The organism is Ruegeria sp. CDSA033 (genome assembly GCF_059612305.1).
Window position 1 is genome coordinate 1 of record NZ_JBXWQI010000010.1, and the last position, 110290, is coordinate 110290.

Annotated in this window: 119 protein-coding genes and 1 pseudogene (1 of these 120 cut by a window edge); 58 read left to right on the forward strand and 62 right to left on the reverse strand. The window is 58.0% G+C overall.

Features of this window, described 5'->3' with window-relative positions:
* A partial coding sequence (locus AC2FLA_RS13675; RefSeq protein ID WP_496722847.1) for a CAP domain-containing protein occupies nucleotides 1–755 on the reverse strand: 755 nt, incomplete at its 3' end.
* A gap of 293 nt (nucleotides 756–1048) precedes the next feature.
* The gene (gene rpsU, locus AC2FLA_RS13680) at nucleotides 1049–1255 is read right to left on the reverse strand and encodes a 30S ribosomal protein S21 (protein WP_005614280.1); all 207 of its coding nucleotides are present in this window, start codon (nucleotides 1253–1255) and stop codon (nucleotides 1049–1051) included.
* A gap of 111 nt (nucleotides 1256–1366) precedes the next feature.
* On the opposite strand from rpsU, the gene AC2FLA_RS13685 reads away from it, so the two are divergent.
* The gene (locus AC2FLA_RS13685) at nucleotides 1367–2059 is read left to right on the forward strand and encodes a COQ9 family protein (RefSeq protein WP_496722848.1); all 693 of its coding nucleotides are present in this window, start codon (nucleotides 1367–1369) and stop codon (nucleotides 2057–2059) included.
* A 55-nt stretch (nucleotides 2060–2114) separates the two neighbouring features.
* Entirely contained in the window at nucleotides 2115–3101 is a 987-nt protein-coding gene (locus tag AC2FLA_RS13690; RefSeq protein ID WP_496722850.1) for an NAD(P)H-quinone oxidoreductase, read from the forward strand.
* Between the two features lie 35 nt (nucleotides 3102–3136).
* On the opposite strand, the gene AC2FLA_RS13695 is transcribed toward AC2FLA_RS13690, so the two are convergent.
* Entirely contained in the window at nucleotides 3137–3994 is an 858-nt protein-coding gene (locus AC2FLA_RS13695) for a DUF2189 domain-containing protein (protein ID WP_496722852.1), read from the reverse strand.
* Between the two features lie 191 nt (nucleotides 3995–4185).
* On the opposite strand from AC2FLA_RS13695, the gene AC2FLA_RS13700 reads away from it, so the two are divergent.
* Nucleotides 4186–5169, forward strand: a complete 984-nt coding sequence (locus tag AC2FLA_RS13700) for a quinone oxidoreductase family protein (protein WP_496722854.1) — start codon at nucleotides 4186–4188, stop codon at nucleotides 5167–5169.
* 92 nt (nucleotides 5170–5261) lie between these two features.
* Here the strand turns inward: AC2FLA_RS13700 and AC2FLA_RS13705 are convergent, their stop codons facing one another.
* From AC2FLA_RS13705 to AC2FLA_RS13740, 8 genes are all read right to left on the reverse strand, one after another.
* Nucleotides 5262–5735, reverse strand: coding sequence for a YHS domain-containing (seleno)protein (locus tag AC2FLA_RS13705; RefSeq protein WP_058273690.1), 474 nt, complete (start codon nucleotides 5733–5735; stop codon nucleotides 5262–5264).
* A 195-nt stretch (nucleotides 5736–5930) separates the two neighbouring features.
* Nucleotides 5931–6197, reverse strand: a complete 267-nt coding sequence (locus AC2FLA_RS13710) for a hypothetical protein (RefSeq protein WP_496722856.1) — start codon at nucleotides 6195–6197, stop codon at nucleotides 5931–5933.
* Nucleotides 6194–6799 carry a glycerol-3-phosphate 1-O-acyltransferase PlsY gene (plsY, locus tag AC2FLA_RS13715; RefSeq protein WP_496722857.1) on the reverse strand — a complete coding sequence of 202 codons (606 nt, stop codon included), beginning with the start codon at nucleotides 6797–6799 and terminating at the stop codon, nucleotides 6194–6196. The genes AC2FLA_RS13710 and plsY overlap by 4 nt, the downstream gene beginning before the upstream one ends.
* Nucleotides 6799–8079, reverse strand: a complete 1281-nt coding sequence (pyrC, locus tag AC2FLA_RS13720) for a dihydroorotase (RefSeq protein ID WP_496722859.1) — start codon at nucleotides 8077–8079, stop codon at nucleotides 6799–6801. The genes plsY and pyrC overlap by 1 nt, the downstream gene beginning before the upstream one ends.
* Entirely contained in the window at nucleotides 8076–8462 is a 387-nt protein-coding gene (locus tag AC2FLA_RS13725; RefSeq protein ID WP_496722861.1) for a hypothetical protein, read from the reverse strand. Before AC2FLA_RS13725 ends, pyrC begins: the two co-directional genes overlap by 4 nt.
* The gene (locus tag AC2FLA_RS13730; RefSeq protein ID WP_496722863.1) at nucleotides 8447–8965 is read right to left on the reverse strand and encodes a hypothetical protein; all 519 of its coding nucleotides are present in this window, start codon (nucleotides 8963–8965) and stop codon (nucleotides 8447–8449) included. Before AC2FLA_RS13730 ends, AC2FLA_RS13725 begins: the two co-directional genes overlap by 16 nt.
* Nucleotides 8962–9897 carry an aspartate carbamoyltransferase catalytic subunit gene (locus AC2FLA_RS13735; RefSeq protein WP_496722864.1) on the reverse strand — a complete coding sequence of 312 codons (936 nt, stop codon included), beginning with the start codon at nucleotides 9895–9897 and terminating at the stop codon, nucleotides 8962–8964. The genes AC2FLA_RS13730 and AC2FLA_RS13735 overlap by 4 nt, the downstream gene beginning before the upstream one ends.
* A 59-nt stretch (nucleotides 9898–9956) precedes the next feature.
* A complete protein-coding gene (locus tag AC2FLA_RS13740) occupies nucleotides 9957–10559 on the reverse strand; it encodes a scavenger receptor class F, member 2 (RefSeq protein ID WP_496722865.1) in 603 nt (200 codons plus the stop codon).
* Nucleotides 10560–10656: 97 nt separating this feature from the next.
* Here AC2FLA_RS13740 and AC2FLA_RS13745 point away from each other — a divergent pair, with 97 nt between their 5' ends.
* The 6 genes from AC2FLA_RS13745 (at nucleotide 10657) to AC2FLA_RS13770 (ending at nucleotide 18151) form a co-directional block, all read left to right on the forward strand.
* Entirely contained in the window at nucleotides 10657–11424 is a 768-nt protein-coding gene (locus tag AC2FLA_RS13745; protein WP_496723049.1) for a uracil-DNA glycosylase, read from the forward strand.
* Nucleotides 11421–12020 (forward strand): metallophosphoesterase family protein, encoded by a 600-nt coding sequence (locus tag AC2FLA_RS13750; protein WP_496722867.1) that lies wholly within the window; start codon nucleotides 11421–11423, stop codon nucleotides 12018–12020. The genes AC2FLA_RS13745 and AC2FLA_RS13750 overlap by 4 nt, the downstream gene beginning before the upstream one ends.
* A complete protein-coding gene (locus AC2FLA_RS13755; protein ID WP_496722868.1) occupies nucleotides 12017–12637 on the forward strand; it encodes a LysE family translocator in 621 nt (206 codons plus the stop codon). Before AC2FLA_RS13750 ends, AC2FLA_RS13755 begins: the two co-directional genes overlap by 4 nt.
* 6 nt (nucleotides 12638–12643) lie before the next feature.
* Entirely contained in the window at nucleotides 12644–13186 is a 543-nt protein-coding gene (moaB, locus tag AC2FLA_RS13760; RefSeq protein WP_496722869.1) for a molybdenum cofactor biosynthesis protein B, read from the forward strand.
* Between the two features lie 106 nt (nucleotides 13187–13292).
* A complete protein-coding gene (locus AC2FLA_RS13765) occupies nucleotides 13293–14747 on the forward strand; it encodes an efflux RND transporter periplasmic adaptor subunit (protein ID WP_496722871.1) in 1455 nt (484 codons plus the stop codon).
* A 5-nt stretch (nucleotides 14748–14752) separates the two neighbouring features.
* Nucleotides 14753–18151: an efflux RND transporter permease subunit gene (locus tag AC2FLA_RS13770; RefSeq protein WP_496722873.1), complete on the forward strand. Its 3399-nt coding sequence runs from the start codon at nucleotides 14753–14755 to the stop codon at nucleotides 18149–18151.
* Here AC2FLA_RS13770 and AC2FLA_RS13775 read toward each other — a convergent pair.
* Nucleotides 18148–18567: an NUDIX hydrolase gene (locus tag AC2FLA_RS13775; protein ID WP_496722875.1), complete on the reverse strand. Its 420-nt coding sequence runs from the start codon at nucleotides 18565–18567 to the stop codon at nucleotides 18148–18150. The two genes, AC2FLA_RS13770 and AC2FLA_RS13775, sit on opposite strands and share 4 nt — an antisense overlap.
* Nucleotides 18568–18580: 13 nt before the next feature.
* Nucleotides 18581–19387, reverse strand: a complete 807-nt coding sequence (locus tag AC2FLA_RS13780; RefSeq protein ID WP_496722877.1) for a protein-disulfide reductase DsbD domain-containing protein — start codon at nucleotides 19385–19387, stop codon at nucleotides 18581–18583.
* A gap of 145 nt (nucleotides 19388–19532) precedes the next feature.
* Between AC2FLA_RS13780 and AC2FLA_RS13785 the strand changes: the two genes are divergently transcribed.
* Complete coding sequence (locus tag AC2FLA_RS13785) at nucleotides 19533–20087, forward strand: YqgE/AlgH family protein (RefSeq protein WP_496722879.1); 555 nt, start codon at nucleotides 19533–19535, stop codon at nucleotides 20085–20087.
* Here the strand turns inward: AC2FLA_RS13785 and AC2FLA_RS13790 are convergent, their stop codons facing one another.
* The gene (locus tag AC2FLA_RS13790; protein WP_496722881.1) at nucleotides 20088–21038 is read right to left on the reverse strand and encodes an L-threonylcarbamoyladenylate synthase; all 951 of its coding nucleotides are present in this window, start codon (nucleotides 21036–21038) and stop codon (nucleotides 20088–20090) included.
* A 137-nt stretch (nucleotides 21039–21175) separates the two neighbouring features.
* Here AC2FLA_RS13790 and AC2FLA_RS13795 point away from each other — a divergent pair, with 137 nt between their 5' ends.
* The 7 genes from AC2FLA_RS13795 to AC2FLA_RS13825 all read left to right on the forward strand — a co-directional run bounded on the left by AC2FLA_RS13795 (nucleotide 21176) and on the right by AC2FLA_RS13825 (nucleotide 27686).
* On the forward strand, nucleotides 21176–22879 hold the full coding sequence (locus AC2FLA_RS13795) for an acyl-CoA dehydrogenase family protein (RefSeq protein ID WP_496722883.1): 1704 nt from the start codon (nucleotides 21176–21178) through the stop codon (nucleotides 22877–22879).
* On the forward strand, nucleotides 22879–23925 hold the full coding sequence (locus AC2FLA_RS13800; protein WP_496722885.1) for an MBL fold metallo-hydrolase: 1047 nt from the start codon (nucleotides 22879–22881) through the stop codon (nucleotides 23923–23925). Before AC2FLA_RS13795 ends, AC2FLA_RS13800 begins: the two co-directional genes overlap by 1 nt.
* 4 nt (nucleotides 23926–23929) lie before the next feature.
* Nucleotides 23930–24382, forward strand: a complete 453-nt coding sequence (locus tag AC2FLA_RS13805; protein ID WP_058273581.1) for a DUF6173 family protein — start codon at nucleotides 23930–23932, stop codon at nucleotides 24380–24382.
* 64 nt (nucleotides 24383–24446) lie between these two features.
* Complete coding sequence (locus tag AC2FLA_RS13810; RefSeq protein ID WP_496722887.1) at nucleotides 24447–26285, forward strand: glycerophosphodiester phosphodiesterase; 1839 nt, start codon at nucleotides 24447–24449, stop codon at nucleotides 26283–26285.
* A complete protein-coding gene (locus AC2FLA_RS13815) occupies nucleotides 26272–26832 on the forward strand; it encodes a hypothetical protein (protein WP_496722888.1) in 561 nt (186 codons plus the stop codon). The genes AC2FLA_RS13810 and AC2FLA_RS13815 overlap by 14 nt, the downstream gene beginning before the upstream one ends.
* Nucleotides 26833–26900: 68 nt before the next feature.
* A complete protein-coding gene (locus AC2FLA_RS13820; protein ID WP_058273578.1) occupies nucleotides 26901–27035 on the forward strand; it encodes an aa3-type cytochrome c oxidase subunit IV in 135 nt (44 codons plus the stop codon).
* A gap of 18 nt (nucleotides 27036–27053) precedes the next feature.
* Nucleotides 27054–27686 carry a hypothetical protein gene (locus AC2FLA_RS13825; protein ID WP_058278911.1) on the forward strand — a complete coding sequence of 211 codons (633 nt, stop codon included), beginning with the start codon at nucleotides 27054–27056 and terminating at the stop codon, nucleotides 27684–27686.
* Here the strand turns inward: AC2FLA_RS13825 and AC2FLA_RS13830 are convergent.
* A complete protein-coding gene (locus tag AC2FLA_RS13830; protein ID WP_109312939.1) occupies nucleotides 27675–28007 on the reverse strand; it encodes an AzlD domain-containing protein in 333 nt (110 codons plus the stop codon). The genes AC2FLA_RS13825 and AC2FLA_RS13830 overlap by 12 nt on opposite strands.
* On the reverse strand, nucleotides 28004–28720 hold the full coding sequence (locus AC2FLA_RS13835) for an AzlC family ABC transporter permease (RefSeq protein WP_496722890.1): 717 nt from the start codon (nucleotides 28718–28720) through the stop codon (nucleotides 28004–28006). The genes AC2FLA_RS13830 and AC2FLA_RS13835 overlap by 4 nt, the downstream gene beginning before the upstream one ends.
* Between AC2FLA_RS13835 and AC2FLA_RS13840 the strand changes: the two genes are divergently transcribed.
* The 5 genes from AC2FLA_RS13840 to AC2FLA_RS13860 all read left to right on the forward strand — a co-directional run bounded on the left by AC2FLA_RS13840 (nucleotide 28719) and on the right by AC2FLA_RS13860 (nucleotide 33176).
* On the forward strand, nucleotides 28719–29654 hold the full coding sequence (locus tag AC2FLA_RS13840) for a formate dehydrogenase accessory sulfurtransferase FdhD (protein ID WP_496722891.1): 936 nt from the start codon (nucleotides 28719–28721) through the stop codon (nucleotides 29652–29654). The genes AC2FLA_RS13835 and AC2FLA_RS13840 overlap by 2 nt on opposite strands.
* 114 nt (nucleotides 29655–29768) lie before the next feature.
* Nucleotides 29769–30722: an AEC family transporter gene (locus AC2FLA_RS13845; RefSeq protein ID WP_496722893.1), complete on the forward strand. Its 954-nt coding sequence runs from the start codon at nucleotides 29769–29771 to the stop codon at nucleotides 30720–30722.
* A gap of 59 nt (nucleotides 30723–30781) precedes the next feature.
* Nucleotides 30782–31426, forward strand: a complete 645-nt coding sequence (mobA, locus tag AC2FLA_RS13850) for a molybdenum cofactor guanylyltransferase MobA (protein WP_496707322.1) — start codon at nucleotides 30782–30784, stop codon at nucleotides 31424–31426.
* Nucleotides 31423–31914: a molybdopterin-guanine dinucleotide biosynthesis protein B gene (mobB, locus tag AC2FLA_RS13855; protein WP_496722895.1), complete on the forward strand. Its 492-nt coding sequence runs from the start codon at nucleotides 31423–31425 to the stop codon at nucleotides 31912–31914. The genes mobA and mobB overlap by 4 nt, the downstream gene beginning before the upstream one ends.
* Nucleotides 31911–33176 carry a molybdopterin-binding protein gene (locus tag AC2FLA_RS13860; RefSeq protein WP_496722897.1) on the forward strand — a complete coding sequence of 422 codons (1266 nt, stop codon included), beginning with the start codon at nucleotides 31911–31913 and terminating at the stop codon, nucleotides 33174–33176. Before mobB ends, AC2FLA_RS13860 begins: the two co-directional genes overlap by 4 nt.
* Here the strand turns inward: AC2FLA_RS13860 and AC2FLA_RS13865 are convergent, their stop codons facing one another.
* The 3 genes from AC2FLA_RS13865 to AC2FLA_RS13875 all read right to left on the reverse strand — a co-directional run bounded on the left by AC2FLA_RS13865 (nucleotide 33177) and on the right by AC2FLA_RS13875 (nucleotide 35276).
* Nucleotides 33177–34169 (reverse strand): hypothetical protein, encoded by a 993-nt coding sequence (locus tag AC2FLA_RS13865; RefSeq protein WP_496722898.1) that lies wholly within the window; start codon nucleotides 34167–34169, stop codon nucleotides 33177–33179.
* A 14-nt stretch (nucleotides 34170–34183) separates the two neighbouring features.
* The gene (gene greA / locus AC2FLA_RS13870; RefSeq protein WP_496722900.1) at nucleotides 34184–34654 is read right to left on the reverse strand and encodes a transcription elongation factor GreA; all 471 of its coding nucleotides are present in this window, start codon (nucleotides 34652–34654) and stop codon (nucleotides 34184–34186) included.
* Nucleotides 34655–34895: 241 nt separating this feature from the next.
* Complete coding sequence (locus tag AC2FLA_RS13875) at nucleotides 34896–35276, reverse strand: VOC family protein (protein ID WP_496722902.1); 381 nt, start codon at nucleotides 35274–35276, stop codon at nucleotides 34896–34898.
* Between the two features lie 88 nt (nucleotides 35277–35364).
* Between AC2FLA_RS13875 and soxR the strand changes: the two genes are divergently transcribed.
* The 4 genes from soxR to AC2FLA_RS13895 all read left to right on the forward strand — a co-directional run bounded on the left by soxR (nucleotide 35365) and on the right by AC2FLA_RS13895 (nucleotide 40230).
* Nucleotides 35365–35820, forward strand: a complete 456-nt coding sequence (soxR, locus tag AC2FLA_RS13880) for a redox-sensitive transcriptional activator SoxR (protein WP_058278822.1) — start codon at nucleotides 35365–35367, stop codon at nucleotides 35818–35820.
* 135 nt (nucleotides 35821–35955) lie between these two features.
* Nucleotides 35956–37602, forward strand: a complete 1647-nt coding sequence (locus tag AC2FLA_RS13885) for an electron transfer flavoprotein-ubiquinone oxidoreductase (RefSeq protein ID WP_496722904.1) — start codon at nucleotides 35956–35958, stop codon at nucleotides 37600–37602.
* Between the two features lie 104 nt (nucleotides 37603–37706).
* Nucleotides 37707–39419 carry a tetratricopeptide repeat protein gene (locus AC2FLA_RS13890; protein ID WP_496722906.1) on the forward strand — a complete coding sequence of 571 codons (1713 nt, stop codon included), beginning with the start codon at nucleotides 37707–37709 and terminating at the stop codon, nucleotides 39417–39419.
* Nucleotides 39409–40230, forward strand: coding sequence for a 4-(cytidine 5'-diphospho)-2-C-methyl-D-erythritol kinase (locus tag AC2FLA_RS13895; protein ID WP_496722908.1), 822 nt, complete (start codon nucleotides 39409–39411; stop codon nucleotides 40228–40230). Before AC2FLA_RS13890 ends, AC2FLA_RS13895 begins: the two co-directional genes overlap by 11 nt.
* Here AC2FLA_RS13895 and AC2FLA_RS13900 read toward each other — a convergent pair.
* The gene (locus AC2FLA_RS13900) at nucleotides 40223–41221 is read right to left on the reverse strand and encodes a polyprenyl synthetase family protein (RefSeq protein ID WP_496722909.1); all 999 of its coding nucleotides are present in this window, start codon (nucleotides 41219–41221) and stop codon (nucleotides 40223–40225) included. The two genes, AC2FLA_RS13895 and AC2FLA_RS13900, sit on opposite strands and share 8 nt — an antisense overlap.
* 56 nt (nucleotides 41222–41277) lie before the next feature.
* On the opposite strand from AC2FLA_RS13900, the gene AC2FLA_RS13905 reads away from it, so the two are divergent.
* The 3 genes from AC2FLA_RS13905 (at nucleotide 41278) to AC2FLA_RS13915 (ending at nucleotide 42549) form a co-directional block, all read left to right on the forward strand.
* Nucleotides 41278–41493 (forward strand): putative signal transducing protein, encoded by a 216-nt coding sequence (locus AC2FLA_RS13905; protein WP_037316655.1) that lies wholly within the window; start codon nucleotides 41278–41280, stop codon nucleotides 41491–41493.
* Nucleotides 41490–42263, forward strand: coding sequence for a tRNA1(Val) (adenine(37)-N6)-methyltransferase (locus AC2FLA_RS13910; RefSeq protein WP_496722911.1), 774 nt, complete (start codon nucleotides 41490–41492; stop codon nucleotides 42261–42263). The genes AC2FLA_RS13905 and AC2FLA_RS13910 overlap by 4 nt, the downstream gene beginning before the upstream one ends.
* A 121-nt stretch (nucleotides 42264–42384) precedes the next feature.
* On the forward strand, nucleotides 42385–42549 hold the full coding sequence (locus AC2FLA_RS13915; protein WP_282152494.1) for a YdcH family protein: 165 nt from the start codon (nucleotides 42385–42387) through the stop codon (nucleotides 42547–42549).
* On the opposite strand, the gene yddG is transcribed toward AC2FLA_RS13915, so the two are convergent.
* The 10 genes from yddG to AC2FLA_RS13965 form a co-directional block, all read right to left on the reverse strand.
* Nucleotides 42546–43412 carry an aromatic amino acid exporter YddG gene (gene yddG, locus AC2FLA_RS13920; protein WP_496722913.1) on the reverse strand — a complete coding sequence of 289 codons (867 nt, stop codon included), beginning with the start codon at nucleotides 43410–43412 and terminating at the stop codon, nucleotides 42546–42548. The two genes, AC2FLA_RS13915 and yddG, sit on opposite strands and share 4 nt — an antisense overlap.
* Nucleotides 43409–44356 (reverse strand): transcriptional regulator GcvA, encoded by a 948-nt coding sequence (locus AC2FLA_RS13925; RefSeq protein ID WP_496722915.1) that lies wholly within the window; start codon nucleotides 44354–44356, stop codon nucleotides 43409–43411. The genes yddG and AC2FLA_RS13925 overlap by 4 nt, the downstream gene beginning before the upstream one ends.
* A 304-nt stretch (nucleotides 44357–44660) precedes the next feature.
* Nucleotides 44661–45383, reverse strand: a complete 723-nt coding sequence (gene phbB, locus AC2FLA_RS13930) for an acetoacetyl-CoA reductase (RefSeq protein WP_058278814.1) — start codon at nucleotides 45381–45383, stop codon at nucleotides 44661–44663.
* 187 nt (nucleotides 45384–45570) lie between these two features.
* Nucleotides 45571–46746 carry an acetyl-CoA C-acetyltransferase gene (locus AC2FLA_RS13935; RefSeq protein WP_496722917.1) on the reverse strand — a complete coding sequence of 392 codons (1176 nt, stop codon included), beginning with the start codon at nucleotides 46744–46746 and terminating at the stop codon, nucleotides 45571–45573.
* Nucleotides 46747–46929: 183 nt separating this feature from the next.
* Nucleotides 46930–47763, reverse strand: coding sequence for an EAL domain-containing protein (locus AC2FLA_RS13940; protein WP_496722919.1), 834 nt, complete (start codon nucleotides 47761–47763; stop codon nucleotides 46930–46932).
* Between the two features lie 103 nt (nucleotides 47764–47866).
* Nucleotides 47867–48055 (reverse strand): hypothetical protein, encoded by a 189-nt coding sequence (locus AC2FLA_RS13945; RefSeq protein WP_282120095.1) that lies wholly within the window; start codon nucleotides 48053–48055, stop codon nucleotides 47867–47869.
* A gap of 90 nt (nucleotides 48056–48145) precedes the next feature.
* A complete protein-coding gene (locus AC2FLA_RS13950; protein WP_282152489.1) occupies nucleotides 48146–49117 on the reverse strand; it encodes a sterol desaturase family protein in 972 nt (323 codons plus the stop codon).
* Nucleotides 49114–49500 (reverse strand): hypothetical protein, encoded by a 387-nt coding sequence (locus tag AC2FLA_RS13955; RefSeq protein ID WP_496722921.1) that lies wholly within the window; start codon nucleotides 49498–49500, stop codon nucleotides 49114–49116. The genes AC2FLA_RS13950 and AC2FLA_RS13955 overlap by 4 nt, the downstream gene beginning before the upstream one ends.
* 60 nt (nucleotides 49501–49560) lie before the next feature.
* Entirely contained in the window at nucleotides 49561–49890 is a 330-nt protein-coding gene (locus tag AC2FLA_RS13960; RefSeq protein ID WP_058278908.1) for a hypothetical protein, read from the reverse strand.
* Nucleotides 49891–49982: 92 nt separating this feature from the next.
* Nucleotides 49983–50549, reverse strand: coding sequence for a TlpA disulfide reductase family protein (locus AC2FLA_RS13965; RefSeq protein WP_058273552.1), 567 nt, complete (start codon nucleotides 50547–50549; stop codon nucleotides 49983–49985).
* A 21-nt stretch (nucleotides 50550–50570) separates the two neighbouring features.
* On the opposite strand from AC2FLA_RS13965, the gene argH reads away from it, so the two are divergent.
* The 5 genes from argH (at nucleotide 50571) to AC2FLA_RS13990 (ending at nucleotide 56275) form a co-directional block, all read left to right on the forward strand.
* Nucleotides 50571–51959, forward strand: coding sequence for an argininosuccinate lyase (gene argH, locus AC2FLA_RS13970; RefSeq protein ID WP_496722923.1), 1389 nt, complete (start codon nucleotides 50571–50573; stop codon nucleotides 51957–51959).
* Complete coding sequence (locus AC2FLA_RS13975; RefSeq protein WP_496722925.1) at nucleotides 51959–52141, forward strand: argininosuccinate lyase; 183 nt, start codon at nucleotides 51959–51961, stop codon at nucleotides 52139–52141. The genes argH and AC2FLA_RS13975 overlap by 1 nt, the downstream gene beginning before the upstream one ends.
* Before the next feature lie 82 nt (nucleotides 52142–52223).
* Complete coding sequence (locus AC2FLA_RS13980; RefSeq protein WP_496722927.1) at nucleotides 52224–52373, forward strand: hypothetical protein; 150 nt, start codon at nucleotides 52224–52226, stop codon at nucleotides 52371–52373.
* A gap of 53 nt (nucleotides 52374–52426) precedes the next feature.
* Nucleotides 52427–53692 carry a diaminopimelate decarboxylase gene (gene lysA / locus AC2FLA_RS13985; protein ID WP_496722929.1) on the forward strand — a complete coding sequence of 422 codons (1266 nt, stop codon included), beginning with the start codon at nucleotides 52427–52429 and terminating at the stop codon, nucleotides 53690–53692.
* Nucleotides 53693–53728: 36 nt separating this feature from the next.
* Entirely contained in the window at nucleotides 53729–56275 is a 2547-nt protein-coding gene (locus AC2FLA_RS13990) for a TIGR02302 family protein (RefSeq protein WP_496722931.1), read from the forward strand.
* Nucleotides 56276–56281: 6 nt separating this feature from the next.
* Here the strand turns inward: AC2FLA_RS13990 and AC2FLA_RS13995 are convergent, their stop codons facing one another.
* Entirely contained in the window at nucleotides 56282–57013 is a 732-nt protein-coding gene (locus tag AC2FLA_RS13995; protein WP_496722932.1) for a zinc-ribbon domain-containing protein, read from the reverse strand.
* A gap of 184 nt (nucleotides 57014–57197) precedes the next feature.
* On the opposite strand from AC2FLA_RS13995, the gene AC2FLA_RS14000 reads away from it, so the two are divergent.
* From AC2FLA_RS14000 to AC2FLA_RS14015, 4 genes are read left to right on the forward strand one after another with little or no spacing between them, the layout of a single operon-like run.
* Complete coding sequence (locus tag AC2FLA_RS14000) at nucleotides 57198–57875, forward strand: cell division ATP-binding protein FtsE (protein WP_058273548.1); 678 nt, start codon at nucleotides 57198–57200, stop codon at nucleotides 57873–57875.
* Nucleotides 57872–58771, forward strand: a complete 900-nt coding sequence (locus tag AC2FLA_RS14005) for a cell division protein FtsX (RefSeq protein ID WP_282120101.1) — start codon at nucleotides 57872–57874, stop codon at nucleotides 58769–58771. The genes AC2FLA_RS14000 and AC2FLA_RS14005 overlap by 4 nt, the downstream gene beginning before the upstream one ends.
* The gene (locus AC2FLA_RS14010) at nucleotides 58771–59511 is read left to right on the forward strand and encodes a lysophospholipid acyltransferase family protein (RefSeq protein ID WP_496722934.1); all 741 of its coding nucleotides are present in this window, start codon (nucleotides 58771–58773) and stop codon (nucleotides 59509–59511) included. Before AC2FLA_RS14005 ends, AC2FLA_RS14010 begins: the two co-directional genes overlap by 1 nt.
* Complete coding sequence (locus tag AC2FLA_RS14015) at nucleotides 59498–60103, forward strand: pyridoxamine 5'-phosphate oxidase family protein (protein ID WP_496722936.1); 606 nt, start codon at nucleotides 59498–59500, stop codon at nucleotides 60101–60103. Before AC2FLA_RS14010 ends, AC2FLA_RS14015 begins: the two co-directional genes overlap by 14 nt.
* Before the next feature lie 8 nt (nucleotides 60104–60111).
* Here the strand turns inward: AC2FLA_RS14015 and AC2FLA_RS14020 are convergent, their stop codons facing one another.
* Nucleotides 60112–60705 (reverse strand): NAD(P)H-dependent oxidoreductase, encoded by a 594-nt coding sequence (locus AC2FLA_RS14020; protein ID WP_496722938.1) that lies wholly within the window; start codon nucleotides 60703–60705, stop codon nucleotides 60112–60114.
* A 102-nt stretch (nucleotides 60706–60807) separates the two neighbouring features.
* On the opposite strand from AC2FLA_RS14020, the gene AC2FLA_RS14025 reads away from it, so the two are divergent.
* On the forward strand, nucleotides 60808–61386 hold the full coding sequence (locus AC2FLA_RS14025) for a TetR/AcrR family transcriptional regulator (RefSeq protein ID WP_496722940.1): 579 nt from the start codon (nucleotides 60808–60810) through the stop codon (nucleotides 61384–61386).
* A gap of 19 nt (nucleotides 61387–61405) precedes the next feature.
* Here AC2FLA_RS14025 and lpdA read toward each other — a convergent pair whose 3' ends face one another.
* The 10 genes from lpdA to mdh form a co-directional block, all read right to left on the reverse strand.
* Nucleotides 61406–62794 carry a dihydrolipoyl dehydrogenase gene (gene lpdA, locus AC2FLA_RS14030; protein ID WP_496722941.1) on the reverse strand — a complete coding sequence of 463 codons (1389 nt, stop codon included), beginning with the start codon at nucleotides 62792–62794 and terminating at the stop codon, nucleotides 61406–61408.
* An 89-nt stretch (nucleotides 62795–62883) separates the two neighbouring features.
* Complete coding sequence (locus AC2FLA_RS14035; RefSeq protein ID WP_472722843.1) at nucleotides 62884–63273, reverse strand: MAPEG family protein; 390 nt, start codon at nucleotides 63271–63273, stop codon at nucleotides 62884–62886.
* An 84-nt stretch (nucleotides 63274–63357) separates the two neighbouring features.
* Nucleotides 63358–63627 (reverse strand): hypothetical protein, encoded by a 270-nt coding sequence (locus AC2FLA_RS14040; RefSeq protein ID WP_058273540.1) that lies wholly within the window; start codon nucleotides 63625–63627, stop codon nucleotides 63358–63360.
* Nucleotides 63628–63629: 2 nt separating this feature from the next.
* Nucleotides 63630–65144 carry a 2-oxoglutarate dehydrogenase complex dihydrolipoyllysine-residue succinyltransferase gene (gene odhB, locus AC2FLA_RS14045; RefSeq protein WP_109312907.1) on the reverse strand — a complete coding sequence of 505 codons (1515 nt, stop codon included), beginning with the start codon at nucleotides 65142–65144 and terminating at the stop codon, nucleotides 63630–63632.
* A 3-nt stretch (nucleotides 65145–65147) separates the two neighbouring features.
* Complete coding sequence (locus tag AC2FLA_RS14050) at nucleotides 65148–68105, reverse strand: 2-oxoglutarate dehydrogenase E1 component (protein WP_496722943.1); 2958 nt, start codon at nucleotides 68103–68105, stop codon at nucleotides 65148–65150.
* Nucleotides 68102–68644, reverse strand: coding sequence for a DUF805 domain-containing protein (locus AC2FLA_RS14055; RefSeq protein ID WP_496722945.1), 543 nt, complete (start codon nucleotides 68642–68644; stop codon nucleotides 68102–68104). The genes AC2FLA_RS14050 and AC2FLA_RS14055 overlap by 4 nt, the downstream gene beginning before the upstream one ends.
* The gene (locus AC2FLA_RS14060; protein ID WP_496722947.1) at nucleotides 68641–69372 is read right to left on the reverse strand and encodes a hypothetical protein; all 732 of its coding nucleotides are present in this window, start codon (nucleotides 69370–69372) and stop codon (nucleotides 68641–68643) included. The genes AC2FLA_RS14055 and AC2FLA_RS14060 overlap by 4 nt, the downstream gene beginning before the upstream one ends.
* The gene (gene sucD / locus AC2FLA_RS14065; protein ID WP_058273535.1) at nucleotides 69373–70254 is read right to left on the reverse strand and encodes a succinate--CoA ligase subunit alpha; all 882 of its coding nucleotides are present in this window, start codon (nucleotides 70252–70254) and stop codon (nucleotides 69373–69375) included. It abuts the gene before it with no gap.
* Nucleotides 70255–70886: 632 nt separating this feature from the next.
* On the reverse strand, nucleotides 70887–72080 hold the full coding sequence (gene sucC, locus AC2FLA_RS14070; protein WP_058278788.1) for an ADP-forming succinate--CoA ligase subunit beta: 1194 nt from the start codon (nucleotides 72078–72080) through the stop codon (nucleotides 70887–70889).
* 366 nt (nucleotides 72081–72446) lie between these two features.
* A complete protein-coding gene (gene mdh, locus AC2FLA_RS14075; protein WP_058273532.1) occupies nucleotides 72447–73409 on the reverse strand; it encodes a malate dehydrogenase in 963 nt (320 codons plus the stop codon).
* Nucleotides 73410–73569: 160 nt separating this feature from the next.
* On the opposite strand from mdh, the gene AC2FLA_RS14080 reads away from it, so the two are divergent.
* Entirely contained in the window at nucleotides 73570–74325 is a 756-nt protein-coding gene (locus AC2FLA_RS14080) for a sulfite exporter TauE/SafE family protein (protein ID WP_058273684.1), read from the forward strand.
* Here the strand turns inward: AC2FLA_RS14080 and AC2FLA_RS14085 are convergent, their stop codons facing one another.
* Nucleotides 74326–74625 carry a hypothetical protein gene (locus AC2FLA_RS14085; protein WP_282120109.1) on the reverse strand — a complete coding sequence of 100 codons (300 nt, stop codon included), beginning with the start codon at nucleotides 74623–74625 and terminating at the stop codon, nucleotides 74326–74328.
* 170 nt (nucleotides 74626–74795) lie between these two features.
* Between AC2FLA_RS14085 and AC2FLA_RS14090 the strand changes: the two genes are divergently transcribed.
* The 9 genes from AC2FLA_RS14090 (at nucleotide 74796) to AC2FLA_RS14130 (ending at nucleotide 81895) form a co-directional block, all read left to right on the forward strand.
* The gene (locus tag AC2FLA_RS14090) at nucleotides 74796–75653 is read left to right on the forward strand and encodes an HpcH/HpaI aldolase/citrate lyase family protein (RefSeq protein WP_496722950.1); all 858 of its coding nucleotides are present in this window, start codon (nucleotides 74796–74798) and stop codon (nucleotides 75651–75653) included.
* Between the two features lie 6 nt (nucleotides 75654–75659).
* The gene (locus tag AC2FLA_RS14095) at nucleotides 75660–76214 is read left to right on the forward strand and encodes an NnrU family protein (protein WP_496722952.1); all 555 of its coding nucleotides are present in this window, start codon (nucleotides 75660–75662) and stop codon (nucleotides 76212–76214) included.
* Nucleotides 76215–76226: 12 nt separating this feature from the next.
* Nucleotides 76227–76433: a DUF1737 domain-containing protein gene (locus AC2FLA_RS14100; protein WP_496722954.1), complete on the forward strand. Its 207-nt coding sequence runs from the start codon at nucleotides 76227–76229 to the stop codon at nucleotides 76431–76433.
* Nucleotides 76433–77461 (forward strand): MaoC family dehydratase, encoded by a 1029-nt coding sequence (locus AC2FLA_RS14105; protein ID WP_496722956.1) that lies wholly within the window; start codon nucleotides 76433–76435, stop codon nucleotides 77459–77461. Before AC2FLA_RS14100 ends, AC2FLA_RS14105 begins: the two co-directional genes overlap by 1 nt.
* A 57-nt stretch (nucleotides 77462–77518) precedes the next feature.
* The gene (locus tag AC2FLA_RS14110) at nucleotides 77519–78181 is read left to right on the forward strand and encodes a DUF1194 domain-containing protein (RefSeq protein ID WP_496722958.1); all 663 of its coding nucleotides are present in this window, start codon (nucleotides 77519–77521) and stop codon (nucleotides 78179–78181) included.
* Between the two features lie 200 nt (nucleotides 78182–78381).
* Complete coding sequence (gene sdhC, locus AC2FLA_RS14115; RefSeq protein ID WP_496722960.1) at nucleotides 78382–78765, forward strand: succinate dehydrogenase, cytochrome b556 subunit; 384 nt, start codon at nucleotides 78382–78384, stop codon at nucleotides 78763–78765.
* Nucleotides 78766–78776: 11 nt separating this feature from the next.
* Nucleotides 78777–79148: a succinate dehydrogenase, hydrophobic membrane anchor protein gene (gene sdhD, locus AC2FLA_RS14120; protein ID WP_496722962.1), complete on the forward strand. Its 372-nt coding sequence runs from the start codon at nucleotides 78777–78779 to the stop codon at nucleotides 79146–79148.
* Between the two features lie 24 nt (nucleotides 79149–79172).
* Entirely contained in the window at nucleotides 79173–80981 is a 1809-nt protein-coding gene (sdhA, locus tag AC2FLA_RS14125; protein WP_496722964.1) for a succinate dehydrogenase flavoprotein subunit, read from the forward strand.
* 314 nt (nucleotides 80982–81295) lie between these two features.
* Complete coding sequence (locus tag AC2FLA_RS14130; RefSeq protein WP_496722966.1) at nucleotides 81296–81895, forward strand: hypothetical protein; 600 nt, start codon at nucleotides 81296–81298, stop codon at nucleotides 81893–81895.
* A 13-nt stretch (nucleotides 81896–81908) separates the two neighbouring features.
* Here AC2FLA_RS14130 and AC2FLA_RS14135 read toward each other — a convergent pair whose 3' ends face one another.
* Nucleotides 81909–82964, reverse strand: coding sequence for a glycosyltransferase family 4 protein (locus AC2FLA_RS14135; protein WP_496722968.1), 1056 nt, complete (start codon nucleotides 82962–82964; stop codon nucleotides 81909–81911).
* Nucleotides 82965–83128: 164 nt separating this feature from the next.
* Here AC2FLA_RS14135 and AC2FLA_RS14140 point away from each other — a divergent pair, with 164 nt between their 5' ends.
* Nucleotides 83129–83908, forward strand: coding sequence for a succinate dehydrogenase iron-sulfur subunit (locus tag AC2FLA_RS14140; RefSeq protein WP_113792076.1), 780 nt, complete (start codon nucleotides 83129–83131; stop codon nucleotides 83906–83908).
* A gap of 562 nt (nucleotides 83909–84470) precedes the next feature.
* Here the strand turns inward: AC2FLA_RS14140 and deoD are convergent.
* The 3 genes and pseudogenes from deoD to AC2FLA_RS14155 form a co-directional block, all read right to left on the reverse strand.
* A complete protein-coding gene (gene deoD, locus AC2FLA_RS14145; protein ID WP_496722970.1) occupies nucleotides 84471–85181 on the reverse strand; it encodes a purine-nucleoside phosphorylase in 711 nt (236 codons plus the stop codon).
* A 24-nt stretch (nucleotides 85182–85205) separates the two neighbouring features.
* Complete coding sequence (locus tag AC2FLA_RS14150) at nucleotides 85206–85520, reverse strand: H-NS histone family protein (protein WP_282152464.1); 315 nt, start codon at nucleotides 85518–85520, stop codon at nucleotides 85206–85208.
* A gap of 124 nt (nucleotides 85521–85644) precedes the next feature.
* Nucleotides 85645–87615, reverse strand: a pseudogene (locus AC2FLA_RS14155) (protein meaA); the annotation flags it as partial.
* Between the two features lie 141 nt (nucleotides 87616–87756).
* Here AC2FLA_RS14155 and AC2FLA_RS14160 point away from each other — a divergent pair.
* The 7 genes from AC2FLA_RS14160 (at nucleotide 87757) to AC2FLA_RS14190 (ending at nucleotide 94676) form a co-directional block, all read left to right on the forward strand.
* The gene (locus tag AC2FLA_RS14160; protein WP_496722972.1) at nucleotides 87757–89145 is read left to right on the forward strand and encodes a 1-acyl-sn-glycerol-3-phosphate acyltransferase; all 1389 of its coding nucleotides are present in this window, start codon (nucleotides 87757–87759) and stop codon (nucleotides 89143–89145) included.
* 113 nt (nucleotides 89146–89258) lie between these two features.
* Nucleotides 89259–90551 (forward strand): crotonyl-CoA carboxylase/reductase, encoded by a 1293-nt coding sequence (ccrA, locus tag AC2FLA_RS14165; protein ID WP_496722973.1) that lies wholly within the window; start codon nucleotides 89259–89261, stop codon nucleotides 90549–90551.
* Between the two features lie 207 nt (nucleotides 90552–90758).
* Entirely contained in the window at nucleotides 90759–90977 is a 219-nt protein-coding gene (locus AC2FLA_RS14170; protein WP_058278773.1) for a hypothetical protein, read from the forward strand.
* A complete protein-coding gene (locus AC2FLA_RS14175) occupies nucleotides 90916–91635 on the forward strand; it encodes a helix-turn-helix transcriptional regulator (RefSeq protein ID WP_496722974.1) in 720 nt (239 codons plus the stop codon). The genes AC2FLA_RS14170 and AC2FLA_RS14175 overlap by 62 nt, the downstream gene beginning before the upstream one ends.
* Before the next feature lie 84 nt (nucleotides 91636–91719).
* Nucleotides 91720–92358, forward strand: coding sequence for an acyl-homoserine-lactone synthase (locus tag AC2FLA_RS14180; protein WP_496722975.1), 639 nt, complete (start codon nucleotides 91720–91722; stop codon nucleotides 92356–92358).
* Nucleotides 92359–92418: 60 nt separating this feature from the next.
* Nucleotides 92419–93951: an ATP-dependent DNA helicase gene (locus tag AC2FLA_RS14185; RefSeq protein WP_496722976.1), complete on the forward strand. Its 1533-nt coding sequence runs from the start codon at nucleotides 92419–92421 to the stop codon at nucleotides 93949–93951.
* Nucleotides 93948–94676, forward strand: a complete 729-nt coding sequence (locus tag AC2FLA_RS14190) for an SDR family oxidoreductase (RefSeq protein WP_496722977.1) — start codon at nucleotides 93948–93950, stop codon at nucleotides 94674–94676. Before AC2FLA_RS14185 ends, AC2FLA_RS14190 begins: the two co-directional genes overlap by 4 nt.
* A gap of 7 nt (nucleotides 94677–94683) precedes the next feature.
* Here the strand turns inward: AC2FLA_RS14190 and AC2FLA_RS14195 are convergent, their stop codons facing one another.
* The 13 genes from AC2FLA_RS14195 to trpS form a co-directional block, all read right to left on the reverse strand.
* Entirely contained in the window at nucleotides 94684–95448 is a 765-nt protein-coding gene (locus AC2FLA_RS14195; protein WP_496722978.1) for a TIGR02186 family protein, read from the reverse strand.
* Between the two features lie 2 nt (nucleotides 95449–95450).
* On the reverse strand, nucleotides 95451–96371 hold the full coding sequence (locus AC2FLA_RS14200) for a sulfite exporter TauE/SafE family protein (RefSeq protein WP_058273512.1): 921 nt from the start codon (nucleotides 96369–96371) through the stop codon (nucleotides 95451–95453).
* Nucleotides 96372–96717: 346 nt separating this feature from the next.
* Nucleotides 96718–97686: an ABC transporter permease gene (locus AC2FLA_RS14205; protein WP_058278769.1), complete on the reverse strand. Its 969-nt coding sequence runs from the start codon at nucleotides 97684–97686 to the stop codon at nucleotides 96718–96720.
* Nucleotides 97686–98780, reverse strand: a complete 1095-nt coding sequence (locus AC2FLA_RS14210; protein ID WP_108860780.1) for an ABC transporter permease — start codon at nucleotides 98778–98780, stop codon at nucleotides 97686–97688. The genes AC2FLA_RS14205 and AC2FLA_RS14210 overlap by 1 nt, the downstream gene beginning before the upstream one ends.
* Before the next feature lies 1 nt (nucleotide 98781).
* Nucleotides 98782–100311 carry an ABC transporter ATP-binding protein gene (locus AC2FLA_RS14215; RefSeq protein WP_058273509.1) on the reverse strand — a complete coding sequence of 510 codons (1530 nt, stop codon included), beginning with the start codon at nucleotides 100309–100311 and terminating at the stop codon, nucleotides 98782–98784.
* Between the two features lie 89 nt (nucleotides 100312–100400).
* The gene (locus AC2FLA_RS14220) at nucleotides 100401–101399 is read right to left on the reverse strand and encodes a BMP family lipoprotein (RefSeq protein ID WP_496722979.1); all 999 of its coding nucleotides are present in this window, start codon (nucleotides 101397–101399) and stop codon (nucleotides 100401–100403) included.
* Between the two features lie 159 nt (nucleotides 101400–101558).
* A complete protein-coding gene (locus AC2FLA_RS14225) occupies nucleotides 101559–101972 on the reverse strand; it encodes a GNAT family N-acetyltransferase (protein ID WP_496722980.1) in 414 nt (137 codons plus the stop codon).
* The gene (gene tsaB, locus AC2FLA_RS14230; protein ID WP_496722981.1) at nucleotides 101972–102556 is read right to left on the reverse strand and encodes a tRNA (adenosine(37)-N6)-threonylcarbamoyltransferase complex dimerization subunit type 1 TsaB; all 585 of its coding nucleotides are present in this window, start codon (nucleotides 102554–102556) and stop codon (nucleotides 101972–101974) included. Before tsaB ends, AC2FLA_RS14225 begins: the two co-directional genes overlap by 1 nt.
* On the reverse strand, nucleotides 102546–103109 hold the full coding sequence (locus AC2FLA_RS14235) for a NifU family protein (protein ID WP_496722982.1): 564 nt from the start codon (nucleotides 103107–103109) through the stop codon (nucleotides 102546–102548). The genes tsaB and AC2FLA_RS14235 overlap by 11 nt, the downstream gene beginning before the upstream one ends.
* Before the next feature lie 69 nt (nucleotides 103110–103178).
* Complete coding sequence (locus AC2FLA_RS14240) at nucleotides 103179–103772, reverse strand: 2-hydroxychromene-2-carboxylate isomerase (protein ID WP_496722983.1); 594 nt, start codon at nucleotides 103770–103772, stop codon at nucleotides 103179–103181.
* 9 nt (nucleotides 103773–103781) lie between these two features.
* On the reverse strand, nucleotides 103782–104237 hold the full coding sequence (locus AC2FLA_RS14245) for a universal stress protein (RefSeq protein ID WP_113792095.1): 456 nt from the start codon (nucleotides 104235–104237) through the stop codon (nucleotides 103782–103784).
* Nucleotides 104238–104302: 65 nt separating this feature from the next.
* Entirely contained in the window at nucleotides 104303–105166 is an 864-nt protein-coding gene (locus AC2FLA_RS14250) for a branched-chain amino acid aminotransferase (protein ID WP_496722984.1), read from the reverse strand.
* A 59-nt stretch (nucleotides 105167–105225) separates the two neighbouring features.
* On the reverse strand, nucleotides 105226–106254 hold the full coding sequence (gene trpS, locus AC2FLA_RS14255) for a tryptophan--tRNA ligase (protein WP_496722985.1): 1029 nt from the start codon (nucleotides 106252–106254) through the stop codon (nucleotides 105226–105228).
* A gap of 86 nt (nucleotides 106255–106340) precedes the next feature.
* Here trpS and AC2FLA_RS14260 point away from each other — a divergent pair, with 86 nt between their 5' ends.
* Complete coding sequence (locus tag AC2FLA_RS14260; RefSeq protein WP_496722987.1) at nucleotides 106341–107027, forward strand: rhomboid family intramembrane serine protease; 687 nt, start codon at nucleotides 106341–106343, stop codon at nucleotides 107025–107027.
* Here the strand turns inward: AC2FLA_RS14260 and murJ are convergent, their stop codons facing one another.
* The gene (gene murJ, locus AC2FLA_RS14265) at nucleotides 107028–108569 is read right to left on the reverse strand and encodes a murein biosynthesis integral membrane protein MurJ (RefSeq protein ID WP_496722989.1); all 1542 of its coding nucleotides are present in this window, start codon (nucleotides 108567–108569) and stop codon (nucleotides 107028–107030) included.
* A protein-coding gene (locus AC2FLA_RS14270) for a [protein-PII] uridylyltransferase (RefSeq protein WP_496722991.1) crosses the window boundary here: on the reverse strand, nucleotides 108566–110290 show its 3' portion. 1047 nt of this gene lie beyond the right edge of the window; the window shows 1725 of its 2772 coding nt (coding positions 1048–2772); its start codon lies beyond the right edge, outside the window — the gene reads right to left on this strand; its stop codon occupies nucleotides 108566–108568. Before AC2FLA_RS14270 ends, murJ begins: the two co-directional genes overlap by 4 nt.

The following is a 110290-nucleotide window of genomic DNA, read 5'->3' on the forward strand; positions in this document are numbered from 1 at the left end:
TCGGCCACCGGTTCCTCGGGCTCGGTAACTTCGGGGTCAGGTACTTCGGCCACCGGTTCCTCGGGCTCGGTAACTTCGGGGTCAGGTACTTCGGCCACCGGTTCCTCGGGCTCGGTAACTTCAGGGTCAGGTACTTCGGCCACAGGTTCCTCAGGCTCGGTAACTTCTGGGTCAGGCACTTCGGCCACCGGTTCCTCAGGCTCGGTAACCTCAGGTTCTGGCACTTCGGCAACCGGCTCTTCGGGCTGCGGGGTTTCTTCAACCGGTGGCGTTGGGGCCGGCGGAGTGGTGGAGCCGTTGTCCAGCATGACCTCACCCTGGGTGGCAGCAAAGTTCTGCGTCACCATCACAGCGTCGAAACCCTGCATGTCGCCGGTTTCAATTCCGATTCCGATGTATTTGAAATCTGGGTTCAGAATGTTGGCGCGGTGACCGGGGCTGTTCATCAGGTTCTGATGAAGCTGGGCGACGTCATCGCTGATGCCTGGCGCGCCGCGCTCGGATTGCCAGGCGATGTTTTCACCTGACCGCCAGTTGCCCGAGAAGTCGAACCCGGCCATTTCCATCCGCTGCGTGGCGCTGGAACCACCCGAGCCGGTGTGGCTGAACCTGTCAGTTTCCAGCATCCATTCACTGTGATCCTCGGACGAGTCGTTCAGGCGCGTTTCAAGCTGTAGGGGGTCCAGCCCGCGGGATGTGCGCTCTTGGTTAATCAGCGCCAGCATTTCTTGTTCGATACTACTTGCAGTCGACATTTTTGCCTCCGATTGGTTTTTTGTCGTGGTAGACGGCGCCAGTTACAAAGGCTCGATGCTGCCTTGATAGGGATGGTGTGTTCAGAGGCGAGTTTTGGCGGGTCAGTGCTACCGCCACGGGATTCGCTGCGCTGCAAAATGCCGGGCAAAATGTTGCTGAGGGGGAAATGGCAGCTTGTCGCGCGTGGGCGGCCCGAGTCGGCGTAAATCATCCGACCCTAGAAACGACAAACCCCCGGGCGATGCCTCGGGGGTCGTCAAATAGTGTCATCCAAAGCTGGACGAGCGAGGTTTTAGAGCAAACCTTCGCGCTGTGCTTTCTTACGTGCCAGTTTACGGGCACGGCGGATCGCTTCAGCTTTCTCGCGCGCTTTTTTCTCGGACGGTTTCTCGAAATGTTGCTTGAGCTTCATTTCGCGGAACACGCCTTCGCGCTGCAGCTTTTTCTTCAGGGCACGAAGCGCCTGATCGACGTTATTGTCGCGAACACTAACCTGCATGTGGTTGTCACCACCTTTCTAGATAGAGTTGCAAGGAAATTGCAGGAATTGGCCGTATAGCAAAGCCGTTCTATCTTGTCTAGTACTGGTCCCCAGAACCGGAGAACCGCCATGACCACCACATATGAAGACACCAAGCAGCAGTTGTTGGACGCGATTTTGATCCAAGTGCCGTTTGACGGCTGGTCCGAAACCAGCTTCCGTGCAGCTATCTTAGATTGCGATATGGATGACACGCTGGCGCGCGCGATTTGTCCCCGTGGCGCAGTTGATCTGGCACTGGCCTTTCACGCGCGCGGCGACGCGGCGATGGAGGATCGGCTGAAGTCTTCGGACCTGAGCGAGTTGAAGTTCCGCGACCGAATCGCCGCTGCAGTTCGGTTCCGGCTTGAGGCGGTTCCGGACAAGGAGCTTGTTCGCCGGGGCATGACGTTGTTTTCGCTGCCCACCCACGCGGCCGATGGGGCAAAAGCCTTGTGGCAGACCTGCGATCTGATCTGGGACACGCTGGGCGATTCCTCGGAAGACGTAAACTGGTACACGAAACGGGCGACGTTGTCGGGCGTCTATTCCTCGACCCTGCTGTTCTGGCTGGGCGACGATTCCCCCGATCACCAGAAAACATGGGAGTTTCTGGATCGGCGGATAGACAACGTCATGCAGTTCGAAAAGATCAAGGCGCAGGTGAATGACAACCCGTTGTTCAAACCGTTTCTGGCGGTGCCGAACTGGTTGGCCGGTCAGGTAAAAGCGCCGACGAAGATGCGTGCTGATTTGCCGGGTATGTTGAACCCGCGCAAGTAAGCGTCTGGGCCTTCCAGAAATTGCCTGCTAGGCATTGGGCAAAGGAGATTTGCCCATGACCCAGATGATGCGCGCTGTCGAAATCACCAAACCCGGTGGTCCGGATGTTCTGCAACTGACGGAACGCCCGGTGCCGGAACCGCAAGCCGGACAGGTGATCCTGAAAGTGGCCTATGCGGGTGTGAACCGGCCTGACGCGCTGCAGCGTGCCGGGGCCTATGATCCGCCGCAGGGTGCCAGCGATTTGCCGGGGCTTGAAGCATCGGGTGAAGTTGTTGCCGTTGGTGCCGGGGTCGAGGGTCTGGCCATCGGCGATCAGGTCTGTGCCTTGCTGCCCGGTGGCGGTTATGCGGAATATGTGGCCACACCCGCTGCGCATTGTCTGCCAGTTCCTTCGGGAATGGGGATGAAAGAGGCCGCGTGCCTGCCCGAAACCTTCTTTACTGTGTGGTCCAACGTCTTCACGCGCGGCGGGCTGAAGGCAGGTGAGCGTTTTCTGGTGCATGGTGGGTCCAGCGGCATTGGCACAACAGCGATCCAGCTGGCGAACGCGTTTGGTGCGCGGGTGTTTGCAACCGCCGGATCTGCTGAGAAATGCGAGGCCTGTGTGAACCTCGGGGCGGAGAGGGCGATCAATTACCGGGATGAGGACTTCGTGGGCGTCATGCGGGCTGAGGGTGGGGCGAACCTGATCCTCGACATGGTTGGTGGCGACTATATCCCGCGCAACGTCAAAGCTCTGGCCGAGGATGGGCGTCTGGTTCAGATCGCCTTCCTGCAAGGGCCGAAGGTCGAGTTGAACTTTGCGATGATGATGGTCAAACGCCTGACCCTGACGGGCAGTACTTTGCGCCCGCAAAGCGATCTGGCAAAGGCGAAGATTGCGCAGGATCTGCGCGAAGCGGTCTGGCCATTGCTGGAGTCTGGGAAGGTGGCCCCCGTCATGGACAGTGAGTTCCATCTGGCCGAGGCGGCAGCCGCCCATGCGCGGATGGAAAGCTCGGGCCACATCGGCAAGATTGTCCTCAAAGTCGCCGGTTAAAGTTCTGGCGCGGGTAAATCCCGCGCTTTTTCCGATCAGACCACTGCGCGGCGGTAAAGATGCCAGGTTGCATGGCCCAGGACTGGCATGACAACGATCAGCCCCAGCAGCATCGGGATAGCTCCGATGATCAACAGGGCCGCTACGATGAACCCCCATGCCAAAATTACACCGGGGTTATGCCGCAACACCCGAACCGAAGTCACGACCGCCACCGGCAGTCCGACAGGACGGTCCAACAGCAATGGAAAGCTGACGACGCTCATGGCCAATGCAACGAGCGCGAATAAAAACCCGATCGCATTGCCGAAGATGATCATGGACCAGCCTGCGCCCGTGGTGAACACCTGAGTCACGAAAGCCCCGAGTGAGGTGGGCAGATCAGGCCCAAGCGTATGCACATAGATGCTCTGCGCGACCATCAGCCAAATCAGCAGCAGCATGACCAGATAGAACCCCAAGGCCAGAATTGCACCGAAGGACGGGGACCGGAAGACGCCCAAGGCGTCCAGCCAATGCACCTCGCCGCCTTGCTCGCGTTTGCGGCTGATTTCGTAAAGGCCCACGGCTGCGATCGGACCGACTATTGCGAAACCCATGATCAGCGGTGCCAGTAGGGGCACCATGTTGCGATTCAGGCCGAAGCCGAACATCAGCAGACCTGCGATTGGGTAAACCAATATGATGAAAATCGCATCCGCCCGTGTTTCCAGAAAATCATTGTACCCGGCCTGCAAACAGGCCTTCAGGTCCTGCATCGTAAGCGTTTGCACCTGTGGCAGATGCCGGGTGTCCGCGCTGCCGATATGGTGCACGCTTTCCGTGATATGATCGCCGGTCGCGCCGATGTTTCGGGCGGCCCAACTGATCGGATTTCCTATTGTTTTGGCCATCTTGATCCCCTCCCTTTGCCAGTGCGCAACGGGTTGAATCCGGCGGTGGTTGCCTTTGGCCGGACCAGCCGGCAACGCTCAGACCCCAGTATAGCACAGTTTTTCCCGTTGTGGTTGCGCGGCAGCGAAAACCTACCAATTGCCCTGTTTCACAGGCGTGTTAGCTTGGCGTCAGGCAACAGGAGGTCAGCATGCAGCAAACGGCAAGAACCGTCGTCATTCATGAACACGGCGGTCCCGAAGTTCTAAAGATCGAAGACCGGCCCTTGGGCGAACCCGGACCCGGCGAGGTTCGCATCCGCCACCGGGCCTGTGGGCTGAACTTCATTGATGTCTATCAGCGCACTGGGTTGTACCCGATGGATTTACCGCACGCGCTGGGCATGGAAGCGGCAGGTTTGATTGAAGCCGTTGGCGAAGGTGTTACCCATCTGAAACCGGGCCAACGCGCAGCTTATGCCGCAGCACCCGCCGGGGCCTATTGCGAGGCGCGCGTGATGCCAGCGGCGCAGGTGTGTCCGTTGTCCGAAGGGATTTCTTTTGACGCGGCTGCGGCGATGATGCTCAAGGGGATGACGGTCGAGTATCTGTTTCACCGGACAACGCCTTTGAAACGGGGTGACACGGTTCTGTTTCACGCGGCCGCCGGTGGCGTTGGTCTGATTGCCTGCCAATGGGCCAAGTCCGAGGGCATCACGCTGATCGGAACAGCCGGAACAGACGAAAAATGCAGCCTCGCGCAGTTCAACGGGGCTGCGCATTGTATCAATTACCGGACCGAGAACTTTGCCGAACGTGTGGCCGAAATCACCGGCGGCAAGGGCGTGGATGTGGCTATGGATTCCATCGGCGCGGACACGTTCAATGGCTCGCTGGACTGCCTGAAGCCTTTGGGAATGATGATCTCATTCGGCAATGCGTCGGGGCCAGTCCCGTTGATGGATATCGGTATTTTGGGCAAGAAAGGTTCCTTGAAAATCACCCGACCGACCCTGTTTACCCATATCGCCGACCCTTCTGTATGTCAGGCAATGGCACGGCGGTTGTTCGGCAAGGTCGAGGGCGGCGAGGTGAAAATCCACATCGATCAGCGGTTCCCGTTGGATCAGGTGGCCGAGGCGCACCGAGTTCTTGAAGCGCGTCAGACCACAGGCAGCACGGTTATGGAGCCGTAAGACGGACTGAGCCCGGCTCGTTGGTGTTTGATCTTGAAACGAAAAGCGGCGGCAGAATACTCTGCCGCCGCCTAATTGGGGAATGTCAGAAATTATTGCTGCAGTTCCGCCGGTGTTTTATCCGCGATGGTTTCCCAATTGGCGCTGGCTTGTTCGACAAAACCAGGGATGTCACCTTCCCAGCGCTGCTGGATGTCTTGCGACAGGTTCAGGTACAGCTTGTTGTCGACGATCTTCCAGTAGGTCGGGTCACCGTCAAACTTGAAGCCCATCGCAGCGCCGAATGCGCAATAGCCGCCATATGCAGGCAGGTAGGCCTCGGGGTTTTCTTCGAACGCGGCTTTGTTTTCTTCATTGGCAAAGCGATACATCGCGTCGTTGTGCAGTGTGGTGATGCGGTAGTCACCTTTGGTCGGCTCGCCAGCGGTGAAGTAGGCAACCGGATCATAGCCCTGCATGGCGAGACCGGTCGAGCTTGCGTTCAGTTCAACACCAGCGGCCAGAGCTGAGCTTGCGATGGCAACAGACAGCGCGACGCCGCCGATAAGAGATTTGAACTTGTTCATTGTTTTCACCTTTCGTGAAGGGGCCGCCACGTGACGCAGAAAATTGCACCCAGACAACCCAAGAGTTTTTTTGTCCGTGAGACCCGCAATTGGTCGTCACGGAACCCAAGTGGGCAGGCGGCCTATCACGTTCAAAGCAATCAATTGTGAATGTGCAGGGGCGAAGAGGCACTGTTCACAAATGCAGGGTAGGCCTTAGGTATCGGGCTCGAAATCCAAAACGAATTCGGTGACTTTTTCCGCGGGCATTTCGCAGGGGCGAAGAAGAGATCCGCGTTTGGTCAGATAAAGGTTCAGGCTTATGTAGTCGCTGCCGTCCAGTGCGCGTGCGACAAGTTTCTGCGACTTGCCGTCTGAAAATTCCGTTCGACTGACGATATACCGCCTGCCGTGGGCACGCCCGGTCGACGACCCCTTGGGGATGGCAAAAAAAGCGGTAAGGAAGGCGTTCGGGGCGCTCAAGACTGCCCGATTTTTGGTTCAGTGCCGGATTTGATGCGGGCAATATTCGCGCTGTGGCGCCAATAGACCAACAGGGTCAGGACGCCAGCCAGTAGCAGCGTTTGCGAACTTGTCAGGAAAAGGACCCAGATAGTGGACGTTGCCGCCGCCGCAAGTGCCGCAAGGGATGAGATACGCCAGATTGCAGCAGCAACCAACCATGTCAAACAACAGGCCACACCGACACGCCAGTCCAGCGCCAGCCAGATGCCCAGAAACGTGGCGACCCCTTTGCCGCCCTTAAATCCCAGCCAAACCGGAAAGCAATGGCCCAAAAGTGCTGCCAGCGCGGCAATCTGCGCGGCATCCTCGCCCGCAAGGGCACGTGCGACCAGAACGGCAACCCCGCCTTTTGCGGCGTCGAAGATCAGGGTCAGGGCAGCGGCGGTCTTGTTGCCTGTCCGCAAAACATTGGTTGCGCCGATATTGCCCGATCCGATGTTGCGCAGGTTGCCCAGCCCCATCACCTTGGCCAGGACCATGCCAAACGGGATCGACCCCATCAGGTATCCAAGTGCCGCCCACAGGATCAGCTGGGTCATTGTGCTGTCGATGATCGGCATCAGGGTCTCCGGTAAACTTCTTGTCCTGCAACGAAAGTTGCGGTGACCTTACCTTGCATCCGCTGGCCGTCAAACGGTGTGTTCTGAGATTTGGATTTGAGCGAGAACCGGTCCAGCACAAAGGGCACATCCGGGTCAAACAGCACCAGATCCGCAGGCGCGCCTTCGGACAGACGGCCACTGTCCAGCCCTAATCGTTTCGCCGGGTTTAGGGCCATTGCGCGGAACAGTGTCGGCAGGTCCAACTGCCCGGCATGATACAGACGCAAGGCGGCGGGCAGCAGGGTTTCCAGCGCTACCGCGCCAGAGGCCGCCTCTTCAAACGGCAAGCGTTTGCTTTCCTCATCCTGAGGCGTGTGCATGGAACTGATCGTATCAATCAGGCCGGTCCGTACCGCTTCGATCACTGCTTGCCGGTCATCCTCGGATCGCAACGGTGGCTTGACCTTGAAGAAGGTGCGATAGTCGGCCACGTCCAGTTCATTCAGCGTCAGGTGGTGGATTGACGTACCTGCGGTGATGTCCAGACCGTTCCGCTTGGCCCGCTCCAGCGCAGGCAGGGCGCGGGCGGTGGTGATCTGGTCGGCGTGATAGGTGGCCCCGGTCATCTCTAGCAGAGCGATGTCGCGGTCCAGTCCCATCCGCTCGGCCATTGGTGAGACGGCGGGCAGGCCACGCAGCACGGCGAATTTACCACTGGTGGCTGCGGCACCATTGCTGAGGATGGGTTCTTGCGGGTGGGCGATGACCAGCGCGCCACAGGCCCAGGCATAGGTCAGGGCGCGGGAAAACACCTTGGTGTTGGCGATCACGTGATCGCAGTCAGTAAAGGCGACGGCACCGGCATCCTGCAGGAATCCGATCTCAGTCATTTCGCGGCCTTCGCGACCTTTGGTCAACGCGGCCATTGGCAGGACGTTAACCGGGGTGTCGGCCTGTGCACGGCGTGTGACGAACTCCAGACTTTCCGGCGTGTCGATCGCGGGGCTGGTATCGGGGCGGGTCACGATGGTGGTCACGCCTCCGGCCGCAGCGGCCAGACCGGCAGATTTATAGCTTTCCTTGTGCCGCTCACCCGGTTCACAGACCTTGACGCCGATATCGACGATACCGGGCGCGAGGCACTGCCCGCCACAATCGACGACTTGCGCCTCCAACGCCGGAGCATCCCCTTCGCCGCGCGCAGTAATCCGACCGTCGGATACTTGTAGCCAGCCAGGGCAGTCGGTGCCGGTTTCCGGGTCAATCAGGCGGGCGTTGGTGAAAAGAGTGTTGTTCATGCCATTGCCCTTTCGATGGCGGCTTTGGTGGCGGCGGGGTCAGCCTGATACTTGATCAGGTGTTTGTCGCCGCCCTTGGTGACGATCTGGACAAAGCTGCCCATGAGGTTGACCGCCTCTATCTGGTTCAGCGCCACTTTGCGTGGTCCCGGGCCGGTTAGGGTGGTGTCCGTTATCTGCCATGTGGTGGTCAGTTCTTCTGAGGCCAGGTACCATGCGCGAAAGGCGACCGCTGCAAGACCGGCGGGTGCCCCGGTCCAGACGTAGGGGTTTCCGACCAGCCACAGCACGATCATAGCGACTGCCATGGCCCCGGCGGCCAGCCATGTATTCGTGCGGATATACGCGCCTTTGTCGGGGGTGAAGGTCACAGGATCAGCCACAGGATGCCTCCGATGACCACCAGCGCCACCACTGCCAGCATGGCCGACCCAATACGGCGGGGTTTGGCGTCTTGTGGCGGGGTTTGCGGGGCCGAGAACGGTTTCGCGCTTTCGGTATTAATTGCTCCACCGGTCCAGCTTGTCGCCTCTTCTGTGTAAAGGCCGATCCGACGCACTTTGGCGTCCGGTCGCAAAGTGGCGGCACGTCCCTGAAACGCGGCACTGCGCACGACCATGACCCAGCCTTCAACGCTCTCCAGCGCAGCCCGGTCCAGTTGATCTTTAGGGACGCCGCACCCTTCGTTGAGATAGCCGAAAAGACCCAGTTCCTCGAGATCTGATACGGGAAAGACGTCGATCTGAACGGGATCCAGACCCTCGACACCCAGAACCTGGTCGGCGGCGCCCGGTTCGCGCAGGAACTTTGCTGCCTCGGGCCGCATGTCCAGCTGAAACAGGCGCAGGACGCCGTATTCGTGGGGGGCGACGATCAGATCACTCATGCTGCCTCGCGCAGGTTGCGGGCCAACAGTTCCATTGCGGCCATGCGAACGGCGACGCCCATTTCGACCTGTTCCTGAATAACGGACCGGTTGATGTCGTCCGCCAGCGTTCCGTCAATCTCAACACCGCGATTCATCGGGCCGGGATGCATGACGATGGCGTCAGGCTTGGCCTGCGACAGCTTAGCGGCGTCCAGACCATAGCGGTGATAGTATTCCCGCTCGGACGGGATGAACCCACCATCCATCCGCTCTTTCTGAAGGCGCAGCATCATCACGACGTCGACGTCCTTGAGGCCTTCGTTCATGTCGTCGTAAATTTCGGCGCCAAACTCGGCAAACTGGTTGGGGACCAGGGTCGGTGGTCCGATCAGACGAATACGGTTTTCCATTTTGCCCAGCAGGATAAGGTTTGACCGGGCCACGCGGGAATGGGCGACATCGCCGCAGATCGCGATGTTCAGACGGTGCAGGCGACCTTTGGCGCGGCGAATGGTCAGCGCGTCCAGCAGAGCCTGCGTCGGGTGTTCATGTTTGCCGTCACCGGCATTCAGCACCGCGCAATTCACCTTCTGCGCCAGCAGGTCGACCGCGCCGGAATGCGGATGGCGCACCACCAACAAATCGGGGTGCATCGCATTCAGCGTCATCGCTGTGTCGATCAGCGTCTCGCCTTTTTTGATCGAGCTGGCTTGCATCGCCATGTTCATCACATCCGCGCCCAGCCGCTTGCCGGCAATCTCGAAACTGGCCTGCGTGCGGGTTGAGTTCTCGAAGAACATGTTGATTTGCGTCAGCCCTGACAGCACGTCGGAATGCTTGGTCGACTGGCGGTTCATCTCGACATATTTCTCGGCCAGATCGAGAATGGCAGTGATATCGGATTGCGACAGATGCTCGATGCCAAGAAGGTGACGATGGGCGAAACGCATTGGCGGGCTCCTGTCTGACAATCGCGCCGCTTATAAGAAGCCGCGCTGCTCAAGGCAACCTAAGGATCAGATCCTTCGGGCAGTTTCTCGCATCCGCCTTCGGGCAGGCACTGTTCGCCGGGCTTGCACCACTTGCCGTATCCGCAATCGATGGCCTTGACGGGAACACAGCCCTGATTTTTGGAACACTTGAACCCCTGACGGCACTGCGACCCGGTTTTTTCGCAAAGATACCAGCCGGGGCGTGAACATCCGCCACCCGGCAGGCAAGACGATCCGGATCCGCAAATGCGACCGTCGTCGCATGTCAGTGAAGGCAGTTCCAGAATGTCAGGCGTGTTACGCTCGCATTCGCCACGGGCATTGCAGATGCTGCCGCCGGGGCAGTCCAGACGCGACCTGCACTTATTTTGCCCCGCTGGTGCGCATCGGGTGCCGCCTGCCACGCAGCGCTCGAATGGGCCGCAGGTTCTGCCGCCACCGCAATAGGTGCCGCCCAGCGGAATGCAGTTCCCGTCAAAGCTGCATCTTTGGCCACCCGAACAGCAGGTACTGCCGCATTTGAACTGACCCGCACGGCACTGCCCGTACCGGTCTTGAAACTGCGCAGAGGCCGGGCCGCTGAGCATGGTCAGCAGCAAACTGATGAGAAAGAATCGCAATACACACAACATGAATACGCCAATGGTCGGTGCGACGGACCGACCAATCAAGGCCTATTCGCTTTCCCTCGTTCAAAAGGTGGTTAGATTGAGGGGTATGGAATCGGCTTTGGACTATCATACTGCCCGTGCTCTGCTGGAATGGCAGATCGAGCTGGGTGCGACGGATGCGATCGGTGATGCACCGGTGGATCGCTATGCGCTGCCAGATACGGCGCCAAAAGCCAAGAAACCCGCAAAGGCCCAAACCGCACCAGAAAAACCAAAGCAGGTTGATCCGGTGGCGGTTGCGAAATCTGCGGCACAGTCTGCCGGGTCGCTGGATCAGTTACGGGCGGCCATGGACGCGTTTGACCATTGCGAGTTGAAGCGCGGTGCGCGGCAGTTGGTCTTTGCCGACGGCACCCCGGGTTCGCGGGTGATGATTATCGGAGAGGCTCCGGGCCGGGATGAGGACCGCGAGGGCAAGCCCTTTGTCGGACGCGCCGGGCAGTTGTTGGACCGGATGCTGGCGGCGATTAATCTCAATCGGACCGAAAACGTCTATATCACCAACGTCCTGCCGTGGCGCCCACCGCAGAACCGGGATCCCAAGCCCGAAGAGATTGGCATGTTGAAGCCGTTTCTCGAACGGCACGTGGCCTTGGCCAAACCCGAGGTTTTGGTGGTGATGGGCAATATCAGCTGTCAGGCTGTTCTGGGCAAACGGGGGATCACACGGCTTCGGGGTCAGTGGGGTCAGGCGATGGACTTGCCGGTTATCCCGATGTTCCATACAGCATATCTGCTGCGACAGCCACAGATGAAGCGGCAGGCATGGGCCGATTTGCTGGAACTCAAAGCAAGGCTGGAGGGCAAGGCATGAAAATCCTCGCATTCTCGGACCTTCATATGGCGCGCAACCGTGCCGCAGACGTTGTTGCAGCCAGCGACGAGGCCGATCTGGTTATCGGAGCCGGAGATTATTGCAACATGCGGCAAGGGCTGGATGACGCGATGGCGATGCTCTCTGGTATCAATGCGCCGCTGGTTCTGGTGCCGGGCAATGCCGAAAGTGCAGGTGAACTGACCGACGCTGCGCCTGAAGGAGTGCATGTTTTGCATGGGACAGGCATGACCGTGGATGGGCTGCGTCTGTTTGGCCTTGGTTACGGCGTGCCGGTGACGCCATTCGGTGAGTGGTCCTGTGATCTGTCGGACCCTGAAGCGGCTGAGTTGCTGGATCGTTGCGAAGGAGCTGACATCCTGATCGCGCATTCTCCGCCCAAGGGTCACGGCGATCTTACGTCGACGGGTGACGCGGTAGGATCGGTGGCGGTCCGTGACGCAATCGAGCGGTTGCAGCCGCAATTTGCCCTTTGTGGCCATATCCATGACAGCTGGGGTTACCGAGGCGCAATCGGCGTGACGCAGATCGCCAATCTTGGCCCCACAGTAAATTGGTTCGAGGTCACCACGTGATTGAAACAGTTACGCTGCTGGCGTTTATCCCGGCGGCAATTGCCCTGAATCTGACCCCCGGGGCGGACATGATGTTCTGCTTTGGGCAGGGGCTGCGGTCCGGGGCGCGGCCTGCAATCGCCGCTAGCGCAGGTATCTCCGTCGGATCGATGGTTCATGTTCTGGTGGCGGGTCTCGGTCTAGGAGCGGCTGTGGCGACGATGCCCTGGCTGTTCGATGTGATCCGCTGGATGGGCGTTGCTTATCTGCTGTATCTCGCCTGGGGGGCGTTTCGGAATGGGGCGGTTTCTGCGGATACTCCCTCCGGTCCCACCCAATTGGCATTCCGGGACGGGCTGGTGGTGAACCTGACCAACCCCAAAGTAATTCTGTTTGTTCTGGCTTTTATTCCGCAGTTCGTGAACCCGGCGGCGGGATCGATCCTGCTGCAGTTCCTGATTTTCGGATCCATCATTGCGCTGGGTGGATTTGTGGTGAATGGGCTAGTGGGAATTTTTGCCGGTGGTGCGGGGCGGATGCTAATCGCGAACCCGCGCGCTTCGCGCATCATGGGCTGGGTGACCGGAGGGATTTTCACAGCCCTCGCGATCCGGCTTGCCATCTTGGAAAGGGCCTGAGGAAACATGTCGCGCATTGATGAGACCAAAGACTTCATTCCGGTCCGTATCGCCGTGCTGACCGTCTCGGACACACGGTCGCTGGATGAAGATAAATCCGGCCAGACACTTGCGGACCGTATCGAAAGGGCAGGGCACAGGGTTGCCGATCGCAGCATCATCCGCGATGAGCGCAGCGAGATCGCCGATCAGTTGCGCGTCTGGATTGCGGATCCTGAGATAGACGTGGTGATTTCGACCGGTGGTACGGGCCTGACGGGCCGCGACGTAACGGTCGAAGCGCATCGCGATGTTTATGAGAAGGAAATCGAGGCCTTCGGCACGGTGTTCACAATTATTTCCATGGAAAAGATCGGCACCTCCGCCGTTCAATCGCGGGCAACTGGTGGCGTGGCAGGCGGCACATATCTATTTGCATTGCCCGGCAGTCCGGGCGCTTGCAAGGACGCTTGGGACGGGATTTTGGAAAAGCAGTTCGACTATCGCCACCGTCCCTGTAATTTCGTCGAGATAATGCCCAGATTGGACGAACATTTGCGACGGAAGTAGACTGGTCGCACGTTAAACCGTTCATAACCGCTTTGTGGCTTGGCATTTTTTGCTGCCCAGCTACCTTTTGCTAATGGCAGCCTGATGCAACCGGGGTGAATTTTATATGCGATTTCTGAGGCAAAGCCTTGTAGGAGTCTTTTTGACGTCGTTGACTGTGGCCCTGTTGTTTGTGGCAGCGCAGATGATTTCGGGCGCCGTACAAGACGTTCTGACGCGGGAGGAGTCGGCTCCGCAGGCGCGCGAGCGTGTCTTTGCCGTTTCTGTTCGGTCTGCGGAATTGGAAACCGTGACTCCGTATCTTGAAGCCTTTGGCGAGGTTCAAAGCCGTCGCAGGTTAGAGTTGCGCGCCGCGCTGGGCGGGCGCGTTGTCGAGTTGGCCGAAGATTTTGAAGATGGCGGTGTGGTAACAACAGGCGAAGTTCTGGTCGAACTTGATCCCGCAGACGCCCAGTCCGCGCTGGACCGGGCAAAATCCGATTTGCTGGACGCGCAGTTTGAAGAGCGTGACGCGGAGCGGTCGCTGCTGCTGGCGCAGGACGAGTTGAACTCGGCTGAGGCGCAGGCGGAGCTGCGCGGGCGCGCCTTGCAGCGCCAACAGGATTTGCAAACCCGCGGGGTCGGGGCCGCAGCATCTGTGGAAGAGGCTGAGCTGGCCAAAGCTGCCGCGCAGCAGGCGGTGCTGGCGCGGCGGATTGCACTGGCCCAGGCCGAATCCCGCGTCGATCAGGCGACCACCCTGTTGTCACGAGCCCGCATTGCGCTTGAGGCCGCTGAACGCGATCTGGATGATATGACAATCCGCGCCCGGTTCGGGGGCACATTGACGGATGTAACACTGGTCGAAGGACGGCTGGTGTCCGCGAACGAAAAGCTGGCGGAACTTGTCGACCCCAATGCGTTGGAGGTGGCATTCCGGGTCTCAACCGCGCAATACGTCCGATTGCTGGACGCATCCGGTGATCTGATCGACGCACCGGTGACAATCTCGCTTGAGGTCACGGGCACCGACCTGACCGCACAAGGCCGCATTAGCCGCGACAGCGGATCGGCGGGCGAAGGGCAGACCGGGCGTTTGATCTATGCCCGACTGGATGAGGCGTCGGGGTTCAAGCCGGGCGATTTTGTTACCGTCACAGTGCAGGAACAACCGCTGGACAACGTAGTATTGCTGCCGTCTTCGGTTCTGGATGCTGTGGGCACAGTGTTGGTGCTGGATGAGAATGACAGGCTCGAAGCGCTGCCAGTCCAGTTGATCCGCCGTCAGGGCGATGAGGTCTTGCTGCGCGGCGAAGGTTTGGTTGGGCGTGAGGTCGTGATAGGCCGTACGCCGCTGCTGGGGTCGGGCGTGCGTGTCCGGCCCCTGCGGATAGATGATAGCGCCGGGGCCGCACCGGGTATGGTTGAGCTGTCTGTGGAACAGCGCGCCCGGTTGGTCGCTCAGGTCGAGGCCAGTACGCGCATGCCAAAGGATGTCAAAGAACGGGTTCTGGGCCAGTTGAGCGAGGCCAAGGTACCGGCCGCGCTGGTACAACGGCTTGAAAACAGGGCGGGGGGCTAAGCGCCATGATGCGCGAGATCCCCGGCGCGGCAGGCGGCATACTCAGTTACTTTACGCGTCACAAAACGGTAGCAAACCTGCTGCTGCTGGTCATGCTGGTTCTGGGCGCGGCGGCAATCCCGAATATGCGGGCTCAGTTTTTTCCCGACGTGGTTCTGGAACGTGTCGACGTCCGCGTGGACTGGGATGGGGCCGGTCCCGAAGATGTGGACAACGGGATCGTTCAGGTCCTTGAACCCGCCTTGCTGGCGGTCGAAGGCGTTGCCAGCACCGAAGCGACGTCGCGCGAAGGGCGCGCCAGCATTCGGCTGGAGTTCGAGCCCAACTGGGACATGTCCCGCGCAGTCGAAGAGGTCCGGACTGCCGTCGACAGTGTAACCAGCCTGCCCGACGATGCGGAAGAACCGACAATCCGGCGGGGTGCCTGGCGTGACCGGGTTACAGATGTGGTTGTGACCGGGCCTGTCGATCCTGATCAACTGGCCAAGTTCACGGACGAGTTGATCAACCGTCTTTTCGCGGTCGGAGTGACGCGTACTACGATCCGGGGCCTTGCCGCGCCTCGTATCGTGGTCGAGGTGCCGACCGCTCAACTGATTGCCAACGACATCACATTGTCCGAGGTCGCATCGGCCGTCGCGGCCGAGGTCAACGCAAATCCAGCAGGCGATGTGACTGGCGCGAATGCCCGTATTCGCACGGGTACGGAAAAACGCACACCCGAAGAAATCGAAGGCATCGCCCTGCGCAATTTTGCGGATGGGTCCAAGTTGCTGGTGGGCGATGTCGCTCAGATCCGGGTCGAAGGGGTCAACCGCAATCGCAGCTACTTTGTGGGCGAAAATCCGGCAATGTCGGTGCGGGTAGATCGCTCAAACCTGGGTGACGCGATTGAAATCCAGCACGCGGTCGAAGACGTTGTGACGGAAATGCAGGCCAGCGTTCCCGAAGGTGTGACGATCGAGTTGATCAGAACCCGCGCTCAGGCGATCACCGACCGTCTGGATATTCTGGTCGACAACGGCCTTGTTGGCTTGGGCTTGGTGGTCTGTCTGCTGTTTTTGTTCCTGAATGCGCGGATCGCCTTTTGGGTCGCAGCAGGTATTCCGGTTGCCATGTCCGCCGCGATTGCCTTCATGTATATCGGCGGGCTGTCGATCAACATGGTGTCCCTGTTCGGCCTGATCATCACATTGGGCATTGTTGTGGATGACGCCATCGTCGTGGGTGAGCATGCAGATTTCCGCGCGCGCCGATTAGGTGAGGCCCCAATGGTGGCAGCTGAACGAGCGGCGCGACGCATGGCGATGCCGGTCTTTGCGGCGACCCTGACAACCGTGATCGCCTTTTTTGGCCTGACCCTTGTTGGCGGTCGGTTCGGAGAGTTGATCCGCGACATCCCCTTTACCGTTATCGCGGTTTTGATTGCGTCGCTGATCGAATGCTTCCTGATCCTGCCGAACCACATGGCACATGCCATCGCGCATTCCACGAAAGAGCACTGGTATGACCTGCCCAACCGCGTGGTCAATCGTGGGTTCCGCTGGGTGCGGGATCATCTGTTCCGACCGCTGATCGCCTGGGTTGTCTGGGCACGCTATGTGGTGGTTGCCATGATGGTGGTGATCCTGGCCAGCCAGGTTGCCCTGTTCATTCGCGGTGATGTGAACTGGCGGTTCTTTAACGCGCCCGAGCGCGGCTCGGTCACGGGCAACTTCATAATGGTCGAGGGCGCCACCCGCGCCGAGACTGTGGCCATGATGCATGAGCTGCAGCGTGCAACCGAAGAGCTGGGCCAGATCTATGAAGACCGCCACGGTCGCAACCCGATCGACTATGTGCTGGCCGAGGTTGGCGGGTCCGCAGGATGGGGATTGGCCGCCGCCGATGGCAAAGACGCTGACTTGCTGGGTGGTATTTCCATCGAGTTGATCGATGCGGATCTGCGCCCCTATTCCAGCTTTGAGTTTGTGGGTGAGTTGCAGGATTTTGTTCCGCGCCACCCGAAGGTCGAACTGCTCAGCTTCCGGGGATGGCGATCTGGGCCCGGTGGCGATGCCATTGACGTTCAGTTCTATGGCGCGGATGTGAACACGCTCAAATCCGCCTCAGAGGACTTGCAGACCGAGCTGTCAAAATACCCTGAAGTTTCGGCGCTGGAAGACAACCTTGCCTATGACAAGGAAGAGTACATTCTGGACCTGACAGCGCAGGGTCAGTCGCTGGGGTTCAGGATCGAAACGCTGGGACGCGTGTTGCGCGACCGGTTGAACGGGATCGAGGCGGCGACCTTCCCGGATGGCCCGCGCAGTGCCGAGATCAGGGTTGAACTGCCCGAAGGAGAGCTGACCGCCGATTTCCTGGAGCGCACTCTGATGCGTACACCCGATGGAGTGTATGTGCCGTTGGCCGATATCGTGTCGGTCGAGCGAAAGTCCGGCTTCTCGACCGTCCGGCGCGAAAATGGCCTGCGGGTGATATCGGTGAATGGCGACATCTCGGAAGATGACCCGACGCGCGCGGCTGAGATTGCACGTGCCATGGGCGAGGAAATCCTGCCGAAAATCGCCTCGGAACGTCAGGTTGAATGGCGGATGGCCGGTCTGAGCGAACAAGAAGACGAGTTCCTGTCCGAGGCTCGCACCGGCTTGATTCTGTGCCTGACGGGTATTTATCTTGTACTGGCCTGGGTGTTTGCCAGCTGGACGCGGCCACTGGTGGTGATGGCTATTATCCCATTCGGGTTGGTCGGCGCGATCTGGGGGCACTACCTGTGGGAAGTTCCGCTAAGCATGTTCACGGTCGTCGGTCTGCTGGGGATGACGGGGATCATCATCAACGACTCGATTGTTTTGGTGACGACCATCGACGATTACCAGAAAGAGCGCGGGCTTGTGCCTTCGATAGTTGAAGGCACCGCAGACCGGTTGCGGCCTGTGATGCTGACGACGCTGACCACGGTTCTGGGGCTGACCCCGTTGCTATATGAAGGATCGCAACAGGCGCAATTCCTCAAACCCACCGTCATAACATTGGTTTATGGGCTGGGCTTTGGGATGTTGCTGGTCCTGCTGCTAGTCCCGGCATTGCTTGCTATTCTGAACGATCTGTCTCGCCCAATGACCGCAATGCGACGGGCGGCGCGCGCGCCGGACCGTGCGGTGCAGGGGACGTTGGCGTGTTCGGGCCTCGCCTTGCTTTCATGGTTTACGGTCACGATGGTGTGGCCCGCAATTTACGGCGCGCCCATCGGGTTCTTGTCCGGGCTTTATGCGGGCGAGGATGGCATGGCCATTCTTCGGATGGGTTTAGGTGCATTCGTTACAGGTGCTGCGCTGATATTGTTCTTCAGTGTTGCAGTCTCTGGCTTGCTTTTCGCCCGGCTCAAAAGGCCCGCGACCTAAGTCCGGCGTAGGGCGGTTTCCAGCAGATCGATGACGCGGTTGCTCATCTCCAGTTCGCCGCGGCGGATCTGGTCCACCGGGAACCAGCGAGCATCGCGCGCATCGTCACCGGCCACTGGCGCGCCGGAACGATACTGACAAGCCACCCCAACCAGCAGGTAGTGCATCAGGATTTTGCCATTCCCATCCCTGTGTAGCAGATCGAGATTGTCCAGATAATGTTGTGGTTCAGCGATAACCGAGGTTTCCTCGTGCAGCTCTCTTTGCGCGGCTTGCAGAACGGTCTCGCCCCATTCCACATGGCCACCGGGAAAGCCCCACAGGCCAGCATCGGGTTGCTTGCTGCGCTGCACCAGCAGCACATGGTCCTGATGCAGGACAACCGCCAAAGCGCCGATTTTCGGGGTTTGTGTCATGAAATCACCGGGCTCAGCCTGCGCTGCATCCCCGAATGTCGACCGCGTGATTTGCACCCAACACGGTGATTCGAATTTCCGAGCGGTCCAGAGCAAACGGCCCACCTGCGGCGTTGATCACTTCGGAGGTTGCAACAAGAGTATTGCCCGTTCGCTTCGTCTGTGTCTGAGTGGCCCAGAGCGCGGGATTACCCGGTTCGATCACGGCGACCTCGCGCCCTCCGGCCGAAGGCATGGTCACCCTTGCTTCGATCCGCATTCCGTCAGATGTCGGCGACAGGTGGCAGCTTGCATTGGTCACGCTGGCCTCTTGTTCGGAAAAGGGCCGTTGGGCCAGCGCGGCGGCGATGGTCGGATTGCGCCCGGCCTCTGCGTTCAGCGTATGGTCGAAATCCAGCTGTTCCGGGATGCAGACATCCTTGCAGACGCCCAGATCCATCGTTCCCTGCAGCCGAACAGGTTTGGCCGGGTTTTTCGGCGTGATCTCGACCGGCAAAACCAGTTGGTTTTCGTAGCCGATCGATTGCAATCCGTTCTGGTCAAAAACATTGGGTGCGGGCCATGTAATCGACACATCCCCGACGTTGTTCGAACGGTTCCAGTCGAATTGCGGCGGAATGCCAGCATCCCCCGGCGCACGCCAATAGGTTTTCCAACCGTCCTGCAGCGTCACACGCACGGCGCTGAGGTACGTTCCTTTAGCGGTGCGTCCGCCATCCAGAATATCCAACTCGGCAACGGGGCCGTTGACCTGCGCTGTTACAGGTAAGGCCAGACCAAAGGTTATGGCGATTGCCGGTAATACATTTTTTACGCTCATGGTTCATAAATGCGCGGTTGCGGCACAGAATCCAAGTCACGTTCCGGTAACCGGGATGAAATCTGCGGAAATGTGCGCTGATCCCTTGCCATTCCGGGTGACCAAGGGTCATTGTTGAAGCATACCTGATAAGAGATGTCGGCCCATGGATCTTACCGGAAAACTGTTGATTGCGATGCCTGGCATGGGCGATCCGCGTTTTGATCATTCGGTGGTGTACCTCTGCAGCCATGGCGAAGATGGTGCTATGGGGTTGATTATCAACAAACCTTCGGACCTTCGGCTGAAAACTCTGTTGAGTCAGCTCAACATTCCCTGCCGGATTCCGGTCGTGGGTGAACGTTTGGTCCATTTCGGCGGTCCGGTCGAGATGTCGCGTGGTTTTGTCCTGCACAGCTCGGATTACGAGGCGAACCTGCATTCCATGCACATCACGGATGAGTTCAGCATGACGGCAACACTGGATATCCTTGAAGATCTTGCCGCAGGGCGCGGGCCTTTGAACTCCACTTTGGTGCTGGGCTATTCGGGCTGGGGACCTGGTCAGCTTGAGGATGAGATCGCGATGAACGGCTGGCTCACGACCGAGGCGTCGTCAAAGCTGGTCTTCAATGTAGCCGATGTTGAGAAATGGGGTGGTGCGCTTGCGACTTTGGGCGTTGACCCCTTGATCCTGTCTGCCGAGTCCGGGCGGGCCTAATCAGCCGTTTCGCGGGGCTGCCGCACGGCGCAGGCGGTCGTTAATGGCCGCACCCAAACCATGTATCGGAATGGGCGTTACAGCAATTGGTCTGCCGGTGTCATTAAGGCTGTGCAGCGCGGCGAACAGGTTGGCCGCAGCCTCGGTAAGATCACCCTTCGCCGACAGGTTCAGATCGCAGTCCACCGGGCCAAACCCCAGCAGAACTTCATCGCCTTGGGCGGTGCTGGCGTTCAGACGAACGGGCGCATCCGGAGCATAATGCGATTGCAGCTGGCCGGGCGCGTTCAGCGCATCACCCGGCTGGTGGTGGTGCAGCTGAGTATCCAGAACCGCCTCGATCTGTTCCAGCGAAACGCCGCCGGGGCGCAAAAGGGCAGGCTCGCCCGCAAGGCCCACAATTGTGCTTTCCAACCCGACCCCGCAAGGCCCATCGTCCAGAACCGCGGCGATGCGCCCATTCAGGCCGGACAGGACGTGTGCGGCTGTGGTCGGGCTGATTTGCCCGGACGGATTGGCCGATGGCGCGGCGACCGGGCCGTCGAATTCGGACAGTAGCGCACGGGCCGCAGGGTGGGCTGGCACTCGCACGGCGAGCGTGTCCAGCCCGGCTGTCACCAGTGATGAAATCCCGTGATCCGGTCGCAATGGCAGAACCAGAGTCAGCGGTCCGGGCCAGAACGCGGCCGCTAAGGCCTCGGCCTGATCGGACCATGTTACGAACCGCTGGGCGGCTTTGACCGATGCAACGTGCGCAATCAACGGGTTGAAGCTGGGTCGTCCCTTGGCGGCATAGATGCTTGCCACCGCTTCTCCGTTACGGGCATCCCCGCCCAGGCCGTAGACCGTCTCGGTCGGGAAAGCCACCAGAAGACCCTGACGGAACAGGTCTGCCGCCTGCGTAATTCCGGCAGGATCGGCGTTTAATGTCAGAGTGCCGTTGGGGATCATTGGTGGTGACGCCGCGTTTTGATTGCGTATAGCATTTGGACCGATACCTAATCGGTGGAACTCAGATGCATAAAGGTGGGCGGTGGAAATTCCAAGCCCGTCGGCGTAAACGCAATCAGACAGCCTAGAGGGAAGACATGCCATATCGCGCCCCAATCTCTGATTATGAATTCTTGTTCCGCCACGCGGTCAATTTTGACAAGATCGCTGCCACCGAGAAATTCTCGGAAGCCAGCGACGATGTGGTCAGTGCCATTCTGACCGAAGCCGGAAAACTGTGCGAAGAGGTGATGGCCCCTCTGCAACGCCCCGGTGATCTTGAGCCCGCGCGTTTGGAAAACGGCGTGCTGCGTACCTCAACCGGGTATGCTGGTGGCTGGAAAGCCATAGCCGAAGGCGGCTGGGTCGGGATGAGTGGTGATCCGGATTATGGCGGCATGGGTCTGCCGATGACTTTGACCACCGCCGTTAATGAAATGATGTCTGCCGCCTGTCTGTCGCTGCAACTTGCGCCGCTGATGACACAGGGCCAGATCGAAGCGCTGGAACATCACGCCAGCGATGAGCTCAAGGAGCTGTATCTGCCTAAGATGATGGCGGGTGAATGGTCGGGGACCATGAACCTGACCGAGCCGCAGGCTGGGTCGGATGTGGGGGCGTTGACATCAAAAGCGGTCTCAAATGGTGACGGCACATATGCTGTTACGGGGCAGAAAATCTTTATCTCATGGGGCGATAACGATTTTGCTGGGAATGTCTGCCATTTGGTACTGGCGCGCCTGCCCGATGGCGTTCCCGGAACCAAGGGTATTTCACTGTTCCTGGTGCCCAAGCTGCTGCCGGATGAGAACGGCAATCCCGGTGTGGCCAATGATCTGAAGGTCGTATCGGTCGAGCACAAGATGGGCCTGCACGGTTCTCCGACCTGCGTGATGCAGTTTGACGGTGCCAAAGGCTGGCTTGTAGGCAAGGAACATGACGGCATGGCCGCGATGTTCACCATGATGAACAACGCGCGCCTAGGTGTTGGTGGTCAGGGCGTGGGTGCAGCCGAAGGTGCCTATCAGCACGCGCTGGCCTATGCGTTGGAGCGGAAACAGGGCAAAACCCCCTCGGGCACTATTATCGACCACGCGGATGTGCGTCGGATGTTGATGAGCATGCGTGCTGACACTTTCGCTGCGCGTGCGATTATGCTGGCCAACGCCGCAGCCATCGATATGGCCAACGCAACGGGCGACGCCGATTGGATGTCTCGTGCCGCTCTTTTGACGCCGATTGGCAAGGTTTTTGGCACCGAGACGGGAATGCGCGTATCTGAGACCGGTGTTCAGGTACATGGCGGTATGGGCTTCATCGAGGAATCCGGTGCTGCTCAGTATTATCGCGACGTCCGCGTGACCGCGATCTACGAAGGCACCAACGGTATTCAGGCGATGGATTTGGTGGCGCGCAAGATGATGGATGGCGGCGAAGCAGCCTCGCGCCTACTGGACGAGATCGAAGATCATGCCGAACAGGCGCGGGCGACCATGCCCGAACTGGCTGGCCCGGTTTGGGAAGCGACCGAAAGCTTGCGCGAGACGACCGAGTGGATGGTGGCGCAGTCTGATATGAACAACCGGTTTGCCGGGGCGTTGCCCTATCTGCATGCCTTTGCCCGCGTTTTGGGTGCACATTACCACCTGAAGTCGGCTCTGGCTGAACCGGGTGGCCCGCGCTTTAAGCTGGCCCGGTATTACATTAACGCGCTGTTGCCTGAATATGCTGGGCTGCTTGTTCAAGCACAGAACGGGGCAGATGATGTATTCGGGCTCAGCGCCGAGGAGTTTGTATCCTGATGGACGGAGATACCCCTTTGGCGATCAGATATCCCTGGTCTGAGCCTCCGGCCGAGGGCGAGGCGACCGAGATTGCGGAAGGTGTTCTGTGGATGCGTTTGCCGCTGCCCATGGCGCTGGATCACGTTAACATTTACGCGCTGGACGATGGCGACGGCTGGACCGTGATCGACACAGGAATGTCGTCGAACAAAACACGGCGCATCTGGGAAAAGCTGATGGCAGGCCCATTGGCGGGCAAGCCGATCACGCGGGTGGTTGTGACTCATCATCACCCCGATCACGTGGGCAATGCGGGTTGGTTCCAATCCGAACATGGCGTGGAACTGGTGGCGTCGCGAACGGCCTGGCTGTTTTCGCGGATGCTGCAACTGGATGTTCAGGAAAGTTGGCCCCAGGAGACGCTGGACTATTACCGCAGTGCAGGAATGGCACCCAACGTGCTGGCCAAGCGGATGGCCGAGCGCCCCTTCAATTATTGCGACACAGTTTATCCGATGCCGCTGGGTTTCACCCGGATCAAGCAAGGCAGTGTGATCCGCATGGGTGGGCGCGACTGGGATGTTCATATGGGCAATGGCCATGCCCCCGAACACGCGACATTCTGGAGCCGCGACGACAATCTGGTGATCACCGGCGATCAGATCCTCAGTTCGATCAGTCCCAACCTGGGTGTCTATGTCACCGAACCTTTGGCGGATCCGGTTGCTGAATGGCTTGAGGCCTGCGAACGGCTCCAGAGGCTGGCGCGACCCGATCATCTGGCGCTGGGCGGGCACAAGCTGCCATTCACCGGGCTGCCCATCCGGATGAGGCAACTGATCGACAACCACCACCGTGCATTGGATCGTTTGGAAAAGTATTTGGACCAGCCCAAGACCGCTGCCGAATGTTTCATGCCCTTGTTCAAACGGCAGATCAGCGGTGGCGAGTATGGGCTTGCGCTGGTCGAAGCGGTTGCACATCTGAACCATCTTTACCACATTGGAGCTGTCACCCGGACGCGCCGCGCGGACGGGGCGTGGGAGTTTCAGCGCAAAGGGTAAAGCTATGCAGGATCAGATCGAAACCTCGGCCGAGGCCGCCGAAGCCGCAGCTTTGCCGCGCTGCTACGAAGTGCATTCCGACCCTGAAGCAAAGTCAGGCGCAAAAGACCTGCCCGGTCCGTTGCAAAAACCGGTTGAAACAAAAAGCCCCGCGCAATGGGCGTATGAACGTCTGATCCTCTATATCCAGAATTTCGAGAAGACCCTGACAGGCGACCAAGAGGTTGCGATGGGATTCACCGGCGGCGACGCAGGCGTCATGCGGATCGAGGGGATGGGGTATTTTGATCCCGATATCATCACCTTTTATGGGTCCGATGCGACCGGCGCGCGCACTCAGCTTGTACAACATGTCAGCCAGTTGAACGTGATGCTGCGGGCCCTGCCCAAATCGGTCGAGGACAAACCCGCTAACCGGATCGGGTTCCGTTTGGCGGCGGATCTGGAAGAAAGCTGATCACCTGACTTGCAATTCACGTCTGCGCAGCCTTGAATGAGTTTACCATTCAAGGGGGCCTCGCGTGACCACTTTCTCTGCCGTTACAAGTGCCTACAAAGGTGCGTGGGCCCGTCGCCGTGTCTTTGTGCCGATCTATCTTGTTGTGCGCCTGCTTTTGGTTGCGCTGATTGCGCCCGGCGTGGCGATCACGGTGAATCTTGCCGTATCGCTATCCAACCAGACGGCGCTGACTGATCAGGCGATCGCTGCATTCATTCTCTCACCTGCCGGGTTTATTGCGGCCGTTGTGGTGCTCAGCCTGTTTCTACTGGCCGAAGTGTTTGTCTTCTCGGTCATGGCCGGGTCGCTGCGGATGGCAGAGCCGGACCCATGGCGCGCCGGCAGTTCTTCGATCAGGCTGATCCTGTCGCGGCTTCCATCCCTGTTCGGATTTGCGGTGCGCTTTGTTGTGCGCGTTTTGCTGTTGGTTCTGCCCTTTGCGATCGTTTCTGCCGTGATCGCGTGGTGGACGCTGACTGAATATGACATCAACTATTATCTGACATTCCACCCGCCCTCATTCTGGGTGGCTGTGGTGCTGATCGGGGCGGTTGCGCTGGCTATGGCCTGGGTGTTGATCCGACGCCTGTCAGCCTGGGCTTTGTCGCTGCATTTGGTTTTGTTCGAGGGCGTTCACCCCGGACATGCGTTTGGCATCAGTGCCAGTCGGATGGAAGGTAAGCGCGGACGCCTCAAGGTAGAACTGGCCATGTGGCTGGCTGTGCGCTTTGTCATCGCTGCCGTGATCGCCTGGTTGGCCGGGCTTTTGTTCGCACTGGTGCCGCTGCAAGGCGCAGCCAACCTGAGATTGGCCCTGATTTACAGCCTCGCCGTCGCCGGTATCTGGTCACTGGCCGGACTGGTATTGGCAGCCACGGCTCTGGGCGCATTGGCAGTTCTGCTCGATGGGTTCTTTGATATCCAGACATCGGAACCAACCCCTCCAAAGCCGCGCAACCTGCGCAGAACAATGGTCACGGCTGTTGGGGCCGCCATCGTTGCTGTTCTTGTTGGGATATGGTTCGGGCAGCACCTTCTGGAAAGGGTGCAGGCATCGGACCGTGCAGAGGTTATCGGTCATCGCGGCGCTGCCGCGCTGAAGCCCGAAAACACGATGGCCTCGGTTCTCAAGGCGATCGAGGACGGGGCCGACTGGGTTGAGATCGACGTGCAGGAAACAGCGGATGATGTAGTCATCGTCGCCCATGACAGTGATTTCATGAAACTGGCCGGTGTTAACCTAAAGGTGTGGGATGCCACGATGGAGGATATCGATCAGATCGACATCGGCAGCTGGTTTGGCCCTGAATACGCAGATGAGCGGACGCCGACGCTGCGTGACGTGCTGGAGGCCGCGAAGGGCAAGGCCAAGGTCATTATCGAACTGAAATACTACGGCCACGACGTAGACCTTGAGAATCGGGTTGTCGCCCTCGTCGAAGAACTGGGCATGCAGGACGACATTGCAACGATGTCCCTGAAATACCCGGCAGTGCAAAAGATGAAGACGATTCGCCCCGACTGGCGCGCCGGTGTTCTGGCCGCGACTGCTGTGGGTAATCTCTCAGGTCTCGAAGGTGATTTTGTTGCGGTGAACGCCGCGATGGCGACGCCGGGTTTGGTCAATTCGGTCCATGCGGCGGGTAAGGACATCTATGTCTGGACAGTGAATGATCCGCTGCAAATGTCGGCGATGGCGTCGATGGGGGTGGATGGGCTGATCACGGACCGACCAGCGATGGCAAATGAAGTTCTGCGTGTGCGCGCCGAATTGGGGCCGGCAGAGCGGTTGTTGTTATGGTTGGCGACGACCTTTGGCATGTCCTTTGATACTGAGGCGATGCGCGATGAAAGCCCTTAATCTGGCGGCAATCCTTTTGGTGAGTGCCGCGCCAGCCTTCGCGCAAGACGTCATGCGCAGCTTTGAGCTACCAGCACATCGCGCCCTGATGGCGGAGCGCAGCAGCGCAGAGTTGACCCCGTTTGAAACGGATGGCTGTTCGGGTGGTCTTTCGGCCAGTTGGCGCTTTGTGGCGGATACGTTCCCCAGCTTTCGGGGACTGTATGAGGCGCACCCACCGTGGGAATACTGCTGTGTGACCCATGATCGCGCCTATCACCATGCTGGCGGGGCTTTGCGGGCCGAAGACAGCTATGACGCACGCCTGTCTGCAGACGAGACCCTGCGTGCTTGCGTCAAAAAGCATGGGACAGACCATGCCGAGGAATATGCCGAGCGCTATGACATGACGGCCGAACAGATTCGCACCGCTCATTCTGTCACGGCCGAGGCGATGTATGCGGCGGTCCGATTCGGCGGCGGCCCCTGTTCGGGCCTGCCCTGGCGTTGGGGTTTTGGGTATCCGGGGTGCTCGGTGTTCCCACCTTTGGCCCCTGCGCGCGAATGACGTGGTGACAGGCCCCGGATTTTCCATTATCCAACATTTCAAACACGCGAATTAGGATTCTGAGACTCATGGCTGAACACAAGCACGGCGAAATGGATATCACTGTTCAAACCAAAACCTTTGATGGTTTCGTCAAAGCCACCACATGGTGTGTGGTTGCCATCGCCCTCCTTTGCCTGTTCCTGGCGGTCTTCGCCGCATAATCCAAAACGGGGTTGACCTTGATCCGGATTTTGATTGCCTGCCTGCTGGCAGCAACTGTTGCTGGCTGCACGGGATCGCAGCGTCCGCAAGCCGACCGGGCCGAGGTCGTTGCCCGATCCTATCGTGATCCGGGGCCTTCGACCCTGACGCTTTATACGATGATCAGCACGCGCACCGGGTCTGGTGCGCATACCTCATTGATGATCAGCGGCAGCGAGCGGGTGATCTTTGATCCTGCGGGGTCTTTCCGCGCAGATGTGGTTCCGATCAAGGACGACGTGCTGTACGGCATCACCCCTAATGCCGAGCGCGCCTATCGCAGCTCGCACGCGCGCGAAACGCATTATGCGCGTATCCAAACGATTCAGGTAAGCCCGCAACAGGCTGAGATTGCCTTGCAACTGGCCAAACAATCCGGTCCGGTCGCTGGCGCCTATTGTGCGAATTCCACCGCGTCGCTGTTGAAACAGGTTCCGGGGTTCGAACAGATCGACGTGACCTTTTTTCCGGTCAAGCTGTCAGATCAGTTCGGTCAGATTCCGGGTGTTGTGACAACGGAGTATCGTGAGAACGACGATGCCGACCTGCAAAAAGGTCTGGCCGCCAACAATGCGGCACTGAACCAACTAGAAACGGTCTCAACCCAATAAGTACAGCAATCCGTACAGGATTGCGGCGCCGCTGAAGATTGCTGCCAGCACATTCTTTGTGATCACTCCAACGCTTAGCGCAACCGCGGCGGCCGCCATCCGTGGAATGTCGGGCTGCCCTTCGGTTGCGGTTGGCCAAACAACCAGCGGTGCAATCAGGGCGGGCAGGATGGCGACAGCGGTATAGCGCAAATGGCGCAACAGCCAGGGAGGCATCGGGCGATCCCCGACGAGGCCGATAAAGACAAACCGCAAACTATAACTGCCAATGGCAAGTCCAATGATGATGGACCAGATCGTGACCGGATCAACAGGGGTCATTGTGTGGCCTTTCTGCGTTCGGCGAACAATTCGGCCTGAGCACCGGCCATCATGCCGGCACATCCGGCAATCAGCAGGCCCAGATTGTATGGGATGCCAGCGGTCAACAAAGAAACGACAATGGCGACCAGCGCAGCCACCACATGGGGCAGGGTGCGCATCATTGGTCCGATCATTGCCAGAAATGTGATCGGCAAGGCAAAGTCCAGCGCCCAGCTTTCGGGGATGCGTGTGCCAAGAACCGCGCCCAGATAAGTCGCAAATATCCATAACGGCGTGATGGGCGTGACCGAGCCCACGAAATAGGCCATGCGTTGTGGGACGGTCATTTTGGGTTCTTTTTCAAACTGCACGATTGAGCAGGCATAAGATTGATCGACGGTCAGATAGGCGGCGAACGCCCGTTGCCACATCGGCGCAGCCCCCAAATAGGGGGTCAGTGACGCTGAATACATCGCCATCCGCAGGTTCACCGCCAGAGCAGAAACAAGAATAATGGCCGTCGGCGTCTGATCCTGCAGCAATTGCAGTGCGGCAAACTGCGCAGCACCCGCAAACACCGTGGACGTAAAGGCCATGGTTTGCACGATGTTCAACCCGGCCTCAGTCGCGAAAACGCCAAACAGGGTGCCAAACGGGATCGCCACAAAAATGAACGGGGTCCCGTCGCGAAAACCCTTCCAGAAGTATGACTTGGATGTGGTGTCTGCCATGGCTAAATCCTATGGTGATCCCCGCAGCAGTAGCGGTCTTGGGAAAGGGTTGCAATTGGCCACGGAACAGAACCAGTCAGGCTACATCATCGCCCCAGATCCCGGTGCGCCCCGCCTGACCCGCGCCGTTGAAGGCGTGGACCAGAATGGTGAGGTCAGCGAGATCTCGGTGGTCGAGGAACGCCCGCTGACGATTTTCCTGAATTCGCAAGAGATCGTGACGGCGATGACGATCGGTGACTACCCCGAGTATCTGGCGCTGGGGTTCCTGCGCAATCAGGGGATGCTGCTGGTTGATGATGAGATCACGCGCGTCGATTACGATGAAGATCTGGAAACCGTAGTGGTGCGTACCGCGCGCGCGACCTCGTATGAGGACAAACTGAAGAAAAAGACCCGCACCAGCGGCTGCGCAGTCGGCACGGTGTTCGGTGACATGATGGAGGGTTTGGAGGGCGCGCGCTTGCCGCAGGTCTCGGTTCGCACCTCGTGGCTCTATGATCTGGCCGCCCAGATCAACCGCACCCCGTCGCTGTATCTTGAGGCCGGGGCGATCCACGGTACAGTGCTGTGTCACGAGAACCGCCCGTTGGTCTATATGGAAGACGTGGGCCGGCACAACGCTGTCGACAAGATCGCGGGTTGGATGCTGTCAGAAGGTGAGGGGGCTGAAGACAAAATCCTCTACACCACCGGACGCCTGACCTCGGAAATGGTGATCAAGACCGCGATGATGGGCATCCCGGTTCTAGCGTCTCGATCGGGCTTCACCGCATGGGGCGTAGAGATCGCTCGCGAAGTCGGACTGACATTGATCGGCCGTATGCGTGGGCAGCGCTTTGTATGTCTTTCAGGTGAGGATCGTCTGGTGCGCGATGTAGACCCGTCTACCGTTGCGGTCGAAGATAAGAAGCACAAAAGGAAAAGTTCCTAGTCCTGAAATCCATTGGGTAACCAGATGTGAGAAAATTCTGCAAGTTCCAGAAGATATACACTAGTGTGGAGCAACTCAGGGTAGAATTTTAGATGGTTGCCACGTAGGGAAGCTATGGAATTAATCAGTTTGATTGCACCGGTCTTCGCGGTGATCTTGACGGGGTACGTGTTTTCTTGGACGAAACTTCTGGGTGAAGACACGTCAGAAGCTCTGGTGCAATTTGCTGTTTACGTCCTGATCCCCGCCATCATGTTTTACCTGATTGGTCAGGAGAAGTTTGAGAACCTTCTAAACTACAGTTTCTACGTGTCGTATGGCGGTACGATACTGGCTCTTTTTGCCGTTCTGTTCATCGGTTTGAAAGCGCTGACGAGTTTTCAGGTCGGATCAGCAACCGTTTTGGCGTTTGCTGGCGTCGCCTCGAACACAGCTTTGGTTGCGTTGCCCATCCTTCATTCGATTTTTGGGTCAAAGGGGGCGCTGCCGGCTGTATTGGCAAATCTGGTGGTCGCCATTCTGCTGTTGATCATGACCACCATTCTAGAAACTTCGGCCGGGCACAAGGCAAGCGCCAATACACCTATTTACAAGATCCTTTTGAATGTTCTGAAGAACCCGATAATAGCGGCAACGTTGTTGGGCGTTCTTTACTCTTTCACAGGTATTGGGTTTTCTGACGCCGTCTCGGATTATTTAGAGCTTATGAGCCAGGCACTTGCAGCTGTTGCGTTGTTTGCGATCGGGTTTACCACAAGTGTTCGCACGATTGTTCAGACTGGACCGATGATCCTGTTCTTGACGGTAATAAAACTTCTCGTTGTTCCGGGAGTGGTGCTGCTTGCTGGGCATTTGATTGGGCTGGATCCGCTTTGGATCATTGCGGCGACGGTCTCTGCAGCGGCGCCCACGGCGAAGAGTATCTTTTTGCTGGCCAAACATTATGATCGGGAGCCGCAGCTCGCCGCTCACATCGTGTCGGCGACCTCGTTCCTGGCGGTCGGGACTTTGATCCTGTGGCTGTTTGTCCTGCATCATCTGCATCCTACCGCGTTCCAATTGAATTGAGTTCGCTCTACAAAGTTGCGATCTATTGATCACTCGGACGCAAGCAACAAGGTGCAGCAATGAACACCCCTTTGGGCGTAATCCTCGCAGGCGGCCTCGCCACCCGTATGGGCGGCGGCGACAAGGGTCTGTTGCAGATCGGGGGCCAAAGCCTGCTGTCTCATGTCATTGACCGGTTTGGCCCGCAGGTCGACGGTCTGGCGTTGAACGCCAATGGCGACCCCGAGCGGTTCGCCGATCTGAACCTGCCGGTTCTGCCCGATACCATCGAAGGTTTCGCCGGGCCTTTGGCGGGTGTGCTGGCGGGGCTCGACTGGGCTGCTAAGCAAGGCGCCGACAGCATAGTCACAGCCGCTGCCGACACGCCGTTTTTTCCACGCGATCTTGTGGCGCGGCTGACCGACGCTGCCCAAGGGCAAACACATCCTCTGGTGCTGGCCACCACGCCGCGCACCGGGGATGAAGCGCTGAAGTCCGGCGGCGGCAAGCGGGTCAACCGACACCCCACTTTTGGCCTTTGGCCTGTCGCGCTGCGCGATGATCTGCGGGTTGCCTTGAATGACGGGCTGCGCAAAGTTGTGCTGTGGACCGACAAACATGACGGTCGTGAAGCTTTGTTTCCCGCGGAACCTTTCGATCCCTTCTTCAACGTCAACACGCCCGACGATTTGGCGCGGGCGCAAAAGCTGCTGGAACAGGCATGAGGATCTTCGGCGTCACCGGCTGGAAAAACGCAGGCAAGACCGGCCTAGTGGAGCGGTTAGTGACCGAGATTACCGGGCGCGGCTTTTCAGTTTCGACGGTCAAACATGCCCATCACGCGGTTGATGTCGACCAGACCGGAACCGACAGCTTCCGCCATCGAGAAGCCGGTGCGTCCGAGGTGCTATTGGCATCCGGCAAGCGTATTGCCGTGATGCAAGAACTGCGCGGGGCACCTGAGCCGCCTTTGGCTGATCTTCTGGCTCGGCTGCTTCCGGTCGATCTCGTACTGATCGAAGGTTTCAAACGAGAAAGCCACCCCAAGGTCGAAGCGTTTCGTGCCGAGGCCGGCAATGCGTTGATGGCCCCGGAAAACAGTACGATCCGCGCTGTCGCCAGCGATACGCCCCTGCAGGTAAAGGTTCCGGTGTTTGATCTGGACAACACCGCTGCAGTCGCGGATTTCATCTTGAAAGAGGTCGGATTATGACGCCGCCAAACATCACGCCTCCGCCCCTGCGAAACGATTGTTTTGCCTTGCCTGCAGGGGTCAACTGGACACCTGTTGACGAAGCGCTGGCCTTGTTGCGATCTCGGTTGACGGTGGTGACTTCGGTCGAAACAGCTCTGATCGGGCAGGCTGTGGGGCGGATACTGGCAGAAGACGTTTTTGCGAAACGTTCAAACCCGCCGCAACCGAACACGGCCGTGGATGGTTATGGGTTTTCCGGGGCTGCCCCCGAGGGTCCCCAAGTGATGCCGCTGCAGGATGGGCGCGCTGCGGCTGGTATTCCGTTTGATGGCACGGTGCCACATGGCAAGGCGCTGCGCGTGTTGACCGGCGCAGCGCTGCCTGCCGGCGTGGATACTGTCATACTGGAAGAAGACGTGACCGTTCAGGATGGCCACATCGCCTTTCACGGCCCGCTGAAACAGGGCGCAAACACACGCAAAGCTGGCGAAGATGTCGCCGAGGGCGATTTGGTTTTGCCTGCCGGTCGCAGGCTTACCCCCGCTGACATGGCCCTTTTGTCGGCCACCGGGATATCCGAGGTCGCGGTACGCAAGACGCTGCGCGTTGCGGTTCTCTCGACCGGGGATGAGCTGGTCGAGCCTGGAAACTCTGCCGGACCCGGCCAAATATTTGACGCCAACCGTCCGATGCTGTTGTCGATGATCGCGCGGCTGGGCTATGAGCCGGTGGATATGGGGCGCGTGTCCGACGACCGGGAAGATCTGCGGGACAGGCTGGACAAGGCGTCGGAACAGGCCGACGTCATTCTGACCAGCGGCGGCGCGTCCGCCGGGGATGAGGATCACGTCTCGGCCCTGTTACGAGAGGCCGGTGCGATGCAGGAGTGGCGTATTGCGCTAAAGCCCGGGCGCCCTTTGGCGCTGGGTATGTGGAACGAAACGCCCGTATTTGGCCTGCCGGGTAATCCCGTCGCTGCCAAAGTCTGTACGTTGATCTTTGCCCGTCCTGCGCTGGGTCTGATGGCGGGCGAAGGCTGGTCACAGCCGCAGGGGTTCGACCTGCCAGCCAATTTCGAGAAGCGCAAAAAACCGGGGCGGCGCGAGTACTTGCGGGCCCGTGTCCGAGACGGTCGGGTCGAAGTTTTTGCATCGGAAGGCTCGGGTCGTATCAGCGGCCTTAGCTGGGCCGAGGGATTGGTCGAGGTTCAGGATGGCGCATGTCACATCAGGCCGGGCGATCTGGTGCGGTTCATTCCCTATGGCAGCTTTGGGCTGTGATCAATCGAAGGTGCCCGCCACACGTCCCAACAGCATGAACGCACGGGCGGTTCGCGTGTCGCCCAAAGCCGTCAGATCCGCGTCGCTGGCAATCGGTTCAAATTCAACAATCATGTGATCAAAACGGCGCAGGAAATGGTGCACGGCGTCCCGGAATATCGGGTCCTGCTTCATCCGTGCTGCCGTCAGTGCCAGCGAGGACCGGTCCCTGATCCCGCCCAACGCGGCAACCGCGCGGCCGCGTGCGCCCTGTGCAAACTGTCGCCAGATTTCGGGACGCGCCATATCCGGGCGCAGGTCATCCATATAGATGCCTTCCTGGCTCAGCAGGGTAAGCACGTCCTGCGAAGCCTGCACCAGTTGGGCTGTCTTGCGATCCCGTAGCGCCAACCTAAGGGCGTCGAACCCTTCAGCATCATCCTGCGTTTCAGGGAAATTCAGCGCTCGAATGAAGGTATCGGTCGTCAATGGCAGCGCGATATCTTCGGCCGAAGTGCCCAGTTCCAAAGACGTCTGGTCGCCTGTGGCAACTGATGCTTCGCCGCGAACCGGCTCGGCCCGTTTCGACGAAAACGTTGCCAGCGCGGTTTCTGCTTTTTTGGCGGTCTCGGCGATTTCGTCCAGCTTTTTGCTGACACCGGGTTCTTGCAAGCTGGCGGCGCGCTGTTGCTGAATCACGTAAGCCTGACGGATTGCATCTATCGCGGTCTGCAGCCGGGCGCTTTCCTCGCGCATGACGCGGCTGGCACGCATCGCCATAGCGGCGACCCAAATCATCGCCACCGGCATGAAAACAGCCAGCAGGGTCACAACGAATCCGCCGCCATCGACCTTGTCGGGAAGCACCAGAAACACAATCGACACGATCAGCCAAACCACGCTAAGCGCGACGGCAACGATCTCGATCTCGGTCACCGAAGGATGCGAAGGCTTATCATATATACCCAAAGGGGTTGGCCGTTCGGGATCTTGTTCGGGATTGGGCTCTGACATGGTCAAGGCTCCGGTCAGGCATACTCGATACTTAGAACTTCATAGGACCGCACACCGCCGGGGGTGCGTACTTCGACACTGTCGCCTTCTTCCTTGCCGATCAATGCCCGCGCGATGGGGGATTTGATATTCAGCAGGCCGTTTTCAATGCTGGCTTCGTATTCGCCAACAATCTGCCAGGTCTTTTCCTCGTCAGTGTCTTCATCCACCAGGGTGACCTTTGCGCCAAATTTGATCGCGCCGTTCAGTTTGGCGGGGTCGATCACATCGGCAAGCGACAGAATGCCTTCCAGCTCTTTGATGCGACCTTCGATGAAGCCCTGCTTTTCTCGGGCCGAATGATACTCGGCATTCTCTTTCAGGTCGCCCAGCTCGCGCGCTGTGGCGATGGCTTCGATGATCGCCGGGCGCTCGACGGACTTGAGGTTTTTGAGCTCCGCCCCAAGCGCGGCATTACCCGCAGGCGTCATTGGAATTTTTTCCATGTTCTTGTCGTCCACGCATAAATTGGTTCGCCCCGCCGCATGAGACACGCGTCGGGGCGATTTGATGGGTCGTCAATTAACTGACCCAAATGAGGCGTGAATTGCAAGGGGGCTTGGTCGCGCAACGCGCGGATTACGGCCTATGATGTTCGGGAAAAGTCTGAATCGCCAATGCTCTGTCGCGCTTCGCGCTCTCGGGGCATTGGCGATGAAGAATCTATCAGGTGTTTCCCAGAACGCCTTAATCGTAGCTAATCACTTCAAATTCGATGTCATTGTCGTCATTGAAATAGAACCGCCGACCCGGTTCATAATCAGCATGGGACTTGGGCGTGAAACCGGCGTCGATCACCTTTTTCTCGGTCGCGTCGATGTCTTCGACCAGAACACCCACATGGTTCAGCCCGCCGACGATGTCATAGCTGCTTTCCCCGGACGGTTGTGGATCGCTGGGCGCGTAAAGGGCCAGATAGGTGTGCTTGGAGCCCACGTGAACTGTGTAGCCGCCCGCAATTGCCGGGCCTTCCCAGCGTGTTTTCCAACCGAACACCTTGTGCATCCACGCAGCCGAGGCCTGCGGGTCGCGAACGGTGAAATTGGTGTGTTCAAGTGTCGCCATCATGGGATCTCCTTCGTGTTTTGAGGCTTGTCCCGACTCACCGTACTTCCTAAACCTAACTTTAGATCAAGGTATTTTTCAGGAGAATGTGATGGCGGCTTCGGAAGGGTTGGCAATTGGCGCATTGGCCCGGCGCACAGGCTTGGCCGTTTCGGCGATCCGGTATTATGAGGCGCAAGGTCTGATATCGCCGTGGCGCAATGCGGGCGGGCAGCGGCGATATCAGCGCGCAGATATCAGACGCCTGAGTTTTGTGATGATCGCACAGCAGTTCGGACTGACCCTGCCCGAGATCCGCGAGGTCCTGTCTGGCCTGCCCGGAAACCGCACGCCAACACCGCAGGATTGGCAGGACATCAGCAAGGGGCTAAGGGCCCATCTGGACCAGCGAATCGATACCCTGACGCGTTTGCGCGACAATTTGGATGGCTGCATCGGCTGCGGATGTCTAAGCCTGCCGAAATGCGCCCTCTACAATCCGGATGACCGCGCAAAATCCAATGGTAGCGGTCCCAGGTACCTGATGGGGGACTCACCCGAGGCATAACTGCCGCATTGCAGCAAAGTTACGCCGTGTTTTGATTGACCAAGGTGTTTGCGACCATGTAATCAGCCGTGAAACAAAATTGCGCAGAGCATGCAGTGAAAGCGCCAATTCGGAAAGTTAGCTAGGGAGCCCGCGATGGCCGAGATTGAACGCGAAGCGATGGAATACGACGTGGTGATCGTGGGCGCAGGCCCCGCGGGCCTGTCGGCGGCCATCCGTCTGAAACAGCTGGATGCCGACCTGAACGTCGTGGTTCTGGAAAAGGGCTCGGAAGTGGGCGCGCATATCCTGTCGGGCGCAGTTCTGGACCCTTGCGGGCTGGACGCACTGATCCCGGACTGGAAAGAAAAAGGCGCGCCGCTGAACGTGCCGGTGCATGAAGACAACTTCTACATGCTGGGCGAGGCGGGCAAGATTCGCATTCCCAACTTCCCAATGCCGCCGCTGATGAACAACCACGGCAACTACATCGTTTCGATGGGCAATGTCTGCCGCTGGATGGCTGAACAGGCGGAAGAGCTGGGCGTGGAAATCTTCCCCGGCATGGCGTGTTCGGAACTGGTTTATGGCGACAATGGCGAAGTCAAAGGCGTCGTCGCCGGTGTCTTCGGCCTAGAGCCTGATGGATCATACGGGCCGCAGACCGAGCCGGGCATGGAGCTGCATGGCAAATACGTCTTCCTGTCGGAAGGTGTGCGCGGTTCGCTGTCCAAGGAAGTGATCGCCAAGTATGACCTCTCTGCTGGCAAAGAGGTGCAGAAATACGGCGTGGGCATGAAAGAGATCTGGGAAATCGACCCGGCCAAGCACAAGGACGGCTCGGTCACGCACACCATGGGTTGGCCGCTGGGCAGCAACGCGGGCGGCGGGTCGTTCATCTATCACCTTGAAAACAATCAGGTCTATGTCGGTTTCGTGGTTCACCTGAACTACAAGAACCCGCATCTGTATCCGTACATGGAGTTCCAGCGCTTCAAGCATCACCCGATGGTGGCCGAGCTGCTGAAAGGCGGCAAGCGCGTCGCTTACGGTGCCCGTGCGATTACCGAGGGTGGCTATCAGTCGATGCCCAAGCTTGTCGCGCCGGGCGTGGCTCTGTTGGGCTGTTCCGCGGGTATGGTCAACGTGCCGCGCATTAAGGGCAACCACAACGCGATGTTGTCGGGCAAAGCGGCGGCTGAAGCGGCGTTTGATGCCATCAAGGTCGAGCGTTCGGGTGATGAACTGACCGCCTATGAAACCGACGTGCGCGAAGGTGCAATCGGCGCAGACCTGAAGAAGGTGCGCAACGTTAAGCCGCTGTGGTCGAAATACGGCCTGACCGCCAGCCTGATGCTGGGCGGCATGGACATGTGGACCAACACGCTGGGCTTTTCGCTGCTGGGCACGCTGGGTCACGGCAAGAACGATGCTGAATCGACGGAAGAGGCCAGCAAGCACAAGCCCATCGATTATCCAAAGCCCGATGGCAAACTGTCCTTTGATCGTCTGACCAACGTGTCCTTTGCGATGACCAACCATGAGGAAAGCCAGCCTTGCCACCTGAAGCTGGCCGATCCAGAAATCCCGGTCAAAGTAAACATGCCTAAGTACGATGAACCGGCGCAGCGCTATTGCCCGGCAGGCGTGTACGAGATGGTCGAGGATGAAGATGGCGCGCGATTCGTCATCAACTTCCAGAACTGCGTCCACTGCAAAACCTGCGACATCAAGGACCCCAGCCAGAACATCACCTGGACCACGCCGCAGGGCGGGGATGGACCGAACTACCCCAACATGTAAGCGAAAACATGGGCAATGGCGGGGTCGTGAAGGCTCTGCCATTGCCTCTTTCCGGTCAAAGCCCTAGCTTGTTGTCCAGTCAACGATAGCAAGGCAGGATTTTGGTGGCTTCCCTCGTTCGTCGCGCGGCATTTGCCGCGCTGTTAACCTCGTCATTTGCATTCCCGGCGCTGTCGGATTCTGGCTCTGGGTCGTATCTGGCCGGACGTCAGGCGATTTATCAAAGCGACTATATTTCTGCCGAGAAATATTATGCGCAGGCCCTGCGCGCCGACCCTGAAAATGGCAAACTTCTGGAAAACGTCGTTGTAGCGCGTCTTGCATTGGGTGAGATTGAGCGCGCGCTGCCGGTTGCGCAGTCAATTGAGGCGCTTGAACTGCCAAGTCAGGCGGCAAAGATGGTCATCATGGCCAACCTGATTGACGACGGAAAGCTGGATGAGCTGCTTGCTCGTGATCCTGAAACCCAAGGTGTTGGGCCATTAGTAGATGGCTTGGTTCTGGGTTGGGTCTATGTGGCGCAAGGTGCCATGACCAAAGCGATGGAAAAGTTCGACGAAGTCGGCACCCAAGAGGGGCTTCTGGAATTCGCGCTTTACCACAAGGCGTTGGCGCTGGCGTCGATTGGTGACTTCGAAGGGGCCGAAGAGATTTTTGCGGCAAACAACGGCGCGGTGTCGCGGTTCTCGCGCCGGGCGGCCTTGGCCCGGACCGAAGTATTGTCGCAGCTGGACCGCAACGAAGACGCCCTGCAATATCTGAAAGACGTTTTCGCGGCGGGCAGCGACCCATCCATCGAAGGTTACGTGGCGCGTTTGAAGGCGGGTGAAACGTTGCCGTTTACACACATACAGTCGGCGCAGGACGGTATGACTGAAGTGTTCTTTTCTGTTGGTGCCGCGCTTAGCAGTGAGGCGTCACAGGACTATGTACTTCTCTATGCCCGGATTGCCGCGTTCCTGCGCCCGGACCACGTGGACGCAATCCTACTAAGCGCCGAGTTGCTGGATGCGCTGGAACAATATGACCTGGCCGTCGAAGCCTATCGCATGGTGCCATCCACCAGCAGCGATTACCACGCGGCCGAGTTGGGCCGGGCCGAGGTTCTGAGCCGTTCGGGAAAAACGGACGCTGCGGCCGAAGTTTTGCAGAACCTCGCGGCGCAAAGCCCCAGCCTGCCCAGTGTGCATGTGGCCCTGGCTGATCTGCAAAGACGGCAAGAAAACTATGTCGACGCCGTTGGGACCTATGACACTGCTATCGAACTGACCGAGCAGGGTGTCAGCGGCAACTGGTTTTTGTATTACGCCCGCGGCATCTCGCATGAGCGTCTCAAGCACTGGGAAGCGGCTGAGGCCGATTTCCGTCGCGCGCTGGAACTGAACCCCGATCAGCCACAGGTTCTGAACTATTTGGGCTATTCGCTGGTCGAACGGCAGGAAAAGCTGGACGAAGCACTGAACATGATCGAACGCGCTGTCGCGGCGCGCCCTGACAGCGGCTATATTGTCGACAGTCTTGGGTGGGTTTTGTTCCGACTGGGCCGCTATGACGAAGCCGTTGCGCATATGGAGCGCGCGGTCGAGCTGATGCCGGTTGATCCCGTAGTAAATGACCACCTTGGCGATGTATATTGGGCCGTGGGCCGCGCGCGTGAAGCTGAATTTCAGTGGAAGCGTGCTCTGTCCTTTGTTGACCCCGACGACACGGATGGTGAAGCGGACCCCGAGCGCATTCGTCGCAAGATTGACGTGGGTCTGGACGCAGTCTTGGCCGAAGAAGGCGCCGATCCATTGAAAGTCGCCAATGGCAATTGAGGGTTTCGCGCCCGCCAAGATCAACCTGACCCTGCATGTGACCGGCCGACGCGATGATGGATATCATCTGCTGGACTCTCTCGTCGTGTTTGCAGATGTCGGGGATAAACTGGAATTCACGCTGGGGTCAGAGCTGTCGATGTCAGTGGCCGGTGAACACGCCAAGGGAGTTCCGGCGGACGACCGAAATCTAGTCTGGAAAGCTGCCGTCGCCGCTGGATGGACCGGGCATATCAACCTGAACAAAGCGTTGCCCCACGGTGGCGGCATCGGCGGCGGATCATCCGACGCCGCGGCGACACTGCGAATGATCGCAGATCAGGGTGTGGAGATTCCCAGCGAAACTGCCCTGACCCTTGGTGCGGATGTGCCGGTATGCATGATGGCAAGGGCCACCCGGATGCGTGGCATCGGCGAGCGGTTGCAGCCGATCTCATTGCCGCAATTGCCCGCGCTTTTGGTCAATCCTGGTGTCGAAGTCCCAACTGGCGCCGTATTCTCTGCCTTGCAGAGCCGCGAAAACCCGCCAATGCCCGATGATATCCCGGTCTTTGAAACGCCCAAGGCATGCGCGGATTGGCTGCAGGAACAACGCAATGACTTGGAGCCACCGACAAAGGGCATCGCACCCGAGGTTGCCCGGGTGCTGGATGATCTGTCGGATACGAAAGATGTTCTGCTGGCTCGGATGTCAGGTTCGGGTTCGACCTGTTTTGCGCTCTACCCAACCATGAAAGCCGCCCACGTCGCAGCCTACGAGATTGGCGCGGCGCACCCTGATTGGTGGTGCCGCGCCACGCAGCTTAATTGAGGCGCGAAACCACGTAATCGGCCAGATCGCGCAGCAACGACCGGATCTCGTGATCCGGCAGCGCGTCCAGCGCGGTCTTGGCTTTGGTGGCCCAGCCAAACGCGTCCGACCGTGTTGCGTCCAGCGTGCCGTATTTGTTCATCAGGCTCAGCGCATGGTCCAGATCGCCGTCTTCCTGACGGCCTCGACCAATTGTACGCTCCCAAAAGGCGTGCTCTTCCGGGGTGGCCTGTGCGATGGCCTTGATGACGGGCAAGGTCAGTTTGCGCTCGCGGAAGTCGTCGCCGACATTCTTTCCGGTCGCCTTGCTGTCCCCCTGATAATCCAGCAGGTCATCGGCAATTTGGAATGCAATTCCCAGCGCATCACCGTATTCGTATAGCGCTTTAACCTGATCCTCAGCCGCGCCAGCAATCACACCGCCTACCTCAGTTGCGGCGGAAAACAGTGCGGCGGTCTTGCCGCGCACGACCTGCAGGTAAATGGCCTCGGTAGTGCCCAGATCGGTGGCTGCGGTCATCTGCAGCACTTCGCCCTCGGCGATGGTGGCCGAGGCATTGGCCAGAATGTCCAGCACCCGCAGCGACCCGGTTTCAACCATCAGCTGGAAACTGCGGGAAAACAGGTAGTCGCCGACCAGAACGCTGGATTTATTGTCCCACAACAGGTTCGCCGTGGGACGGCCACGCCGCTGGGCGCTTTCATCAACGACATCGTCGTGCAACAGGGTCGCGGTATGAATAAATTCGACTGTCGCGGCCAGTCGCACGTGATGATCACCCGGATAGCCAAACATCCGGGCTGCCGCCAGCGTAAGCATTGGGCGCAGACGCTTGCCGCCTGCTTCAACCAGATGCGCTGTCACTTCCGGGATGCGCGGTGCGTGCTCCGAGGCCATGCGCGTACGGATCAACTGGTTTACGGCATCCATTTCGCCGACCAGAATCTCTGCCAGTCGCTCATGCGGTTTCGAGATCGTGTCGATGTTCATCACTCTCCTGATACAAGGCTCGACTTCCGCCTTGCCTTGCCCTTACATCCATCCCCATGAAAGAACTTTTGCGCAGCACCGATCCGACGATTCTGGCCTTTGCTTCCGCCCTTCTTGAGGGCGAGGATATAGACTGCTTTCAGATGGACGTAAATATGAGCATCCTCGAAGGAGGCATAGGAATCTTTCCGCGCCGCCTGATGGTGCGAGCCGATGACCTGACCCGCGCTGAACGGGTAATGCGTGACAACGAAATCCCGCTGGGCAGATGAACCTGTTTTCCGATAGTGAATTGACCCAAAATGATTTTCTGGGCGGGCGTGTGCATTTGTTGCAGCCGCGCGCAGGATATCGCGCGGGGGTTGACCCGGTTTTGCTGGCAGCGGTCGTCCCGGCGACACGTGGTCACACCGTGTTGGAACTGGGCTGTGGCGCGGGTGCCGCGATCCTGTGCTTGCTGGCCCGCGTGTCGGGTCTGCAGGCCGTTGGGGTCGAGTTACAGGCAAGCTATGCAGAATTGGCACGCCGAAACGCCGCGGAAAATGACGCGCCGCTGGAGGTTGTCGAGGCCGACCTCAGTGCATTGCCAGCCACGCTCAAACAGCGGCAATTCGATCATGTAATCGCAAACCCGCCTTACTACCGTGCTGGCGCGCATAGCCCGGCCGATGACACGGGGCGCAGTATCGCGTTGGGCGAGCAAACGCCTTTGGAGACATGGATTGACTGCGCGGCCAAGCGCCTCGCACCCCGCGGCTACTTGCACATGATCCAGAAAGCCAACCGTCTTCCAGACATGTTGATGGCGTGCGAAGGGCGGCTGGGATCGGTTGAAATCCTGCCACTGGCCGCCAGAGCCGGTCGCAAGGCAGAATTGGTAATTTTACGGGCCAGAAAGGGTGGGCGCGCCGACTTTCAGCTGCGTGCGCTAGTCGTTTTACACGACGGGGATCGGCACGAACGTGATGGGGAAAGCTATACGCCACAGGTCTCAGACGTGTTGCGCAAAGGGGCCTCGTTGCCGGGGTTTTCTGATCAATAGGCATTAACCAGCCGAATTTGTCGGATTTATTACAGATTCTGTGCGTCTGCGGCGTGACAGGCTGGAAACGATGTGGTCAACTTCTTACGTGAACCTGAGACACCAACGAAGGAGTATCGCCATGAGCGTGAGCGCACATCTGACCGAACTGAAGAAAAAGCACGAAAACCTCGGTCTTGAAGTTGAACAAGCCCAACGCGCGCCAGGCATCGATGATCTCCATATCGCTCAACTCAAGAAACAAAAACTAAGGCTAAAAGAAGAGATCGAACGCCTATCAGCCTAGGACTTCATACTCGCCCGCGCGGCTATGGCCGCGCCGCCAGTAATCAATAGCGCCGCGATCGCCAGACCCCAGGACGGGGCGGCGATCCCGGCCACAACCAAAGCCAGCGTAGACAACAAGGGTGCCGCGTAGGACGCCGTCCCCAAGAGCTGTATGTCGCCCTGTTTAACCCCGATATCCCAAACATAGAACGCCAACCCCACCGGCCCCAGGCCCAGTGCGATCACTGACGCCCAGCTAAAGGCACTGTCAGGCAAGACGGTATCTTCGACAGCAAGGTGCAGCACACCGGATGCTATGGCGGTCGCAATACAGAAAACGGCGACAGAGCTGGTTGGCGTATCGCCCAGCCGACGCGACAGGACCGAGTATCCGGACCACGTCAACGCGCATAACAAGGCCAAGGCGTAGCCGGGCAGGTGGTCGGTCTGAAACCCAGTGCTGCCACCTCCGGCGATGATCACGGCAGCCCCTGCAAACCCAAGGCACGCGCCGAACAAATGCCCGATTCGCAGGTGTTCGCCCGGCAAAAGCCCGGAAAACAACACGATGAGCAATGGCCAGAGATATGCGATCAGACCCGCCTCGGCCGCCGGGGCCATGCGCAGGGCTGAGAAATACAGCGCGTGATAGCCGAACAACCCGATTGTGCCGAACAGATAGGTGGTCCACGGCACGTCCCGCAATTGCCGCAACCCACCGCTGCGCCAAGTCCAGATCAGGCCAAGTGTTCCACCAATCGAAAAGCAGATTGCATTCAGCAACAGTGGCGGCGTGGGGGATGACCCGACGGTGAACAAGGCCAGCAGCGACCACAGCAAGACGGCGGCAAACCCGATGGCTGTAGCGCGCGATTTGGTCATAGGCTTTGAACCTCTTCGACCGGGATGATGTTGAATTCGTCCGAGATATGCGCGGTCTTTTCGATCTCGGCCATGAACCAGTCGCGGAAAGCGGCGATTTGGGGTCTGTTTTCTGCACCCGGCAAGCACAGAAACCGAAACCGGCCTTGTGTTTCGATAGCGGTTTTGAACGGAGCAACAAGACGTCCCTCGGTAAGGTCCTTCAAGATCATAGCCCGGCGACCCAGTACCACGCCAACGCCCGCAACCGCAGCATCAATTGCGTGGTCTGCGTTCGAAAAATGCGCCCCATGCGTTGGGGCATAATCCACTCCGACCGCGCGGAACCAGGTCGGCCAATCGCTGGGCGGTTGTAGGAACGCAATCGAATCGTCAAAGATCAATGGTGCGTCCCGCAGGCTGTCGGGGGTGGGGAATTGCTCGGCCAGATCTGGTGTCATTACCGGGGTCAGCCATTCCTTGCGAACCGGCAGGGAATACAATCCTTCATCCCCACCGTAGCCAAATCGAATGGCGACATCCACGTCATCACGTTCAAGGTCCATGATCCGCAACGTTGCCGAGAATTTCAGGTCAATCTCGGGATGCGCCCGTGCAAATTCATACAGGCGCGGTGCCAGCCACTTGGCTGTCAGTGCCGGGCCTGCTGTCACGGTCAGCGAGGTATCGTTGCCTTGCCGGCGCGCAGCTTGCCACGCCGTCTGCAGTGCGGCGAATCCTTCAGCCGCGCCGGGGGCAAGGGCGCGTCCGGCCTCGGTCAACTCAACCGCGCGGTTCAAGCGGTGAAACAAGGGGCGGCCCAGATGTTCCTCCAGTGATTTGATCTGGAAAGACAGGGCTGCAGGGGTCACGCGCAACTCCTCTGCGGCTTTGGCAAAGGACATGTTGCGTGCTGCGGCGTCGAAGGCACGCAGGGCGGTCAACGGGGGAAGATAGTCGCTCATCAATACACAAGAATATCTTAACTGAAACCCAAAGAAAGCTCGTTTGTCACCTTTCTTGATAAGGCGCATATTGGGTTCAAGTCAATCAAAGCTGAACTGAAAGGAAGACTGCCATGATCGAAATGACGACTAACCCCGCAGCTGCCCGCGCCTTTCAGCGGGCCCATGCTGAACGTGGCAAGATGATCAAACACGCCCTTATGTGGCTCTTCGGTTCCCGCTGAGCGCAGCGCGCGCGTTCTTACGGGATTAAAAAAGGGCCGGTCCGCAATGGACCGGCCCGTTGACTTTTCTGCGCCTCAGATCAGACGAAGAATTGCGCACCGTTGGCCGAAATGGTCGAGCCATTGATGAACTGAGAATCGTCGGATGCCAGGAACGCCACGCAGCGCGCGATTTCCTCGGGCTCGCCCAGACGACCAGCCGGGATTTGCGCGATGATCGATTCGCGCACTTTCTCAGGTACCGCCATAACCATGTCGGTGCCGATATAGCCCGGGCAGATGGCGTTGGCGGTGATGCCTGCGCGCGCGCCTTCTTGCGCCAGCGACTTCACGATGCCCAGATCGCCCGCTTTGGTCGCGGCATAGTTCACCTGAGCGAACTGGCCCTTCTGACCATTGATTGAGCTGATGACGATGACGCGGCCGAACTTACGCTCGCGCATACCGTTCCAGACGGGGTGCACGGTGTTGAACACGCCAGTCAGATTGGTGTCGATGACCTGGTGCCACTGTTCGGGAGTCATCTTGTGGAATGGCGCGTCGCGAGTGATGCCCGCGTTTGCAACCACGATGTCGATCGCGCCAACCTCGGCTTCGACTTTTTCAATTCCGGCTTTGGATTCGTCGTAATCAGCGACGTTCCACTTGTAGGTAGCGATGCCGGTCTCTTCGGTGAACTTCGCGGCGGCTTCGTCGTTCCCCGCATAGGTGGCTGCAACATTGTACCCTTCGGCCTTGAGCGCCTTGGAAATTGCTGCGCCGATGCCGCGGGAGCCGCCGGTTACGAGTGCTGTACGTGCCATTTAGGAATCCTCCAATTAAAGTCGTCTTGGTAATGCTGTTACTTTGAGAGGTGATCGTGCGCAATATTGTTTCGTCATGATTCTCTAAATTCCGCGTGGCAATATCGTCGCATCTTTGGGTTAAGGCCCCAATGTAACAAAAAAGGGCGCCCAAGGGACGCCCTTTTCTATTCGCTTGTCAAAGCACTTAGTCGCGCTCCACACACAGGGCGACGCCCATGCCGCCACCGATGCACAAGGTCGCCAGACCTTTTTTTGCGTCGCGGCGTTTCATTTCGAAGAGCAGCGTGTTCAGAACGCGGCAGCCCGAAGCACCGATCGGGTGACCGATGGCAATTGCGCCGCCGTTCACGTTCACGATCGACGGATCCCAGCCCATGTCCTTGTTCACGGCGCAAGCCTGTGCGGCAAAGGCTTCGTTCGCCTCGACCAGATCCAGATCGTCAACGGACCAGCCCGCTTTTTCCAGCGCTTTGCGCGAAGCGTAGATCGGGCCTACGCCCATGATCGACGGATCCAGACCGGCGGTTGCATAGGATGCGATACGGCCCAGTGGCTCGATCCCGCGCTTTTCAGCATTCTCGGCGGACATCAGCAGGGTCGCCGCCGCGCCGTCATTCAAGCCGGATGCGTTTGCGGCCGTGACCGAACCGTCCTTTGCGAAGGCCGGACGCAGCTTTGCCATCGCTTCCATGGTGGCGCCATGGCGGATGTATTCGTCAGCATCCATCACGATGTCGCCCTTGCGGGTCTTGATGGTGAAGGGCGTGATCTCGTCGGCGAACTTGCCAGCCTTTTGCGCGGCTTCAGCCTTGTTCTGCGAGGCGACGGCGAATTCGTCCTGCATGTCACGGCTGATCTGCCATTTCTCGGCGACGTTTTCAGCGGTCTGGCCCATGTGATAGCCATTGAACGCATCCCACAGACCATCGCGGATCATCGTGTCGATGTATTTCATGTCGCCCATTTTTTGACCGGCACGCAGAGCGGCGGCGTGGGGCGAGAGAGTCATGTTTTCCTGACCACCGGCAGCAACGATATCGGCGTCGCCCAGTTGGATGTGCTGTGCGCCCAAAGCAACGGCGCGCAAACCCGAGCCGCAAACCTGGTTGAGGCCCCATGCCGCACTTTCTTGTGGTAGACCGGCATTGATATGCGCCTGACGGGCGGGGTTTTGACCCTGAGCTGCCGTCAGCACCTGTCCCAGAATGGTTTCGCTGACTTCGCCCTTTTCCACGCCTGCGCGTTCGACTACGGCCTCCAGTACGGCGGCCCCAAGATCATGCGCGGGTGTGTTTGCAAACGAGCCGCCAAAGCTGCCCACTCCGGTGCGCGCGGCGGATGCGATTACTACGTTGGTCATTTAGACAATCCTTTACCGTCAAGGTCCTGCGGGATATTCGACGGCGCGGATCGCACAGAGATAACTCTGTTGCAGTGAGAGCGCCTCATGTTCCCCGCTCCAACTCCACATGGCATAGCGCAACGCTGCAGTTGCAGCAACGGTCAGCTTGCCTCAGGTCGGGCGTGGACCGGATAAATCACTCTAACTGGCTGTATGTTTGCGCTTTTCCGCCTTCCACGGGGCGGAAACGGTTGGGGCGCTAAACAGGAAACCCTGCAGGCAGTCGACGCCGTTTGCGATAAGGAATTCGGCATCCTTCTGTGTTTCGACTGATTCGGCGGTCACCAGAATCTCGAATTCTCGCGCAACGGCGATCAAGGCCCGCACCAGCGCCTGATTGTCCGTATTTTCGCCGATTCCGTGGATGAACTGGCCGTCGATCTTGGCAGCATCAAAGAAAAACTCGCGAAAATTGCGAAAGCTGAAGTTGCTGGCCCCAAAGTCGTCAAGCGCAAAGGCGATGCCGCGCGGCTGCAGCCGGTCCATGAAATCGATCACCAGCTCAGGCACCGTCATAGCCGAGCTTTCTGAGATTTCCAAAATCAGCCTTTCGCCGATATTGGGGTCATTCTTCAAAAACCGCTCCAGCACACGCGACCATCGCGCGTAACCGATCGAACGGGCAGACATGTTGATGGACAGGCGAATGTCGGGGTTTTTGGTCAGCGTCCGCAATCCCATTTCAAGCGCGACACAATCCAATTCGCGCCCGATTGGAGTGTTTTCCAGTTGTGGCATGAACTCGCGCGCGGGGATGACCCGACCGGTTTCATCCAGCACTCTGATAAACCCTTCATAGAAAGCGACGTCATGCGGCCTGTTCGCTTGCATCACAGGTTGAAAGGCCAGTTTGCACTGTTTGTGCTTCACCGCCTCGGTCGCCATTTCAATCGTCGAGGCATCGCGGGATTTGACAGCCGCGTTCAAGGGGTTGTCCCCACCTTCGGACAAATCTGCCAGTACCTTCTTCCGCATGTGCAACCCGTTTCCCTTAACGCCGCCGGTCCGGTGACGATTTCAGAGGAAAGGTATGAATCTGCGGTTAAGACAAACGCAATTGATTGAAGTCAGGCTTGGGTCAACGTGTCGTTTCCCAGATGCGTCCCAGCGCTGCAAAACCACCGACCACCGCACCCATGAACCCCAAAAGCATCATGCCAAAGCCCAACGCGACGATTCCGGTCGCACCGCCAGCCAGAGCCGTCAACATTGCGAGCACCACTCCAGTAAGGCCCATAACGGTGGAAAGGGTTGTCAGTCTGGTCATGTTGCCTCCGGTTACTCGCACTGCACACATCGATTGGATATGGGACGCGAGGGCCGGATTTCAAGAATCAGGTCGGATAGGTCGGCGGTATCAGGCCTGTTTTGCCTGCGTATTGGGCTGTTTGGTGTCGAATTGTTCGAATCCGGGCGTTCCACGATCTTCCGGGTGGCGGTCCAGATGCTTGGCCTTGATCTGTTCGGAATTGTCCCGGCTGCCATCATGGCTGTAGCCGGGGGGTGCAAAGCAATAAGCCAGCCGCTGACGCATTGTCAGGCCCGGTTGTGTCGCGTCGCGCCAAATTCCAACCCATTCGTGAAAGGCCACGCGCAGCGGGTTGAAGGTGCCGATATTGTGCACCAGCCCATAGTCGACGCGGTCATCTTCCTGTTCGGGGACAAATGTTCCGAACATCTTGTCCCAGATGATGAAAACGCCAGCATAGTTGCAATCCAGATAACGCGCGTTGCGACCGTGATGGGCGCGGTGGTGGCTGGGCGTGTTCATCACCGCCTCGAACCAGCGGGGCATCTTGCCGATGGCTTCAGTATGAATCCAGAACTGGTAGATCAGGTTCAGACCACCGACGAACAAGACCATCGCCGGATGGAAACCCAATAGGATCAAAGGCGCGCGAACCACCATCATGAAGGTAAACGTATAGGTCCATGTCTGACGCAGGGCGGTGGTCAGGTTGTAGTGTTGCGAGCTGTGGTGGTTCACGTGGCTGGCCCAGACCCAGCGAATGCGGTGACCAAAGCGGTGCACCCAGTAATAGCGGAAATCATCCAGCACAAAGCACAGAAGGATAACGGGGATAGAGGTGCCCAGGTTCAGCGGCGTGATCTGCCACAGCCACATGAAGAATGCATAGGCGATGAACCCCAACAGAAAGCCGGATGCGATGTTGCCAGCCCCCATGATCAGCGATGTGACAGCGTCCCGCGTCTCATAGCGGCCACCGCGTCCTTTGACGGCGATCCACAGAAACTCGGCCAGAATGGCAGCTATGAAAAAGGGGACGGCCCACTGCACGGCGTCCGGGAAAGTCACGTGGTCGGTCATGCGGGCTCCATCAGGTGCTGCCAGTGGCGGCGTTCGCGTTCATCAAGGTGGATTATGGCTTTGGGCGTTCCAAAGTCGTGGAATTGAACCTCGAACCCTTGCGGGTGATCCAGCAGATCAAAGTCCAGCAGGTGCCGGGCAACGGTGTCTGCGCCAAAAGACCACAGCAGACCATTTCCTGTTTCGGTTCGGATCAGGGCCGCGTGCCCGTCATGTGCAACGGTGACATCGATGATCGTATCATCCGGCGCATGGCGCAGCCATTCTGACCACGCCAATTCGGGCGATAGCACGCGCAATCGGGATCTACCTGACAGGTGCAGCAACAGGGTTATCCCGGCGATGCCTCCGATCACCAGAACCAATAGAATTTCAAGCGGCATTCCGTCCTCCTGCGCGGCAGAGTGCAAAGCGGCAGGCAGGCTGTCAAAGGTGGCGTCGCGTCAGCTATGTTCCAAACTGTCCAGAACCTCATACTGGACAACTCGCTGGACAAACGGCACCAACCCGTCCGGCCCCGAGGCGCGATCCTTTAGGTGAATACAGATATCGGGCCTGCGCGCCGCGATGATGCCCACCATCTCGCCGCGTATCCTGTCATCAAGACCGGCACCCATGATCGCGCAGGCGATGCGCGGCTCTTCGTCCAGTTGCCGTTTGACTTCTTCCTGATCATGCGCGCCAAGCCATTGGATCGGAAGGTGATCCAATTGACGCGCAACATCACCGATCACGTTGGGCAATTTTCCAATCAACAGAACTACCGGTTTCATCGTCGTCTCCCCTTCCTTCAGGTTGCAAACGAAAACCGGCCCATCTGGGCCGGTTTCAGCATAGCACAAAACGTTCAGGAAGGCCTGATGCTTCAGCTGTTGCCCTCGACAAGGGTTGAAACGATGGCCTTGGCGCTGTCCGAATTCCACTCGGCATCGCCAATCAATCGAGCAATCTCGTTGCCGTCGGGGTCCAGAATGACAGTAATTGGCAGGGCGATCACGCCCATTTTGCGTGCAACTGCCGATTGGGGATCCTGATGACGTGGCAGGTTGTCGATGCCGTTTTCCTCGAAAAACTTCTTGATCCCGGCTGGCGAGTTGCGCCCGGTGGCCAGTGTTACGACCTCGAACTTGTCGCCGCCGAATTCTTCTTGCAGCTCTGCGATCTGGGGCATTTCCTTGCGGCACGGCGCACACCAGGTGGCCCAGAAGTTCAGCAGAACATACTTGCCCTTGTAATCCGCAAGCGTCGCGGTGCCGCCGTCATCCTCAAGCTGAAATTCAACTGCTTCGACTGGTTTTGGCTCTTTGTGCAGGATCAGCCGTTTCAGGGAGTCCTCCCGGAGCGGTGCCAGAGTTTCGGCATCCGTGGCCAAAGCCGCGTTTGCACCCAACGCAAGGGCCATATAAAGGGGGATCAGACGAAATAGGCGCATATCAACTCCGGGTTTTCTTACATGACCGATCAATCTTCGAACCAGATGTGGGGCGGCCGCTTTGCCGCCGGTCCAGACGCGATCATGGAGGCGATCAACGCCTCGATCGGGTTCGATCAGCGGATGGCAGCCCAGGACATTGCAGGCTCGCGTGCCCATGCCGCCATGCTGGCTGCCACAGGTGTTATAACTGATAGTGATGCGCAGGCTATTCGGGAAGGGCTGCTCACCGTTTTGTCAGAAATCCAGAACGGAGAATTTCAGTTCTCGACCGCGCTGGAAGACATCCACATGAATGTCGAGGCGCGCCTGAAAGAGGTGATTGGCGAACCCGCAGGTCGTTTGCATACAGGCCGGTCGCGCAATGATCAGGTGGCGACCGATTTTAAACTCTGGGTCCGCGATCAGTTTGATGCGGCTGAATCCGGCCTGCTGGCCCTGATCCGCGCGCTTTTGGCGCAGGCTGAGGCTGGCGCCGATTGGGTCATGCCCGGCTTTACCCATCTGCAGGTGGCGCAGCCCGTCACATGGGGCCATCACATGATGGCCTATGTCGAGATGTTTGGCCGCGATCTGTCCCGCGTCCGCGATGCACGCGCCCGGATGAACGAATCCCCCTTGGGTGCTGCCGCGCTGGCTGGAACGTCCTTCCCCATTGATCGTCAGATGACGGCTGAGGCGCTGGGCTTTGACCGCCCTGCCGCCAACTCGCTGGACGCCGTCAGCGACCGTGATTTCGCGCTGGAGTTTCTGTCGACCGCCTCAATCTGCGCTGTACACCTGTCGCGCTTTGCCGAAGAGCTGGTGATCTGGTCTTCAGCCCAGTTCCGGTTTGTTACGCTGTCTGATCGGTTCTCGACCGGTTCGTCAATCATGCCGCAGAAAAAGAACCCTGATGCGGCGGAACTGATCCGTGCCAAGGTGGGTCGGATTTACGGTGCCAATACTGCACTGATGATGGTGATGAAGGGCCTGCCTCTGGCGTATTCCAAGGACATGCAGGAAGACAAGGAACAGGTCTTTGACGCCGCCGACAACTGGATGCTGGCTCTGGCCGCGATGGAAGGCATGGTCAAGGACATGACGGCCAACCGCGAAAGCCTTGCTGCCGCCGCAGGGTCTGGTTTTTCGACCGCGACCGATCTGGCCGATTGGCTGGTCCGTGTTCCGGGCCTGCCGTTCCGCGACGCGCACCACGTTACCGGATCGCTGGTCGCCATGGCCGAAAGCAAGGGCTGTGACCTGCCTGATCTGACGCTGGAAGACATGCAATCGGTCCATGCGGACATCACCGACAATGTCTATTCTGTCCTTACCGTCGAAAATTCGGTAAACTCACGCCAGTCTTTTGGTGGCACTGCACCGGATCAGGTGCGTGCCCAGGTCAAGCGGTGGAAGGCGCTGGTGTGATGCAGATACTACGTGTGGTCCTACTAATCGCGGCCGGGGTTGCCCTGGCAGGCTGCGGAGCGGATGGCGAACCCATCCAACCCACGATGAGCGCAAATATCGGTGTCGGCAGCAGCGGTACCTATGGCGGTGTCGGGGTCGGCCTGCGACGCGGTGGGCTGGGCGTTTTCCTGGGGCTGTAATCGTCGATAGCAATCTCGCATAACCATGCCTATTTGAACGGCATAGTGGCCGAGCGCCAAAATCAAAAAAGAAGTCAAGACAATGAAAACCATCGGCCTGATCCTCTCGCTTGTCGTACTGGCAGCCTGCGACCCAACATATAAACCCCGCCCCGAGCCCGCAGAGACATCAACCGGGAACGGCATCAAAATCTCTGGCTATGGCCGGGTCGGTGTTTCCACATCGAACTGATCTTGCGCGGAATCCATTGATCCGCGTGGCCATTTTGGTCTAAGCGCGCAGTCATGGATCACTTTCTCTACAGCGACGGCGCGCTATACGCCGAGGATGTCCCGATTTCCGAAATCGCAGCTGCGGTCGGAACACCATTCTATGTTTACTCCACCGCGACGTTATTGCGGCATTTCCAGCTGTTTGACGATGCACTGGACGGCATGGATCATCTGGTGTGTTATGCGATGAAGGCGGCCAGCAATCAGGCGATCCTGAAGACGCTGGCACAGGCCGGTGCGGGAATGGACGTGGTCTCGGGCGGGGAATATCTGCGTGCCAAGGCGGCCGGCGTTCCGGGCGACAAGATCGTGTTCTCGGGCGTTGGTAAGACCGCGGATGAGATCCGCGCTGCGCTGAGCGGCGGTATCCGCCAGTTCAACGTCGAATCCGAACCCGAGATGGAAGTGATCAACGCCATCGCGTTGAAACTCGGAGTGGTCGCACCAATCACCGTTCGGGTGAACCCGGACGTGGACGCAAAAACCCACGCCAAAATCGCGACTGGCAAATCTGAGAACAAGTTTGGCATCCCGATCGCCCGCGCATCTGAGGTTTATGCCCACGCCGCCAGCCTTCCGGGGCTGGAGGTGATCGGTATCGACGTCCACATCGGCTCGCAACTGACCGAGTTGGAGCCGTTCGAGCTGGCCTACACCAAAGTCGCCGAACTTACCGAAAAGTTGCGGTCCGAGGGACACAATATCCGACGCCTTGATCTGGGCGGGGGATTGGGCATTCCATACACCCGCGCCAATGACGCACCACCGTTGCCGGTGGAGTATGGCGCGTTGATCAAGAAAACGCTGGGCCATCTGGGCTGCGAGATCGAGATCGAACCTGGTCGCCTGATTGCCGGAAACGCCGGTCTGATGGTCAGCAAGGTAATTTACGTGAAATCTGGCGAGGGTCGTGACTTCCTGATTCTGGATGGCGCGATGAACGACCTGATCCGTCCGGCTATGTACGAGGCACATCACGATATCGTTGCCGTGCAGGAACCCGCTCCGGGCGTTGAACAACAACCCTATGACATTGTTGGCCCTGTTTGCGAAAGCGGTGATACTTTTGCAAAGGAACGCAACATGCCGCCCCTTGCGCCTGGCGATCTGGTCGCCTTCCGCAGCGCCGGGGCCTACGGCGCAGTGATGTCCAGCGAATACAATACCCGCCCCCTGATCCCCGAGGTTCTGGTGCACGGGGATCAATTTGCAGTTATTCGTGAACGGCCAAGCTTTGACGAAATCATAAACCGCGATACCATACCTGAGTGGCTTTGACGCGATAGGCGCGTGGGCCCGATCAGGAGGCCCGCTTTGCGCGCAAAACACAATCTGCCGGTCCCAAGACTGTCCCTGTGGCTGACGCACGCAGGGATGCTGGCCGAGCAGTTTTTGCGCGCATTTTGGCCGTTTTTCTCGGTTTTGATGGCAATTCTGGCGGCTTTGATGCTGGGCTTGCAGGACGAGGTCCGCGTTGAAATCGTCTGGGGCGTGGGCGCTGTCGCACTGTTGGGGCTGGCCGCTACGCTGTTTGTTGGTGCAAGGCGATTCCATTTCCCTTCACGGGCCGAAGCGCTGATGCGGCTGGATGCGGCGATGCCGGGACGGCCTATCCAAGCTTTGATAGATGATCAGGCCATCGGCGCGATGGACGCGGATTCTGTCGCGTTGTGGCGTGCGCACCAGAATAGGATGGCGCGACGTGTTGCGCAGGCCGAACCTGTCAAACCCGATTTGCGGCTGGCGGATCGCGACCCTTATGCGCTGCGCTATTCGGCGTTGCTGGCGCTGGTGATCGCGGCGATGTTCGGGTCGTTCTGGCGCATCGGCTCGGTGGCCGAGATGACGCCGGGCGCCGCCGTGGCAGGGCAAGGTCCAAGCTGGGAAGGCTGGGTTGAGCCGCCCCGTTATACCGGGCTACCGACGCTGTATCTGGCTGATCAATCCGATCCGACGTTGTCCGTTCCGCAGGGCAGTCGTATCACTCTTCGCTTCTACGGGGAAATCGGCGCGCACAGTTTGACGGAAACCACCACGCCTTTGGGCACTGAGGCGGCCACCGAGCCGGAGCAGGATTTTGTCGTCGAACGCTCGGGCCAGTTCAAAATCGACGGCCCATCGGGCCGCGACTGGGCGCTGAACGTTATTGCGGATACCCGCCCACAGGTGGCCGTGGCCGGTTCCGCCGAGTCCGAGGCCGGCGGTCAGATGAAACTGCCATTTGCTGCCAGCGATGATTATGGCGTGGTATCCGGCTCGGCTGTGATCGAATTGGATCTGGCCTCAGTCGACCGGCAGTATGGTCTGACGGCTGCGCCTGAGCCGCGCGAGGTCATAACGGTTGAACTACCCATGCCGATCACCGGCGACCGGGCGGATTTCACCGAAGATCTAATCGAGGATTTTTCACAGCATCCATGGGCGCATTTGCCGGTAAAAATCACTTTGATGGCCCGAGACGCGGCGGATCAAGAGGGGCAATCCGAGCCGTATGCGACTGCGCTGCCCGCCCGTCGGTTCTTTGATCCGCTGGCGGCTGCCGTGATCGAACAGCGACGCGATCTACTGTGGACGCGCGAAAACGCGACCCGGGTTTCGCAGATGCTGCGGGCGGTATCGCACCTGCCCGAAGAGCTTTTCCGGTCCGACACCGCCTATCTGCGCTTGCGCGTGATCCTACGCCGGTTGGAGATGTTCAACGAGTACGGCCTGAAACAGGAACAGCAGGCAGAAATCGCCGAGGCGCTTTGGGAGCTAGGCGTTCTGATAGAAGACGGCACCCTTGCCGACGCGCTGGAACGCATGCGCCGGGCGCAGGAACGTCTGACCGAGGCGATGAAAAACGGTGCCACCGATGAAGAGATCGCCGAGTTGATGCAGGAATTGCGCGAGGCAACGCAGGACTACATGCGCCAATTGCAACGTCTGGCGCAGGAAAACGGCGAGTTCGACGAGAACCAGCAAGGTCAGGACGGCGAGTCCATGCAAATGACGCAGGACGACCTGCAACGCATGATGGACCGAATTCAGGAGTTGATGGAACAGGGCCGCATGGCCGAGGCGCAGCAAGCGCTGGAAGAGTTCCAGCAGATGATGGAGAATATGCGCGTTACCCAGGGCCAGGGTCAGGGACAACAGTCCGAAGGCCAGCAGGCGATGGAAGGATTGGCCGAAACTCTGCGCGAACAACAGGGTCTGAGCGATCAGGCCTTCCGTGATCTGCAGGAACAGTTCAACCCCGGCGCGCAAGCCGGCGAAAGCCAGGGCAACGAAGGCCGCTCGGGTGGGCAGGGCCGGGGCCAGAGCCACGAAGGACAAGGCGGTCAGGGTCAGGGGACTGACGAACAGGGCAGCGGCAGCCAGCAAGGCCAGGGGTCACTTGCAGATCGCCAACAGGCCTTACGCGATGAGCTGAACCGCCAGCAGCAAGGATTGCCCGGAACCGGAACGCCCGAAGGTGACGCCGCGCGCGATGCGCTGGACCGTGCCGGGCGCGCGATGGAGGGTGCCGAAGAAGCCCTGCGCGGCGATGATCTGGCCGAAGCAATCGACCAACAGTCCGAAGCGATGGAGGCCCTGCGCGAGGGCATGCGATCTCTGGGCGAAGCGCTGGCGCAAAACCAGCAGAACCAGCCGGGCCAAGGTTCGCAGGAAGGCGACATGCAAGCCGACAACCGTGATCCGCTGGGCCGTAGCCCGGGGGCCAATGGCACAATCTCGACCGATGAAAATCTGCTGCAGGGTGAAGATGTCTATCGCCGCGCTCGCGAATTGCTGGACGAAATCCGCCGCCGGACTGGGGAATCGGATCGCCCCCAGATCGAACTGGAATACCTCAAGCGCCTGTTAGAGAGATTCTGATCTCAATTAGTTCTGAGACGTGCCAGACCCGGTCTGTGCCTCAAGCCACAAACGCGCCTGATCCACCAGAGAGACATAGCTGTTGAGAACCGGATCAGCCTGCGGCACCGCTTCGGAAATCTTCTGAGAATTGCTGTAGATCAGCAACAGGATCACGCCGACAACCAGAATCAGCAGGAATCCGCGTCGGAACCCGCCAGATTTGCGGGGCGGGGGCATGTCCTCGTCCAGCTTTGGCAGGGGGTCGTCGCTGCGCAGGCTGGAATTGATTGCTTCAACATCCGGCAGCGCGTCTTTCTGACCGAAATCCTTTGCGGTTTCTGTCGCGATCAGGTCCTTGGCGGCTTTTTCCACTTCGGGCGGCGCGTCGAGTGCCAAATCGGTCTGCGTCTCAAGGCTGCCGCCTTCGTGGGCGCGCAGGTCTGCTTCGCGGGCCGCTTCTTCCTTGAGGATGTTGGCAACCGCAGGGTCGACATTGCCGGTCGAGGAAGCTGCGGCAGGTTCAGGTTCTGATTTGGGCTCCTCGACAGGTTTCGCGACAATCTCAGGCGTTTCCGCCTTTGCCGCGGGTTCGTCCGCGGGCGTTTCCGGCTTTACCGGTTCAGATGCAGTTTCGGGGTATTTGGCCTGAAACCAAGTCTTTTCGCAGTTGGAACACTGCACATCGCGGCCTTCCTCGGGAATGACCTCGTCTGGCACTTCGTACTGAGCACCACAATTCGGACAAGTAAGACGCATGCTGCCTCCCGGTCGGGGGGCCGACCTGATAATAGTTTTTTCAGGGATGTTATTCCGTTAAGACCTGACCGCAAAGGGTGTTTTCGGTTTCACACGACAAGTGTCACCAATTCGACCCGGTGCAGGCATTGAAACCACAACCGCGCTCGGGCAAGAAGGGCGGCAACAATAATTGGGGGCCCTTGTGATCGAGCTGGAAAACGTCAGCTACACCTATGGTGATGGTGAGTTGCTGAGCGACGTGTCGCTTCAATTGCAGCCGGGGTCGTTCCATTTTCTGACCGGTCCGTCGGGTGCGGGCAAGACGACCTTGCTCAAGCTATGTTATGGCGCGTTGCTGGCCACATCAGGACGGATGACCGCATTTGAGCAGGACATTGCACGCCTGGACCGCGATCAGATGGCGCTGCTGCGTCGCCGGATCGGGGTCGTGCATCAGGATTGCCGATTTCTGGACCATATGACCTTGGCTGAAAACGTCGCTTTACCGTTGATGGTGTCCGGCAAAGGCGAGAATGCGCAGAAAGAAGACCTGCTGGAATTGCTGAACTGGGTCGGGCTGGGCACACGGCTTGATGCGCTTCCTCCGGAACTTTCCGGGGGCGAACGTCAGCGCGCGGCGTTGGCGCGGGCAGTTATATTGTCGCCGGACGTTGTGCTGGCCGATGAACCGACTGGCAACGTGGATTGGGAAATGTCCCAGCGATTGCTGCGCCTGCTGGTCGAGTTGAACAAGATGGGCAAGACCGTGCTGATCGCAACCCATGACCTGAGCCTGATCCGCGCAGCCAAAAGCCAGGTTCAGGCCCGTGTCCTTCGTATTTCACAGCGCCAGATTCAATTGGCGGGGGCGGATCTATGAACAAGGGCACCATCCGCAGCATGCTGGTGCGCGACAAACGCGCAGATCGGGTTGTTCCGCCATCTGGCTACACGGCGCAACTGACCCTGTTCGTTTCCGGCGCGATGGCCTTTCTGGCCGTTTTCGCGCTTGCCTTGTCGCTGGCATCGGGCCGGCTGGCCGACCGTTGGGCATCAGAACTGGCGGGGGCCGCCACTTTGCGGATCAACGCACCCGCCGAACAGCTTTCCGCCCAGACCGAGGCCGCGTTGACCGTGCTGGCCCAAACCCCTGGCGTTGCGTCGGCACGCGCCCTGACTGCCGAGGAGCAGGTTGCGCTTTTGTCCCCGTGGTTCGGTCCTGATTTGCCGCTTGATACGCTGCCTATTCCGCAACTGATAGAAATCATCGAGGGCGAACCAGGTCTTGATACCGCTGGCTTGCGCTTGCGTCTTGGTGCCGAAGTGCCCGGCGCCGTGCTGGACGACCATTCACGCTGGCGCGAGCCGCTGGTCGAGGCGGCCAACTCGTTGCGGCGATTGGGCTGGGTGTCTATCCTGTTGATCGGCGGCGCAACGGCGGCGATGATCACGTTGGCGGCCAATGCCTCACTGGCGGCCAATGCGCAGATCATCGAAGTCCTACGCCTTGTCGGTGCCCGTGATCGTTTCATCGCCAGCGCATTTGTACGGCGGTTCACATATCGCGCATTCTTCGGTGCGCTGGTCGGGGTGCTGTTCGGCATGACTGGCGTTCTGCTGTTGCCCGAAGCCTCGGTAGAGGGCGGGTTTCTGACCGGATTGGGTTTTCAGGGGGTTGGCTGGCTGTTGCCTGCGCTGATACCTCTGCTGGGGGCTGCGGTGGCGTTCTTGGCCACCTGGACAGCGGCCGTGCGCAAATTGAAGGAGCTTTCGTGATGGCTACAGCGATCCAATGGGTGCGCTCTTTGATCTTCATGATCGTGATTTATGCGTGGATGCTGATCCTTGGTATCGTTTTCGCGCCCTACGCGCTGTTTACCAAACGCGGGGCTTTGCAGGCCTGTAAAACCTACGCGCGATCGACGATCTGGTTGGCCCGCTGGATGGTAGGCATCCGGTGTGAGGTTCGCGGAAACGTTCCCGTGGACGAGGTCGTGATCGGAGCCAAACACCAGTCCTTCCTGGACATCATCATGATCTTCAGCGCCATTCCGCATGGCAAGTTCATCATGAAAAGGGAACTGCTGTATACCCCGGTTATCGGTCTCTATGCCCGTCGCCTTGGGTGTATACCGGTTGATCGCGGCAGAAAGGGTGCTGCCGTCGCCAAGATGGTCAAAGACGTGGCTAAAGAGTTCTCTGAGCCCGGGCAGCTTGTGATTTACCCGCAGGGCACACGCGTCGCACCGGGGGCGAAGAAACCCTACAAGGTCGGGACAGCCGTTCTCTATGAAGGACTGGGCTTTCCTTGTGTGCCGGTTGCGACGAATGCCGGTGTTTTTTGGCCGCGTACCGGGGTTATGCGCAAACCTGGTCTTGCAATTGTCGACTTTCTTGACCCGATCGAACCGGGTGTTGGACGGGATCAATTTCTTGGGCGTCTGGAAGACGTGATCGAAACACGATCCAATGCATTGATGCGAGAAGTGGGGTTTGAACCGGATGGAGCTCATTAAGGACATTGAAATGCTCGAGGCGCTCTACGGCACACCGGGCGCGCCTGCATTGCGCAAAGTGACCAGACAGCTCACACCGCTTTATCGCAAATGGATCATGGCGTCGCGCCTGTGCATCCTCAGCACCGTTGGGCCCGAGGGTGTCGATGGCAGCCCGAGAGGTGACGACGGCCCGGTTGTACTGGAACTTGATCCGCACACACTGGCGATGCCTGACTGGCGTGGGAATAACCGGCTGGACAGCTTGCGTAATATCGTGCGCGACCCGCGAGTGTCGTTGATGTTCATGGTGCCGGGGTCCAACAGTGTCGTGCGATTGAATGGCACGGCGCATGTGACAGCTGATGAAAATTTGCGTGCGCAGTTCGAAAAGCAGGGCAAAAAACCAGCAACAGTAATCGTTATAGAAATCACTGAGATTTACACCCAATGCGCCCGTGCCTTGATGCGGGCCCGTACCTGGGTCAGTGGCGACGAGACCGCGCATGTGCCGACCGTCGGTGAAATCCTCGCCGAGGCGTCGGACGGCGAGGAAGGCGGCACGCAATATGATCAAGAATGGGGTGTGCGCGCCGCGAAGACGATGTGGTAGGCACGGGATCAGGCAGCCGCGGCACCGATCCGGGCTACCTTTGATATCCAGCGGTCCACGCTGCCGGGTTTAGGATAGCTGGCGCCCGAAAAGTAAGTGAACCGGGTCGGCTTGAAACCGACAAATCCCAGAATCTGATCGCGGATCTGGCGGATCAGTGCTTGCCTGTAGATGAAACGCATGAACCAACCCGGCGTGTCAGAGGTAAGGATGACCCGCGCCGTGCGTCCTGTCAGCATAGGTGCTGGAAAGCCGATCCGTGTAGTATTCCGCGTGTCGAAGGTGCGTCCGGGGATGAATGCCCGGTCAATCAAACCTTTCAGCTTGGCCGGCAAGCCGCCCCACCACATCGGTGCCGTCAGGACAAGGTGTTCGCTCCATTCAAAATCCTGCAGCACTTGTTCCAATGCGGGTTCTAACGGTTTGAAGTCCTCATAGTTTCCCTGACCGAAGTCATGGTCAAATTGCAGGTCGCATAGGTGAATCATGCGAACGTCGTGCCCCTGTTGTTTGGCCGCGTCGGCATAGGTTTCTGCAAATGTTCGGGACAGGCTGGTTTCGCCTGGGTGTCCGTCGAGGATCAGGATTTTCTTAGGGTGCATCGCGAATCTCCAAAAATGACCGTGGTCAGTTTATAAATGAGAAAAATGACCGTGGTCAATTACTAAATTTGACCACGGTCAAAAAACATGCGAACAGGGCATATGCAAAAGACAGTTCAAAAGAGAACCCTTAAAACGCGCGCCCGATTAATCGAGGCCGCAGAGGACGTTATCGAAAGAAACGGCTATCAGGCTTTGCGGGTGGAAGACGTGGTTCAGGCCGCCGGGGTCGCAAAGGGAACCTTTTTTGCGCATTTCCGGGACAAAGACGCGCTAATGGAAATGCTGATTGGTGAGAGGCTGGTTGCCTGTTTCAATCAGGTCGAACAGGGCCCCGCCCCACGCACGGCCCCCGAAATCGCCGATGCCCTGCAACCGATCCACTCCTTCATGACGTCCGAGCGTTATGTGTTCGATCTGATCATTCGATACTCTGGCGCTACAGCGATCACCGAGATCGGGCCCATAGCACGTTGCTTCGAGCGCTATGTTCGGTTGGTTGCTGATTGGTTGGAAACCGCGAGGGTGCGCAAGGACATTTCCCCCGACCTGCTGGCCGAGGGGGTTCAGGCTTTTGCTATTCAGTCAATGTCACTGAAATTCTGCGCTCTGCATGAAGCAGAGAGTTTTTCAGATAGGTTAGAAATCTATCTGGACGCGTGGTTAACCCCGGCAACCTGACGGCGGCCGGGGCTTCATATTAACTGTGAATCGGTCCGTCGCCACAGGCCAACGCAGCCTCACGCACAGCTTCCGAATAAGTTGGGTGGGCGTGGCAGGTCAGGGCCAGATCCTCGGCCGAGGCGCCGAACTCCATCGCCACACAGACTTCATGGATCAGATCGCCGGCACCGGGGCCGATGATGTGGCAGCCCAGAATGCGGTCGGTTTCCTTGTCGGCCAGGATTTTGACAAACCCATCGGTCATCAAGTTCGCCTTGGCGCGGCCGTTGCCCATGAACATGAACTTGCCGACCTTATAGGCGCGGCCCTGTTCTTTCAGCGTCTCTTCGGTTTCGCCCACATTGGCAACCTCGGGCCATGTGTAGATCACACCCGGGATGACGCCGTAGTTGACGTGCCCATGCTTGCCCGCAACCTGCTCGGCTGCGGCCATACCTTCATCTTCTGCCTTATGCGCCAGCATGGGGCCTTCGGTCACGTCACCAATGGCGTAAATGCCCGGCACGTTGGTCTGCCAATCGGCCCCCACCTTGATCTGACCACGCGGTGTCATTTCAACGCCCAAAGCTTCCAGACCCAAACCATCCGAGTACGGTTTGCGTCCGGTGGCGACCAGAACCGTATCAGCCTCGATCACATGTTCGCTGTCATCCTTGCGCAGTTTGTAGGTCACCTTTGCCTTGGTCTTGGTGGCTTCGGTCTTTTGGACCGCCGCGCCCATGACAAATTTTAGGCCTTGTTTCTTGAGGATGCGCTGGAAGGTTTTCTGAACTTCGGGGTCCATGCCAGGGGTGATCGCGTCGAGGAATTCAACCACAGTCACCTCCGCGCCTAGACGCTGATAGACCGAGCCCAGTTCCAGCCCGATCACGCCCGCGCCGATCACCACCAACTTCTTTGGCACCTTGTTCAGCGACAGAGCGCCGGTCGAAGTCACCACAACCTTTTCGTCAACGTCGACACCGGGCAGTGAGGACGGTTCGGACCCAGATGCGATAATTATGTTCTTGGCGGTGTGAACCTCGTCGCCCACTTTGACCTGACCCGCGGTAGGGATCGAGCCCCAGCCTTTCAACCAGTCGATCTTGTTTTTCTTGAACAGGAATTCGATACCCTTGGTATTGCCGTCGATCGTTTCCTGCTTGTAGCCCTGCATCTGTTTCCAATCGACCGAGGGGCTTTTGCCCTTCAGGCCCATCTTGGCAAAGTTATGCTCGGCCTCATGCAGTTGATGGCTGGCATGCAGCAGCGCCTTCGAGGGGATACAGCCGACGTTCAGGCAGGTTCCACCCAGAGTTTCACGCCCTTCGACGCAGGCAGTCTTCAGACCCAGCTGAGCGCAACGGATGGCGCAAACATAGCCGCCGGGGCCTGATCCGATTACGATAACGTCATAATTTGCCATGTGTCAGGTCCTTATCGTTTACGGGGATGGCGGCAATTTTCTGCACGCCGGGGCGTTTCCCCATTACATTATCCATGTCAGCGACTGAATCAAAAGACAGCCGCCAGCAACATTACAGTGTTGGCCGCCAAGCCAACGATCCAGATCACGGTTCGCCAAGGCGTCCAACCCAATGCGTAGGCGGGGACGTAGAGGATGCGGACGATCAAATAGATCCAGCTACAGGCCGCAGTGAGCCCGTTCGACTGGCCCGAAACCGTCACGACAAGCGCCGCAATTGCGAACAGAACCAACCCTTCGGTGTGGTTGCTGAGGGCACGGTGCAGACGCCCCGAAACCCCCGGTTTGTCAAAAGGGATATCTCGCGGGCCAACCGCAAGGCCAAGGTCAATCTTACCGTGCCCGGCAGCCAGGTAGACCACGAATTGCGCGACCCAAAGTAATGCGGCAAGGGTCAGGACGGTTAGTTCCGTGGTCATCCAGTGGTTCCCTTTGAGCAGTCGAAAGTCATCGCGTTACCCGTTCGTGCCGCGCCCCCAATGGGGAGGCGCAGCCTCATGCTTTCAGACAGGGTCCAGAACCTTGGTCTGGATATGCGCCACGCCACCGCGTTCGTGGTGCATGGCCAGCTCTTCGGATTCGATGAAGCTCTGGGCCCGGTCGAGATCGGTGATCTCGAACAAGGCGACCGCGTGGTCCTTTCGATCAGGGTCTTTCCAGATATGGAGGTCGCGGATGCCCGCGGCCTCCCTCATCGGTTTGTCTTCTTCGAACACCTTTAGCCAGACATCAAAGTCGGCCACGTCGGCTTGCCAGAGTACATGTGTCGCCATGATTACAGATCCATCAGCAGACGGCGCGGGTCTTCCAGCGCCTCTTTCACACGTACAAGGAACGTCACGGCGCCCTTGCCGTCAACAATCCGGTGGTCATAGGACAGTGCCAGATACATCATCGGGCGGATCTTGATCTCACCATTGATGACCATTGGACGGTCCTGGATCTTGTGCATGCCAAGGATACCCGACTGCGGCGGGTTCAGGATCGGTGACGACATAAGCGAGCCATAGACGCCACCGTTCGAGATGGTGAAGGTGCCGCCCTGCATCTCTGCCATGGACAACTTGCCGTCGCGGGCGCGCTTGCCCTTTTCGGCGATGGCCTTCTCGATATCCGCGAAGGACATGCTGTCGGCGTCGCGGATGACAGGAACAACCAGACCTTGCGGCGTACCGGCGGCAACGCCCATGTGCACGAAATTCTTGTAGACGATGTCCGTGCCATCGATCTCGGCGTTGACTTCCGGAACCTCTTTCAGCGCGTGACAGCATGCCTTGGTGAAGAAGGACATAAAGCCCAGTTTCACGCCGTGCTTTTTCAGGAACAGGTCTTTGTATTCATTGCGCAGGCCCATCACCTCGGTCATGTCCACCTCGTTGAAGGTGGTCAGGATTGCCGCAGTGTTCTGCGCATCCTTCAAACGCTTGGCGATGGTTTGGCGCAGGCGGGTCATGCGCACACGCTCTTCGCGGGCGGCATCCTGTGCTGCGACCGGTGCCCGAGGCGCTTGCGCCGGTGCCGGTGCTGCCGCCGTAGGTGCCGGGGCCGCAGCCGTAGCCGCTGCGCGGGCAACATCCTCTTTCATGATCCGCCCATCACGACCGGTGCCTGTGACCTGATCCGCGGACAAACCGGCCTCTGCCATAGCTTTTTCGGCGGATGGCGCGTTGGCGATGTCCTTGCCGGTGCTTGCTGCTGCGGCCGGGGTTGCCGCCGCAGCTGCCGGAGCAGCGACGGACCCTGCCGCTGCGCCGGAAATCACCGCCAGTTTGGCCGACGCCTCAACTGTTGCGCCTTCGGGGGCAACGATTTCTGCCAGAACACCCGCAGCCGGGGCCGGAACCTCGACCGAGACCTTGTCGGTTTCCAGCTCACACAGCATCTCGTCCTGTGCGACGCTGTCGCCGACCTGTTTGAACCATGTCGAAACGGTCGCTTCAGTCACGGATTCACCCAAGGTCGGAACCATGACGTCAACACTGCCGCCAGACGCCGCCGGAGCAGCCGCAGCCGCCGGGGCCGGTGCGGCTACCGGGGCAGGAGCTGCGCCTTCACCTGCAGCGATGGTGGCCAGCAGAGCGTCAACGCCAACGGTTTCACCTTCTGCGGCGACGATTTCGCCCATCACGCCAGCGGCAGGAGAAGGGACTTCGACGGTGACCTTGTCAGTCTCCAACTCACACAACATTTCATCAACCGCGACGGCGTCGCCGGGTTTCTTGAACCATGTCGCAACCGTGGCTTCGGTAACCGACTCGCCAAGCGTGGGAACTCGAACTTCAATGGACATCGATTATTTTCCTTCAATGCTCAGCGCTTCGTCGACCAGCGCTGCTTGTTGGGCTTTGTGTTGGCTGGCCAGACCCGTCGCGGGAGAAGCCGATGTGGAGCGGCCGACATAACGCGGCCGAGTGTGCTTGGCGCCGATGCGGGTCAGAACCCATTCGATATTCGGTTCGATAAAGGTCCAGGCACCCTGGTTCTTGGGTTCTTCCTGACACCAGATCATTTCGGCACCTTTAAAGCGCTCAAGCTCATTGATCAGCGAATGCGCCGGGAAGGGATAGAACTGCTCAATCCGCATCAGGTAGACGTCGTCGATGCCGCGCTCGTCGCGTTCTTCGAGCAGATCGTAGTAGACCTTGCCGGAACACATCACCACGCGTTTGACCTTGTCGTCCTTGACCAATTTGGTTTCCGAGTTTCCGTGCTGTGCATCGTCCCACAACACACGGTGGAAGCTTGAACCGGTGGTGAATTCTTCTGCTGTGCTGACCGCCAGCTTGTGGCGCAGTAACGATTTGGGCGTCACCAGGATCAGCGGCTTGCGGAAAGTCCGGTGCAGCTGACGGCGCAGGATGTGAAAGTAATTAGCGGGTGTCGTGCAGTTGGCCACGATCCAATTGTCCTGACCACACATCTGCAGGAACCTTTCCAGACGTGCTGACGAGTGTTCAGGCCCCTGACCCTCGAAACCGTGTGGCAACAGGCACACCAGACCGGACATGCGCAGCCATTTGCTTTCGCCCGAGCTGATGAACTGGTCGAACATGATTTGCGCGCCGTTGGCAAAATCACCGAATTGCGCTTCCCACAGGGTCAGTGCATTTGGTTCCGCCAGCGAGAATCCATATTCAAAGCCCAGCACCGCATATTCGCTGAGCATCGAGTCGATTACATCGTATTTCGACTGGCCCTCACGAATGTTGTTCAGTGGGTAGTACCGTTCTTCAGTTTCCTGATGAATGAAACCCGAGTGACGCTGACTGAACGTCCCGCGCGTCGCATCTTGCCCTGACAGGCGCACCGGATAGCCTTCGGTCAGCAGAGAGCCAAAGGCCAGGGCCTCACCAGTCGCCCAGTCAAACCCTTTGCCGCTTTCGAACATCTGTTTCTTTTGATCCAGAAGACGCGAGACGGTACGATGCACTGCGATATCTGCTGGTGTGTGGCTCAGCGCGTTGCCAATCTGCGCCAGCGTTTCCGGTTTGATTGCCGTGTCGCCGCGGACATATTCATCTTTGTTCTTGTCCAGATGCGACCAGCGCCCGTCCAGCCAGTCGGCCTTGTTGGGCTTATAGTCCTTCCCGGCCTCGAACTCATCATTCAGATGCGCCTGAAAGGCGGCCTTCATATCCTCGATTTCGCCTTCGGGGATCAGGCCGTCTTTGACCAGGCGTTCGGTGTACAGCGACAGCGTGGTCTTATGCGTCTTGATCTTCTTGTACATGATCGGGTTGGTGAACATGGGCTCATCGCCCTCGTTATGTCCGAACCGGCGATAGCAGAAGATGTCGATAACCACGTCCTTGTGGAACTTCTGCCGGAATTCGGTCGCAACCTTGGCGGCATGTGTTACAGCCTCGGGATCGTCACCATTCACGTGGAAGATCGGTGCCTCAACCATCAGGGCGATATCGGTGGGGTAGGGGCTGGAGCGGCTGAAATGCGGCGCGGTGGTAAAGCCAATCTGGTTGTTCACCACGATATGCATCGTGCCGCCGGTCTTATGACCCTTAAGGCCGGACAGGCCAAAGCCTTCGGCGACAACACCTTGACCCGCAAAGGCCGCATCGCCGTGCAGCAGGATGCCCATCACCTTGGTCCGGTCTTCGTCACCCAACTGATCCTGTTTTGCGCGGACCTTGCCCAGAACAACCGGGTTCACCGCCTCAAGGTGTGAGGGGTTTGCAGTCAGCGACAGATGGACACTGTTGCCATTGAATTCACGGTCGCTGGACGCGCCGAGGTGATACTTCACATCGCCGGAACCATCCACATCTTCGGGTTTGAAGCTGCCGCCCTGGAACTCGTTGAAGATGGCGCGATAGGGCTTGCGCATCACGTTGGCCAGAATGTTCAGGCGGCCCCGGTGCGGCATGCCGATGACGATGTCGCTGACACCCAGCGCCCCGCCGCGCTTGATGATCTGCTCCATCGCGGGGATCAAGGCTTCGCCGCCGTCCAGACCGAAACGCTTGGTGCCCATGTATTTTACATGCAGGAACTTCTCGAATCCTTCCGCCTCAACCATCTTGTTCAGGATCGCCTTGCGGCCTTCCTTAGTGAATTGGATTTCCTTGCCATACCCTTCGATCCGTTCCTTCAGCCACGCGGCTTCTTCCGGATTTGAGATATGCATGTACTGCAGCGCGAACGTGCCGCAATAGGTCCGTTTCACGATCTCGACAATCTGGCGCATGCTGGCCATCTGCAAACCCAGCACGTTGTCGATAAAGATCGGGCGGTCCATGTCGGCTTCGGTGAAGCCATACGTCCTGGGGTCCAATTCCGGGTGGGTGCTGGCTGCGCGCATGCCCAACGGGTCCAGATTAGCAGCAAGATGGCCCCGGATACGATAAGCCCGGATCAACATCAGCGCCCGCAGACTGTCCAGCACCGCGCGTTTGATCTGGTCTTCGCTGACCTGAACGCCCTTGGCCTCGGCCTTGTCCTTGATCTTGTCGCCTGCTGCCTTGGCGTCGATTTCGGCCCATTCTCCGGTCAACGCTCCGGTCAGATCATCCGTCGGCATCGGAGGCCAGTCGGTCCGCGCCCAGGACGGCCCTTCGGCCTCGCGCTGGACGTCCGGCGTGGCGTCGCCCATCGCCCGGAAAAACTCGACCCAGGCCGCATCTACTGCGTTCGGGTCCTTGGCGTACTGGGCATAAAGTTGCTCCAGATATTCGGCATTATGCCCCTGCATAAAGCTTGAGGCATGAAAGGCAGAATTGGGCGTGTGTTCGGTCATTGGGCTACCTCATATGGGTTGGGACCGTATTGGTTGGCGCCTGGCTGGCTGGGGCGGGTCAGCCACCACAGAACCAGGAGGGGCGACACAAACAAAACAAGCAGTGTCGGAATGACGATTAGCAGCGTGGCGCGGGTGAACAGGATGTCCAGATTGCCGCCATGCTGGAAATGGGATGCGAGGCCGATGCCAAAGATCAGCACCGCAAACGCGCCGACAATCAACAGGATCGGAAGCAAGGCGAAAAGCCCGCTGCGCCCGGTGTCATGCATCCGTCGCCACGCGACGGCCAGATGCGGGATGAACACGATCAAGCCTACGATGCTTTGTACTGGCGCAGAGGACGTCGCAGTGACCGCTTTGACCTCGTCAGTCTGGCTGACCGAGACCTGAGTGAAGAACTGCCAGTCGATGATCCCGGCGATGATGTTCCAGATCACGATGAACAGGAAAAAGAACCAGTATTCGGGCCGCGAGGCACGACCCGAGAAGGTGAAGAACTTGGAGAAACAGGTGCGGATGGCGTCGGAGAAGGTCATGAATCCCCCGCTTGGTACGTGTAGAAGTATCCGGTACCAAAACCTGTTACATAGTTAAGCCATTCCAAGTCCTTGACCTCAAGTATGTGTGGATAAGGTGCATGAATGGAAGTGCGGTACGTGACTCGGGGGTAGGGCCAATCAAGTTTCGGATTTCTGGTGCGTTCCGAGATCACCTGCGATGTGCCGGAAGGGTTTCTTTTCAGTTCCGGTCGGCTGAAGGCGTTTCCGAGTTCACGAGAGGCTTTGCCTTGCCCAAATATTGCTGTGCAAGAGCTTTTGTACTCTACAAAGTCTTTTTCAGATTTTTGATCCGAACCCCCGAAGTCAACGAATATCAGAAGCGCGGAATTGTCTGCGGAAAAAGCCACGTAGTGAGCTTGATCGTTCAAGCGTGCTTGGCCAATCTCAGGGCGGCTGCAATCCATTGGGAGTTGGCCAAGGCAAAATGTTCCATTTGTATTTTCGGGGTCAATCTCGTCCGACTTGAGAGAGGGCAATGCGATCCAAACGGTTCGGTCAACAACTTCTTCAGCCTCCGCACCTTTGACTTGCTGCCAACCCAAACCTTCTGCTCGCTCTACGAGGTCTGTAATGGAAGAGTAGCGAGCCTCGCACATATCAATAGTCGCAATGGCGGATACTTCTTCTTCTGCCGCAATTGGTGCTGCCAAAAGAAAAGACGCTAGTGCGAGAATTGAAACTCTAGCGAGGCTCATCAACGTCACTTACCCAATCGCTTCCAGCACAGCCTCACCCAGCTGGGCAGGGCTTTCGGCCACGACGATACCGGCCGAGCGCATGGCTTCGATCTTGTCCTCGGCCCCGCCTTTGCCACCGGCGACAATTGCGCCCGCGTGGCCCATACGGCGGCCCGGAGGGGCGGTGCGGCCCGCGATGAAACCAGCAGTCGGTTTAGAACGGCCCTTCTTGGCCTCATCCGCCAGGAACTGCGCGGCTTCTTCCTCGGCCGAGCCACCGATCTCACCGATCATGATGATCGAGTGGGTTTCGTCATCCGCCAGGAACCATTCCAGCACGTCGATATGCTCAGTCCCTTTGATCGGGTCGCCGCCGATGCCCACACAGGTGGACTGGCCCAGGCCTACGTCTGTTGTCTGTTTCACAGCTTCATAAGTAAGCGTACCCGAGCGGGAAACGACACCCACGCTCCCGCGTTTGTGAATGTGGCCGGGCATGATGCCGATCTTGCAGGCGTCGGGCGTGATCACACCGGGGCAGTTCGGCCCGATCAGGCGTGACTTGCTGCCTTCCAGCGCGCGCTTCACCTTCATCATGTCCAGAACCGGGATGCCTTCGGTGATGCAGACGATCACTTCCATCTCGGCATCAATCGCTTCGAGGATCGAGTCTGCTGCAAAGGGCGGCGGTACATAGATCACGCTGGCATTGGCTTCGGTCACATGCTTGGCCTCGTGGACCGAGTTGAACACGGGCAGGTCAAGATGCGTCATCCCGCCTTTGCCGGGGGTCACGCCGCCAACCATCTTGGTGCCATAAGCGATGGCCTGTTCGCTGTGGAATGTGCCCTGCGAGCCGGTAAAGCCCTGACAGATCACTTTGGTATTTTCGTCGATGAGGACTGCCATTTTCGTGGCTCCTTCGCTTGCTATCTTATCTGTTGAAGTTCGATGGACGAGTATTGCTGTCCAGCGGGTTGTTTCGGAGGTTGCCCGGAGACGATGTAGACATTTCGCCCTGCAATGGGATTGTCAGCACTCAGCGTAGTTCTCGAAGAGTTTCTGCTCGTCCGGTAAGTAGATGAGCCTTCGATGTACTTTGCAGCCATTCGCTCTTGAATTTTTTCCACCTCAGCGGAGCTTAGGTTTTTTGACGCAACATAGCAGTAGTCATACTTGACCTTACCCAGGGATTTGAATTCGGAATATCTGGTTCCGGTCACCACGTATATCCAATTTGGCTCGCTGAAGAATCGCGTTCCTCCTTGGGATGTGTCAGCAATACGCTCGAGGCCTGAGTTCTCTAGGGTGTGAGTCGCTTGAGAAGGATTACCCAAACTGGCCATACAGACTGTTTCGAAAAGCATACTCGCTTCTTCGACTGCACTGCGTTGTGTCGCGGGCGTGGTTGCGCAACCAGCCAAAAAGAGTGCGGTCGCCAATGAGATACTTCTGAAATTCATTCAACTGGCCTTTGAAAGTGATACTCACCCTGAAGATTAAGGAAGGTTTGCTTTGCTGCAAATCTTCCTCTCACCCATTTACCCCTTAACCGCCTTGACGATCTTCTCGGCACCGTCTTTCAGGTTGTCAGCTGCGATCACGTCCAGGCCAGAGGTGTTGATGATCTCTTTGCCCTTCTCAACGTTCGTGCCTTCCAGACGCACGACCAGCGGAACCTTCAGGCCGACCTCTTTCACCGCGGCGACAACGCCCTCGGCGATGACGTCACAGCGCATGATGCCGCCGAAGATGTTGACCAGAATGCCTTTGACCTGTGGGTCCGAGGTGATGATCTTGAACGCCTCGGTCACTTTCTCTTTGGTGGCGCCACCGCCCACGTCGAGGAAGTTGGCAGGCTCAGCCCCATACAGCTTGATGATGTCCATGGTCGCCATCGCCAGGCCGGCACCGTTGACCATGCAGCCGATCTCACCATCCAACGCGATGTAGTTCAGGTCGTATTTAGAGGCTTCCAATTCCTTGGGGTCTTCCTCGGTAGTGTCGCGCAGCTCAGCGATGTCGGGGTGGCGGTAAACCGCGTTACCGTCAAAGCCGACCTTGGCGTCCAGCACCTTGAGGTCGCCCTTGTCGGACACGATCAGCGGGTTGATCTCCAGCATCTCCATGTCCTTCTCGACGAAGGCGGCATACAGCTGGCTCATCAATTTGACGCACTGTTTGACCTGTGCGCCCTCCAGGCCCAGCGAGAAGGCGATGCGACGACCATGGTAGGGCTGATAGCCTGTTGCCGGATCGACCGAGAAGGACAGGATTTTCTCGGGCGTTGCCGCGGCAACCTCTTCGATGTCCATGCCACCTTCGGTCGAACACACGAATGAGATGCGGCTGGTCTGGCGATCCACCAGCAGGGCCAGGTACAGTTCACGCTCGATGCCGGAACCGGCTTCGATGTAGATGCGGTTGACTTGCTTGCCCGCGGGGCCGGTTTGATGCGTGACCAGCGTACGGCCCAGCATCTTCTTGGCTTCCTCGGATGCTTCTTCCACCGACTTGGTCAGACGAACACCGCCTTTTTCACCGGCGTCAGCCTCTTTGAAGGAGCCCTTGCCACGGCCACCCGCGTGGATCTGTGCTTTGACAACCCAGAGCGGGCCATCCAGTTCACCGGCTGCGGTTTTGGCTTCCTCAGCGCGCAGAACCGCGCGACCTTCGGAGACCGGAGCGCCATAGCTGCGAAGAAGCGCTTTGGCCTGATATTCGTGAATGTTCATCGAAACTGTCCTGTCTGACTACGATTACACCGTTATAGGGGTGTCTAGGGGGCAAGTTTAAAGGGTTTTTTGACAGGGAAGCAGTTTTTCACGAAGATTTTCATTATTTGTGATCACGGTTTTTTTGGGTGTGATCACAAAAGGCAACAAAGGTCACCCGTTTGATTCGTCGTCGATGACGGCCTTTAGAATAAAGAGAGAATTCAGCTAGCGCTAAACCTAGCCGGTCCGCCGAGACGGCGGATTCAAACGATTACACGGTAGCTGCGCCGGGGACATGTCGACTCAATGGCGCCGCAATCGTCCAAATAAAAAAACCCGGCTCACCAATGGTCAGCCGGGTTCTGAATTACCGCCGCAGAGGGATCAGGCCAGCGAGCTGTCGATGCCCTTGCACGCTTCGATCAGGCCTTTGACGGCGTTGACCGAATTGTCGAACCCGGCTTGTTCGTCTTCGTTCAGCTTGATGTCGACGATCCGTTCGACACCACCGGCACCGATCACGGTGGGTACGCCCACATACAGACCGTCTACGCCCAGCTCACCGCTGCAATATGCAGCGCAAGGCAGAACGCGTTTCTGGTCTTTCAGATAGGCTTCGGCCATTTCGATCGCCGAAGTGGCAGGCGCGTAGTAAGCCGAGCCAGTTTTCAGCAGGCCAACGATTTCGGCACCGCCATCACGGGTGCGCTGAACGATGGCGTCCAGTTTGTCCTGTGTGGTCCAGCCCATCTCGACCAGATCGGGCAGGGGGATACCGGCAACGGTCGAATAACGAACCGACGGCACCATGGTGTCGCCGTGGCCGCCCAGAACAAACGCGGTGACGTCGCGCATCGAGACGTTGAACTCTTCCGACAGGAAGTGCGCGAAACGGGCTGAGTCCAGAACGCCAGCCATGCCACAGACTTTGTTGTGCGGCAGGCCCGAGAACTCACGCAGAGCCCAGACCATCGCGTCCAGCGGGTTGGTGATGCAGATCACGAACGCGTCGGGTGCGTGGGCTGCAATGCCTTCACCGACCGACTTCATGACTTTCAGGTTGATGCCCAGCAGGTCATCGCGGCTCATGCCGGGTTTGCGGGCGACGCCAGCGGTGACGATGCAGACGTCTGCGCCTGCGATATCGGCATAGTCGCTGGTGCCGGACATGGCTGCGTCGAACCCTTCCGAAGGGCCGGATTCGGCGATGTCGAGCGCTTTGCCCTGCGGCAGCCCGTCTGCGATGTCGAACAGGACAACGTCACCCAGTTCTTTGACAGCTGCGAGGTGCGCAAGCGTGCCGCCGATGTTCCCAGCGCCGATAAGCGCAATCTTGGGTCTGGCCATTTGGAAAATCTCCGGTCGGAATTGAAATCGCGGCTGTGCTAGTCCCTAAATGGCTTTCGCGCAAGTGTTCAGCGGCGCGGCATGCAACCGCATACCGTTTGCACTGCCTGGGCTGATTGCGCTAAACGGCCAAGGATACAGGCCGAAACCGGGGCGCTGCATGTTCGAATTGAACCTGATGTTTTTTGTTGTAGCGATCCCGGCTGTGATATTTGCGGGTATTTCGAAGGGTGGCTTTGGCTCAGGCGTGGCCTTTGCGTCCTCATCGATTCTGGCGTTGATATTGGAGCCGGGGCAGGCACTGGCCCTGATGCTGCCGATTTTGATGGTGATCGATGTTGCAACTCTTGGGCCCTATTGGAAACGCTGGAGCTGGCCGGATTCGCGCCTGTTGATCCTTGGGGCCGTGCCCGGCGTGGCGTTGGGCGCATGGCTTTATCGCGCCACCGATGATGATCTGCTGCGCCTATTGATCGGGGGGATTTCCATTGGTTTTGTCGTTTGGCACGTCAGTCAATCCAAAGGCTGGGTGCGCGGCTTCACAAACAGACTGCCTGCCCCCGCCGGACTGTTCGCTGGACTGGTTGCTGGCTTCACCAGCTTTGTCAGCCATGCAGGCGGCCCGCCAGCCGCAGTTTACCTGCTGTCGCAACGCCTGTCGAAGACCGAGTTTCAGGCCAGCACTGTATTGGCCTTCTGGGTCATCAACATCACGAAATTTGTTCCTTACGCCTATCTTGGCCTTTTCACTTGGCACACCGCGTGGGCCGATCTGCTTTTGACACCATTTGCGATTCTTGGTGCCTGGCTGGGCGTCCGGGCGCATTTCATGCTGTCCGAGCGCCTGTTCTTTGGCATCGCCTATGTGCTACTGACGCTCACGGGCAGTAAACTGATCTGGGACGCTTTGACCTGATCAGACGTTGGGCGGCAGGGCATCGGCGATCATTTCATAAGCCTGACCCGAGGCAACAAGGCAGGTCATTCCATCCGGCAATGTCACGGTGATCGTCCAGCTGCCGCTTTGGTCCGACGCATAGAGCTCCATCACTGCGCCTTGACGCGCGATGCCGATCCCCTGGCGCGTTTCGCCGTAAGTTTCGGTCAGCCGTTTTATCACCTCGTCACGTGGGGCGCAGTTGCGGGCGTGGGCCTGTTGCGCAGCCAGAACCATGATTCCGAGGCCCATCGTCATCTTCAGCAGTGTCTTGTGCATCTTCGACCCTTTTCGATTTCCTTTGCCGGTCAGGGTGCCGCCGTTGGACCGAAATCCGGTTAAAGGAACGCACGTTGCGTCGCGAATGCTGCGATGCGGCGATTTTGCGCTTGAACTTTCCGACAAAAAATGCCCCATTCCGCGCAACTTTATTTCCTCGGGAGAAGCCAATGGACTCGCGCCAGCGCCCCTATCGCTCTGTTCTTTATATCCCCGGTTCGAAAGACCGGGCGCTGGACAAGGCACGCACTTTGCCAGTGGACGCGATCATTTTTGATCTTGAAGACGCGGTTTCTGCCGATGAGAAGGGTAATGCGCGCGAAACGCTTAAGGCGGCTCTGGCCGCGGGCGGCTATGGCGAACGGGTCAAGATCGTGCGCATCAACGGTCTGGATACCGAATGGGGCCGTGCTGACGCCGAGGCCGTGCGCGAGATGGATGCCGATGTGGTCCTGTTGCCCAAGGTGAATTCGGCTGCGGATGTGGACGCGCTGGCCGCGATTACCGGTGACCTGCCAATATGGGCGATGATGGAAACCCCACGCGGGATGCTGAACGCGGCCGAGATTGCCGCCCATCCGCTGATGGCGGGGTTTGTCATGGGTACAAATGATCTGGCGAAGGAGTTGCAAACCCGCTTCCGCCCGGATCGTCTGCCCTTGATGACTTCTCTGGGCCTGTGTCTGTTGGCCGCCAAGGCCGAGGGGCTGATCGTTGTCGATGGTGTCTATAACGCATTCAAGGACACGGAAGGTCTGGCCGCCGAATGTGCGCAGGGCCGCGACATGGGCTTTGACGGAAAAACCCTGATCCACCCCGCACAGGTCGATGTCACCAACGCGGCCTATGCCCCGTCGGAGAGCGAGATCGATCTGGCCCGTCGCCAGATTGCCGCTTTTGAAGAAGTTGAGGGGCAAGGGCAGGGCGTTGCCGTGGTCGACGGCAAGATCGTTGAAAATCTGCACGTTGTAACTGCCCGCGAAATTCTGGCAAAAGCGGAGGCAATTACAGCTTTGCAAGCGGGGTAAGCCAGCATGGGCTTCGTTCTTCTCATTCTCGGTGTGGCACTTTGGTGGGCCGCGCATCTGTTCAAACGTGTGATGCCAGAGCGTCGCGCTGCGATGGGCGACGCCGGCAAGGGCGCGGTCGCGCTGGCCTTGGTGGCATCGATCCTGCTGATGATCTTCGGCTATCGCATGACCGATTTCATCTATGTCTGGGCCCCGCCTGCCTTTATGATTCACATCAACAACCTGCTGGTGTTGATCGCGATCTTCATGTTGAGCCCCGCCGGAACCAAGGGCCGTATTCTGAACAAGCTCCGCCATCCGATGCTGGGCGGGTTTAAACTGTGGGCTTTCGCGCATTTGCTGGTGAATGGGGATCTGGCCTCGATCATCCTGTTTGGCGGGTTGTTGGCCTGGGCTGTGGTCGAAGTGATCGTAATCAACAAGTCCGAACCGGACTGGACCCCCGGTGAACCCGGAACCTATGGCAAAGATGCGATGTTCTTTGTGGCTTCGATCGTGCTGCTGGGTGTCATCGGTTACATTCACGGGCTGGTCGGCCCGTCGCCGTTCCCCTCGTAAGGATCTGACATTATGACAAAACTCTACCGTTTGTTGACCGAAGAAGACACATCGGCCTTTTGTCACAAAGTGTCAGATGCTTTGGCAAAAGGCTGGGATTTGTATGGCGACCCGTCCTATGCCTATGACGAAAACAGCCGCATGATGCGTTGCGCACAGGCCGTGACCAAAGAGGTCGAGGCCGACTATTCACCTGACATGAAACTGGGACAGCAATAATGGCAAAAACCAATCCGGGCCGCTTTTTTGAGGACTATTCCATTGGTCAGGTGTTGCACCATGCCGTGCCGCGCACGGTGACCGATGGTGAGCGGGCGCTGTACCATGCGCTCTATCCGGCGCGGCATGCGCTGTATTCCTCGGACGAGTTCGCCCGGAATTGTGGCCTGCCGCAAAGCCCGATTGATGACCTGGCGGCGTTTCATGTCGTGTTCGGCAAAACTGTCCCGGATATTTCGCTGAATGCCGTGGCCAATCTGGGCTATGCCGAAGGACGCTGGTTAAAGCCGGTCTATCCCGGCGATACTTTGCGATCGGAATCCGAGGTGATCGGCCTCAAGCAGAACTCGAACGGCAAGACCGGTGTCGTCTGGGTGCGCACGCGTGGTCTGAATCAGCACGATGAAGTCGTCATTGAATACGTGCGTTGGGTCATGGTGCGGAAGTCGGATCTGGATGCGCCCGCGCCCGAGACTGTGGTGCCTGAACTGAAAAAGGCGCTGGATGCGAAGGATCTGATCGCGCCCGAGGGCCTTGATTTCTCTCAGTACGATTTTGCTCAGGCTGGTGAGGCGCATCGCTGGGGCGACTATGAGATTGGCGAGAAGATCGATCACGTCGATGGCGTCACGGTCGAAGAGGCCGAACATATGCTGGCGACCCGCCTGTGGCAGAACACCGCCAAGGTGCATTTCGATCTGACTTTCCGTCCCGAAGGACGGCTGATCTATGGCGGTCACGTGATTTCCATGGCGCGGACCCTGTCGTTCAACGGGCTGGCTAATGCACAGATGATCGTTGGCCTGAACGGTGGCGCGCACGCTAACCCCTGTTTTGCGGGCGACACGATCAAGGCCTGGTCCGAAGTTCTGGACAAGGCGGAAACTGCCATTCCGGGCGTCGGCGCCGTGCGCCTACGGTTGGTCGCCACCAAGGGCGGCGTGCCGTTTGAATTGAAAAACGAAGACGGTCGGTATCTGCCGAATGTTTTGTTGGATCTGGATTACTGGGCCCTGATGCCGATCTGACACTAGTGGTGACATTCATTTGATCGCAGCCAGCGCCAATCGTGTTAGGCTGTGGTCATGACGTTGTTTCGCACGATAGCTGCCTGCGCCTGTCTGACGCCACCCGCTTATGCCTGCGATCTGGCATTGGCCCTGGCCGTAGATGTCTCGGGTTCGGTCGATTCGACTGAGTATCGAATACAAATGGATGGCCTAGCAGCCGGTTTGCGCGACCCAATCGTGTCCGAGGCATTGGTGCGCGGGAAAGCCCGCGTGATGCTGGTGCAGTGGACAGGGTCCTCTCGTCAGATGGTCACCGTTCCGTGGACACATATCGACAGTTTCGAGGCAATTGATCAGTTTGCTGTAAAAGTGGCCAACGATCCAAGGGTCTGGCGCAACTTTTCCACCGCAATTGGCGAGGCGCTGGAATCGACCATGTCCTATTTCGATACGGTGTCGGATTGCAAACGCCACCTGATCGATATCTCTGGCGATGGGGTGTCGAACGAGGGGGTTGAACCATCGGACGTACACAGAATTCTGCGGACACGCGGTGTGACGGTGAACGCGATTGCAATTGAAGAAAGCGAACCGGATCTGACCGCGTATTTCTTCGAAAATGTGATCGTGGGCGAGGGGGCGTTTGTCGTCTCAGCCTCAGGGTTTGCTGACTATCCCGAGCGGATTCGTAAGAAACTGCTGCGCGAGGTGACCCAGCAAACCGCTGATCTGAAATAGCCACACAACAGAATCGGGTCTGTAGGCGCTAACATCATAACGGATGGAAAACTTTTTGTGATCACGAGCTTATTTTGTGTGATCACATAATGCGAATATCCGTCATTTTGCGTCAATTGTGAACTTTTTTGCATCTGCAGCACGTGACAGAACGGCAAAAAACGGTAAAACCTTCGGAAGCCAAACGTAAAGGAGCCAACATGGCCGATGTAAATCGGGGCAACCGCCCTCTTTCACCTCACCTCACGATCTACCGCCCCCAACTGACTTCGATGACATCGATCCTTGTGCGCATCACGGGAATTGCATCGTTGTTGATTGCGTTCTTTGTCGTCTGGTGGTTCCTGGCAGCTGCAACATCCGAGGCGTCGTTCAATTTCATCGACAGTCTGATGAGAAGCTGGCTGGGTGATCTGGTGATGTTCGCTGCGACCTGGGCGATCTTCTATCACATGCTGGGTCGTCTGCGTCACGTGATCTGGGATCTGGGCTATTGCGTGGATGTCGGTATCTCCGAAAAGATGGGGATCGGCATGATGGTGTTGGCCACCATCTTCGCCTTCATCACGGCAATTGCGGTTTAAGGAGATTGGCCATGAATTACCTCACTGACCGCAAACGCGCGCAGGGTGCCGGTGCTGGCGGCGCGGGCACACATCATCACTGGCAGATGATGGTCAGCTCGGCCGCTCTGGTCCTTTTGGTGCCTCTTTTTGTTTTCGTCTTCGCAAACGGCTTGGGCAGATCATACGAAGAGGTTCTGGCCTATTACAGCCGCCCATTCCCGGCGATTGTGACTGGCCTGACGATGGTCGTCGTCATCCTGCATCTGGTGCGTGAGACCCAAGTTGCGATCGAAGACTATGTCCACGGTGTTGCAGAAAAACTGAGCCTCATGGCCGTCGCGGCGTTTGGCTACACATTGATAGCTGCCGGGCTGTTTGCCCTGATCAAGCTGGCTCTGTGAAACGCGCGGTAAGGAAATAAACAAATGACAACTGCATACGAATACGAATCACACGAATATGACGTGGTTGTTGTCGGCGCTGGCGGCGCTGGTCTGCGCGCCACACTGGGCATGGCAGAACAAGGTCTGCGCACGGCATGTGTCACGAAGGTGTTTCCGACACGCTCGCACACGGTTGCCGCGCAGGGCGGAATCGCCGCATCTCTGTCCAATATGGGACCTGACCACTGGCAGTGGCACATGTACGACACCGTCAAAGGCTCGGACTGGCTGGGTGACACCGATGCAATGGAATACCTTGCGCGTGAGGCACCCAAGGCCGTGTATGAGCTGGAACACTACGGTGTTCCGTTCAGCCGTACTGAAGAGGGCAAGATCTACCAACGCCCGTTCGGTGGTCACACTACCGAATTCGGCGAAGGTCCTGCCGTGCAGCGGACCTGTGCTGCTGCGGACCGGACCGGCCACGCGATCCTGCACACGCTGTACGGTCAGTCGCTTAAGAACAACGCCGAGTTCTATATCGAATATTTTGCCATCGACCTGATCATGTCCGAGGACGGTCAGTGTCAGGGTGTCGTCTGCTGGAAGTTGGATGACGGCACGATGCACGTCTTCAACGCCAAGATGGTTGTGCTGGCGACAGGCGGTTATGGCCGCGCCTATTTCAGCGCAACATCGGCCCATACCTGCACCGGCGATGGTGGCGGCATGGTGGCCCGTGCGGGTCTGGCTCTGCAGGATATGGAATTCGTTCAATTCCACCCGACCGGCATTTATGGCTCTGGCTGTCTGATCACCGAAGGCGCGCGCGGTGAAGGCGGTTACCTGACCAACGCCGAAGGCGAACGGTTCATGGAGCGTTATGCCCCCCAGTACAAGGACCTCGCACCCCGCGATTATGTCTCGCGTTCGATGACGATGGAGATCCGCGAAGGCCGTGGCCATGGTGACGGTGGCGACCACATTCACCTGAACCTAAGCCACCTGCCGTCCGAAGCGCTGGCAGAGCGCCTACCAGGTATTTCGGAGTCGGCGCGGGTTTTTGCGGGCGTAGACGTCACCAAGGAACCGATCCCGGTTCTGCCGACTGTGCATTACAACATGGGCGGCATTCCGACCAACTATTGGGGTGAGGTTCTGAACCCGACCGCTGACAACCCGACGGGCGTTGTCCCCGGCTTGATGGCTGTCGGTGAAGCAGGCTGTGCCTCGGTCCACGGGGCGAACCGTTTGGGCTCGAACTCACTGATCGACCTCGTAGTGTTTGGCCGCGCTGCCGCAATCAAAGCGGGCAAGGTTGTGGATGCCGAGGCACCGAACCCGGTGCTGAATCAGGCGTCCGTCGATAAGGCGTTCGACCGCTTCGACGCGGTACGCAATGCCAGCGGTGCAATCGCGACTGCCGATCTACGTCTTGAGATGCAGAAGACCATGCAGGAAGACGCAGCGGTCTTCCGGACAGCCAAAACCATGGCCGAGGGCGTCGACAAGATGACGGCGATCGCCGCCAAGATGGACGACCTGAAAGTCAGCGACCGCTCGCTGGTCTGGAACAGCGATCTGATGGAAACGCTGGAGCTGACCAACCTGATGCCAAGCGCCTTGGCGACCATCGTTGGCGCTGAGGCGCGCAAGGAATCCCGCGGCGCACACGCGCATGAAGATTTCACCGAGCGTGATGATGAGAACTGGCGTGTTCACACAGTGTCGCGTGTTGATGGCAACAAAGTCGATCTCAGCTATCGCCCGGTCATTGCCGATCCGCTGACAACCGAAGACGAAGGCGGCATCAGCCTGCAGAAAATCGCGCCCAAAGCGCGGACGTTCTGATCAAGCGGACCCCGCCTTAAAATGGCTCGCTGATCGGACGGCACATGCGGCGGATTAGTGAAACGAAAAATAGCAAGGGTCGCTGACATGATGTCTGCGGCCCTTCATTGTGGGTCAGCCAGCCGGCCATTAAATGCTTGCAAGACTAAGGTTGTCTAACTGCCCGTTTTTGGGCGGGATACTCTTCGCGCAAGGTGCCAAAGGGAAATTTCTCGATGATCCGAGCTCATATGGCGACGTACCCAATACGCGAGAAGATGTTGCTGCAAGCGGTGCGCTCGATCCTTGATCAGGTCGACATGCTACACTTGTGCATGAACGAATGGAAAGAGGTTCCGCCGGAATATCGGAATCATCCTAAAGTGTCCGCATTTGTTCCCGAGGAAGATCAAAAAGACGTCGGCAAGTTTGTAACGACTCCGGATCCTGATGATATCGTATTTTTGGTCGACGACGATTTAAATTACAGTGATGAATATGTTCAGCGCATGGTCAAATGCCTGGAAAGCCACGACGCGGAAAAATTGGTCATTGGCACACATGGGTCCACCTATTCTAGTACGGCTCCGGAAAACGTTCATCAAAGAACGGCAATTAAGTTCGGCCAGCCATTGGAAAAAATGCAACGTGTGGACCAATTGGGAACAGGGGCCTTGGTTGCCATTGGCCGCAATGTTGCACCTTACGAATACATGAAAACTAGCCAGAAATTCGTGGATGTACGTTATGCGCGCTGGTTGTATGAAAACGGCATTGAAAGCTGGGTCATTGATCGCGAGGAATGGGGATTTGTCCGGCGTGTACCCACCGAAGGTGAGCACGAGACAATCTTCAAGACTTTTACCAAAAGGACGCCCCAAGCAGTTTTGGATGAAATCGCGGTTTTTGCCGGGCGTACGACGGGCGCAGTATGACGGGTGGCGCCATCTAAGCCAGTTCAGACAGCGCGCGTTTCAGGTCGCTGGATATCCGGTGTGGGCTGCGTTCAACCGCAAAGTCGAGACAGGCCTGCCGTTTTTCGGCCAGTTCTTTATCAGTCATGCTGAGCATGCGCATCATCATGCGGATCAAGCCCCTTGGGCTTTGCGCGGGATAAAGCAGATCATGACAGGCCTCTGGTGTTGTATGCTTGTGTGCATCAATGTCGGGGCCGACAATCGGCAGGCCAAAAGTCTGCGCCAGCATCGCCGTTCCAGAAGTAAAAGTGGTCGTCGACGGCAGCATATAGGCATGCGCATTTGAGAACACTTGGGCTATTTCGGAGTCGGGAATTCGTTCAGGTACAACCGTAGTATTGCGGTTTGACCGCAGGCGGCGCATCAGGCGGCGGCCGGACGGATACACCCGCCCGACGACTGATACCTGAAAGTCGTGCCCGCGATTGGTCAATTTTTTTGCGGCATCTTCCAGACGTTCCAATTCGCGGCTGCCTCGCATTGTCCCAAAGCTTAAAAAATGGGTGCGCTCGCGCAGCGGAAGGGGGCGTTTCAACGTTTGCTCTGCAGCCTCGTAAACGCCGAGATAGCTGGGGTGTGGAATGACGCGTAGTTTGTCAGGGTCAGTGTCATATTCATCGATCATATGTTGCCGGGCATGGGGCGTGTGAACGTGGATCAGATCGACAATATTCGCCAATTCCCGGCGGATATTGCGGAAATAGTCTGTCTCGCCACCTTCGGAATGCGCGAACTGATTGTGAATGGTCCAGATCACGCGCCCGCCATTGGCCTGGTATTGTCTTAGGCCGTCACAGCTGGAACGAAACTCAGATCCCTGCTCTTCCGTTTCTGGATTGGGGAATAGGCGATCGTCCCAATGGATATGAATGATGCTTTGATCGGGTTGAAAATCAGCCGTTGCAAAGGTGGACAAAGGAGCATTTTTCGAGGCGGCCAGGAAAAACTCTGGCTTGCAGGCCGAGTACATCAGGTTCTGGTACGGGTTTTTGTTGCCGTAGGGGATGTTGACGACATTTATCGGCATTCGCTGTCCTGCACTCAACTGGTTTCTTCAGCGGCACGATCCTTGAACGCCGCGGGATTATTGTGGTGAACTTGCCCAATTTTCTTGGGTGTTTTCAAGGCGAAAAAGGTTGGCTTTCCGGTCTGCCGAGTATATCTATACGCAGGATTTTAGCGAGGTCGGAAATGGTACAACTCACCCTGCCAAAGAACTCTCGGATTACCACAGGCAAAACCTGGCCGAAGCCTGAAGGCGCGACCAATATTCGTAAGTTTCAGATCTATCGTTGGAACCCGGATGACGGGCAAAATCCACGCGTAGACACCTATTTTGTCGATATGGACAGCTGCGGTCCGATGGTTCTGGACGCGCTGATCAAGATCAAGAACGAAATCGACCCGACCCTGACCTTCCGCCGGTCCTGCCGCGAAGGTATCTGCGGTTCCTGCGCGATGAATATCGACGGGATCAACACGCTGGCCTGTATCTACGGCATGGATGAAATCAAGGGTGACGTTAAGATTTATCCGCTGCCGCATATGCCGGTCGTCAAGGACCTGATCCCTGACCTGACGCATTTCTACGCGCAGCATGCAAGCATCATGCCGTGGCTGGAAACCAAGACCAACCGCCCGGCGAAAGAGTGGAAGCAATCCATTGAGGATCGCAAGAAACTGGATGGGCTGTATGAATGCGTGATGTGCGCAAGCTGCTCAACCTCATGCCCCAGCTATTGGTGGAACGGGGATCGCTACCTTGGGCCCGCTGCGCTTTTGCATGCGTATCGCTGGATAATCGATAGCCGTGACGAAGCCACAGGTGAACGTTTGGATGAGCTGGAAGACCCGTTCAAGCTGTATCGCTGCCACACGATCATGAATTGCGCCAAGACCTGTCCGAAGGGTCTGAACCCGGCCAAGGCGATTGCCGAAATCAAAAAGATGATGGTTGATCGCGCAGTTTAAAGCGTATGAAAATCATGCACTTGCCGCCTTGCGGTAAGTGCATGTCGCAGTTGCAGATTTGTGTAATGCGATGGCCCCTGATCCAGACTATCTTGGTGATCAGGGAGGAGTGATGAAACCGAAAACGGGACCGCTCCGATGCAAAATCAAAGACTACAATCCAATTCGAGCGCTGCTGAAGCTCTGGAGCTTCTAAATCAAGCGTGGGCCTACTACACGCCCGAGCCTGTAGAGGTGGAAGAAAAGCACGAACCTGAGCTTTTCGAATACGCAAACGCAGCCTAAGTCGACGTCAGACTTGCAGCCGGCACTCAAAATGGGTCATGCATTGGCATGCCCATTTTGCTTCTTATCTTGGCAGGCGGAGTGTTTGCCTATTTCCTTTGGCGTTCGCGCACCTCGTCCTTGAGCCGGGATTGCCGCTGGCGGCAGCACCGTAAGGAAGGCGTTTGGGTGTGTGCATTCTGTGGCGCGCAGCAGCAGGGCAGTGACGCGCCAACTCAATGTCTGAAGGGTCAATAGCGGCATAAGCAGGGCGGCTTCCCACCCTGCATGTTTGCATTTACGCCGCCGGGAATGCCGCCTGCAGTGCGATTTCAACCATATCGCCAAAACTTCTTTCGCGATCAGCTGAGGGCAAAGCTTCGCCGGTCAGCAAGTGGTCGGAAACGGTTAGAACAGCCAATGCCCGGCATTTGTGGCGCGCGGCCAAAATGTACAGCTCAGCAGCTTCCATCTCGACCCCGAGAATACCGTGCCGCACCATCTGTTCGTTCAGATCTGGGCGTTCGTCATAGAAAACGTCCGACGAGTAGATGCCACCAACATGGGTTGGCGTGCCTTTGGCCGCTGCCGCCTGAGCCGCCGCCTGAAGCAGCCCCCAATCGGCGCAGGGTGCAAAGTTCAGCTCTTTCATGATGCCGCGCGACGGTGAGCTAAGCGTGGTTGAGGTCATCGCAAGGATCACATCGCGGACATTCACGCTGTCCTGCATTCCCCCGCAGGAGCCAATGCGGATCAGCGTTTTGGCCCCGTAGTCCCGGATCAATTCGTTGACGTAAATCGACAAGGACGGCATGCCCATACCGCTGCCCTGAATGGTGACAGGGTTGCCTTTCCAGCTTCCGGTAAAGCCCAGCATACCGCGAACGTCATTGACTTGCTTCACATCGTCCAAAAACGTTTCGGCCGCCCATTTTGCGCGATAAGGATCGCCAGGCAAAAGAACCGTTTCTGCGATGTCGCCTTTTTTGGCTCCAATATGAATGGTCATTTTGGGATCAGTTCCAACTAGATATTAGATTTCCAGATCCGAGATATCCGCCCCGGACTTCAACGCGTCATGAATCCATTGCGGCTTTCGGCCGCGACCCGACCATGTTTGATTTGGATCTGCAGGGTTTTTGTATTTTGCTTTTGTAGTTTTTCCGGAAGTCGGATTACCTTTTGCCAATTCTGACAAAGAAAATCCAAATTCAGCAGCAGCTTTTTCAGCAGCTTTTAACGCCTCTTTTCGTTCGCGTTTTTCAGCGTCGATTAGCGCCTTTTCGACTTGATCGCGTAATTCAAGTAGTTCTTTACGCGACATTTTTTCAAGATTTGTCCCCGACATTCATGCTCTCCCTGGAATTAGTCATTACCGGCGTCCACGATGGCACACCGTAATTCCAAAGAAATGAATTATCTATCCCCTTTCATTCCGGGGATAGAATAAGAGTTGTCGAAAATGATCGGTATTACTCAGCAGCGAGGTTCTGCGGATCTACCAGGGTGACGATATCGCCCATGATTGCGTTCAGCTCAAAATTCTTGGGCGTATAGATCTTTGCAACACCCATTGCAGTGAGCTTTGCGGCATCGTCATCAGGGATGATGCCGCCGACAATCACCGGAATATGATCCAGTCCGGCCTCTCGCAGCCGGTTCATGACGTCCTGCACAAGCGGAATGTGGCTGCCCGACAGAATAGACAGACCGATCACATGCGCGTCGTCATCCGCAGCGGCGGTTACGATTTCCTCGGGCGTCAGTCGAATACCTTCGTAACTGATATCCATGCCGCAATCCCGTGCGCGAAATGCGATCTGTTCCGCCCCGTTCGAATGACCGTCCAGGCCCGGTTTGCCGACCAGGAATTTCATACGGCGGCCTAGCTTGTCGCTGACTGCATCCACTGCGGCCCGCAGATCTTCCAAGCCTTCTGTCTTGTTCGAGACCGAGCCCGAAACGCCGGTAGGCCCGCGATACGTACCGTAAACTTTGCGCATCTCTTCGGCCCACTCACCCGTTGTTACGCCAGCCTTGGCGGCTGCGATTGAGGGCTCCATAACGTTGGTTCCGTTTCGCGCCGCTTCGCGTAGCGCGGCCAGAGCCGCCGCGACAGCTGCGTCATCGCGATCTTGCCGCCATTCATTCAGGCGCGCGATTTGTTCTTGTTCGACAGCAGGGTCAACGACCATGATGCCGCCATCTTCGGTCTGCAGGGGCGAGGGTTCGCCTTCGATCCACTTGTTCACACCGACAACGACAGTTTCGTTCCGTTCAATGCGGTTTAGGCGTTCAGCATTTGAATCAACGAGGCGTGACTTCATGTATTCGATTGACGCCACTGCTCCGCCCATTGAATCCAGATTAGCCAGTTCGGCGCGTGCGCCCTCTTTCAATTCTTCAACCTTTGCGTCCACGGCGGGGTTGCCATCGAACAGGTCACCATATTCCAGAAGGTCGGTCTCATAGGCCAGAATCTGTTGCATCCGCATGGACCACTGCTGATCCCATGGGCGGGGCAGGCCCAGTGCTTCGTTCCATGCAGGCAGCTGAACTGCGCGGGCGCGGGCTTTTTTTGAAAGAGTCACGGCCAGCATCTCGATCAGGATGCGGTAGACGTTGTTTTCAGGCTGCTGCTCGGTCAGGCCTAGCGAGTTGACCTGAACGCCATACCGGAATCGGCGGAATTTCGGGTTCTCTACGCCGTAGCGGTCGCGCAGGATTTCGTCCCAAAGATCGACGAAAGCGCGCATTTTGCACATTTCAGTGACAAAGCGGATACCTGCGTTCACAAAGAACGAAATCCGTCCGCAAAGTGCCGGGAAATCCTCGGCGGGGACACGAGGGCGCAGTTCGTCCAGAACGGCGATGGCGGTGGCCAGCGCATAAGACAGCTCTTGCTCCGGTGTCGCACCAGCTTCTTGCAGGTGATAGGAACACACGTTCATCGGGTTCCATTTCGGCACGTTGGTATAACAGTACTCGGCCACGTCTGCGATCATCTTGAGCGAGGGTTTGGGCGGGCAGACATAGGTGCCGCGGCTCAGGTATTCCTTGATCAAATCGTTCTGAACTGTGCCCTGCAGCTTGGAGATATCTGCGCCTTGTTCCTCGGCCACAGCGATGTAAAGCGCAAGCAGCCAAGGCGCTGTCGCGTTGATCGTCATCGAAGTGTTCATCTGTTCCAACGGAATCTGGTCGAACAGAACCCGCATATCGCCTAGGTGGCCGACGGGTACGCCAACCTTGCCCACTTCGCCGCGCGCGAGCGTATGATCGCTGTCATAACCGGTCTGCGTGGGCAGATCGAAGGCCACCGACAGGCCCGTCTGGCCTTTTGCCAGGTTCCCGCGATACAAGGCGTTCGACGCTTTGGCGGTGGAATGACCGGCATAGGTTCGGATGAGCCAGGGGCGATCTTTCTGCGTCTGCGTCATAGCTGGACCTCGCGTCTCGGTTGGGCAAGAAAATTACGTTCCCGGCCTCTAAAGCGCAATTTTCGGGACATGTCAATTCGCTGCGTCGCGGCATGTTAGGTTCTTCAGATTGTAGGACGCAGCGTTTGGTGGCAGGGTGCACGCATGACTCAGACCGTGGAACTTCCGCTTTGGCTTTTTTTGCTGATCCTGGTGTTTGCCGTGGTCACTTTGGCATCACATTTTCTGTTCCCGTCGGTGCGGTGGTTTTTCAGGCGTCGACTCGAACGAGCGGTGAAACGATTGAACACGCGCCTGAAGCGGCCGATCCAGCCGTTCAAGTTGGCACACCGTCACGATATGATTCAGCGCCTGATCTATGACCCGCAGGTTGGTCAGGCCGTTCAGGATCACGCACGCGAAACGGGTGTCCCCGATGCTGTGGCGTTCGAGCAAGCGCAGCGATACGCGCGTGAGATCGTTCCCTCGTTTTCAGCCGTTGCCTATTTCAGCATTGCGATCCGTCTGGCTCGTTTGCTGAGCAATGCGTTTTATCATGTGCAGCTTAGCTATCAGAACGAAGACGCTGTCGAAAACATCGACCCCGACGCCACGGTGGTTTTCGTCATGAATCATCGCAGCAATATGGACTATGTGCTCGTTACCTACCTCGCAGCGCAACATTCGGCCCTTTCTTATGCGGTGGGCGAATGGGCCCGTGTCTGGCCCCTTAGCCGTCTGATCCGTGCGATGGGGGCTTATTTTATCCGGCGAAAGTCCGGCAATGATCTCTATCGTCAGGTGTTGTCCTGTTATGTGCGCCACGCGACCGCGGCAGGAGTGACGCAGGCCATGTTCCCCGAAGGTGGGCTAAGTCTGAATGGTGCCCTGGGTCGTCCAAAGCTGGGTTTGCTCAAATATATTATTGACGGGACCTCGGAAGAGGGCCGCGATGTTGTATTTGTCCCCGTGGCGCTGAACTATGATCGTGTGCTCGAAGACACTGTTTTGACGCGTGCCGCATTAGGCAATGAACGACGGTTTCGCGCGCGGATCGGTGTAATCACCAGATGGATCCTCAAACAGCTTTGGCGGCGCGTGATCGGGCGCTACAAACGATTTGGCCTAGCCTCGGTCCGATATGGTCAGCCCGTTTCCTTGCGGGCGTTTCGGGCAGATCATCAGCGCGATCTGATGACCGATTTGGCGCGTGACCTGATGACGCGACTCCGCGCTGCAATCCCGCTGGTCCCTGTACCCGCCGCGTGTTGGCTAATGCAAAAGCATAAAGAGATGTCGGAGGCCGATGCCGTTCAGGTGATTGTCGAGCTCATGCGTCGCAATGGAATGACGGACCAAGAGAACCAGACATCGGTTGAAGCCGCGATTGATCAGTTGGTCGAACGGCGAATTCTCAGGCGCAGTGACGGGAAAATATGCCTGTCCGGTCAAAGGGTTGATCTTCTGGAGTATTATGCAGCCTCGGTTCCGATGGGACCAGACGAGGGAAATGCTGCAGATGCGAAGGAAATTTCTGCATCCGCTGGGTCATAAAGTTACAAAACGGCACCGATTTCGGTTGCATTATTTCCTAAAGGCCAATATTCCATCGGTTAATGCACGCGATTCTGCATCGCGGCAAAGGTTTAGAACTGAAGGAGGCCAACATGGCTCTGGACACCGACACCGACAGCGGCATCGCGTCGTACGAGGCACCGGAAAAAGACCTCTATGAGATGGGTGAAATCCCTCCGATGGGTTTTGTGCCCAAGAAAATGTATGCATGGGCGATCCGCAAGGAGCGCCACGGCGACCCGGACACCGCGATGATTCAGGAAGTCGTAGACGTCCCCGTGCTGGACAGTCACGAAGTGCTGGTTCTGGTCATGGCTGCAGGCGTCAACTACAACGGCGTCTGGGCCTCGCTGGGCAAGCCGATCTCGCCTTTTGACGGCCATAAGGCGCCTTACCACATTGCCGGTTCGGATGCGTCTGGCATCGTTTGGGCAGTTGGTTCAAAAGTCACCCGTTGGAAAGTTGGTGATGAGGTTGTCATTCACTGCAACCAGGATGACGGCGACGACGAACATTGTAATGGTGGCGACCCGATGTATTCGGACAGTCAGCGGATTTGGGGTTATGAAACCCCCGATGGTTCGTTCGCACAGTTCACCAATGTTCAGGCGCAACAGCTGATGCCGCGTCCCAAGCACCTGACTTGGGAAGAAAGCGCCTGCTATACGCTGACACTGGCAACCGCCTACCGTATGCTGTTCGGTCACGAGCCGCATGACCTGAAGCCGGGCCAGAACGTTCTGGTTTGGGGCGCATCGGGCGGTCTGGGCTCTTATGCGATCCAGCTAATCAACACCGCAGGTGCAAACGCGATCGGTGTGATCTCGGACGAAAGCAAGCGCGACTTTGTGATGGGTCTGGGTGCCAAGGGCGTTCTGAACCGCAAAGATTTCAACTGCTGGGGTCAGCTGCCGACGGTCAACACACCCGAATATGCCGAGTGGTTCAAAGAGGCCCGCAAGTTCGGCAAAGCCATTTGGGACATCACCGGTAAAGGCAACAACGTCGACATGGTGTTCGAACACCCTGGCGAAAGCACCTTCCCGGTTTCGACCTTCGTCGTGAAAAAAGGCGGTATGGTTGTAATCTGTGCCGGTACCACCGGCTACAACCTGACCTTTGACGTGCGCTACATGTGGATGCACCAGAAGCGTCTGCAGGGCTCGCACTTTGCTCACCTCAAGCAAGCAGCTGCGGCAAACCAGCTGATGGTTGAACGTCGCCTGGATCCCTGCATGTCCGAAGTGTTCACCTGGAATGATCTGCCCGAGGCGCACATGAAGATGCTGCGGAACGAGCATAAGCCGGGCAACATGTCGGTGTTGGTTCAGGCTCCACAGACCGGAATGCGCACCTTGGAAGAAGTTCTGGCCGCGCGCGACTAAGTTCGTCTCAGACAAAACCCAAAACACCCGCGAATCGGTTTTCCGGCTCGCGGGTGTTTCTTTTTGGGCGGTGGTAACAGCCTTTTCAAAGGCTTAAACAAAAACACCCCGCTGTTTTTGGGGAGTAGAAATCAGTGAATAGGCTAAAAAAACTTCCTCATGCTATGGTTGTGTTAACCCTTCGTTAACCGTTTCGGAGAGACGCTGATGGCGCAAAATGAGTGGATACTGGACGTACTGTCGGACCTCAGCGCCTTTGCTGTTGAAAACGGTTTGACCGCGCTTGCCGAGCAGTTGGATGACACCAAGCTGATCGCCGCAGCCGAAATCTCGTCCAGAAAAAATGAGGTTCGGGCACCAGCGGATGGTAACAAAACTCGATATGAGCCAGGTTCTGGAGGACTTGGAAAACACCAGCTCGCTTGACGAACTGAGCGATGTCGCCATTCGCCTGCGGGACAGGCTGCAGATTGAAAACCTGATTTACCATTGGGTCGACGGGGCCGGTGATCAATACGGCTATACCACCTATCCCGACGTCTGGGCCGAACGATACCGCGAGCGTAACTATCACAGAATAGATCCGGTCATACTGGGCTGTTTCCAACGGTTTCATCCGGTGGATTGGAAGACGCTGGATTGGTCGGGCAAGGTTGCCAAAACGTTTTTGAAGGATGCATTAGAGCACGGCGTCGGCAATCAAGGTTATTCCATTCCGATCCGCGGACCGAATGGGCAATTCGCTTTGTTTACCGTTAATCATACCTGTGACGATGACACCTGGCAGAGGTTCATCAAAACGCATGGGCGTGAATTGATCCTGATCGCGCATTACTTCAACCGAAAGGCGCTGGAGTTTGAAAGTGACCGTCAGCCCGAATCTTCACGCGGATTGTCGCCGCGTGAAGTGGACGCCATGACCTTGCTCGCCCTGGGTTATAGCAGGGCACAGGTCGCTCATTCCTTGTCGATCTCGGAACACACGCTGAGGGTCTATATCGAAAGCGCACGCGCCAAGTTGAGTGCGCAAAACACAACTCATGCTATCGCAACGGCCTTGAGCCGAGGGTTAATAGTGGTTTAAGGCGCGCGCGTACTAAAAACCGGAAATTAACCACGACTTTGTACCCCCTTCGTTCTTGCACAGGACGACAAGGGGAAAAGAGTCATGTTGCGTTATGTCTATGCTGACGAATTGCACAAATATCCAAAACTGGCCGAGGGGATGTTTCGGGACCGCGCCGATCAATTCAAAACCCGGTTGGGCTGGGATGTTCATGTCAACGACAAGGGGGAAGAGCGGGATCAGTACGATGATCTGAACCCGATCTATGTTATTTGGGAAGAACCGGATGGCAGCCATGGTGGGTCCATGCGTGTTTTGCCGACGACCGGTTCGGTCATGGTGAACGAGGTGTTCGGACACCTGACGGGCGGCAAACCAATCAACAGCCCCTTGATCTGGGAAGTGACGCGCTTTTGCCTGTCGCGCACGGCAAGCCCGCACACGGCCGGGGCCATCATGCTGAGCGGTGGCGAGATGATGGAGGGGTTTGGTCTAACCCACATTGCGGGTGTTTTTGATGCGCGTATGATTCGCATCTATCGCCTGATCGGATCATCCCCGATCGTGCTGGGCACGGAAGGTAAGGGACGTGATCAAATCTCGGTCGGGATGTGGCCGTATTCGGCGGACGACTGCAACCGCGTGGCCAAGCGCGCAGGCATCCCGCGTGAATTGTCGCGGCTGTGGTTCAAGACGGCTTTCGGCGTTGGCAGGCAACACCCGTTTGCATTGTCAGCGTGACAGGATGAAAACCGAATTCCACATCTGGTGATAGCTGGCGCGGGCTTGTAGGGTCGCGCCATGTCTTTGCCCTCTGTGACTTACTCTGACGACCAAGCTGCCGCGTATGACAGCATCTCTGAGATGCTGAAATCTGCAGGCGTTGACCTTGACGATGACGCGCTGCTGAAGCTTCCGGGATCGGGTAAGTCCGGTGTGATGGCCGTGATTGGCAAGGCGGGGTCCGGAAAAACCCTGCTGCTGGCCGAGCTTTACAAAGCCATTGCGGACACCGGCGTTCAGATTGTGTCCGGCGATTTCGAGAGCCGCAAAGCCCGTGAAAAACGCAGCCTAGCAATCCTGGCCCCGACGAACAAAGCGGCCAGCGTATTGCGCCTGCGCGGGGTGCCAGCCACCACGATCCACCGTATCCTTTATACGCCTGTCTATGACCCGGACTACGAGCGCATCGCCGAATGGCTGGCAGGCAATGACGAACGCCCCGAAATCGAGGGTCTGACCGACGAGGCGCTGGATCGCGCAGCGGCGTTTTACCAGAACAACAAGTCCATCCCGGGCGCTCTGGCCGCGGCAGGGTTACGGGGCTCCGATTTTATCACCGGCTGGAAACGCCGGGACGAACCGTTGGACATCGGGTTTGTGGACGAAGCCTCGATGCTGGATGACCGGCAGTTCGAAGACCTGCAAGAAATTTTCCCAACACTTCTGCTGTTTGGTGACCCGGCACAGCTGGCACCGGTTAATCAGTCGGGCAGCATGGTGTTCGAAGCGCTACCCGAACCACGCAAACAGATTCTTCATCGGGTTCATCGGCAGGATGCGGACAACCCGATATTGGACCTTGCCCATGCGCTGTCGGACCCACAGATGGGGTTCGAAGATTTTGAGCGCATGGTCGAGCAGACCGCCCGTCAGGACGACCGTGTGGTTTGGGGGCAGCGGGTCGAGGTCGATCTGATGGCCCGCAGTCCCGTTCTGGTCTGGCGCAATGCAACCCGTATTCGGTTGATTCAGGCTTTTCGAAACGTTCATGGCGCACCGGATACCGAATTGTTGGAAGGCGAACCGCTTATCTGCGACGGTATCGAATTACCTTTGAAACACCGCAAGAAACGACTGGATCTTGAGGCGCGCGGCCTGATCAAGGGCGCTCAGGTCATCTATCTGGGTCCTGGCCGCAAACCGGGCTTTTCCAGGTTGCACGTGATGGGGGCCGAAGACCCTCAGGTCAGCGCCGCATCTATCGTCAAGATCGAAAAGCCGGACGAGGAAGAGCCGTTTATTCCCTTTGCCGCGCGCATGGGTGCCACTTTTCTTCATGGCGCAGCGGTCACCATTCACAAGGCGCAAGGGTCGCAGTGGAACACTGTTCAAGTGTTTGCTCCGGATATCTATGCCGCTGCCCGTATGGGCCGTACTGAAGCTGGACAGCCGCTGTGGAAACGTCTGGCCTATGTGGCCATCACACGCGCGCAGGAAAGGCTGATCTGGGTCGTGCGCAACCGGCTTGCCAAGCCGACCTATCCGCTGCGTGTGGACGACCTGCGCGCTGTCCCCGCGGCCTCGCTGACATTGGAGGCAGAAGAGACATGACATCCATTATTGTGACCGGCACAAGTTCTGGCATAGGGCGCGCCACGGCTGAATTGTTTCTGGCCCAAGGATGGACGGTTGGTCTATTGGCGCGCAGTGCTGACAGGCTGAACCAAATGGCTGCAGAGCACGCAAACGCAATTCCACTGGTCGCGGATGTCACCGAAGCACAAGCGGTCGAGGCCGCCTTTGGAGAGTTTCAGGGTAAGGCGGGCCATTTGGATGTTCTGTTCAACAACGCGGGAATTTTCGCACCGGGGGGAACGATTGACGAGATCGCGTTGGACGATTGGTACCAAAGCGTCGCCGTCAACCTGAACGGCATGTTCCTGTGTGCCCGCGAAGCTTTTCGGATCATGCGTCATCAATCGCCGCAAGGCGGGCGCATCATCAATAACGGCTCAATTGCCGCCCATGTGCCGCGCCCTAACTCGGTTCATTATTCGGCGACAAAACACGCCATAACGGGCCTGACCCGCAGTCTGTCTTTGGACGGGAGGGGCTTCAATATCGCTTGTGGGCAGATCGATATCGGCAATGCGCGAACACAGATGGTGCAGGGCCTGGTCGATGCGGCCATTGCCGACGGGCAGCAGCCCGACCCAACAATGGCCGTCGAAGACGCAGCGCGGTCCGTCTTGCACATGGCAAACCTGCCGCTTGAGGCAAACGTGCAGTTCATGACCGTGATGGCCACGACCATGCCCTACATCGGACGCGGGTAACGGTCAGTTACTCGCGCAATAGGCGGAACGCGGTTGACGCACCCCAACCTGCCGCAATCGCGATCACCAATGACATCAAGCCGTACCAGACCGGTTGCTGGCGGGACATGTTGTACAAGAACCGCTCCAAACCCACTTTGCGCACGTCGATGGTGGTCTCAAATTGCGAAACGACCGAACCGCCACGGGTTAAGAAGATGCGTGCCACATAATCGCCTTCGGTCAGATCCGCAGGCATTTCGATCGAGGTACGGAACAGGGTTTGTTCATCAACGGCCACGGTGTCTTCGCGAATGGAATACAGACTTTCGTTCTCTCGGATACGAATAACAGCGTCCGCGAATTCCTGCGCGCCGCGGATATTCATCGCAGCACCAACAGACCGGATGGCACGTTCGATTGATACGCTGTACCGCAGGTCTTCGGTATCCGACAGGATCTCATTCAAGGGCGCGCTGGTCGCAACCGCATAAAAACTGGGGGCTTCGTCTACGAGGACACTGTCAGTATTGACCCAGATTCCAAGCTTGCGCTCTTTACGTCGAACGGTGACAGGACTGGATGGACCGGACACTGCGACAATCACTTCCAGCGGTGGCCCTGACGGAATGGGAGCTTCGCGTTTGACCGCGCCAAAGACCAGGATCTCAGAGCCGTCGAAATTGGCGGTGATGGCCACGCGATCCTGGCTGAGGCCCAGAACGACCTCCTCATCAACAGCCAGGGCGGGGCTGGCGCAAAGAGCCAGCGCAACAAGCAAGCGTATCAGCATGATCAGTGCCCTCCGCCGGTGCCAAGCGAATAGAGCTCGGATGGTTCAAGCAGCAGATCTAGCGCCAGTTTTCCGCAAACCACAAGAACAAGGGCTGCAAGCAAAACGCGCAACTGCTCGGCAGGCATGCGGGCGCCGATCACCGTGCCGATCTGTGCGCCGATGACGCCGCCAACCAGAAGCAATACAGCGAGAACAACATCAACTGTAAAGTTGGTGGTGGCATGCAGCATGGTCGTAAAGGCGGTGACAAAGATGATCTGGAACAGGGATGTTCCGACAACAACCTTGGTGGGCATTCCCAACAAATAGATCATCGCAGGCACCATGATGAACCCGCCGCCAACGCCCATAATGGCCGACAGAACGCCAACGAACAGGCCAACCAGCGCAGGCGGAATGACCGAGATATACAGGCCCGAAGTCCGGAACCGCATTTTAAACGGCATCGCATGCACCCAGCCGCGTTGGCGACGCTTGGGGGGTGCGGACACGCCTTTCTTGGATTTACGGAGCGCATTCAGGCTTTCGATGAACATCAAACCGCCTACGACGCCAAGGAACACGACGTAGCACAACGTCACAAGCAGATCGACCTGCCCGAGGCTTTTGAGGTAGTTGAAAATCACCACCCCAAGTGCGGCACCCGTTAAGCCGCCCATCAATAGGACGGTCCCCATTCTCAGGTCGACGGTTTTTCGTCGGAAATGCGCCAGAACCCCAGAGAAGGAAGAGGCAACAATCTGGTTGGCCTCGGTTGCAACTGCAACGGCCGGCGGAATGCCGATAAAGAACAGCAGGGGCGTCATCAGGAAGCCGCCGCCGACACCGAACATGCCCGAAAGAATGCCGACCATCCCCCCAAGCCCCAATAGAAGGAAGGCGTTGACAGAAACTTCGGCGATAGGAAGGTAAATTTGCATATCGAGCTACTGGATGAGGGTCGGCGGATCACAGAGGGTGATCAGGGTCGCCTCAAGGCAAAGTGGTGTAGGTTTAATGCGACGCGCGGCGGCAGTGCCCCGTGGCCACATGGCGGAAGTCGGATCGCTGGGCGTCATGCCAGCAGCCTGATACGGCTAAATGTCTGGTTTTCCTCAGTGTTGAGGCGTTCATGCGTTCCCAAATACACGGTCCGGGTGGATTCCGAGTCGTGGGGTATGATTGGCGACACATGCATACCCCTTTAGAACGGTTGCGGCATGCAAAATCAACTCCGCATGCCGCTCTGCAGCGAACAGGACTGAACTGAGTCCGAAACTGGACTTATCAGCGCTCTTTCACGTAAGGCTCACCACCGGCGCGCGGTGGAACCGCTTTGCCGACAAACCCGGCCAGAATGACCACGGTAAGGACGTAAGGCAGGGCGTCCATCGCCTGCACAGGGATGACCACGCCGCCCAGATCGATGTTCTGGAACCGCAGCGCGATGGCCTGCAACAAACCGAACAACAGGCAGGCGCCCATTGCATGCCAAGGCCGCCATTTCGCAAAGATCAGTGCAGCCAGCGCGATGAACCCACGGCCTGCGGTCATGTCCTTAACGAACCCGGCCTGCAACGCAGTGGCCAGATAGGCCCCGGCGATGCCGCACAGCACTCCACAGATGGCGACAGCGGCATAGCGTAAGCCAACGACCGAAACACCGGCCGTGTCTACGGCAGCGGGGTTTTCACCCACAGCGCGCAATCGCAATCCGAACCGAGTGCGATACAGAATCCACCATGTTGCCGGCACCATCAGGAACGCGACATAGACCAGGATCGAATGGCCCGAGAGCAGCTCGGAATAGATCGGCCCGATGATCGGCACCCCGCTCAGCGATTCGGCAAAGGGGAAATTGATCGGTGTGAAACGACCGCCGCCAAACAACGAGGGCGTGCGTCCGCCCTGTTCGAACCAGCTTTGCGCGACAAGGACTGTCATACCTGCCGCAAGGAAGTTGATTGCGACCCCGGATATCAACTGGTTGCCCCGGAAGGTGATCGAGGCCAAACCGTGAAGTCCGGAAAGAACAAGAGAAGAGGCGATCCCCGCCAGCAGGCCCAACCAGACCGACCCGGTCACAGCCGCGACGGCTGCCGAGAAGAAGGCGGCCATTAGCATCTTGCCTTCAAGACCGATGTCGAAAATGCCCGCACGTTCGGAATAGAGCCCAGCCAGACAAGCCAGCAATAGCGGAGTGGCCAGGCGGATGGTCGAGTCCAGGACTTGGATGAAGGTAATGAAGAACTCCATCACTGCGCTCCCTTCCGCAGGCTCAGGAACAGCTTTTCAAGCGGCATCCGGACCATGTTGTCCAATGCTCCGGTGAACAGGATCACCAGGGCCTGAATGACAACGATCAGTTCGCGCGGGATCGACGTCCAGAAAGCCAATTCTGCGCCGCCCTGATAGAGAAACCCGAACAGGATCGCCGCAAGGAATACTCCAAACGGGTGCGACCGGCCCATCAGGGCCACAGCGATGCCGATGAAACCTGCGCCTTCAGTTGCGTTCAAAACTAGGCGTTCGGCCTCGCCCATCACGTTGTTGATGGCCATCAGCCCCGCCAGCGCGCCCGAAATCAGCATCGCGATGATGGTGATCCGCACCGGAGAAATGCCTGCATAGACAGCACCGGTTTCGGTCTTGCCGTAGGACCGGATTTCATAGCCCAATCTTGTCCGCCAGATCAGTGCCCAGACGACAAAGCAGGCCAATACCGCGATGAAGAATGTGATATTAACAGGGGTCCCTTTGAATACCACGTTTTCGGCGGTTGAGAACATCGACTGAAATGTGGGCAGGTGGACGGCCTCGGGGAAACGCGCCGACGAGGGGTCTTGCGCGCCCGGCGGTCGCATAAGATTGACCAACACGTAGTTCAGGAACGCCGCCGCAATAAAGTTGAACATGATCGTTGTGATCACGATGTGACTGCCGCGCTTGGCTTGCAGATAGGCCGGAATGGCGGCCCAAGCCGCGCCAAACAGCATCGAACCTGCGCAGGCCGCCAAAAGCGCGATGCTCCAATGCGGCCAGGGGATGTAAAGGCATACCATGGCAACACCAAGCCCGCCCAGCATGGCCTGACCTTCACCCCCGATGTTAAACAGCCGGGCGTGGAAGGCGACAGCCACAGCCAACCCGGTGAACATGAAGTTGGTGGCGTAATACAGCGTATACCCCCAACCGTAGGTCGACCCGAGCGCACCGGTCACCATCAGTTTCACCGCTTCGATCGGGTTTTCACCGATGGCCAGAATGACCAAGGCGGACAAGATTGCGGCCAATATCAGACTGATCAGCGGGATCAGCACCACATCGGCCCATTTGGGCATCTTTTCCATGTTACGCGGCCTCTCCCGCAACACCGGCCATCAACAGGCCAAGTTCTTTTTCATCTGTTTCATGGGGCAGTCTTTCTCCCATGACATGTCCGTCAAACATCACAGCGATGCGGTCCGATAGCGAGAAGATTTCTTCCAACTCGACCGAGACCAGCAAGATTGCCTTACCCTGATCGCGCAGCGCAACGATCTGCTTGTGAATGAACTCGATCGCGCCGATGTCGACGCCGCGGGTTGGTTGCCCCACCAATAGAAGATCCGGGTTCCGTTCAATTTCGCGCGCGACAACAATCTTTTGTTGGTTCCCGCCCGAAAAGCTCTTGGCTGTAAGCCAGGCATCAGGTGGCCGGACGTCGAATTTCTCGATCTTGCGCTCGGTATCGGCGCGCAGGGCGGCGTTGTTCATGAAAATCCCGCTCTGATAGGCAGGATCACGGTGATAGCCAAAGGCCACGTTTTCCCAAGCGTGGAAGTCCATCACAAGACCTTCGCGCTGACGGTCTTCGGGAACATGCGCAATATGCTGGGCGCGACGGGCCTGACCGTCCGATCCCGGACCGCTAAGCGCCAGCGGGGCACCGTTCAGTTTGATCGAACCCTGACCCGGACGCATGCCGCCCAGAACTTCCAGAAGCTCCGATTGGCCATTTCCGGCCACGCCAGCGATACCGACGATTTCACCGGCCCGAACGGTCAGGTCGATACCCTTGACCCGTTCGACCCCGGCCGAATCGAAAACACTGAGCTTTTCAATTTCCAAAACGGGCTTACCGGGTTGCGCAGGTACTTTGTCGACCTGCAGCAGCACCTTGCGGCCCACCATCAGCTCGGCCAGTTCCTCGGGGCTGGTGTCGGCTGTTTTCACCGTCGCCGTCATCTGACCGCGCCGCATGACCGAAACCGTATCGGTGTTTTCCATGATTTCGCGCAGCTTGTGCGTGATCACGATGATCGTCTTCCCTTCGGCCCGCAGGCGGTCAAGGATGCGGAAAAGCTGGTCAGCCTCGGACGGGGTCAGAACCCCGGTGGGTTCGTCCAGAATCAGAATCTCGGCCTTGCGATACAGGGCTTTCAGGATCTCGACCCTTTGCTGCATTCCGACGCCAATCTCGTCGATGCGTTTGTCGGGATCGACGAACAGCTCGTATTCCTCTTCCAGCGCTTTCAGTTCTTTGCGCGCTTTGGACAGGGACGGGGCCAGCAGCCCGCCGTCCTCGGCACCGAGAACGATGTTTTCCAGAACGGTGAAATTCTCAACCAGTTTGAAATGCTGGAACACCATCCCGATCCCGGCAGCAATGGCCGCCTGGCTGTCAGGGATGTCGGTCTTGTTGCCGTTAATCCAGATTTCACCTTTATCGGCTTTGTAAAAGCCGTAGAGGATGCTCATCAGCGTGGATTTGCCCGCACCGTTTTCACCGATGATCCCATGGATCGTACCGGGGGCGACGCTGATGGAAATGTCTTTATTGGCCTGAACCGGCCCAAAGGCTTTGGATATCCCTTTGAGCTCAATGGCGGGGACGGTCATGTCTTGTCCTCAATTGCCGAAAGGGCCGCGGTGTCATACGCGGCAGAGTCGGGGGCAAGGCGGAGGTTGTACCCCCGCCTTGCGCGATATCAGAACTGCAGTGCCGGGCAGCTGTCGTTCTCATAATAGCTGACAACAGAGACGTTACCGTCGATGATATCCTGGCGCGCTTTGTCGACTGCGCCCTTCATCTCGTCCGAGACCAGAGGCGCGTTGTTGTCATCCATGGCGACGCCAACACCTTCTTCGGCCAGACCCATCTGGAACACGCCGGTTTCCAGGCCTTCGCCCGCAGACATCGCGTCATAAACGGCAACATCAACGCGTTTCAGCATCGAGGTCAGAACCTTACCCGGGTGCAGGTGGTTCTGGTTGCTGTCCACGCCGATCGACAGGATGCCTTCGTCTGCTGCGGTCTGCAGAACGCCAACCCCGGTGCCGCCTGCGGCCGCATAGATCACATCAGCGCCCTGGCTGATCTGTGCTTTGGTCAGTTCCGAACCCTTCACCGGGTCGTTCCATGCTGCCGGGGTGGTACCGGTCATGTTGGCAACAACATTGATGTCAGGGTTTACAGCCTTGGCACCCTGCGCATAACCGCAGCCAAAGTGGCGGATCAGCGGGATATCCATGCCACCGATAAAGCCGACGGTGCCGGATTCCGATGCCATCGCGGCCATCATGCCAACCAGATATGACCCTTCATGTTCGGCAAAACCGATTTGGCGGATGTTGGGGATGTCCAGCCAGTTGACGTCAACCGCAACGAATTTGGTGTCCGGGTAATCGGCGGCCACGGCGGACAGCGGATCAGCCATGCCAAAACCCATCGTGATGATAGGGTTCGAGCCGGATTCAGCGAAACGGCGCAGAGCTTGCTCGCGCTGTGCTTCGGACTGGATCTCGATCTCGTTATAGCTGCCGCCTGTTTCTTCGGCCCAACGCGAGGCGCCATTGTGTGCGGCTTCGTTGAAGGATTTGTCAAACTTGCCACCAAGATCAAAGATCAGGGCAGGATCTGCCAGCGCAGCGCCAGCCGTAAGTGCGACTGCGGCGGTGGCACCCATCAAGGATTTCATCAGGGTCATTTTATACTCCCGTTTGTTATTATCGGTCGGGGCGAAGATAGCCCCGTTCACCCACTGTGAGCGAGCATAACTGTTGTGATGGCGGGAATTAAGGACGTTTGCAACCGCCGTGGTCAACAGATTTTTGACCATTTGGTCGAAAAAATTAATCTTAGGCGGTCAATCCAGCGCGGATTCCATCACGATAGCGTCGATTTTCTGATTGTTTTCGCGCAGGTAATACCCCTTGCGCAAACCACAGGCGCGATAACCGCTGTGTTCATACAGCGCGATGGCCGGCAAGTTATCTGCAGCGACGTCCAGAACAGCGCGCGTTGCCCCCAAAGCCTTTGCTTTCGTGTGCCATTCATGCATGCAATTTCGGGCTAAGCCCTGTCGCTGAACGTCCGGATGCGTGGCGATCGTCAGCAATTCCGCCTCATCGCCGATCACTTGGAACAGCGCGAAAGATTGAGTATTTCCAACGGTATGGATGAATCGATTGTTCAGAAGATCCGAGAATTCGACCGCAGCCCACGACCGTGACCGGGTAAATGCCGCCGCGTGTGTTCTGGCAAGATCCTCGGGAGTCATCAGTCCAGCAAAACCGGGGGAGTGTCTTTGGAAGGGGCCGCATCCGCAGGCCGAACATAGAGTGGAGCTGGCTGCGCGGTGTTGGCCTGCCACCTTTGCCCGGTGATCCGGGCAATCGCGCGGATTTGCGCATCCGGGTCGTCATTCAGGATCAGGGGGCCAAGTGATTCTGCCTCAATTTGAGGCATTAGCATCGGACCTTGGTCCGGCAACGCCACGTAAACCTGATCACGCGGGGCGCGGATCGCGGGCAGGGCGTCCGTGGACATTTCGGCCAAAGCGTCGAACTCGGATACGCCTACCGCTGGAACGCCAAGCCCCAAGGCTAGGCCCCGCGCCGCAGAAACCGAGATTCGGATGCCGGTAAAGTTTCCGGGTCCAACACCGACACCGATGGCGGACAGGTCTTTCCACCCAAATCCAGCATCGGCCAGAACCTCTTCCAGCAACGGCATCAAACGTTCGGCCTGACCGCGCGACATTGCTTCGATGCGCGAAGTCACAATCCGGTCGCCGCACAACAAAGCGGCCGCGCAATGCGCGGCCGATGTATCAAACGCCAAAATAATGGGGTCAGACGGCAACAGGGCGAACCTCAGTCACTTCGGGGATGTAGTGGCGCAGTAGGTTTTCGATACCCATCTTCAACGTCAGGGTCGAAGACGGGCAGCCCGCGCAAGCACCCTGCATGTGCAGGTAGACAACGCCCCGGTCAAACCCGTGGAACGTGATGTCGCCACCATCCTGCGCAACCGCCGGACGGACGCGACTATCCAGCAAGTCTTTGATTTGATTAACGACTTCGGCATCTTCGCCGGTGTGCTCTGCATGGCCCGATGCGGCTGTTTCACCAGCTCCGATGACCGGTTGGCCGGATTGATAATGCTCCATCACCGCACCCAGAATCGCAGGCTTGATGTGATCCCATTGGACGTCATCAGACTTGGTGACGGTCACGAAGTCATTGCCGAGGAACACACCCGTTACTCCGCCAACCGCAAAAATCCGTTTTGCCAAAGGTGATTTTTCACCGGCTTCAGCCGATGGGAAATCCGCAGTGCCCGCTTCCAGCACGGTCTGGCCGGGCAGAAACTTCAAGGTTGCAGGGTTAGGCGTGGATTCGGTCTGGATGAACATGTCACGGCTCCGTTTCAGTTGCTTCTGATATGCGGGTCCGGGCCGGATAAGTCAAGATTTGGAACGATTCTAAATGTTGGTTGCCAACCGGATCGCTTCATCCAACCGATCATCGCCCCAGTATGTTTCGTCACCGACCAAAAAACTGGGCGCGCCAAACAGCCCCTTGGCCTGAGCGGTTTTGGTCTGCTCGATCAAAGCAGACTTGATTTGGGGGTCTTGGGTTCTGTCTAAAAGGTCTTCAGGCAGACCAGCGGATTTCAAGCAATCAATCAGAACCGCATCGTCCGACACGTTCTGACCTTGTGCGAATTCGGCTGTATAGACCGCCCGAACGAAACGCGCCCTGTGGGTCTGATCTTCAATAGCCAGCGTGAGACGCGCAGCCTTCAGGCCGTTTTGCGGAAACGGGTCCGGTTGCCGGAAAGGCAGGCCGCGCTGCGCTGTCAGACGCTCCATATCGCGCCACATATAACGCCCTTTGGCCGGGTAGATGTTGAACGGGGAATTGTCCCAGCCCTGCGCCGCGAAAATGGGCCCGAGAAGAAAGGGGTGCCATTCTACGACGACGTCATGCTGTGCCGCAGCCTGTTCGATTCGCATGGCGCTGAGGTAGGAATAGGTCGATGCGAATTCGAACCAGAACTGGATGCGGCTTTGCATAGGGTGGCCTCAGGTGATGGCTTCCAGCTTTTCCTTGCTTAGGTCGCCGGGCACAATTGTGATCGGAATCGGCAAGCTGCCCGAGTTTTTGGTCAGCTGCGTTACGAGGGGACCAGGCCCTTTCTTTTCGATGCCAGCACCAAGAACCAGAACGCCGATGTCCGGGTCTGACTGGACATGTTCGATGATCTGAGGGACAGGTTCGCCTTCACGAATTGAAAGCTCGGGATCGATCCCTTGTTTGTCGCGCATCCATTTGGCGAAGACTTCATAATGCGCATGGATGCGTTCGCGTGCCTCTTCGCGCATGGTTTCGGCGACACCGATCCAGTGATTGAACTCGTCGGGTGGGATGACGGACAGGATCGTTACCCCTCCACCGGTATGGGCTGCACGCATTGCAGCGAAACGCATCGCGTTAAGGCATTCGCGGCTGTCATCCAGAATGACTAGAAACTTACGCATGGGTGTCCTCGTGTATTTAGGGGGATCATGCCCGACCAGATGCGGGCTGGCAACACGGCGTGTGACTACCGAGTGCTTGCCGCCCAGTCCCAATAAAGCGCGCGCGTGCGTCGTGCAATCGGTCCGACCTGATATTGGGTGTCTTCCAATGCGGTGACCGGCGTTAGTTTGTTCATGTTACCGGTCATAAACACCTCGTCCGCCTTGTGAAAATCTTCAAAGCTGAGGACAGATTCGTGGACCGTCACGCCGTCAGCGCGCAGGTTTTTGATATGCCGCGCTCGGGTGATACCAGCCAGGAAAGTTCCATTGGGCGTAGGGGTGAATACCTCGCCGTCCCGGACCATGAAGATGTTTGCGGTGGCGGTTTCCGCCACATGACCCAAGGCGTCCGCCACCAGTGCGTTTGAGAACCCCTTGGACTTGGCCTCTTTCAGCATTCGGGCGTTGTTGGGATACAGGCATCCGGCTTTGGCATTCACAACGGCTGATTCCAGAACCGGTCGGCGGAACCGCGTGGTGGTCAGCGTGACCGAAGCTGTTTCCGGTGCCATTGGGATTTCTTCCAGACAGATGGCAAATCCGGTGCTGTCCTGCTGAGGAACGATGGCTGTCGCATCGCCGTCGATGCCCCAATACATCGGTCGAATATAGACGGCGGAACCTTTGGCATAGCCATCCAGCCCTTCGCGGACGATCTCGACCATCCGTTCGGTCGTCACGGTCGGCGTCAGTAAAAGCGCCTCGGCCGAGCGGTTAACCCGTTCGCAATGGGCCACCAGATCCGGGGTCAGCCCGTCGAAGAATCGCGCGCCGTCAAAGACCGAAGACCCCAGCCAAGCGCCATGGTCTGCCGCACGCATGATCGGGGCATCCCCGTTGTGCCACTGACCATCAAAATAGGTGCGGATATTTTTGCCGACTGCCATGACGCCCTCCTTTGCCCTTGGGGCAACCTAGGAAGGCGTCACGGGAAGGTCCAGCGCAATCAGCCTTGTTTTGCGCCAACCATACCCACGATGTCGTAGGTCTGTTGCAGGATCGGGGCCGCTATCGCCCGCGCCTTTTCCGCGCCGCGTGCAAGAATCCGGTCAATCTCGGCCTCTTCACCCATAAGACGGGCCATCTCGGTTGAGATCGGTGACAGTTTGGCGACCGCCAGCTCAGCGAGCATCGGTTTGAATTCACCGAATTGCTTGCCGCCGACTTCGGCCAGAACCTGTTCCGCCGTTTGATCGCTGAGCGCAGCGTAGATGTTCACCAGATTGCGCGCCTCGGGGCGTTCGGACAGACCGTCGGTTTCCGAAGGCAGGGCATCCGGGTCAGTCTTGGCCTTGCGGATCTTCTTGGCGATCTCGTCGGCATCGTCCGTCATGTTGATCCGGGTCATGTCGGACGGGTCCGAAGATGACATCTTCCGCGAGCCATCACGCAGGTTCATTACGCGCGGCGCGGGTCCACCGATTACCGGCTCGGTCACCGGAAAGAAATCCACGCCATAGTCATGGTTGAACTTGATCGCGATGTCGCGAGTCAGCTCCAGATGCTGTTTCTGGTCCTCGCCCACCGGCACATGTGTCGCGTGGTAGGTCAGAATGTCCGCCGCCATCAGCGCCGGATAGGCAAACAAACCCAGCGAGGCGTTCTGAGCATTCTTGCCCGCCTTATCCTTGAACTGCGTCATCCGCTGCATCCAACCCATGCGGGCGATACAATTGAAGATCCAAGCCAGCTGCGTGTGCTCGGCCACCTGGCTTTGGTTGAACAGGATGGACTTTTCAGGGTCCAGACCGGCAGCAATAAAACCGGCGCATACCTCACGGGTCTTTTCGCGCAGACGAGCAGGGTCTTGCCAGACGGTGATCGCGTGCAGGTCGACCATGCAATAGATGGTCTCGAAATCTTCGCCCTGCATATCCACAAAACGCTTGAGCGCACCCAGGTAGTTGCCAAGGTGCAGGTTTCCCGAAGGCTGGATGCCGGAAAACACGCGCGGCGTGAACTTGGTTTCGGTCATCGAAGGGAACTCCCGTCTGGAAAAATCAGCCCCCGTCGCTTACCCATGAGGTCAAGGGACGTCAACAGCCGCGAAAGGCCAGCCCAATGAGCAGTGAGCATTATACACCCGCCGTGAACCCTCTGCCGCCTGTTGTGGTGGCGCTGGTCCTGTTCATCATGGGGATCGAATTGGCGTTTACACTGGGCTCACGTGGTCTTGTGGGCGGGCCATCAGCGGTAGGTTGGCGGCTGGATGCCCTGCAGAGTTACACCTTTTCCCCGGATATCTTTCACTGGATGATCGAGAATGGACGTTGGCCGTTTGAACATGTGATCCGTTTCGTGACCTATCCGTTCGTGTCGGGCAGTTTTACCCAGGCGGTTTTTGTCAGCGTCTTCGTTCTGGCCATGGGCAAAATGGTGGCCGAAGTGTTCGGCGGTTTTCAGATGCTGATCATTTTCGTTTTGTCCGGTATCGGTGGCGCGTTGGTCTATGGGCTGGCGCTGAATCCCGCCTATCCGCTGGTCGGAGGGTTCCCACCGGTTTACGGTCTGATCGGCGCGTTCACATGGCTGCTGTGGCGCAAATTGTCACTGGTCGGCGAAAACCAGTCCCGGGCCTTCAGCCTGATCGCGGTTTTGATGGGCATCCAGCTGGTGTTCGGGCTTTTGTTTGGCGGCACGTCCGACTGGGTTGCCGATCTGGGCGGGTTTGCCACCGGATTTGGTCTATCGTTTTTCCTGGCACCGGGCGGATGGGCGCGGATCGTGGGACGTATTCGCCGCGACTGATCAGGACCGACGCAGCGCTTTTCTGAATTCGGACAGCTCGAACGCTTTGAAGAGGTGACCGAGTAAGAAATAGGCGGTAGCTGCAACTATGATCAGGACAAGCAGCGCCAGATAACGCCATCCGGGTACCTGGAAGGTCCAGCCAAAAATATGAAGGGCGGCGAAAAGCACAATGCCCATACCCAGCGATGCCGCGACGACGCGCCAGGCACGTCGTTTGAACCGGTCGTCAAACCGTGCTTCATCGCCGAAACGGCGCGCTCCAATCGCCAACAAGGCAACCATCGCCCAACCAGAAGTCGAAGCCGCGATCGCCGGTGCGATCCACCCCACCAACGGGTAAAGACCAAAGGCCAGCCCGGCATTGATGATCATCGCAACTACGGCATAGCGAAACGGAGAACGGGTGTCTTCGCGCGCGAAGAACAAGGGCTGCAGCAGCTTTTGCAACATGAAAGCGGGCAGGCCGACGCCATAGATAGCTACGGCCAAGGCAGTGGCTGCCGTGTCCTCGGGGCTGAATTGGCCGCGTTCGAACAGGACCGACACCAGAGGTATTGGAATGATCAGAAAGGCAACCGTGGACGGCAGGGTCAGCAGCAGCGTGAACTCTCCGGCGCGGGAATAGGCATTGCGCGCCCCGTCCTTGTCCCCGGCCCGTAAGCGGCGCGACAGATCGGGCAGCAGGACGATCCCCACCGCAATACCGACCACGCCCAATGGCAATTGATACAGCCGATCCGCTGCGAACAGCCAACTGACCGCCTTTTCGGTTTTGGACGCGACCAGCTGGCCAACCACCAGATTGACCTGCGTGACGCCCATCGCCAAAGCGGCGGGCACTGCAATGCGAACCATGTGCCGCATTTCCGGGCTGAGTTTGGGCACGCCGGGACGGATGCGAATACCGGCGCGTTCTGTCGCCACCCAAACCAGCGCTAGTTGCGCGACCCCTGCCAGCGGAATGACCGTGATCAGCCACCAGATTACGTCGCCGCCAGAAAGCGCGCCTGCGATCAAAGCAGTACAGGCAAAGATATTGAGTAAGACAGGCGCGGCAGCGGCAGCGGCGAACCGACCGGTGGCGTTCAGAACGCCGGAAAACAGCGCGGCCAGCGACATGAACAGGATATAGGGAAAAACGACGTAACCGTAGTCGACGGCCATGTCGAAGCGTTCATCGCCATAGAACCCTTCGGCGGTCAGCCAGACAAGTCCAGGCATGAAAACCATCGCCAATCCAACCAGCGCCAATACTGCCGCCGCCAACAGATTGAAGGCATCCTGTGCAAATCCTTCGGCGTCTTCTTCGCCCTCCAGTCGTTTCGAGAACATTGGCACAAAGGCGGCGTTGAAGGCACCTTCGGCAAAGAAACGGCGAAACATGTTGGGCAGGCGGAAAGCGGCAACAAAGGCGTCCATCACCGGACCGGGCCCGATATAGGCGGTTAGCAGAATCTCTCGGAGAAATCCCAAAATTCGACTGGCCAGAGTCCAGAATCCGACCGTGAACAGGCCTGAAAACAACCGGATCTGTTTCATGAGATTGCGCGCTCCGCACCTTCAGTGATGGCTTTGCGCAGCTTGGTCTCAAGACCGCGTTGCTTGCTTTCGGAATGGTATTTCAGGCCGAACATGTCCTTGACGTAAAAGGTATCGACAACCTGTTCGCCATAGGTCGCGATCACGGCGTTGGCAATATAGACATTGGCCGCAGCCAGCGTTCTTGTCAGGTCATACAACAGGCCCGGGCGGTCGCGGGTATCAACCTCGATGATGGTGTAGATCTCGGACCCGTCATTATCGAAGATGATATGGGTCGGCACATTGAAGGCGCGTTCGCGTTTCTTGATCTTGTCGCGCGATTTCAGCGCGTCACGCGCCACGACTTCGCCCTTGAGCGTCTTTTGGATCATCTGTGTCAGCCGCGGCAAACGGCTGGCCTCAAAAGGGTGGCCCTCGGCATCCTGAATCCAGAACGCATCGGTGACGTACCCGTCCTTGGTGGTATAGCTACGGGCGTCGACCACGTTGGCCCCAACCAGCGCGAGCGCCCCGGCGATGCGGGCGAAAATCCCCGGATGGTCCGCCATGGCAAAACACGCGCGGGTGGCGTCGCGGTCGTCATCCGGGTGCAGGTGAATTTCCATCGCGCCAGGGTCGCCGCTGTGTTCCAGAGCGCGTAGCATTTTTGCGAACTCAATATGAGTGGACAGGTTCAGGCCCTGCCAATAGGGCGCATAGTGTCGTCCTGTTTCGGCCTTCAGGTCAGCCTTCGACCAATCGCCAAGCGCCGAACGCAGTGCCTTTTTGGCTTCGGCACCACGGTTGGCCCGGTTCAGGTCTTCCATCCCGGTTTCCAGCGCCCGTTTGGTTTCAGCGTGCAAGGCGCGCAGCAGGGTGGCTTTCCAGTTGTTCCAGGTGTTGGGTCCAACACCGCGAATGTCACACACGGTCATAACCGTGAGCAGATCCAACCGTTTGACCGTCTTCACCGCCTTGGCAAAATCGCGCACAGTGCGCGGGTCCGAGATGTCGCGTTTCTGCGCCATGTCCGACATCAACAGGTGATATCGCACCAGCCATTCCACAGTTTCCGAGTCCGATTTGTTCAGACCCAACCGTGGAGCAACCTTGCGCGCGATCTGAGCACCCAGAATGGAATGGTCCTCGGGGCGCCCCTTGGCGATATCGTGCAGCAACAACGCTACGTAGAGAACCTTGCGATTAACCCCGCGTTTCAGGATCGATGAGGCCAGCGGTAATGACTCGACCAATTCACCGCGTTCAATCTGGGCCAGGTTGACGATGGTCTGGATCGTGTGCTCGTCCACTGTATAGCTGTGATACATGTTGAACTGCATCATCGCCACGATGTGCTCAAACTCTGGCAAAAACGCCGACAATACTCCCAATTCGTTCATGCGGCGCAGGGCGCGTTCCGGGTTGCCGTGTTTCAGCATCAAGTCCAGAAAAATGCGCTGCGCCTCTTTGTTTTGGCGCATGTCGTCGTCGATAAGATTTAGGTTGGCTGTCACCAGCCGCATCGCATCCGGGTGGATCAGCATGCCAGTGCGAAGACCTTCCTCGAACAGACGCAGAAGGTTCAGCTTGTCGGACAGAAACTTCTTGGCGTCCGCTACATCCAAGCGACCGTGAACGACCTTGTACCCTGCTTTGACACGCGGTCGACGCCTAAAGATGCGTTCCAGTAGGGCGGCGCCTTTCACGTGTGACGCTTCGAGTTTGGTCAGGAAGATCCG

What these genes read in the sequence shown, in the direction of transcription:
- AC2FLA_RS14090 (WP_496722950.1), top strand. Translation starts at nt 74,796, where the DNA reads ATGGACTCGCGCCAGCGCCCCTATCGCTCTGTTCTTTATATCCCCGGT.
- sucC (WP_058278788.1), bottom strand. Translation starts at nt 72,080, where the DNA reads ATGAACATTCACGAATATCAGGCCAAAGCGCTTCTTCGCAGCTATGGC.
- AC2FLA_RS14085 (WP_282120109.1), bottom strand. Translation starts at nt 74,625, where the DNA reads ATGCACAAGACACTGCTGAAGATGACGATGGGCCTCGGAATCATGGTT.
- odhB (WP_109312907.1), bottom strand. Translation starts at nt 65,144, where the DNA reads ATGTCCATTGAAGTTCGAGTTCCCACGCTTGGCGAGTCGGTTACCGAA.
- AC2FLA_RS14110 (WP_496722958.1), top strand. Translation starts at nt 77,519, where the DNA reads ATGACGTTGTTTCGCACGATAGCTGCCTGCGCCTGTCTGACGCCACCC.
- AC2FLA_RS13980 (WP_496722927.1), top strand. Translation starts at nt 52,224, where the DNA reads ATGAAAACCATCGGCCTGATCCTCTCGCTTGTCGTACTGGCAGCCTGC.
- AC2FLA_RS13765 (WP_496722871.1), top strand. Translation starts at nt 13,293, where the DNA reads ATGCGATTTCTGAGGCAAAGCCTTGTAGGAGTCTTTTTGACGTCGTTG.
- AC2FLA_RS13925 (WP_496722915.1), bottom strand. Translation starts at nt 44,356, where the DNA reads ATGAGCGACTATCTTCCCCCGTTGACCGCCCTGCGTGCCTTCGACGCC.
- greA (WP_496722900.1), bottom strand. Translation starts at nt 34,654, where the DNA reads ATGGAAAAAATTCCAATGACGCCTGCGGGTAATGCCGCGCTTGGGGCG.
- AC2FLA_RS13750 (WP_496722867.1), top strand. Translation starts at nt 11,421, where the DNA reads ATGAAAATCCTCGCATTCTCGGACCTTCATATGGCGCGCAACCGTGCC.
- AC2FLA_RS13830 (WP_109312939.1), bottom strand. Translation starts at nt 28,007, where the DNA reads ATGACCCCTGTTGATCCGGTCACGATCTGGTCCATCATCATTGGACTT.
- AC2FLA_RS13885 (WP_496722904.1), top strand. Translation starts at nt 35,956, where the DNA reads ATGGCCGAGATTGAACGCGAAGCGATGGAATACGACGTGGTGATCGTG.
- AC2FLA_RS14245 (WP_113792095.1), bottom strand. Translation starts at nt 104,237, where the DNA reads ATGCGTAAGTTTCTAGTCATTCTGGATGACAGCCGCGAATGCCTTAAC.
- AC2FLA_RS14150 (WP_282152464.1), bottom strand. Translation starts at nt 85,520, where the DNA reads ATGTCGGGGACAAATCTTGAAAAAATGTCGCGTAAAGAACTACTTGAA.
- AC2FLA_RS13800 (WP_496722885.1), top strand. Translation starts at nt 22,879, where the DNA reads ATGGACGGAGATACCCCTTTGGCGATCAGATATCCCTGGTCTGAGCCT.
- AC2FLA_RS14260 (WP_496722987.1), top strand. Translation starts at nt 106,341, where the DNA reads ATGAGCAGTGAGCATTATACACCCGCCGTGAACCCTCTGCCGCCTGTT.
- soxR (WP_058278822.1), top strand. Translation starts at nt 35,365, where the DNA reads ATGGCGGCTTCGGAAGGGTTGGCAATTGGCGCATTGGCCCGGCGCACA.
- AC2FLA_RS14055 (WP_496722945.1), bottom strand. Translation starts at nt 68,644, where the DNA reads ATGACCTTCTCCGACGCCATCCGCACCTGTTTCTCCAAGTTCTTCACC.
- AC2FLA_RS13995 (WP_496722932.1), bottom strand. Translation starts at nt 57,013, where the DNA reads ATGCGTCTTACTTGTCCGAATTGTGGTGCTCAGTACGAAGTGCCAGAC.
- AC2FLA_RS14170 (WP_058278773.1), top strand. Translation starts at nt 90,759, where the DNA reads ATGGCGCAAAATGAGTGGATACTGGACGTACTGTCGGACCTCAGCGCC.
- AC2FLA_RS14220 (WP_496722979.1), bottom strand. Translation starts at nt 101,399, where the DNA reads ATGACCCTGATGAAATCCTTGATGGGTGCCACCGCCGCAGTCGCACTT.
- argH (WP_496722923.1), top strand. Translation starts at nt 50,571, where the DNA reads ATGACCGATCAATCTTCGAACCAGATGTGGGGCGGCCGCTTTGCCGCC.
- sdhA (WP_496722964.1), top strand. Translation starts at nt 79,173, where the DNA reads ATGACAACTGCATACGAATACGAATCACACGAATATGACGTGGTTGTT.
- AC2FLA_RS14005 (WP_282120101.1), top strand. Translation starts at nt 57,872, where the DNA reads ATGAACAAGGGCACCATCCGCAGCATGCTGGTGCGCGACAAACGCGCA.
- AC2FLA_RS13860 (WP_496722897.1), top strand. Translation starts at nt 31,911, where the DNA reads ATGACGCCGCCAAACATCACGCCTCCGCCCCTGCGAAACGATTGTTTT.
- lpdA (WP_496722941.1), bottom strand. Translation starts at nt 62,794, where the DNA reads ATGGCAAATTATGACGTTATCGTAATCGGATCAGGCCCCGGCGGCTAT.
- AC2FLA_RS14225 (WP_496722980.1), bottom strand. Translation starts at nt 101,972, where the DNA reads ATGACTCCCGAGGATCTTGCCAGAACACACGCGGCGGCATTTACCCGG.
- trpS (WP_496722985.1), bottom strand. Translation starts at nt 106,254, where the DNA reads ATGACCGAAACCAAGTTCACGCCGCGCGTGTTTTCCGGCATCCAGCCT.
- AC2FLA_RS14035 (WP_472722843.1), bottom strand. Translation starts at nt 63,273, where the DNA reads ATGACCACGGAACTAACCGTCCTGACCCTTGCCGCATTACTTTGGGTC.
- AC2FLA_RS13700 (WP_496722854.1), top strand. Translation starts at nt 4,186, where the DNA reads ATGCAGCAAACGGCAAGAACCGTCGTCATTCATGAACACGGCGGTCCC.
- AC2FLA_RS14015 (WP_496722936.1), top strand. Translation starts at nt 59,498, where the DNA reads ATGGAGCTCATTAAGGACATTGAAATGCTCGAGGCGCTCTACGGCACA.
- AC2FLA_RS14020 (WP_496722938.1), bottom strand. Translation starts at nt 60,705, where the DNA reads ATGCACCCTAAGAAAATCCTGATCCTCGACGGACACCCAGGCGAAACC.
- AC2FLA_RS13685 (WP_496722848.1), top strand. Translation starts at nt 1,367, where the DNA reads ATGACCACCACATATGAAGACACCAAGCAGCAGTTGTTGGACGCGATT.
- AC2FLA_RS14235 (WP_496722982.1), bottom strand. Translation starts at nt 103,109, where the DNA reads ATGTTCATCCAGACCGAATCCACGCCTAACCCTGCAACCTTGAAGTTT.
- AC2FLA_RS14240 (WP_496722983.1), bottom strand. Translation starts at nt 103,772, where the DNA reads ATGCAAAGCCGCATCCAGTTCTGGTTCGAATTCGCATCGACCTATTCC.
- AC2FLA_RS13790 (WP_496722881.1), bottom strand. Translation starts at nt 21,038, where the DNA reads ATGATCCCCAACGGCACTCTGACATTAAACGCCGATCCTGCCGGAATT.
- AC2FLA_RS13910 (WP_496722911.1), top strand. Translation starts at nt 41,490, where the DNA reads ATGAACCTGTTTTCCGATAGTGAATTGACCCAAAATGATTTTCTGGGC.
- AC2FLA_RS13900 (WP_496722909.1), bottom strand. Translation starts at nt 41,221, where the DNA reads ATGAACATCGACACGATCTCGAAACCGCATGAGCGACTGGCAGAGATT.
- AC2FLA_RS13745 (WP_496723049.1), top strand. Translation starts at nt 10,657, where the DNA reads ATGGAATCGGCTTTGGACTATCATACTGCCCGTGCTCTGCTGGAATGG.
- yddG (WP_496722913.1), bottom strand. Translation starts at nt 43,412, where the DNA reads ATGACCAAATCGCGCGCTACAGCCATCGGGTTTGCCGCCGTCTTGCTG.
- AC2FLA_RS14025 (WP_496722940.1), top strand. Translation starts at nt 60,808, where the DNA reads ATGCAAAAGACAGTTCAAAAGAGAACCCTTAAAACGCGCGCCCGATTA.
- AC2FLA_RS14040 (WP_058273540.1), bottom strand. Translation starts at nt 63,627, where the DNA reads ATGGCGACACATGTACTCTGGCAAGCCGACGTGGCCGACTTTGATGTC.
- AC2FLA_RS13815 (WP_496722888.1), top strand. Translation starts at nt 26,272, where the DNA reads ATGAAAGCCCTTAATCTGGCGGCAATCCTTTTGGTGAGTGCCGCGCCA.
- AC2FLA_RS14100 (WP_496722954.1), top strand. Translation starts at nt 76,227, where the DNA reads ATGACAAAACTCTACCGTTTGTTGACCGAAGAAGACACATCGGCCTTT.
- AC2FLA_RS13955 (WP_496722921.1), bottom strand. Translation starts at nt 49,500, where the DNA reads ATGCCGCTTGAAATTCTATTGGTTCTGGTGATCGGAGGCATCGCCGGG.
- AC2FLA_RS13785 (WP_496722879.1), top strand. Translation starts at nt 19,533, where the DNA reads ATGGATCTTACCGGAAAACTGTTGATTGCGATGCCTGGCATGGGCGAT.
- AC2FLA_RS14215 (WP_058273509.1), bottom strand. Translation starts at nt 100,311, where the DNA reads ATGACCGTCCCCGCCATTGAGCTCAAAGGGATATCCAAAGCCTTTGGG.
- AC2FLA_RS13975 (WP_496722925.1), top strand. Translation starts at nt 51,959, where the DNA reads ATGCAGATACTACGTGTGGTCCTACTAATCGCGGCCGGGGTTGCCCTG.
- AC2FLA_RS13780 (WP_496722877.1), bottom strand. Translation starts at nt 19,387, where the DNA reads ATGAGCGTAAAAAATGTATTACCGGCAATCGCCATAACCTTTGGTCTG.
- AC2FLA_RS14250 (WP_496722984.1), bottom strand. Translation starts at nt 105,166, where the DNA reads ATGGCAGTCGGCAAAAATATCCGCACCTATTTTGATGGTCAGTGGCAC.
- AC2FLA_RS13770 (WP_496722873.1), top strand. Translation starts at nt 14,753, where the DNA reads ATGATGCGCGAGATCCCCGGCGCGGCAGGCGGCATACTCAGTTACTTT.
- AC2FLA_RS13845 (WP_496722893.1), top strand. Translation starts at nt 29,769, where the DNA reads ATGGAATTAATCAGTTTGATTGCACCGGTCTTCGCGGTGATCTTGACG.
- AC2FLA_RS13945 (WP_282120095.1), bottom strand. Translation starts at nt 48,055, where the DNA reads ATGACCAGACTGACAACCCTTTCCACCGTTATGGGCCTTACTGGAGTG.
- plsY (WP_496722857.1), bottom strand. Translation starts at nt 6,799, where the DNA reads ATGCCGATCATCGACAGCACAATGACCCAGCTGATCCTGTGGGCGGCA.
- AC2FLA_RS13730 (WP_496722863.1), bottom strand. Translation starts at nt 8,965, where the DNA reads ATGAGTGATCTGATCGTCGCCCCCCACGAATACGGCGTCCTGCGCCTG.
- AC2FLA_RS13875 (WP_496722902.1), bottom strand. Translation starts at nt 35,276, where the DNA reads ATGATGGCGACACTTGAACACACCAATTTCACCGTTCGCGACCCGCAG.
- AC2FLA_RS14175 (WP_496722974.1), top strand. Translation starts at nt 90,916, where the DNA reads ATGGTAACAAAACTCGATATGAGCCAGGTTCTGGAGGACTTGGAAAAC.
- AC2FLA_RS13915 (WP_282152494.1), top strand. Translation starts at nt 42,385, where the DNA reads ATGAGCGTGAGCGCACATCTGACCGAACTGAAGAAAAAGCACGAAAAC.
- AC2FLA_RS13805 (WP_058273581.1), top strand. Translation starts at nt 23,930, where the DNA reads ATGCAGGATCAGATCGAAACCTCGGCCGAGGCCGCCGAAGCCGCAGCT.
- AC2FLA_RS13840 (WP_496722891.1), top strand. Translation starts at nt 28,719, where the DNA reads ATGGCTAAATCCTATGGTGATCCCCGCAGCAGTAGCGGTCTTGGGAAA.
- ccrA (WP_496722973.1), top strand. Translation starts at nt 89,259, where the DNA reads ATGGCTCTGGACACCGACACCGACAGCGGCATCGCGTCGTACGAGGCA.
- AC2FLA_RS13820 (WP_058273578.1), top strand. Translation starts at nt 26,901, where the DNA reads ATGGCTGAACACAAGCACGGCGAAATGGATATCACTGTTCAAACCAAA.
- AC2FLA_RS14200 (WP_058273512.1), bottom strand. Translation starts at nt 96,371, where the DNA reads ATGCAAATTTACCTTCCTATCGCCGAAGTTTCTGTCAACGCCTTCCTT.
- rpsU (WP_005614280.1), bottom strand. Translation starts at nt 1,255, where the DNA reads ATGCAGGTTAGTGTTCGCGACAATAACGTCGATCAGGCGCTTCGTGCC.
- AC2FLA_RS13960 (WP_058278908.1), bottom strand. Translation starts at nt 49,890, where the DNA reads ATGAAACCGGTAGTTCTGTTGATTGGAAAATTGCCCAACGTGATCGGT.
- AC2FLA_RS14010 (WP_496722934.1), top strand. Translation starts at nt 58,771, where the DNA reads ATGGCTACAGCGATCCAATGGGTGCGCTCTTTGATCTTCATGATCGTG.
- AC2FLA_RS14080 (WP_058273684.1), top strand. Translation starts at nt 73,570, where the DNA reads ATGTTCGAATTGAACCTGATGTTTTTTGTTGTAGCGATCCCGGCTGTG.
- AC2FLA_RS13965 (WP_058273552.1), bottom strand. Translation starts at nt 50,549, where the DNA reads ATGCGCCTATTTCGTCTGATCCCCCTTTATATGGCCCTTGCGTTGGGT.
- AC2FLA_RS14105 (WP_496722956.1), top strand. Translation starts at nt 76,433, where the DNA reads ATGGCAAAAACCAATCCGGGCCGCTTTTTTGAGGACTATTCCATTGGT.
- AC2FLA_RS13865 (WP_496722898.1), bottom strand. Translation starts at nt 34,169, where the DNA reads ATGTCAGAGCCCAATCCCGAACAAGATCCCGAACGGCCAACCCCTTTG.
- AC2FLA_RS14160 (WP_496722972.1), top strand. Translation starts at nt 87,757, where the DNA reads ATGACTCAGACCGTGGAACTTCCGCTTTGGCTTTTTTTGCTGATCCTG.
- AC2FLA_RS13935 (WP_496722917.1), bottom strand. Translation starts at nt 46,746, where the DNA reads ATGACCAACGTAGTAATCGCATCCGCCGCGCGCACCGGAGTGGGCAGC.
- AC2FLA_RS13835 (WP_496722890.1), bottom strand. Translation starts at nt 28,720, where the DNA reads ATGGCAGACACCACATCCAAGTCATACTTCTGGAAGGGTTTTCGCGAC.
- AC2FLA_RS14050 (WP_496722943.1), bottom strand. Translation starts at nt 68,105, where the DNA reads ATGACCGAACACACGCCCAATTCTGCCTTTCATGCCTCAAGCTTTATG.
- AC2FLA_RS13795 (WP_496722883.1), top strand. Translation starts at nt 21,176, where the DNA reads ATGCCATATCGCGCCCCAATCTCTGATTATGAATTCTTGTTCCGCCAC.
- phbB (WP_058278814.1), bottom strand. Translation starts at nt 45,383, where the DNA reads ATGGCACGTACAGCACTCGTAACCGGCGGCTCCCGCGGCATCGGCGCA.
- moaB (WP_496722869.1), top strand. Translation starts at nt 12,644, where the DNA reads ATGTCGCGCATTGATGAGACCAAAGACTTCATTCCGGTCCGTATCGCC.
- mobA (WP_496707322.1), top strand. Translation starts at nt 30,782, where the DNA reads ATGAACACCCCTTTGGGCGTAATCCTCGCAGGCGGCCTCGCCACCCGT.
- AC2FLA_RS14140 (WP_113792076.1), top strand. Translation starts at nt 83,129, where the DNA reads ATGGTACAACTCACCCTGCCAAAGAACTCTCGGATTACCACAGGCAAA.
- AC2FLA_RS13775 (WP_496722875.1), bottom strand. Translation starts at nt 18,567, where the DNA reads ATGACACAAACCCCGAAAATCGGCGCTTTGGCGGTTGTCCTGCATCAG.
- AC2FLA_RS13695 (WP_496722852.1), bottom strand. Translation starts at nt 3,994, where the DNA reads ATGGCCAAAACAATAGGAAATCCGATCAGTTGGGCCGCCCGAAACATC.
- lysA (WP_496722929.1), top strand. Translation starts at nt 52,427, where the DNA reads ATGGATCACTTTCTCTACAGCGACGGCGCGCTATACGCCGAGGATGTC.
- AC2FLA_RS13940 (WP_496722919.1), bottom strand. Translation starts at nt 47,763, where the DNA reads ATGCGGAAGAAGGTACTGGCAGATTTGTCCGAAGGTGGGGACAACCCC.
- AC2FLA_RS14185 (WP_496722976.1), top strand. Translation starts at nt 92,419, where the DNA reads ATGTCTTTGCCCTCTGTGACTTACTCTGACGACCAAGCTGCCGCGTAT.
- AC2FLA_RS13895 (WP_496722908.1), top strand. Translation starts at nt 39,409, where the DNA reads ATGGCAATTGAGGGTTTCGCGCCCGCCAAGATCAACCTGACCCTGCAT.
- AC2FLA_RS14190 (WP_496722977.1), top strand. Translation starts at nt 93,948, where the DNA reads ATGACATCCATTATTGTGACCGGCACAAGTTCTGGCATAGGGCGCGCC.
- AC2FLA_RS14130 (WP_496722966.1), top strand. Translation starts at nt 81,296, where the DNA reads ATGAACGAATGGAAAGAGGTTCCGCCGGAATATCGGAATCATCCTAAA.
- mobB (WP_496722895.1), top strand. Translation starts at nt 31,423, where the DNA reads ATGAGGATCTTCGGCGTCACCGGCTGGAAAAACGCAGGCAAGACCGGC.
- AC2FLA_RS14210 (WP_108860780.1), bottom strand. Translation starts at nt 98,780, where the DNA reads ATGGAAAAGATGCCCAAATGGGCCGATGTGGTGCTGATCCCGCTGATC.
- AC2FLA_RS14195 (WP_496722978.1), bottom strand. Translation starts at nt 95,448, where the DNA reads ATGCTGATACGCTTGCTTGTTGCGCTGGCTCTTTGCGCCAGCCCCGCC.
- sucD (WP_058273535.1), bottom strand. Translation starts at nt 70,254, where the DNA reads ATGGCAGTCCTCATCGACGAAAATACCAAAGTGATCTGTCAGGGCTTT.
- AC2FLA_RS14095 (WP_496722952.1), top strand. Translation starts at nt 75,660, where the DNA reads ATGGGCTTCGTTCTTCTCATTCTCGGTGTGGCACTTTGGTGGGCCGCG.
- deoD (WP_496722970.1), bottom strand. Translation starts at nt 85,181, where the DNA reads ATGACCATTCATATTGGAGCCAAAAAAGGCGACATCGCAGAAACGGTT.
- AC2FLA_RS13705 (WP_058273690.1), bottom strand. Translation starts at nt 5,735, where the DNA reads ATGAACAAGTTCAAATCTCTTATCGGCGGCGTCGCGCTGTCTGTTGCC.
- pyrC (WP_496722859.1), bottom strand. Translation starts at nt 8,079, where the DNA reads ATGAACAACACTCTTTTCACCAACGCCCGCCTGATTGACCCGGAAACC.
- AC2FLA_RS13735 (WP_496722864.1), bottom strand. Translation starts at nt 9,897, where the DNA reads ATGCGTTTCGCCCATCGTCACCTTCTTGGCATCGAGCATCTGTCGCAA.
- murJ (WP_496722989.1), bottom strand. Translation starts at nt 108,569, where the DNA reads ATGAAACAGATCCGGTTGTTTTCAGGCCTGTTCACGGTCGGATTCTGG.
- AC2FLA_RS13690 (WP_496722850.1), top strand. Translation starts at nt 2,115, where the DNA reads ATGACCCAGATGATGCGCGCTGTCGAAATCACCAAACCCGGTGGTCCG.
- mdh (WP_058273532.1), bottom strand. Translation starts at nt 73,409, where the DNA reads ATGGCCAGACCCAAGATTGCGCTTATCGGCGCTGGGAACATCGGCGGC.
- AC2FLA_RS14135 (WP_496722968.1), bottom strand. Translation starts at nt 82,964, where the DNA reads ATGCCGATAAATGTCGTCAACATCCCCTACGGCAACAAAAACCCGTAC.
- AC2FLA_RS13905 (WP_037316655.1), top strand. Translation starts at nt 41,278, where the DNA reads ATGAAAGAACTTTTGCGCAGCACCGATCCGACGATTCTGGCCTTTGCT.
- AC2FLA_RS14205 (WP_058278769.1), bottom strand. Translation starts at nt 97,686, where the DNA reads ATGGAGTTCTTCATTACCTTCATCCAAGTCCTGGACTCGACCATCCGC.
- sdhD (WP_496722962.1), top strand. Translation starts at nt 78,777, where the DNA reads ATGAATTACCTCACTGACCGCAAACGCGCGCAGGGTGCCGGTGCTGGC.
- sdhC (WP_496722960.1), top strand. Translation starts at nt 78,382, where the DNA reads ATGGCCGATGTAAATCGGGGCAACCGCCCTCTTTCACCTCACCTCACG.
- AC2FLA_RS14180 (WP_496722975.1), top strand. Translation starts at nt 91,720, where the DNA reads ATGTTGCGTTATGTCTATGCTGACGAATTGCACAAATATCCAAAACTG.
- AC2FLA_RS13950 (WP_282152489.1), bottom strand. Translation starts at nt 49,117, where the DNA reads ATGACCGACCACGTGACTTTCCCGGACGCCGTGCAGTGGGCCGTCCCC.